The organism is Paenibacillus sp. DMB20, from assembly GCF_000987955.1.
GTDB lineage: Bacteria > Bacillota > Bacilli > Paenibacillales > Paenibacillaceae > Paenibacillus_AQ.
Map to the genome: position 1 here is coordinate 57,672 of NZ_LAZU01000022.1, position 82,267 is coordinate 139,938.

Annotated in this window: 58 protein-coding genes, 14 pseudogenes, 3 riboswitches and 1 other annotated feature (1 of these 76 running past the window's edge); of the genes and pseudogenes, 26 read left to right on the forward strand and 46 right to left on the reverse strand. The window is 52.6% G+C overall.

What is annotated here, in order from left to right; all coding sequences use genetic code 11:
- The 11 genes and pseudogenes from XI25_RS10045 to XI25_RS10085 form a co-directional block, all read right to left on the reverse strand.
- Positions 1-967 carry the 5' portion of an FIVAR domain-containing protein gene (locus XI25_RS10045; RefSeq protein WP_235439812.1) on the reverse strand. It extends 650 nt beyond the left edge of the window, so the window shows 967 of its 1,617 coding nt (coding positions 1-967); its start codon is at positions 965-967; its stop codon lies beyond the left edge, outside the window.
- A gap of 194 nt (positions 968-1,161) precedes the next feature.
- The gene (locus tag XI25_RS10050; RefSeq protein ID WP_046678476.1) at positions 1,162-2,430 is read right to left on the reverse strand and encodes an ABC transporter substrate-binding protein; all 1,269 of its coding nucleotides are present in this window, start codon (positions 2,428-2,430) and stop codon (positions 1,162-1,164) included.
- A gap of 112 nt (positions 2,431-2,542) precedes the next feature.
- Positions 2,543-3,166 (reverse strand): helix-turn-helix domain-containing protein, encoded by a 624-nt coding sequence (locus tag XI25_RS31265; protein WP_052759553.1) that lies wholly within the window; start codon positions 3,164-3,166, stop codon positions 2,543-2,545.
- Positions 3,099-4,148: a response regulator gene (locus XI25_RS10060; RefSeq protein ID WP_046678477.1), complete on the reverse strand. Its 1,050-nt coding sequence runs from the start codon at positions 4,146-4,148 to the stop codon at positions 3,099-3,101. The genes XI25_RS31265 and XI25_RS10060 overlap by 68 nt, the downstream gene beginning before the upstream one ends.
- A gap of 2 nt (positions 4,149-4,150) precedes the next feature.
- Positions 4,151-5,941: a sensor histidine kinase gene (locus tag XI25_RS10065; RefSeq protein ID WP_046678478.1), complete on the reverse strand. Its 1,791-nt coding sequence runs from the start codon at positions 5,939-5,941 to the stop codon at positions 4,151-4,153.
- A 205-nt stretch (positions 5,942-6,146) separates the two neighbouring features.
- Positions 6,147-6,830: a beta-phosphoglucomutase gene (gene pgmB / locus XI25_RS10070; protein ID WP_200901408.1), complete on the reverse strand. Its 684-nt coding sequence runs from the start codon at positions 6,828-6,830 to the stop codon at positions 6,147-6,149.
- The gene (locus XI25_RS36185) at positions 6,823-7,575 is read right to left on the reverse strand and encodes a glycosyl hydrolase family 65 protein (protein WP_327204757.1); all 753 of its coding nucleotides are present in this window, start codon (positions 7,573-7,575) and stop codon (positions 6,823-6,825) included. Before XI25_RS36185 ends, pgmB begins: the two co-directional genes overlap by 8 nt.
- 112 nt (positions 7,576-7,687) lie before the next feature.
- Positions 7,688-7,987 (reverse strand): annotated as a pseudogene (locus tag XI25_RS36190) (glycoside hydrolase family 65 protein); the annotation flags it as partial.
- An 82-nt stretch (positions 7,988-8,069) separates the two neighbouring features.
- Positions 8,070-9,185, reverse strand: a pseudogene (locus tag XI25_RS36195) (glycoside hydrolase family 65 protein); the annotation flags it as partial.
- 59 nt (positions 9,186-9,244) lie between these two features.
- Complete coding sequence (locus XI25_RS10080; RefSeq protein ID WP_046678480.1) at positions 9,245-10,060, reverse strand: carbohydrate ABC transporter permease; 816 nt, start codon at positions 10,058-10,060, stop codon at positions 9,245-9,247.
- Positions 10,061-11,011, reverse strand: a complete 951-nt coding sequence (locus tag XI25_RS10085; protein WP_052759554.1) for a carbohydrate ABC transporter permease — start codon at positions 11,009-11,011, stop codon at positions 10,061-10,063. It lies immediately after the preceding gene.
- A 433-nt stretch (positions 11,012-11,444) separates the two neighbouring features.
- On the opposite strand from XI25_RS10085, the pseudogene XI25_RS10090 reads away from it, so the two are divergent.
- Positions 11,445-12,430, forward strand: a pseudogene (locus XI25_RS10090) (LLM class flavin-dependent oxidoreductase).
- 192 nt (positions 12,431-12,622) lie between these two features.
- Here XI25_RS10090 and XI25_RS10095 read toward each other — a convergent pair.
- The 6 genes and pseudogenes from XI25_RS10095 to uxaC all read right to left on the reverse strand — a co-directional run bounded on the left by XI25_RS10095 (position 12,623) and on the right by uxaC (position 18,518).
- The gene (locus XI25_RS10095; protein ID WP_046678481.1) at positions 12,623-13,261 is read right to left on the reverse strand and encodes a nitrite reductase; all 639 of its coding nucleotides are present in this window, start codon (positions 13,259-13,261) and stop codon (positions 12,623-12,625) included.
- Positions 13,262-13,291: 30 nt separating this feature from the next.
- Positions 13,292-15,733, reverse strand: a pseudogene (locus XI25_RS10100) (heavy metal translocating P-type ATPase).
- A 41-nt stretch (positions 15,734-15,774) separates the two neighbouring features.
- Positions 15,775-15,976, reverse strand: a pseudogene (locus XI25_RS10105) (copper ion binding protein).
- 269 nt (positions 15,977-16,245) lie between these two features.
- Positions 16,246-16,570, reverse strand: a pseudogene (locus XI25_RS10110) (metal-sensitive transcriptional regulator).
- Between the two features lie 121 nt (positions 16,571-16,691).
- Positions 16,692-16,937 (reverse strand): glutaredoxin family protein, encoded by a 246-nt coding sequence (locus tag XI25_RS10115; RefSeq protein ID WP_046678482.1) that lies wholly within the window; start codon positions 16,935-16,937, stop codon positions 16,692-16,694.
- A 174-nt stretch (positions 16,938-17,111) separates the two neighbouring features.
- Positions 17,112-18,518, reverse strand: coding sequence for a glucuronate isomerase (gene uxaC, locus XI25_RS10120; protein ID WP_046678483.1), 1,407 nt, complete (start codon positions 18,516-18,518; stop codon positions 17,112-17,114).
- Positions 18,519-18,608: 90 nt separating this feature from the next.
- On the opposite strand from uxaC, the gene XI25_RS10125 reads away from it, so the two are divergent.
- The 4 genes and pseudogenes from XI25_RS10125 to trpS all read left to right on the forward strand — a co-directional run bounded on the left by XI25_RS10125 (position 18,609) and on the right by trpS (position 22,856).
- Positions 18,609-19,289: a GntR family transcriptional regulator gene (locus XI25_RS10125; protein WP_046678484.1), complete on the forward strand. Its 681-nt coding sequence runs from the start codon at positions 18,609-18,611 to the stop codon at positions 19,287-19,289.
- Positions 19,290-19,482: 193 nt separating this feature from the next.
- Positions 19,483-20,574 (forward strand): mannonate dehydratase, encoded by a 1,092-nt coding sequence (uxuA, locus tag XI25_RS10130; RefSeq protein WP_046678485.1) that lies wholly within the window; start codon positions 19,483-19,485, stop codon positions 20,572-20,574.
- Positions 20,571-21,446: pseudogene (locus tag XI25_RS10135) on the forward strand (SDR family oxidoreductase). Before uxuA ends, XI25_RS10135 begins: the two are co-directional and overlap by 4 nt.
- Positions 21,447-21,526: 80 nt before the next feature.
- Positions 21,527-21,811, forward strand: a binding site (T-box leader).
- A gap of 58 nt (positions 21,812-21,869) precedes the next feature.
- A complete protein-coding gene (gene trpS, locus XI25_RS10140) occupies positions 21,870-22,856 on the forward strand; it encodes a tryptophan--tRNA ligase (RefSeq protein ID WP_046678486.1) in 987 nt (328 codons plus the stop codon).
- 644 nt (positions 22,857-23,500) lie between these two features.
- Here trpS and XI25_RS10145 read toward each other — a convergent pair.
- The 4 genes from XI25_RS10145 to XI25_RS36200 form a co-directional block, all read right to left on the reverse strand.
- On the reverse strand, positions 23,501-24,808 hold the full coding sequence (locus XI25_RS10145) for a 6-phospho-beta-glucosidase (RefSeq protein WP_046678487.1): 1,308 nt from the start codon (positions 24,806-24,808) through the stop codon (positions 23,501-23,503).
- 84 nt (positions 24,809-24,892) lie between these two features.
- Positions 24,893-25,855 carry an N-acetylglucosamine kinase gene (locus tag XI25_RS10150; RefSeq protein ID WP_046678488.1) on the reverse strand — a complete coding sequence of 321 codons (963 nt, stop codon included), beginning with the start codon at positions 25,853-25,855 and terminating at the stop codon, positions 24,893-24,895.
- Between the two features lie 146 nt (positions 25,856-26,001).
- Positions 26,002-26,748: an AraC family transcriptional regulator gene (locus tag XI25_RS10155; RefSeq protein WP_327204758.1), complete on the reverse strand. Its 747-nt coding sequence runs from the start codon at positions 26,746-26,748 to the stop codon at positions 26,002-26,004.
- Positions 26,745-26,876, reverse strand: coding sequence for a hypothetical protein (locus XI25_RS36200; RefSeq protein ID WP_327204759.1), 132 nt, complete (start codon positions 26,874-26,876; stop codon positions 26,745-26,747). Before XI25_RS36200 ends, XI25_RS10155 begins: the two co-directional genes overlap by 4 nt.
- A gap of 357 nt (positions 26,877-27,233) precedes the next feature.
- On the opposite strand from XI25_RS36200, the gene XI25_RS10160 reads away from it, so the two are divergent.
- Positions 27,234-28,382, forward strand: a complete 1,149-nt coding sequence (locus XI25_RS10160; RefSeq protein WP_235439814.1) for an MFS transporter — start codon at positions 27,234-27,236, stop codon at positions 28,380-28,382.
- A 688-nt stretch (positions 28,383-29,070) separates the two neighbouring features.
- Here the strand turns inward: XI25_RS10160 and XI25_RS10170 are convergent.
- Positions 29,071-29,837 (reverse strand): annotated as a pseudogene (locus XI25_RS10170) (TrmB family transcriptional regulator).
- Positions 29,838-29,939: 102 nt separating this feature from the next.
- Complete coding sequence (locus XI25_RS10175) at positions 29,940-30,311, reverse strand: hypothetical protein (protein ID WP_052759555.1); 372 nt, start codon at positions 30,309-30,311, stop codon at positions 29,940-29,942.
- 207 nt (positions 30,312-30,518) lie between these two features.
- Positions 30,519-30,689: riboswitch (cyclic di-AMP (ydaO/yuaA leader) on the reverse strand.
- 332 nt (positions 30,690-31,021) lie between these two features.
- Positions 31,022-31,222, forward strand: a riboswitch (cyclic di-AMP (ydaO/yuaA leader).
- A 150-nt stretch (positions 31,223-31,372) separates the two neighbouring features.
- A riboswitch (cyclic di-AMP (ydaO/yuaA leader) is annotated at positions 31,373-31,540 on the forward strand.
- Between the two features lie 128 nt (positions 31,541-31,668).
- Between XI25_RS10175 and XI25_RS10180 the strand changes: the two genes are divergently transcribed.
- The 6 genes from XI25_RS10180 (at position 31,669) to XI25_RS10200 (ending at position 39,421) form a co-directional block, all read left to right on the forward strand.
- Positions 31,669-32,079 carry a hypothetical protein gene (locus XI25_RS10180; RefSeq protein ID WP_046678491.1) on the forward strand — a complete coding sequence of 137 codons (411 nt, stop codon included), beginning with the start codon at positions 31,669-31,671 and terminating at the stop codon, positions 32,077-32,079.
- A 162-nt stretch (positions 32,080-32,241) separates the two neighbouring features.
- Positions 32,242-32,298, forward strand: coding sequence for a potassium-transporting ATPase subunit F (locus XI25_RS36810; protein WP_442950376.1), 57 nt, complete (start codon positions 32,242-32,244; stop codon positions 32,296-32,298).
- 29 nt (positions 32,299-32,327) lie between these two features.
- Positions 32,328-34,007, forward strand: coding sequence for a potassium-transporting ATPase subunit KdpA (gene kdpA, locus XI25_RS10185; protein ID WP_046678492.1), 1,680 nt, complete (start codon positions 32,328-32,330; stop codon positions 34,005-34,007).
- 189 nt (positions 34,008-34,196) lie between these two features.
- On the forward strand, positions 34,197-36,230 hold the full coding sequence (gene kdpB / locus XI25_RS10190) for a potassium-transporting ATPase subunit KdpB (RefSeq protein ID WP_046678493.1): 2,034 nt from the start codon (positions 34,197-34,199) through the stop codon (positions 36,228-36,230).
- Positions 36,231-36,305: 75 nt separating this feature from the next.
- The gene (kdpC, locus tag XI25_RS10195) at positions 36,306-36,908 is read left to right on the forward strand and encodes a potassium-transporting ATPase subunit KdpC (RefSeq protein ID WP_046678494.1); all 603 of its coding nucleotides are present in this window, start codon (positions 36,306-36,308) and stop codon (positions 36,906-36,908) included.
- A 176-nt stretch (positions 36,909-37,084) separates the two neighbouring features.
- Positions 37,085-39,421, forward strand: coding sequence for a histidine kinase (locus XI25_RS10200; protein ID WP_046678495.1), 2,337 nt, complete (start codon positions 37,085-37,087; stop codon positions 39,419-39,421).
- 54 nt (positions 39,422-39,475) lie between these two features.
- Here XI25_RS10200 and XI25_RS10205 read toward each other — a convergent pair.
- Positions 39,476-40,058 (reverse strand): annotated as a pseudogene (locus tag XI25_RS10205) (TIGR00730 family Rossman fold protein).
- Positions 40,059-40,243: 185 nt separating this feature from the next.
- Between XI25_RS10205 and XI25_RS10210 the strand changes: the two are divergent.
- On the forward strand, positions 40,244-40,972 hold the full coding sequence (locus XI25_RS10210; protein WP_046678496.1) for an MOSC domain-containing protein: 729 nt from the start codon (positions 40,244-40,246) through the stop codon (positions 40,970-40,972).
- An 89-nt stretch (positions 40,973-41,061) separates the two neighbouring features.
- On the opposite strand, the gene XI25_RS10215 is transcribed toward XI25_RS10210, so the two are convergent.
- From XI25_RS10215 to XI25_RS10245, 7 genes are all read right to left on the reverse strand, one after another.
- The gene (locus XI25_RS10215) at positions 41,062-41,832 is read right to left on the reverse strand and encodes an SDR family oxidoreductase (RefSeq protein ID WP_046678497.1); all 771 of its coding nucleotides are present in this window, start codon (positions 41,830-41,832) and stop codon (positions 41,062-41,064) included.
- Positions 41,833-42,013: 181 nt separating this feature from the next.
- On the reverse strand, positions 42,014-42,874 hold the full coding sequence (locus XI25_RS10220; RefSeq protein ID WP_235439807.1) for a GNAT family N-acetyltransferase: 861 nt from the start codon (positions 42,872-42,874) through the stop codon (positions 42,014-42,016).
- A 582-nt stretch (positions 42,875-43,456) separates the two neighbouring features.
- On the reverse strand, positions 43,457-44,908 hold the full coding sequence (locus XI25_RS10225; RefSeq protein WP_046678532.1) for an FAD-dependent oxidoreductase: 1,452 nt from the start codon (positions 44,906-44,908) through the stop codon (positions 43,457-43,459).
- 351 nt (positions 44,909-45,259) lie between these two features.
- Positions 45,260-45,973 carry a hypothetical protein gene (locus tag XI25_RS10230; protein WP_235439808.1) on the reverse strand — a complete coding sequence of 238 codons (714 nt, stop codon included), beginning with the start codon at positions 45,971-45,973 and terminating at the stop codon, positions 45,260-45,262.
- A 231-nt stretch (positions 45,974-46,204) separates the two neighbouring features.
- Positions 46,205-47,434, reverse strand: a complete 1,230-nt coding sequence (locus XI25_RS10235) for an XRE family transcriptional regulator (RefSeq protein ID WP_235439809.1) — start codon at positions 47,432-47,434, stop codon at positions 46,205-46,207.
- A 244-nt stretch (positions 47,435-47,678) separates the two neighbouring features.
- Positions 47,679-47,960 (reverse strand): DUF6509 family protein, encoded by a 282-nt coding sequence (locus XI25_RS10240; protein WP_046678498.1) that lies wholly within the window; start codon positions 47,958-47,960, stop codon positions 47,679-47,681.
- A gap of 202 nt (positions 47,961-48,162) precedes the next feature.
- Positions 48,163-52,530: a S8 family serine peptidase gene (locus XI25_RS10245; RefSeq protein ID WP_046678499.1), complete on the reverse strand. Its 4,368-nt coding sequence runs from the start codon at positions 52,528-52,530 to the stop codon at positions 48,163-48,165.
- Between the two features lie 601 nt (positions 52,531-53,131).
- Here XI25_RS10245 and yedE point away from each other — a divergent pair.
- The 3 genes and pseudogenes from yedE (at position 53,132) to XI25_RS10260 (ending at position 56,777) form a co-directional block, all read left to right on the forward strand.
- Positions 53,132-54,287 (forward strand): annotated as a pseudogene (gene yedE / locus XI25_RS10250) (selenium metabolism membrane protein YedE/FdhT).
- A complete protein-coding gene (yedF, locus tag XI25_RS10255) occupies positions 54,277-54,504 on the forward strand; it encodes a sulfurtransferase-like selenium metabolism protein YedF (protein ID WP_046678500.1) in 228 nt (75 codons plus the stop codon). The pseudogene yedE and the gene yedF overlap by 11 nt, the downstream one beginning before the upstream one ends.
- Before the next feature lie 209 nt (positions 54,505-54,713).
- Positions 54,714-56,777, forward strand: coding sequence for a 5'-nucleotidase C-terminal domain-containing protein (locus XI25_RS10260; protein WP_046678501.1), 2,064 nt, complete (start codon positions 54,714-54,716; stop codon positions 56,775-56,777).
- 159 nt (positions 56,778-56,936) lie between these two features.
- Here XI25_RS10260 and greA read toward each other — a convergent pair whose 3' ends face one another.
- The 3 genes from greA to rlmN form a co-directional block, all read right to left on the reverse strand.
- Complete coding sequence (gene greA / locus XI25_RS10265; protein ID WP_046678502.1) at positions 56,937-57,416, reverse strand: transcription elongation factor GreA; 480 nt, start codon at positions 57,414-57,416, stop codon at positions 56,937-56,939.
- A 196-nt stretch (positions 57,417-57,612) separates the two neighbouring features.
- Positions 57,613-58,380: an AAC(3) family N-acetyltransferase gene (locus tag XI25_RS10270; protein ID WP_046678503.1), complete on the reverse strand. Its 768-nt coding sequence runs from the start codon at positions 58,378-58,380 to the stop codon at positions 57,613-57,615.
- Between the two features lie 128 nt (positions 58,381-58,508).
- Positions 58,509-59,570 (reverse strand): 23S rRNA (adenine(2503)-C(2))-methyltransferase RlmN, encoded by a 1,062-nt coding sequence (rlmN, locus tag XI25_RS10275; protein ID WP_046678504.1) that lies wholly within the window; start codon positions 59,568-59,570, stop codon positions 58,509-58,511.
- A 225-nt stretch (positions 59,571-59,795) separates the two neighbouring features.
- Here rlmN and XI25_RS10280 point away from each other — a divergent pair, with 225 nt between their 5' ends.
- The 3 genes from XI25_RS10280 (at position 59,796) to XI25_RS10290 (ending at position 62,934) form a co-directional block, all read left to right on the forward strand.
- Entirely contained in the window at positions 59,796-60,893 is a 1,098-nt protein-coding gene (locus XI25_RS10280; protein WP_046678505.1) for a PRK06851 family protein, read from the forward strand.
- 148 nt (positions 60,894-61,041) lie between these two features.
- Positions 61,042-61,710: a lysoplasmalogenase gene (locus XI25_RS10285; protein ID WP_046678533.1), complete on the forward strand. Its 669-nt coding sequence runs from the start codon at positions 61,042-61,044 to the stop codon at positions 61,708-61,710.
- A 378-nt stretch (positions 61,711-62,088) separates the two neighbouring features.
- Complete coding sequence (locus tag XI25_RS10290; protein ID WP_046678506.1) at positions 62,089-62,934, forward strand: alpha/beta fold hydrolase; 846 nt, start codon at positions 62,089-62,091, stop codon at positions 62,932-62,934.
- Positions 62,935-63,096: 162 nt separating this feature from the next.
- Here the strand turns inward: XI25_RS10290 and XI25_RS10295 are convergent, their stop codons facing one another.
- The gene (locus XI25_RS10295; protein ID WP_046678507.1) at positions 63,097-64,149 is read right to left on the reverse strand and encodes an NAD(P)/FAD-dependent oxidoreductase; all 1,053 of its coding nucleotides are present in this window, start codon (positions 64,147-64,149) and stop codon (positions 63,097-63,099) included.
- A 203-nt stretch (positions 64,150-64,352) separates the two neighbouring features.
- Here XI25_RS10295 and XI25_RS10300 point away from each other — a divergent pair.
- The 4 genes and pseudogenes from XI25_RS10300 (at position 64,353) to XI25_RS10315 (ending at position 68,109) form a co-directional block, all read left to right on the forward strand.
- A pseudogene (locus XI25_RS10300) lies at positions 64,353-65,199 on the forward strand (ABC transporter ATP-binding protein).
- The gene (locus XI25_RS10305; protein WP_046678508.1) at positions 65,150-66,085 is read left to right on the forward strand and encodes an iron-hydroxamate ABC transporter substrate-binding protein; all 936 of its coding nucleotides are present in this window, start codon (positions 65,150-65,152) and stop codon (positions 66,083-66,085) included. The pseudogene XI25_RS10300 and the gene XI25_RS10305 overlap by 50 nt, the downstream one beginning before the upstream one ends.
- A 9-nt stretch (positions 66,086-66,094) precedes the next feature.
- Positions 66,095-67,106 (forward strand): annotated as a pseudogene (locus tag XI25_RS10310) (FecCD family ABC transporter permease).
- Positions 67,103-68,109: pseudogene (locus XI25_RS10315) on the forward strand (FecCD family ABC transporter permease). The pseudogenes XI25_RS10310 and XI25_RS10315 overlap by 4 nt, the downstream one beginning before the upstream one ends.
- A 107-nt stretch (positions 68,110-68,216) precedes the next feature.
- Here the strand turns inward: XI25_RS10315 and XI25_RS10320 are convergent.
- The 7 genes from XI25_RS10320 to XI25_RS10350 all read right to left on the reverse strand — a co-directional run bounded on the left by XI25_RS10320 (position 68,217) and on the right by XI25_RS10350 (position 75,197).
- Positions 68,217-69,053 (reverse strand): YitT family protein, encoded by an 837-nt coding sequence (locus XI25_RS10320; protein WP_046678509.1) that lies wholly within the window; start codon positions 69,051-69,053, stop codon positions 68,217-68,219.
- A gap of 226 nt (positions 69,054-69,279) precedes the next feature.
- Positions 69,280-69,633, reverse strand: coding sequence for an acyl-CoA-like ligand-binding transcription factor (locus tag XI25_RS36205; protein WP_327204760.1), 354 nt, complete (start codon positions 69,631-69,633; stop codon positions 69,280-69,282).
- Between the two features lie 49 nt (positions 69,634-69,682).
- Positions 69,683-69,832 carry a helix-turn-helix domain-containing protein gene (locus XI25_RS36815; protein WP_442950375.1) on the reverse strand — a complete coding sequence of 50 codons (150 nt, stop codon included), beginning with the start codon at positions 69,830-69,832 and terminating at the stop codon, positions 69,683-69,685.
- A gap of 385 nt (positions 69,833-70,217) precedes the next feature.
- Positions 70,218-70,847, reverse strand: a complete 630-nt coding sequence (locus XI25_RS32075) for an ABC transporter permease subunit (protein WP_082112310.1) — start codon at positions 70,845-70,847, stop codon at positions 70,218-70,220.
- A gap of 135 nt (positions 70,848-70,982) precedes the next feature.
- Entirely contained in the window at positions 70,983-71,909 is a 927-nt protein-coding gene (locus XI25_RS10340) for an ABC transporter ATP-binding protein (RefSeq protein WP_046678512.1), read from the reverse strand.
- A gap of 141 nt (positions 71,910-72,050) precedes the next feature.
- On the reverse strand, positions 72,051-73,574 hold the full coding sequence (locus XI25_RS10345; RefSeq protein WP_046678513.1) for an MFS transporter: 1,524 nt from the start codon (positions 73,572-73,574) through the stop codon (positions 72,051-72,053).
- Positions 73,575-73,784: 210 nt separating this feature from the next.
- Complete coding sequence (locus XI25_RS10350; RefSeq protein ID WP_046678514.1) at positions 73,785-75,197, reverse strand: hypothetical protein; 1,413 nt, start codon at positions 75,195-75,197, stop codon at positions 73,785-73,787.
- 193 nt (positions 75,198-75,390) lie between these two features.
- Here XI25_RS10350 and XI25_RS10355 point away from each other — a divergent pair, with 193 nt between their 5' ends.
- Positions 75,391-75,864 carry a GNAT family N-acetyltransferase gene (locus tag XI25_RS10355; RefSeq protein WP_046678515.1) on the forward strand — a complete coding sequence of 158 codons (474 nt, stop codon included), beginning with the start codon at positions 75,391-75,393 and terminating at the stop codon, positions 75,862-75,864.
- Between the two features lie 107 nt (positions 75,865-75,971).
- Here XI25_RS10355 and XI25_RS10360 read toward each other — a convergent pair whose 3' ends face one another.
- The 4 genes and pseudogenes from XI25_RS10360 to XI25_RS10375 form a co-directional block, all read right to left on the reverse strand.
- Positions 75,972-76,166: a FeoB-associated Cys-rich membrane protein gene (locus XI25_RS10360; protein ID WP_046678516.1), complete on the reverse strand. Its 195-nt coding sequence runs from the start codon at positions 76,164-76,166 to the stop codon at positions 75,972-75,974.
- A gap of 27 nt (positions 76,167-76,193) precedes the next feature.
- Positions 76,194-78,204 (reverse strand): annotated as a pseudogene (feoB, locus tag XI25_RS10365) (ferrous iron transport protein B).
- Positions 78,201-78,428 carry a FeoA family protein gene (locus XI25_RS10370; RefSeq protein ID WP_046678517.1) on the reverse strand — a complete coding sequence of 76 codons (228 nt, stop codon included), beginning with the start codon at positions 78,426-78,428 and terminating at the stop codon, positions 78,201-78,203. The pseudogene feoB and the gene XI25_RS10370 overlap by 4 nt, the downstream one beginning before the upstream one ends.
- A 151-nt stretch (positions 78,429-78,579) precedes the next feature.
- Positions 78,580-79,272, reverse strand: coding sequence for an FHA domain-containing protein (locus XI25_RS10375; protein WP_046678518.1), 693 nt, complete (start codon positions 79,270-79,272; stop codon positions 78,580-78,582).
- A 197-nt stretch (positions 79,273-79,469) separates the two neighbouring features.
- Here XI25_RS10375 and XI25_RS10380 point away from each other — a divergent pair, with 197 nt between their 5' ends.
- Together XI25_RS10380 and XI25_RS10385 are read left to right on the forward strand one after the other, a co-directional pair.
- The gene (locus XI25_RS10380; RefSeq protein WP_235439810.1) at positions 79,470-80,423 is read left to right on the forward strand and encodes a glycerophosphodiester phosphodiesterase family protein; all 954 of its coding nucleotides are present in this window, start codon (positions 79,470-79,472) and stop codon (positions 80,421-80,423) included.
- A 298-nt stretch (positions 80,424-80,721) separates the two neighbouring features.
- The gene (locus XI25_RS10385; protein WP_046678520.1) at positions 80,722-82,074 is read left to right on the forward strand and encodes a sodium-dependent transporter; all 1,353 of its coding nucleotides are present in this window, start codon (positions 80,722-80,724) and stop codon (positions 82,072-82,074) included.
- The last annotated feature ends 193 nt before the right edge of the window (positions 82,075-82,267 follow it).

The window sequence follows — 82,267 nt, forward strand, 5'->3', positions numbered from 1 at the left end:
TGTCCTGCTGATCCCCTTTGGAGCCAAACGTATAAGCACTCGATACATTTCCCATAAAGTCTATTAAAATATTCGTGTCTTTCTTCTCAAGCGCTGTTTGTGCAGCTGCCAATTCATCGAGAGCGCCGTCAACTTCTTGCTGTGCTGCATCCGGCTGTTTGAGAACATTGCCCGCCTTATCTCTTGCAGCGACAAAGGTTTGCCAGGATGCATCCGTGTACAATCCCTGGGTCATATCCTTTACTCTGTTGTAATCGTTTTGCAATTCAAGTTTATCGGCAATGCTTTTACTGCTCACGGCCAAACCGGAAAATGACATGTTTCCATATTGGCTCAGAGCTTTGGTCTGCCGGCCCTCTACTTTCAGCTTCACGCCTGCGGGCACTTTGAATTGATATTTGTATACCTCGGAAGTCCCGCCTGCATCGATGGTCCGGACAGCCTTAAGATCATCGTCGAAATAGATTTTGATCTCCACCTCGGCCTGCCACATGCCTACGCCGAACTGGATGGTGGATTCCTGCGGCTGCGCAGCTACAACGGCATCCCAACCGACATTGTCATAAGAACCTGCATCCCGGCTCTCCTTCGGAAAAAACACCACGAATCCGGTGTCGTTTACCGAAGTTTCATGTCCCCCCATACCGTCCGTCCAGGAATAAGAGATATAATTCGTGTCCCCGCCCTTATTCAGCTTTCCCTCGGTTCCCGTTGTGTCACTGCCGTATACGCTGAAGGTAACCGAGCTGGATCCTGCCTTGGTGATTTGAGTGAAACTCCCCCCGTCTCCTTTAAGATGAAGCCAGTCCACATCACCCGCTTGCGTCAAATTCAGCGGAAATTCGCCGAATACCTGCCCCTCCCCTACCTCAAGCTCGGAAGCTGCCTGAATGGAAGACACCGGACCGATGGTTGTGATGAGCAGGCACATGAGCAAAATTTGGGATACCACTTTGTTGAATGACATTTTCACCCTACCTTTACCTCCCCAAATCGTTAATGAGAACAACGCCGCCTATCGACGTATCCCTAAGAATAAAGACCGTTTGCAAACGGCGTTTCCATTGAGATCAGAATGCGAGAACCAAGCATTTTGACGCTTTTTCTGCTGTTTTAAAAAAGGGCTGGACCTTGGTTATGGCAAAGTCCAACCGTTAATCATTAGTTTTCTCCGTACTTGCTTTGGAGGTCATTCAGCAATTGTTCGACCGTCAATCCGTCTTTCTTGAAGATGATTTCCTCTACGCCTTTAAGCAAATCCGCATGGAACGCCTTGGTTTGTTCCGGATATGCAAACGGCATGCCGACTTTTTCCATGTTGTCGAATACCGGTTTCAATTCAGGGTTCTTCTCCAGGTATTTGGGAAGCAGGGAGGATACCGCAGGCGAATAGCCGACCGCCTCAATCGCGTTTAATTGCGCTTCGTCACGCAGAGCATACTTGATTACCTGCATGGCTTCTTCTTTGTGCTTGCTGCCTGCCAGAATGGACAAGCCGTGGGAATAAGCGCTTTGTGCTTCTACCGTGCCTTTTGGCATAGGCAGTGCGATCATTTCCATGTTTGGGTTGGCTTCTTTCAGATGGCCTACATACCAAGGACCGGCTGTAGACATCGCGCCTTTTTCCTGGCTGAATACTTCTCCGTCCCAAGGAGCCCCTACTTCGATCGGAGCAATGGCAACCTGATTTTTCAGGAACAGATCGACAAAGAACTGCACGCCTGCAATATTTTCTTTGGAGTTGATCGTTTTTCCGAAGCCCCAGTCCCCGCCGAAAGCGTGAACATACTGCGTGATGTGGAACGGATCGATGCTGCCGATAATGCCTTTGACGCCGTCCTTGGACATGGCTTTAGCCAGCTCAACGACCTCTTCCATCGTTTCCGGGTGCTTCGTAATGCCGGATTTTTCGAACATCGCTTTGTTGATCGCCAGCATGGAAGTGGAAGAATCGTAAGGAATGCCGTAAAGCTTGTTGTCATCCGTCCAGCCTTTGTACAGCGATGCGGTAATGCGGTCCTTCTCAAAACCTGTTGTACCGATCAGATCGTCCAGTGGAGCAAGCACGCCTTTTTTGATATATTCGTAGTTTCCTTCATCGGACATCGCGATGATGTCGGGACCCACGCCTGCCGCAATCGCCGATGGAACCGCTTTCCAGAACTCGTCGCTTGTCGGATACATTTGCATTTTGACTTTGATGTTCGGATATTCCTTCTCAAGGCCGTCAACCATGAATTCGAAGTTTTTCTGCTCGGACGCATTGGCCCAATACGCCATCGTGACTTCGACCGTTTCCTGTTTTGCCGGTGTTCCGACACTGTCGGAAGCGCTCTTGCCCGAATCTCCGGAATCGGATTTGGATCCGCACCCTGCTGCGGTAAGCACCAGCAATAGGGAGCACAATAACATGACTGCCTTCTTTCTCATTTGTCTCTACCCCTTTTAATCGAAGAGAATTCACCGTATTTGGTGTTACCTTCATCTTAGCTAGGCGCCATGCGGGAGCAAACAGAGGATCTTTACATATCTTTGTGATTTTTTACTTTCCCATGACCGTCTTTCGGTATTCGTTCGGCGGAAGGCCGTACATCTTCTTAAAACTGATATAGTAGTTGTCAATGCTGTTAAAGCCAACCTTCTCCGCAATCTCGTACGTTTTCAGTTTTCCTTCTTTCAGCAGCTCCAGCGACTTTTTAACGCGGTAACGGTTGATGTACGGAATGAGCATGGAGCCGGTTTGCTCTTTGAAAATACGGCTCAGATAGCTGTTGTTCAGACCCACATAACCGGCTAGCTCTTGGAGCGTCAAATCTTGATGATAATTCTGGTGAATATAATCAATGACCCGCTTGATCTTGTAGTTCGTGGAAGTGGCGTCTTCGGTATAACTCTCCTGCAGGCTCTCCAGCTCGCGGACCAGTAGCAGGTGAAGATGCTCCAACCGTTCGGCGGCCATGATTTCCTTCATCCCGGTGTTGTCTTCCTCCCCGCTGTCTTCCTTCATATGAGACTGAATCAGGCAATGCAGATTGACGCACGTTTCGAGCGTGGCATGGCGCCCGACCGACCTTTTCTCCTTGATCGCGGCAAACATCTCATGGACGATGGAGATGGCTTCGGCGATGTTTTTTTTCGTCCATTTCCTTGCGGAAACGCTGTTCAACCAGGGCCAGCCATGCCTTGTCATTTGCTTCTTTCCTGCTGTCCGGTTGATAGACGACTACGTTCCCGCGATCCTCGTAAAACAGCTTTTCAACCGATTCCTGGGCTTCATGATAGGCTCTCGGAATGTCCAGCAGACGGGCATGCAGCCCACTGATCAGGAAACTGACCTGTATGTTCAAAAACTGTTTCAGCGTCTTTTCGATTTTTCGGACGAGCCCCCAGCGCTCTTCCAGAATCTCGTTCATGCTTCTGATGCTCGAGTACGTTTTTATAAAAACGAGCTCTTTCGGGCTCATCTGAAACAGCTCCAGCTCGCTGTATCGCTGCAGCACCTCATGCAAAATGTTCATGATCGAGAATCCGAGCAAATGCTCCATCCCGTTGTTGTAGCGTTCCTTGACCTTCTCGTACTGATCGATAAACATAACGATACAGCAAACATTCGGCTGCCTGATCTTCAAATCGAACAGCTTGGTCTTCTGCTCGATTTCCCACTCGTGACGGATGACGCCGATGACCAAATCACGCAGAAAAAGCGTTTTCAAATCATTCCGGTTTTTCTCCAAACTTTGCTGCAGCGGAACAAGCTGATTGCCCCCGGGCACATGGCTTAACTGCTCACGGACGCGCTCCAGCGCTTCGAATACGGCAGATTGGGTCAAATTCGGCTTATGGATATAATCGCACGCCCCAAGTCTAAGCGCTTCCCGTGCATACTCAAACTCATTATGGCTGCTGAGTATAATCACTTTGCAGGGATGATTGTCATGCCGGAGCTGCCGGAGAACCTCAAGCCCATCCATCAATGGCATCCGGATATCCAAAAAAACGACATCCGGGCGAAGCTCGTCCATTTTCTCCAACGCTTCTTTTCCGTTTGCGGCTTCGCCTACCAGATAATAGCCATGCGACTTCCAGTCCACGAATGTCTTAAAATTCATGCGGATAAAGGACTCGTCGTCCACAATCATGATTTTCATGCCTATCTCTCTCTCCTCTCTCCGGCGTGGTCCGGTTGATGCTCCATGGCCGGAATCAAGATGCGTACGGTTGTCCCTTCTCCTTCCCGGCTGTCTATGGCTACCCCATACTTTTCTCCAAAATGAAGCTTTAATCTTCGGGAGACATTGCCCACGCCAATGGAATTTATCGTTTGCGCGTCCGACATTTCCTGCTGCAAAAGCTCGCCCAGCCGTTCCTCGGGCATTCCCATCCCGTTATCCGAAATCGTAAATTGAACATCGCCGCCTTCTCTCGCCGCGCGAATAATCAATTTGTACTGGCGGGTATCTCCGGCAAAGCCGTGAAATACCGCATTCTCCACGAATGGCTGCACCATGAATTTTAGCGTCCGGCATCCGAGAACGCCGGGATCCACATCGATCTCAAAATCAAACACGTTAAAATAGCGAAGCTGTAAGAGTTCGAGATAACTGCGTATAAAAGCTGTTTCTTCCTCAACAGACACGAATTCGCGTGTGTTGCGCGTGGAAAAAGACAAAACCTTGATCATATCGTCGATGGCTTCCGTAATGTTGTCCGCCATTTGGGCCTGTGACATCCACTTGATCACGGAGAGCGTGTTATAAATAAAATGGGGGTTGATCTGATTCTGCAGGGCATTCAGCTCCGCACTCCGTTTCTTCTTCTCTTCCAGCTTGATCTGTTCTATCAATTCCTTGATTTCGGCAGTCATCCGGTTAAAGGTGCGCGACAAATGCCCCACTTCATCCATGCTGTCCTGCTCGGCCACAACATCGAAATGTCCCTTTTCCACCTTGCGCATCAGCCGATTGAGTCTCCGAATCGGATTGGATATGCTACCGGATACAAGAAAGGCCGTAACGAAACCGAGCATGATCAGCAGCAGGAGCAGCATGACGGAAAAATTTCGAATTTGGTTAATTTCCTCCAGCAGCTTGTCGCGGTGAACAATACTGTAAAACTGCCAGCCGGACACGCCGGATTCATGGTGAACGACATAGTAGTTGTTGCCGTCCAGCTTCATATTGGCCGCGACTTCGCCGTACCGCTGCCCGATCATATCCGGGTTCGAACTGAACACCACCATCCCTTTCTCGTCCACGATAAACCGGTTGACATCCTGTTTGTCGTCCAGCCCGCTGAACAGCTTCTCCAGCTTCTCCACCCGAAAATTGACAAGCAGCACCCCCAGCTTCCGATAAGTGCCTGCATCCACCAATATGCGGCCCACGGACAGCATGGAGCGGGGCTTGGCATACATCTGCTTCTCTTCGTGCAAGCCGGTCAAAATCGGCCTTTCCGCATTATTCACAATGTCCCGGTACCATGGTTCGTTCACCGGGCTATATTTATAGTTGAAGGTCGTATCGTAACCCCTGCGATAGATCAACGAACTGTTTACAGGGTAAATCAGAATGGAATCGATATCCGGATTAAACGTCATCAAATTTTTGAAAACGCTGTCACTTATGTAGCGATAGTCTATGCTCTTTTCAAACGTCTCATAGGTTACGGCAGAATAATCCTTCGCCAAAATTTGAATCAGCCGTTCATCATAAAACGGCTGCTCCGACGACTTGATCATATTGCTTATAAACGAGTCCGCAGTGGAGACCATCTGCTGATTCGTCTCGTGAAACGATTTCACGATACGGGACTCGAAAACGGACATGGCATAGATGTAAAAATAAATACTAATCACCACGAGAGGAACAATCATGAGCAGCGTATAAGTCAAAAACAGCTTTTGCCGTATATTTCGATCCCTAAACCGTCTCCACTTCCGCATGAGAGACCTCCCTGTAGATTAATGTCGTATTATGACGGATTAATCTTATGCCATATCTTAATATGGCTTCAATAACAAAAACTTCATCGATGCGATCCTATGATGACTGACCGTGCTTAAACAAAACGATGTAAGCTGAAACCGGTGCTTCGAAATAGGCTCAGCTTACATAGCTTTTTGAGGATTTATCTATTCAGTTACAGGGTCAACGGGCAGCCACATGCTGCCGTATCACGGCCAAGGAAAGTTTCGACGTATCCGGAACGACGTAGTCCGCGTTCGACAAAATCTCCGCGTCCCCAACGCCTACCGCAAACATTCCCGCACTTTTGATGGCTTGAACGCCGGCCTCGGCATCCTCCACGCCGACGCAATAACGGGGATCTGCTCCCAGCTCTTCCGCCGCTCTCAGGAAAATATCCGGGGCAGGTTTTCCCCGAGCCACGCTCGCGGGGTCCACGACCGCGTCAAAATAAGACTCCACCTTCAGCTGCCGCAGCAAGGTTTCGGCATTCCGGCTGGCCGAAGCCAGTCCGATCGGAACTCCCGCCTGCTTGAGCTCATGGAACAATTCCAGGATGCCGGGCAGAATCTCGGATTCGTCCACGGCTTGAATCAGCTGTTGGTAGTTCCCGTTTTTCCGGGCGGTGAGCTCCTGCTTATGTTCCAGGGTAAAGCTTGTGCCCCCGTCCGGCAGCTGACCGAGTATTTTCTCCAGGGATGCCATGCGATCGATCCCTTTCAATTGCTCGTTAAACTCGCGGTCAAAGGGAATGCCCAACTCCTCTGCAAGCTGCTTCCATGCCTCATAATGATATTTCGCCGTATCGGTAATGACCCCGTCCAAGTCAAAAATCACGGCTTGAAGTGCCTGTTCTTCCTTACTCACGCTGATCGACCTCCTTCAATTCTGTGACGATTCGATCCTTCAGCAAGTATTCCCGTCCATGGATAAGTATAGCAAGCTCGTCCGTTCTTGAGGACAGGCGCTCTACTTCCAGCTTCCCAGGGGTAACGGTCACCTGCAGGCGCTCTCCCTTCCACGCCAGCGGGAAGGACAAGCGTTCCCAGGCCTTCGGCAGCTTCGGATTCAGGCGAAGCGTGCCTTCCCATGAACGGACCCCGCCAAAGCCCATGACGGCTGCTTTCCAGATGCCGCCGATCGAAGCGGAGTGGATGCCTTCATCGCAGCTGTGCATGTTCCGGCCAAGATCGATGCGGGCCGCCTTGGCAAACATCTCGTAAGCCAATTCTAGCTCGTTCACGTCGCTGGCCAGCATGCTGTGCGTGGACAAGCTGAGCGAAGAGTCGTGCAGCGTTTTCGGCTCGTAATAGTGCCAGTTTGCCGCTTTCGTCTCTTGGGAGAACCAATCCTCGAGCAAATAGAACAAGACCAGAATATCCGCCTGTTTCGAAACCTGGATGTCGCTGAGTTGGGTCATGCTGTAGTCGGCCAAAATGGAGGCCACCTGCTCCTGCTTGCGGTATTTATCCAAATCGATGACTTGCTTGGTCAAATACGTATCGTCCTGCGGGATGATGAGCGAGTCTTGATCCGGCTGCGGCAAATAGATGAGCTTGGATTTTTCCTCCCATTCCCTCATTCGCTCGGCCAGACCCAACTGACCGTCCAAAGGCAAGTAAACACCGTTTCGCTCTTCCATTAGCTTGCGGGCGCAATCGATCGCTTTTTTTCATGTTCCAGTAAGCCATGTAGTTGGTGAATGCATTGTTGGAGACGTGCTCCTTGTATTCGTCCGGTCCGATCACGTCGGTAATATGATATTTTCCGTCCTTGCCGCTCCACTCCAACCGGCTTGCCCAGAAGGTGGCCGTCTCGAAAATGATTTCGTAACCGTACCGGTCCATGTATTCCTGATCGCCGGTAGCCTGGTAATAATGCCATACGCCGTAGGCCACGTCGGCCGTGATATGCTGCTCGATTTTGCCCGTCCAAATATAGGTCGGCGTCCCGGCAACCACATCCACGGGTCCCCATTCGGGAGTCTCCTCCTCGCCGGTCGCTGCGGATTCCCAAGGGTACATCGCCCCGCGGCAGCCGTTCTCCAGCGCTTTTTTTTCTGGCGCCGTTCAAGGTGTGGTAGCGGTACTTCACCAGATTGCGCGCAGTCTTCGGATCCGTATACAGGAAGTACGGCAGTATGAAAATTTCCGTGTCCCAGAACACGTGTCCCTTGTATCCCTCTCCCGTCAAACCTTTGGCTCCCACGGAGAAGCGGCTGTCATGGGCAGGCGTCATCAGAATCAAATGGTACTGCGCAAAACGGATCGCCAGCTGGTCAAAAGCATCGCGGCTCTTGATCTCGATGTTCGCGTTGTCCCATGCCTTTTTCCAGGCTTGCTCGTTCTCGGCGTAAAGCTCGTCAAAGCCTCTGCCCGCAGCCTCAACGAGATCTTCGCGGGCCGATTCCATCAAAGCCTGATGATCGGCTGTCCGGTCCAGACGCTCGGTATCGATGCTTGTATGCACCGACGCAATTTTGTCCAGCGCAATGCATTTTCCGGCTTCCGCTTTCAGCTTATAGGTGAGCGTGACCCTTCGGCGGTCCATGCTTGGAGCCGGCGCAGCCGGAAGGCGTTTGCCTCCCTCATAGAGCTGATGGGCACAGGCGTGCACAAATTCGATATTCGATTCCGAAGTCGTGGCTGTAAGCTGGAGCAGTTCCTTGTCGAACACCCGCCGTTCCCCTTCGATAAAATGTTGTGCGCCTGAGTTGGTCATCTGCCCGTTGATGCCGGAACGGATGGAAATGTCAGCGGCATTGGACAGCGGGGTGATTTCCACCCGCATGCCCATCAGATGGCGGTCGTGAAGCGATACAAACCGGCGAAAAACCAACTTGAACCGGTCGCCGGACTCATCCTCCCAGAGGATGTCGCGCCGGACCTCGCCTTGACGCAAATCCAGCTCACGGCGGTAGCTGTGAATCTTCCCTTTTTCCAAATGGAACGGTTTGCCGTTCAGGTGAATATCCAGCTGTACCATATCCGCCGCATTCGGCAGCTCCGTGACTTCCCGGCCCGCAAAACGGTTGAACGTTCCCGCCACAAACAAATTGCGGCGCTCCCCGGGATAGGGCTCCTCCGTGGCGGCTCTCAGCCCGAGATAGCCGTTCCCTTGGCTGAAAATCGTCTCGAACTTCGCCAAATGCCTGGCGTCAAACGCCGTTTCCGCAATCACCCATCCGTCGCGCAGTGCGTCGTTCCCTTTATATTCAATCACCGTGAATCCCCCTGTCCGAATATGCGTTCATATCCTTGATTCGTTGATTCGATAGACCGTTAACCCTTAAGCCCCGTTGTGGCAATGCCCTGCACCATGTGCCGCTGGAACAGCAGGAAGACGATGATGATCGGCACCGTCAAGAGGACAACGCCCGTCATCGTAAGGTTCGGCCATTCAAAATAACGGTTCTTGAGCGTGTTCAGGCCTACCGTCATCACGTACCAGCGGCTGTCGTTCACCAATGTCACCGGCCATACGAAGGAGTTCCACGTACCCGTAAAGCTGAAAATGACCTGAGTGCCGAGCGCCCCTTTGGAAAGCGGAAGCATGATCCGGTAGAAAATGCCGATTTTGTTCAGGCCGTCCACCTCGGCCGCCTCTTCAAGCTCCTTCGGTACGGTCAAGAAGAACTGGCGCATCAGGAAGACGAGGAAGCCCTGAAACAGGAACGGAATAATGAGACCCTGATAGCTGTTTAGCCACTTCAGGTCCACGATCATGGAGAAAATCGGAATGATCATGACTTGATACGGCACCATCATCATCCCGATGACCAGGAAGAAAACCACGCCTCTTCCGCGGTAGTTCAGTCGGGCCAGGGAATAAGCAGCCATCGTATTGACAATCAGGTTGCCGATCAATATGCCGAACGTTACGATGATCGAGTTTTTATACCACACGAGGATATCCGAATTGTCGAAGATATCGCGGTAGTTTTCTAACGTCCATTTGCTCGGCAGCACCAGATGGCCGATGTCCGATTTGGACAGGACTGACGTATAGATCGCGTAGCCAAAAGGCACGATGAAGAAAACGGAAAACGCGAACAGCAGCACATAACGTAAAATTTGGGCTCTCCGGCTGTGCTTCATCTAAATCTCCTCCCGAATAAAGCGTTTTTGCAGCATGGACAGCGCGATAATAAGGGCGAAAATGATAAATGCCGCCGCACTGCCGTAACCGGAACGGTTAAAGCTGAAGGCCTGGCTGTAGAAATACGTTACAATCGTGCTGGTTGCGCCGGCCGGGCTTCCGAGCGAGCCGTTTCTCGCCAAGGCATAAGGCTGGTCAAACAGCTGCATGACGTTGATGATCCCCGACATGACGACCAGGAAGGTCACCGGTTTCAGCATCGGCACGGTAAGCTTCCAGAACTGCTGCCAGCCGTTCGCTCCGTCCACGACGCCGGCTTCGTAAATATCGTTAGGAATCGTTTGCAGCCCTCCAAGGTATACCACCATGTAGAAGCCCACATAGGTCCAGATGGTCAAAATCATCAAAAACGGCAGCGCGTATTTGACGTTGGCGTACCAGGATACGTCAGGGAATCCAAACCACGTCAGCACTTGGGTTGCGATCCCGTCATTCTGCATGAACAAATACATAAATACGGTGGTAACCGCAATCGTTGAAGTAATGTACGGCATGTAATACAGCGTGCGGAACAGGCCTTTAAGGCGCATGATCTTGTTCAGGTTGACCGCAATGACCAAGGCGATTATCGCCTGCAACGGAACCGCCACGACCGTCAGCAGCAGGGAATGGCTCAAAGCCGTCCAAAAATCCTTATCCCGGATAATTTCCGCATAGTTGCTGAAGCCGATGAATTTGGCCGCGTCCGGATTCAGGAAGCTGATATCCTGGAAGCTGTAGATAAAAGATTGCACCAGCGGATAGTAAAACCAGATTCCCATCAAAATCAGGATGGGGGCGACAAACAAGTAGCCAACAAACGTCGATGAATTTCCCAGTACGGTCAGTCTTGCGCCGAGGCCGCGTTTAGGTTGTAACAGGGAGCGCTTTGTCTCTAAATTTGGCGTCATGTTGATACTCCTTCCACTTACGAACCCCTTGTTCGTATATTTATAGTAACTCCATCATAGAAAGAGGCCGTATTTACTGGAATAGAGGATATTTACAAGACTCCGAGGATTTTTACATTGTCTGGGGGAGCTCCGGCCATGTTCCGGATCGGGATCGGGAACACGGTTTCCTGCGGCACCTCGGCCGAGACATATCGCCATTCGCCCAAGTCCAGTCGTGCCGCCGAGAGCGCCCAGTATACGACACCCTTCGGAAGGCATCCTGCTGCGAGCGCGTTACATACACATCTGAGAGCTTAAATTTTCGTTATGACACGACAAGGTATATAATAGTTAGTGCATTACATTAACACACCTTTCCTTAAAGGAGGCGGCAAGCTTGACGAATCAACGCTCTAACCCGACGCAAACCTCGGGCAACACGCTTCATCATATACCTTTCTCCATCCTGGATCTTGCCCCGATCACAGCCGGCAGTACGGCAGCCGAATCGCTCCGGAACTCGCTGGACCTGGCTCAACATGCCGAAGCTTGGGGGTATCACCGCTATTGGCTGGCAGAGCATCACAACATGCCGGGCATCGCCAGCTCGGCGACGTCCGTGGTCATCGGCCATATCGCGAACGGCACCAAAACGATGCGCATCGGCTCCGGCGGCATTATGCTGCCGAACCATTCGCCGCTGGTTATCGCCGAACAATTCGGCACGCTGGAATCGCTGTTCCCCGGTCGGATCGATCTCGGGCTCGGCCGCGCTCCCGGCTCGGATCAGCTGACCTCCCGCGCCCTGCGCAGAGGTCCCGGCAGCGACGGCCAGGACTTCCCGGAACGTCTCGCCGAGCTGCGGGACTACTTCCACCCGACGTCCGGATCGTCCATGAGGGTCCGGGCGGTGCCCGGCGAAGGGCTGGATATCCCGATCTGGCTGCTCGGTTCCAGCGGCTTCAGCGCCCAGCTGTCGGCACAGCTCGGTCTGCCGTTCGCCTTCGCCAGCCATTTCGCCCCGGACTACCTGCTGCAGGCGCTGGACCTGTACCGAAGCAACTTCAGGCCGTCGGGGGAGTTGGAGAAGCCGTACGCCATGATCGGCATCAATGTCATCTGCGCCGACACGGACGAAGAGGCGCAGCGGCTCGCCACCTCGGCCCAGCAGCAATTCCTGAACATTATCCGCGGCCGTACCGGCCAGCTTCAGCCGCCGATCGACAGCATGGAGCCGCTCTGGTCGCCCCAGGAAAAAGCAATCGTCGCCCGTACGCTAAGCTACTCCGCCATCGGCAACCCGGACACCGTCCGGGCCCGGATCGAAGGCTTCCTCGAAGCTACGGCGGCGGACGAGATCATCGTGCTTCCGCCATCCATGACCATCGGGCGCGCCTGCGCTCCTATGAGCTGCTGGCCGACATCGTCAAGCCGTAAAACCCGGCGAATCCAACAAGGCACACCCCTCGCATACAGCGAAACAGGGTGTGCCTTGTTTAGGTTATGGGAAAACGAAAACCTGTGCGAGCCAGGATGACAGCATCAAATCGCTGTCCACGGTTATCGGTCAAAATCCCCTATAAAACATGAAAAAACCGCCCTTTTAAAGGGCGGTGCCGAACTCGCGCTTCAGACTCTGCTTTCTTCCGGCAGAGCGACCATCTCCCGCAGCTTATCCAGCGTCATCCGCTGAACAAAGCGGGAGTACTTCTCTTTTTTCCTGCCGTTCTCCTGATAGATGGCAATCAATTTCCGGAGGATCGGAACGAGCTGCTCCTCCGTCACGTTTTGCAGAAACAGCCGGGCAAGGATGGCCTTGATGCCCTTGGATTCCCCTCCGATGTAAATATCGAATGAATCCCTCATCTTGACGACGGCAATATCCTTCATCAGCGGCTCGCTGGTTCCCAGGGCGCATCCGGCATATCCGATCTTGAGCGGACTGGGCACCTCATGGTCCGCCACCGCTGCGTCAATCCGTCGAGCGGTTTCGAGTCCGGCATCCTCGGCCCCTCTACAAAAATTGCAGGTAATCAGGCTTTTGGATACGAAACCGGAAGGATGCACCTCCAGTCCGGCCCGTCGCAGAAGCTCGGTTGCCTCGGGAATCCGTTCCTCGTCCATCGCCACATACAATTGCTTGAAGGTGGTCATTTCGATCTCCGCATCAGGCCCGGCGACGGAGCCCAGCACGGCGAGTTGTTCCGGCCGGAACAGCGTGCCGCCGACTTCAAAGCCGGGCGTCACCGCGATCTTCTTTATCCCCATGCTTTCCCACTCCCATTTACGTTCTTGCCGTTATACCTTCATGCGCTGCAGACGAAGCGCGTTCAGAACAACCGATACCGAACTGAGTGCCATGCTGCGCCGGCTACCCACGGAGCAAGAAGGCCGATGGCCGCTACCGGTATGCCCAGCGAGTTATATCCAAGCGCCCAGAACAGGTTCTGGCGGATGTTCGCCATCGTTTTACGGCTCATGTAGATGGCATCCGGAATGCTGTTCAAGTCGCCTTTCATCAGCGTCACGTCGGCTGCTTCCATGGCTACGTCCGTACCGGTGCCGATCGCCATCCCGATGTCAGCCATAGCGAGTGCGGGCGCATCGTTGATGCCGTCTCCGACCATCGCCACTTTCTTGCCCTGCTGCTGCAGCTTTTTCACTTCCTCCGCCTTGCCTTCCGGCAAAACCTCAGCCCGGACATGATCGATGCCGGCCTGTTTGGCAATGGCCTGTGCGGTCCGCTCATTGTCCCCGGTTATCATGATCACTTCGATGCCCATGCCTTTCAGCCGGGCTACCGCTTCCCTTGAGGTTTCCTTGATCGTATCGGCAACCGCCACCAAACCTGCATATTGTCCGTCAACGGCGGCCAGCATCGCCGTTTTGCCTTCGGTCTCCAGCTGGGACATCCGGGTATCCGCCTCACCGATCGATATGCTGTACTGACTCATAAGCTTCCGAGTTCCAACCAGTACGCTATGGCCTTCCACGACAGCCCGAATGCCGTAGCCGGGAATGGCTTCAAAGTCGTGGGCGTCCGGAAGGACAACGCCTTTTCCGGTAATGCCCGCAACGATCGCTTCCGCAAGCGGATGCTCGGAGTTTTTCTCCGCCGCGCCTACCAGGCGCTCAAACAACGGCTCATCGATTCCTTGAACCTCGACATCCGTAAGCTCCGGCTTTCCTTTGGTCACCGTTCCCGTTTTGTCGAGGATAATCGTATCGATTTTATGCGTCGATTCCAGATGCTCGCCGCCTTTAAAGAGGACGCCCAGCTCCGCCGCGCGGCCGGAACCCGCCATAATGGAGGTCGGCGTCGCAAGGCCAAGCGCACAAGGGCAGGCGATGACGAGGATGGCAATCGCGATCTCAAGCGACTGGGCAAAATCGCCCGGCGTCACCCAGAAGTACCAAACGAGGAAGGCCAGAACAGCGATGCCCACCACAATCGGGACAAAGATCCCCGAGATGACGTCGGCCACCCGCTGGATCGGCGCTTTGGAGCCCTGAGCTTCCTCCACGACTTTAATGATTTGGGCGAGCGCGGTCTCCCTGCCGACTTTGGTCGCTTTGATTTTCAATCGGCCGTTTTTATTGACCGTTGCGCCAATGACGATATCGCCCGCTTTTTTCTCAATCGGAATGCTCTCCCCGGTCAGCATCGATTCATCTACGGCCGAAGTACCTTCCAGCACTTCGCCGTCCACCGGAATTTTTTTCGCCCGGCTTGACGATGACCACATCGCCTTTGAGAACCTGTTCCACCGGGATGGACAATTCTTGTCCGTCCCTCACCACGACAGCCGTTTTGGCCTGCAGACCCATCAGCGTCTTGATCGCTTCCGAGGTCCGGCCTTTGGCCAGGGATTCAAACAGCTTGCCGAGCAGCACGAGCGTAATCAGGATCGCACTGGTTTCATAGTACATCGATGGTCCGTGATGCGCGTTCGCTCCTGCCATGGCCCAATCGATCGTCAGATACAAGCTGTAAAAATATGCGGCCGAGGTCCCCAGGGACACCAATACGTCCATGTTGGCACTCTTATTTCGGAGAGCTTTGTAAGCCCCCACATAGAACTGCTTGCCGATATAAAACTGTACCGGTGTGGCCAGGATGAGCTGGAACCATGGGTTCATGAACAGCTCCGGCATCCAAATCCAGGAGGTAAAGGAGAAGTGGCTGACCATGGACCAAAGCAGCGGAAGCGACAGCAGCGCCGAGATGACCAGCTTCGCCTTTTGCTTTCGGATCGCCTGCTCCCGATGTTCCGCCGGATCTTTTTGCTCCTCCTTCGATATGGCCTGATACCCTAGCTTCTCGATCCGCTGCTGGATATCCGGTATGCCAACTTCGCCCGGATTGTACTCCACGCGTAGCGTCTCCATGGCAAAGTTGACCGTCGAGCTCGTCACGCCCGGCATTTTGCCTACGGCTTTTTCGATTTTGGCGGCGCAGGCCGCGCAGGTCATGCCTGTCAGCGCAAGATCGGCCGTTTCCTTGGCGGTTCCGTAACCGAGCTTCTCGATTTTATCTTCCATCTGCGGTACGGTGATGATCTTCGGGTCATACGTTACCGACGCTCTCTCCAGCGCAAAATTGACGGTCGCTTCCTGCACGCCCTCCAGCTTGTTCAGGCCTTTCTCGATCCGGTTGGCGCAGGCCGCACAGGTCATGCCCGTGAGCTGCAGGGTTGTTTTGCTCAAATCTTTATGGAGTGGTTCCGATACGGCTCCCATGGCTTACACACCTCGTTTTCATCATTTTTGGGGAAAAGCGCTTAGATTACGTTGTAGCCCTGCTCTTCAATCGTTTCTTTTTATGCTTTCAAGGGTCAGCTTGTTTTCATCGTACTCTACCGCGACGGTCCCTTCGCTCAGGCTTACTTTAGCCGTAGCCCCGATTTCCTTTACCGCCTTTTCGATGGAATTGACGCAGTGTCCGCAGGACATGCCCTCTACCTTCAATGTTACTTGTTTCATCTTTCATCGCTCCTTATCTCATCATTTAAATTTCTCCGCCGGCGGAGATTCGTTATCGAATGGGTTATTATGGATTACCTTGACGAGTGCTTCGACCTTTTAACGATTTTTAGTTTACCCCCCTACCCTATATTTTGTCAACGAATAAATTTATGATTTTCCAAAAGATAATACTGCCACTCCGTAAATCCGGGTGGCAGATCATTAAGATTTTAAAAAACCGTTACCTCAGCTGAAAACTTACACATTCCTTGAATCTAACTTAAACGTTATTTCATTAATTTATTCATGGTGACCAGAAGCTCGGAAATAACTTCCTCATCGCCTTCCTGAATCCGTTCAATGACGCAGCTCTTCATATGATGCTCCAGCAACAGTTTACTTACCCCGTTCAAAGCCGCCTGAATGGATGAAATCTGGTTCAGCACGTCATCGCAATACGTATCTTTTTCGATGAGACCTTTGACGCCGCGAATTTGACCTTCGATCCGGTTCAGCCGGCTGATCAGGTTGTTTTTTGGTTTTATCGGAGTGGTGGCTCTTGCGTTCCCCCGGAACCGCACAAGACTCGTGCAGGCTGTTTTCCATCGTCATTTCATGTTCCCCTCCCGTTACTATTCTTCACATTTTACAACAGCGGCTTCCCATTCGTACAGAGATCATCCGTCTAAGCGCTCGGCCAGCGGCAGGCTGTGCAGAATAAACATTCTATAGATTAACCCAAAAGCAGTCTTTCAATCTCCGGCCGGTTGAACACAAATCCGAAATAGGCCTGGCCGTTGATATAAATCGTCGGCACCAGGTTTTTACCCGAACGATCGCGGAGCTGGTCCGCATACTTCGGTTCATCTGCGATGTTATAGTCTGTATAGGGAATGTCATGCTCTTTCAAAAACTTTTTGAAATTTCTGCAGTCCTCACAGGTCGGCGTCGTATATACTTCCACCTTGGGTTTGTTCATGAGGGTAGCCTCCTTTTAGGAATAATGAAAAACCCGTTACAAACTCATTATATCATATAGCCCCCTACCCTATCTACTGTTATGCTAAAAGCATACGTTACCTCTTGGTTTCTTTCCTTGTGGGGAAAGAATTGGTTTCTCTTTTAAGACCGAAGGAGCAAACCATTATATGTTTTACTGCCTAATCTTAAAATACCGTTCAGCGTTCCGGTAACATATATCCTGAATGATGCCGCCGATGTAGTCGTAGTCGGCCGGCAAATCTCCCTCCTTGATCCATTCTCCGAACAGGCGGCACAGGATTCGTCGGAAATATTCATGCCGCGGAAACGACATGAAACTGCGGGAGTCGGTCAGCATGCCGACAAATGTGCTGATCAGGCCTATCGTGGACAAGGATTTCAGCTGCTGCAGCATGCCTTCTTTCTGGTCATGGAACCACCAGGCCGAGCCGAGCTGGAGCTTGCCTTCCATCTCGGAGGATTGAAAGTTGCCGATGGTCGTTGCAATCAGGTCATACTGGGCGGGATACAGGCTGTAAACAATCGTCCTCGGCAGTTCGTTCGTACGGTCCAGCTCGCTCAAGAATGCGTTCAGCGCGGAAGCCAGGTGGAAATCCAGAATGGAATCATACCCTGAATCTTTGCCCAGCTTGGCAAACATTCTTGCATTATTGTTGCGGATGGCCCCGATATGCAGCTGCATCGCCCAGTCTTTGGCCCGGTACAGCCGTCCCAAGGCAAGGAGCGTAAAGGTTCGGTATTTCCGTTCTTCCTCCACCGTAACGGTTTCTCCGTCCAAAGCTTTGAGGTAAATATCCGACGCTTCCTTTTCCGTAGCGGCTTCATACGGAAACGCGCCAAAGCCGTGATCGGACAACCGGCATCCCGAATCGTGAAAATAATCGATACGTTTCTTCAAAGCCTCCATCAGGTCCTGGTAGCTCTCAACGGGAGCGCCTGCGGCTTTCCCCAGATCCCGCACATAGCCGGCAAATCCGGCGTTCGTCAGATCGAGTACGCGGTCCGGGCGGAAGGCGGGCGCCACGACCGTACCGATGTCTTTATTGCGCCGGATATCCGCATGGTCCTGGAGGTCGTCGGCAGGATCATCGGTCGTGCAAGCCACCTTCACCTTAAACTTCTCCAAGATGCCCGCCGCGCGCATTGAGCCTTCCTGCAGCTGTTCGTTGCAGCGGTTCCATACGTCCTCCGCGTTATCCTCGGTCAACCGTTCATGAATCCCGAAGTAACGTGCCAGTTCCAGATGGGTCCAGTGATACAGCGGGTTTCCGGCCATGCGGGGCACCTGTTTGGCCCACGCCATGAATTTTTCCTTATCCGGGGCATCCCCCGTGATCCACTTCTCGTCCACGCCCAACCAGCGAAGCGCTCTCCATTTGTAATGGTCGCCCTCTAGCCAAATCTCGGCCAGGTTCTTGAATTGACGGTTATCCGCAATATCCCGGGGACTCAGATGGTTATGGTAATCGAAAATGGGCATTTCGGCGGCATAATCAACATAAAGCTTGCGGGCGCTTTTGGAATTGAGCAGCAGGGACTCCGTATCAAAACGATTCATGGTAAACCCTCCGTATCCTTATGGAATGGCAATAATTACTACCATACTACCATACAAGTGTGGTAGTATGGAATGACAGGAGGAGATTCCATGGAAGATATTTCTCAGCAAATGCACCCCGGATCAGCCGGAAACGCCGTGTACTCCAGGCTAAAGCAGCAGATCGTCCGGCTTGAGCTTCCACCCGGAACGACACTGTCCGAGAAAGAGATGTCGCTTGCTTTTAACGTCAGCCGGACGCCGGTAAGGGAGAGCTTTGTACGCCTGGCCCAGGAGGGTCTGCTGATCGTGCTGCCGCAGCGGGGAACCCGCGTGTCCCTTATCGATCCCGAGCTGGTCGAGGAGGCCCGCTTTATGCGGGAGCAGCTGGAAAAAGCCGTCATCCGGCTCGCCTGTCAACAGTTCCCCGACGACAAGCTGGCCGAACTGGAGGATAATCTGGCGCGGCAGAAAGAGAGCATTGAGCGGCATGACGGCAAAGAAATGTTCGAGCTGGACGAAGCGTTTCACCGCATTTTATTCGAGGGCTGCCGCAAACAGGGTACCTGGAACATCATCCAGCAGATGAACGCCCACCTGAACCGGAGCCGGGTGTTGTGGCTGTCGGCGGACCCGCATTGGAGCCACCTTTACGAGCAGCATCGGGAAATGGCCGATGCCGTTCGCCGGCACGATGAGGATTATGCGGAACGCGTCATGAAGGAGCATCTGAGCCTGATCATATCCAATCTGTCCGTGCTACAAAAGAGACACCCTGATTATTTCAAGTAATCTTTTTAGAGGCCGTTCCATGCAGTCAAGGCAATCCTGAGTTCGGGGCTTCCATCCAATTGGGGTAATCCTAATTCAGGCAGTTTCGCTCCAGGGCGGTTCCCCCTCCTTCCCCCTGGATCATCCAACCTTCCCAGTGCTGACAACCTGACTTTTTTTAGCTTAGCCATTAAACCTATAAGGCGGTGGAATCATGCGTATGGTATTTCGCTGGTTCGGCGAAGGCAATGACACGGTATCGCTGGATCAGATCAGACAAATTCCCGGCGTGGAGGGCATTGTGTGGGCATTGCACGACATCCCGGCCGGCGAAGAGTGGCCGATGGATAAGATTCTGGAAGTTCGCGACCAGGCCGATCGTTACGGGCTTCATCTGGACGTGGTTGAAAGCGTAAACGTGCACGAGGACATCAAGCTTGGCCTTCCGTCACGCGATCTGTACATACAAAACTATATCCGCACCATTGAGAAGCTGGCGCAGGTCGGCGTGAAAGTCATCTGTTACAACTTTATGCCTGTGTTCGATTGGGCCCGGACAGACCTGCACAAGGCAACGGAAGACGGTTCAACGGCACTGTTTTTCGAGAAGGCCAAAATTCACGGCATCGATCCGATGGAACTGGTACGGGACATTACGGCCAACAGCGCGCTGACGATGCCCGGCTGGGAGCCTGAACGCCTGGCGCATCTGGGCTCCCTGTTCGAGGCGTACAAGAATGTGACGGAAGAGGATTTGTGGGACAACCTGGAGTACTTCCTGAGTGCCGTCGTTCCGGCTGCGGAGAAGAACGGCATACGGATGGCCATTCATCCGGACGATCCGCCATGGCCGATCTTCGGTTTGCCCCGTATCATCACGGGCCGGGACAACATCCGCCGCTTCTTGAAACTGTACGACGGTCCCGCAAACAGCATCACGCTGTGCAGCGGCTCTCTCGGCGCCAATCCGGACAACGACATCATCCGGATGATCCATGAGTTTCATGACCGGATTCCGTTCACCCATATCCGCAACGTGCGGGTCTTCGAGAACGGCGACTTTATTGAAACCTCGCACCGGACGCAAGACGGCACCGTGGATATTGCCGGCATTGTGAAGGCCTATCATGACAACGGCTTTACCGGCTACTGCCGGCCTGACCACGGCCGCCATATTTGGGGCGAAGAGTGCCGCCCGGGTTACGGTCTCTATGACCGCGCGCTCGGCATTATGTATCTATGGGGCGTGTGGGACTCCCTGGAGCGGGCTCGTACGGTTAGCGCTCAAAAGGAGGCGGTTTTATGAGCGCCCACCCCCAGACACCACGACTACCGAAGCATGATGCGCTCGAAGGGAAAGTCGCCGTAGTGACGGGCGGCTCCGGCGTGCTGTGCCGCGCGATGGCCCTGGAGCTCGGACGCCAGGGCGTCAAGGTTGCGGTGCTGAACCGCACGGTGGAAAAAGGCCAAATCGTGGCCGATGAAATTGCGGCCGCGGGGGGGGCAGGCCATGGCCGCGGCCTGCGACGTGACGGACTCGGACAGCGTACGTCGCGCCGAGGAAGCGGTCCGCGTGCGCTTCGGCCCGTGCGACATCCTGATCAACGGCGCGGGCGGCAACCATAAAGACGCGAATACGACCCACGAAATCTTCCGGGCGGAAGATGCCGGGGAGCCGGACGTGACCACCTTTTTTCGATCTTAGCGTCCCCCGGTTTCCGCAGCGTGCTGGATCTGAATTTTGTCGGGACCCTCATTCCGACGCAGGTATTCGCCAAAAATATGGTCGGCCGTCCCGGTGCCGCCGTCCTGAACGTTTCGTCCATGAGCGCGCCGTCCCCGCTGACCAAAGTTCCGGCATACAGCGCGGCGAAAGCGGCGGTCAACAACTTTACGCAGTGGATGGCCGTTCATCTGGCCGAAGCCGGCATCCGGGTCAACGCCATTGCACCGGGCTTTTTCCTGACGGAGCAGAACCGCAACCTGCTGACGCGCGAGGACGGCTCCCTGACCGACCGCTCCCGCAAAATCATTTCCCACACGCCGATGCGCCGGTTCGGCGTGCCGGAAGATCTGCTCGGCACGGTGCTCTGGCTGGTGGACAGCCAGACATCCGGCTTCGTCACCGGTACGGTCGTGCCGGTGGACGGCGGTTTTATGGCCTACTCCGGCGTTTAGGCGCAGAATGGTTGGGAGCCCGCTTGACCTTTGACCGAAAATATGGCATCTTAATGAGAACGATATACACACCTCTATACTGAAAAGCCAGGAAGGGAAAATAGTAGCATACTGAACCATTGTCCAAGCGAGCCGGCGGCAGGTGAAAGGCCCGGCACAATGAGGTATGTGAATGGGTCCCTTCGCTTCAAACCGAACCTTTTGCAGCGGCAAGAGCAGTAGGCTTTGACGGCCCTCCCCCGTTACCATGGGAGAAGTGATCGGAATCCCCGGTTTTGCCGGAAGTGGTTCCCGTCATGTTAAAGTGCGGCCCGTTTGCGGCCGAAAAGTGGTGGTACCGCGGAGTTTAACACTTCGTCCCTGGACAAGGGGCGGAGTGTTTTTTATTTTTCTTTTTCATCAACCCTAAGGAGGATAAACCCTATGAACAAAAGAATGTTGTCGGGCATCAAGCCCAGCGGAGATTTGAACATCGGAGGATACAGCGGCGCATTAAGCCAATACGTCGCTCAGCAGCATGACTACGAATGCTTTTTCTTCATCCCCGATCTGCATGCCGTAACGGTGTATCAGGATCCGAAGGAGCTGTACCAGCGCTCCCGCGACATCGCGGCTCTCTACATTGCCGCAGGCGTCGATCCAAAGAAGGCGGTCATTTTCCTGCAGTCCCAGGTATCCGCTCACGCCGAGCTGGGATGGCTGCTCGAGACGCAAGCCCATTTCGGCGAGCTCAGCCGGATGACGCAGTTTAAGGACAAATCCGAAGGCAAGGAGACGGTCAGCTCTGCCCTGTTCACCTATCCGGTGCTGATGGCGGCGGATATCCTGCTCTATCAGGCTACCCATGTGCCTGTGGGGGATGACCAAAAACAGCATGTTGAGTTGACAAGGGACCTGGCCACGCGCTTCAACAACAAGTTCGGCCATACCTTCACGCTGCCTGAGCCCATCATCCAGGATACCGGGGCGCGCATCATGGGCCTGGACGATCCGTCCCGCAAAATGAGCAAAAGCAACCCGAATCAAAACAGCTACGTGCTGCTCCTCGATGAGCCGGCCGCCATCCGCAAAAAGTTCTCCAGAGCCGTAACGGACTCCGAAATGAACGTCCGTTATGACTGGGAAGCCAAGCCTGCGGTCAGCAATCTGATTGAAATTTATTCCGTATTTTCGGGCGATTCCATCGGGACGATCGAGAAGCGCTATGAAGGCCAAGGCTATGGCTCGTTCAAAAAGGATCTGGCTGAAGTCGTCATCGCCAAGCTCGAGCCGATCCAGAAAACGTACCATGAGATCGTTAACTCCGAAGAGCTGGATAACATCTTGAAAGACGGAGCCGACCGTGCCGCCGAAGCCGCCAATAAAACGCTTCTCGCCGCCAAACGCGCGATGGGCTTTGTAACGTTTTAAGGACGTTGCCCACTAGACGGAAACGAAGTACGATTATAACCGCCAAATCGGGCCAAATCCGGTCTAATTACCCGCTGTTAACAACAGAGCAGCTCGAACAAAAACGAGCCGAAGCATCGCTTTCAGGCTCGTTTTTTTTTGCGTTCGTCCGGGAATATGGGTTCAAGTTTGCCTAGACTCCCGCGAAAGAAAGGCGGATAAAGTTTCATGGAATGCCTCGAGCTGATGTTGAAAAACATACACTCTAACGGACAAAACCCATGCCGGACCCTATTGAATTTCTAACGGACTCCAGTTCCGTTATTCGAGCTCTCATGGCCATTTTAAAATTCTAACGGACCTCAGATCCGTTACTTAAGCATTTTAGCCTCATTCCCCCCAGAAACACACTTTAACGGAACCTATTCCGTTAGGGAGCGAGATTCGCGCTTTAGAGATAATAACGGATTCTGTGTCCGTTAGAGCCATGCCTGATGGCTTATTTACTCAAACCAGCTGATGTTCGCCAAAATTCAGCCTTCAACCAGCGAAGCCTCCCATGAAAGAGCGGCTTCAGCCATACGGCCGACCCTCTCCATAAACGGGAGGCTTCTGTATATGCCTAAACTACAAGGGCGGCATGATGCGCCTAATTTACCCCGGCTTTATTTAAAAAATGCCGGCAGATACGGCTTGTGCGCTTCCAGCAGTTCATCCAGCACCTTTTTCGCGACCTCGACGGACGGAACGAGCGGATGATGCGCCAGCGCCTGCAAGGCGATGCCCCGGTCGCCGGTTATGGCGGCGTCGATCGTTAATTTTTCATACACCTTGACGGCGTGCATCAGCCCCTTAACATGCTCGGGAACATGCTGCGGAGCGAGCGGGATCGGGCCTTGACCCGTCACGACGCAGTTGACCTCGATGCTCGCATCTTTCGGCAGGAAATCAAAAGTATTGCCGTTCGCCACGTTCAGAGCCTGGATATCCCTGCGGTCGTTATAGATGGAGTTCATCAGATTCACCGCTGCCTCGGAGTAATAGGCTCCGCCCCGCTGTTCCAGCTGCTTCGGCTTCACGTCGAGGTTTACGTCCTTATACAGCTCGAACAGTTCCTCTTCCACGCGACTGACAACGTCGGCACGGGTTCCGTCTTTTTCAAGCGAAGCCTTCATGTCCGCGAACATTTTGTCGGTCATATAGAAGTATTTCAAATAATAGGTCGGAATCGCGCCCAACGATTTCAGGAAATCGGGATCCCAACCGAGCGTCGGCACGTTTTTCGCCGTGTAGGTTTTGCCGCCGTCCAGCAGCTCCGGAAGCTTCTCTTCCCCGCGTACCAACGCCGACGTTACCCAATGCAGATGGTTGATTCCCACAAATTCGGGCAGCGCGTCCTTTTCGGGCACGCCATATTCCGCAGCAAGGAACTTCTGGAAGTTAATCGGGGAGTTGCATAATCCGACCGAACGGACCTTGCTGTGCTTCAATACGGCTTCCGTTACGATGCCTGCCGGGTTGGTGAAGTTCAGCATCCACGCATTCGGCGCCAGCTCCTCAATGTCACGGCAAATGTCCAAAATAACCGGGACGGTACGCAGCGCTTTCATCATGCCCCCGGGTCCCGTCGTTTCCTGTCCGATCACCCCATGCTTGATCGGGATGTGTTCGTCCAGTTTACGAGCGGCTAACAGGCCGACCCGCATTTGAGTCGTAACGAAGTCCGCGCCTTCGATGGCGCGTCTGCGGTCGAGCGTCAGGTGAACTTCGATCGGCAGGCCGGATTTCTCGACCATGCGCTTGGCCAGGTTGCCTACAATGTCCAGCTTGTGCTTCCCTTCCTCGATATCCACGAACCACAGCTCGCGGATCGGCATCTGGTCATAATTCCGAATGAAGCCTTCCACGATTTCCGGCGTATAAGAGGAACCCCCGCCGATTACGGTGATTTTGAGACCGGATGATGCTGTCACTTCAATCGCCTCCAATTTTATTCTTGGCTTATGATTTATAAGAGCGGAGTTGCTTCAACTTAACAAACTCCAAGCCTCGTCCGCTTAAAACGATAAGGATTTCAGTCTTGCTTCCGTCGCGGCGTCAATAACCTGCCCATCCGCTTCCAATGCGCTCATCAGCGCCCCGGCCACCGGGTCGGAGGTCAGGCGCACGCAGGAGGCATGAGGTGCCCGTTTTGCCACGACGCGCTCAATGGCATCGGACAGAATGAGGCTGTTGCCCTTATTCAAAACGCTTCCAATGTACACGATATCAAACGTCTCATTCTCCATGCCCAAACGCTCGATCAAGGCACAGACGGCATTGCCGAGCTCCTCGCCTTCCGTCTCCAGAATCGAAATGGCTTCGGCATCCCCGGCCGCTGCCGCCTCAAGCACCGTTTTTACAAGGCTCGCCGGAATCGTTTTTCCATACAGCACGTCTTCATACATCGCTTCCACCGAGGCGTAACCCATATGCTCCAATACGAGCGGCGTAAGCTGCGTTTTTGGTCCCCGGCCGTCCCAGGCCCGGATTACCGTTCGGAATCCGAGCAACGCGAGGCCCGAACCTCCGGCGTAGCCATCCCCGAATTTGAACCCGAAGCCGCCGTACTGAAGCTCCTGCCCGGCCGCATTTCGCGCCGCGCTGTTAAACCCCGTTCCGCAAATAATGGCCGCCCCATAGGGACGGTTCGTGCCTGCCCGCATACCGATCATCGTATCGCACGCAATGTCGTGCCTCGGGAATCCAAGGCTTCCGATCATCGGCCGCAAAATGGCATAGTCCGGCTCGCGGTCTGCCCCCGCCAGCCCGAAATAGGCAAACCGGATATCTTCCTTGGACAATCCGGCTTCGGCGAGCGCACCGTCGCATGCGTCCCGGATATTTCGTTCCGCCACGTCGCGGCCAAGCTGGTGATTGCCGTTGCCAGCCATGCCTTTGCCCAGCACATGGCCGTGCTCGTCGATCACGACGGCATGGGTCTTGCTCGCGCCGGCATCCACGCCCAGATACCTCTTCATATCCTCACCCCTTCTCGCTTTTCGCGAGTCATGCTTGCGTTATATGTTCAAGATAATCCTTATGCGCCTAACCGGACTACTGTTATACGAGCATCAACTGATACAATCTTACTGTTCTCCCATGAAGTCCCCTTACGGGGAGCTTCTCACGGATTTGAACGCTCCCGAAGCTCGCTTGGCGACAAGCCGATGTGCTGCTTGAACAGCCGGTTAAAGTTGGAAAGATTGCGGAATCCGCACTGCTCGGCTATGCCGATAATTTTGGAGTCGGTCGTCTCCAGCAGATGAACCGCACGCGTCAGCCGCAGCTGGATCAGATAATTCAGCGGCGAGGTACCGACCGCTTGATGAAACAGCGCGCTGAACCGGGACGGACTTAGATGAGCGATGCCCGCCAGTTCATTCAGGGTCCAGCTGTAGTCGAGATTCAATTCCATCGTATGCAGAACTTCTCTAAGCGCATGCATGCCCCTGAATTTCACGGCCATCGGAACAACATGCTGAAGAGGCTCCTTCAAAGACCGGTGAACGAGCCCCAGGAAACGGATCAGATCCGCCCGGATCAGGCTCATGTAAGCATCGTCCCTTACGCGATACTCCTTCATCATCCGTTGAAAGATTTCCCCCAGCTCCCGGCAGACGGGTACATCCCGGGTTATGATATGACCGAAATGGACGCCGGCTTCCCGGAAAGGCCTCATCAGCCCGGGATCGTACTTCAAATCGATCGCGAGCAGCGAAGGATCAAACATGATGATATCCATCACCAGATCGCTCGTTTCAAAAGCCCGGTGCAGGTCATTGGTGTTAATAAAAAGAATGTCTCCTTCTTGGAACGGGATTTTCATGCCGTTAATCAGGTAATAACCGTTCCCCCTTCGGATATAATTCATCTCCAGGCTTGATGCCAATGCAGACGCTGGAAGCCGGGACTAACCCCTTCCGTTGTCGCCGCCGTGAATGGAAAGGACGTGTCCGGGTATTCAACATGATCACACGTCACCGTTTGAGGCCTGTCCATTCGGCAAATCACCTCCAAGCTATATCGCGGTCCTATGAAAGGCCCCTCTTGTCTACTTCAAATCCGTGTTTTATAGTCCGGTTTTTCAGCACCGGGAAGGCATCGTTTAAAGCAGATTCAATCACATATTAACACGCTGGGTCCGCCAGGTCATGGCCCGTTTGCCACAATAAGATCGGCGGTAACAAAAAGTGAGGAAATAGCCCGTTCCGCATAAAGGCTTTGAAAAAAGGTTGCATTCTTTAAAAGTGGTTACTATAATGGTGGTAACTTTTATATCGAATCTATATGGGATAAGGATGTGTCTTTTTGAATTTTCGCGTATATATACTGGCCATTGCGGCGTTTGTCGTCGGGATGGTCGAACTCATCGTCGGAGGCATTCTGAATCTCATCGCAGAAGATCTCCGCATCTCGATCGGCTCTGCGGGACAGTTCATCACGATTTTTTCCATCTCCTTTGCGCTTTCCGGCCCGATATTGATTAACGTGACGGCCAAAATGGAACGGAAAAAGCTTTACCTGTACACGATGGCTGTTTTCATGATCAGCAATGTCATCGTTGCCTTCACATCAAGTTATGCGGCGATTATCGCAGCCCGTGCTTTATCCGCCATGAGCGGGTCGGTCATCGTCGTCCTGTCGGTTTCCCTGGCTGCGTCCCTTGTACCCGAGACCCATAAGGGGCGCGCCATCGGCATTATTTATATGGGCATCAGCGGTTCCCTCGTTCTCGGCGTACCGCTCGGCATGATGATCGGCAACGCCTACGGCTGGCGCGCTCCGTTTCTCGTCATTGCGGTCTTAAGCCTGCTGGCCATGGCCGGTATCGCGATGTTCACCAAACGTACCGCCCCAAGCCCGGTCATTCCGCTGCGGGAACAGCTGGCCTTGTTGAAGAACGGCAAAATTATCAGCGCTCAGCTTATCGTTCTGCTCTTGCTGACCGGACATCTGACCCTGTACGGATACCTTCAACCATTCGTGGAATCTACCTTCCAGGTTAGTCCGGCCATGATGAGCTTGGTATACTTCCTGTTCGGCATCGCGGCCGTTTCCGGCGGCGGCGCGGGCGGCTGGATCGCCGACCGGTTTGGCACCAAGCGTGCGATTTTGGTTATCGTTGCGTGCTTCTCGCTGTCCATGTTCGTGGTGCTGTTAACCGCCCAGATTTCATTTTGGGTATTCCTGATCGCCATGATGATCTGGAGCGCGCTCAGCTGGGCGATCTCGCCCGCTCAGCAGACCTATCTGCTGCAGCTTGCTCCCGACAATGCGGAAACCCAGCTCAGCCTGAATTCCTCCATGCTCCATCTGGGGATTGCGATGGGCTCCATCATCGGCAGCACGGTGATTGAGCATAGCTCCGTATCCAACAACCCTTGGGTTGGCGGCCTGATTGCAGCCGCAGCGTTCGGCGTCGCAGCTTACTCGCTAAGCCGCGGTTCGGCTCCGGCCAAGGAGAAACCGGCGTCAACGTCTTCCCTATCGGCTGAACAGCTGTAGAGACGGACGGAGCTTGACCTGATTGTTGCCGCTTGAATTCCACTATACACATAATTAATTTTGAATACGCAATGTATCTTGCATCCCAACACGCAATGTATCTTGGATGTCATCATGCACGCAAGCCCCCGGCAGCATCATGCCGGGGGCTATTATCATTTGCGCTGCACTTTAAATTTTCAGGCAGAAACCCAATGGCAGCTTGCCCAAAAGAACGAAGGGTCATTAACTTTTAGGGATCCCCCTTTAGACACATCGCATAGCATAGCAACTCTAACGGACATATCCGGCGCTTAAACTGCAAAAATCGCCAGGCCCGCAGGTTTAACGGACATATCCGTTAAAGAACCAAATCAGGAGTAAACTGCCTCCAAATCATCCTCTAACGGATCCTATGTCCGTTACGTTTGTTTTCATGCTCAAAATCGCGTTTAACGGAATCCATTGTCCGTTAGAGCACCCGCTCAGCATGAACAACCATGGATGGGCATGTCTGGTGCCGAAAATGAAACGAAAGGGGAATCATTCCACAATAGAAATAATCTACCCTGGAACCATTCCCCTTAATCGTGACACTTTGCTGGATATCAAATACAAAGACATGAAATTGCAATGAACAGCTGCCTGAATTCGTTTCAGAGCTTCGAGATCCCACGTTACTCCCCAGACGGGCAAAACGGGTGCCCGCTTAGTACCGCAGCCGCAGCAGGAGCGATTTGATCTCTTCATCCTTGAACATTTCCTCAGGGTATTTGCGGCTGAATGCCGTAAGCGCCATATCGTGATAGAAAAATTCGGCGAACACCTTTACAAACGGCTGGGCCTGCGTCCTTATCGCCTGCCAGCTGCCTTGTTCCACGGCCGCAAACAGCAGCTGCTTCGTATCCGTCACAAGCAGCATAAAAACGCTCCAGCTTATCATGATCGGCCATGGGCTTCAGCACATACAGCTTGGACAGCGACATCTCCGGATAGTCCTGGCCCGTCACCAAGGCCTCCACCCGCACGCCTTCGCGCTCCTTGCGGTTCAGGAGCTCGGTGATTTCGGAGAACTCTTCGCTCCACATGGAGACGAGCACCGATTCCTGGGCCTCCTCGATCATCTGCCTGCAGAATGCCTGGATCGAACTGTGCGATTTCAGGCTCCATACCTGGTCGTCCACGATGGTTTTGCGGACGCCGACTTCACGGAGTTTTTTGATATCGTCCTCGAACTCGTGCGTCAGCTTGTCGATGACCGCTTCGACCGGGAGGGCGGTATATGTCCTTTTTTTTGCCGGATATGGTATCCATGACGATGCCTTTGTCCACCAGCCGGTCAAGCACTTCGTATATTTTAGCCTTCGGAACGCCCGACAGTTTGACGATGCTTGAAGCATCCATCGCTTCGCCGCCCGTGACCAGCGTTTCATAGACTTTGCTCTCATACTGAGAATATCCGAATTGTAGAAGCATGGCTCCTCCTTGTATCTTCACTTGTTACCCTCTATGTTACCGGACTCCGAGACGCTTGACCAGTCCGGTGAACCAAGCGCGCACAAGTCGGGACCGCCCCGGTTAAAACGTATAATAAGCCCGGGAGCAGTCCATCAAAAAGGAACGTTCCAGCGGAATGCCGCCAAGATGCCGGCGCTCATCGCGCCGTCTGATATGGGCAGCCAAGTCGGTCAGCGCGGCCTCGGCCAGCATCGTCCGGTGTATTCCCCACTCCGTCCGGTTTTGCTCCACGCAGTGGACGGCATCCGCGACCGTCAGTCCTTTCAGGCGCGAGAATATCGACGCCCACCGGACAATATCGGCATACTCCCTCGTATCCGGCAAGACATATTCCGCATACCCGGCTTTTGCTCCGCTGCATATTTTCAGCAAACCGCAATTATACAGCTTTCCCCCCCCATGGAATAAGACGCTCAGCCGAGCTGCCGTCAAAACGAAAAACCTCCATGTAACGGATGGTCAAACTGCTGCATTCAGGTTCGGAAAAGCACGGGGACAGCGAATCCGTTTGTTTGGTCGACATAGGTCTTCTCCTTTTCAAAAGGCTTGGAAGCAGCACAAAAAAACCCGTGAGCAGAGAAACTCCTCTGTCCAGGCTTTGACGGCATGCCGTTGCCGGCTGCGTTTCACATGGATGGTGTTCTCTCTCAATGACGCTTACGAGGTTAGCTGACGGATTCGGGCTTGAGAGCGCCCTACCTGCAAGTCTTCCCGTTATGGAACAGACTCTTAGGATTCACCCCATTCGCCGGCGTTTTCGGCGATTTGGTTCCCCCGTCTCCCTGGCTGGGAGCTCAGCGATAACATACTGATTGGTTTGGCTGCATTGGCTGAATCATACGCCTTGATTCTCATGGAGTAAACCTCCGTTTGGATGCCAGTATTTAACATATTCGTCCGATTCCGCGAAGGAAAACGCATTCAATGAAACTTATCAGCCATTATCGCTTCATTTTCACGTTATCTCACGCTTTTTCGTGAAATTGGAGAAATACAGAGAAATACATAGCGTTGAGCAGTATTTAAGAGATCTAATGGTGTTTATCCTTTCTTCCCCAATGAAAAAGCTGTAAACGTGATGCAGGTCACGTTTACAGAACAGGCTGCAAGGAATATGATACGAATCATGAATTAACCAGTTTTCATTGCAATCGCTGAATTTCCCTGTTGTGCAGGGAAGCGGGGGAACCAAACAAGAGATGAAGCGGATGGTGTGAGAGCCGTCCGGATCATTTCAGGGGTGAATCGCGGATCGTAAACAACCATGGGTTTACGTTTCGCGTAGGGCGACTCTCACCGCCCGAATCCGTCAGCTAACCTCGTAAGCGTTGAACGGAGCATATTTTCCGCATGGCACGTTTCACTGCAGGAAAATCTCTGTTTTTGGAGAGGATGATGAAGCTTGTGATCGATCAATACGACCACAGGGCTTAATGCCTCTGTGGTTTTTTTACACTTTTTCTGAAAATTATAACTTATTTGCAAAATCCAACTATTTACTTTCGCTGAGTCCTTGAATGGAAAAGGAACGGGGGAACCAAACGGGAGCTGTTAAGCTCTCCGGGGTGAATCCCGAAGACGGTGGCAGCCGTTATTCGGGTAGGGCGACTCTCACGCCCGAATCCGTCAGCTAACCTCGTAAGCGTATCGGGAGAGGCAACCATTGTCGCGTGCAGGGCACGGCGTGTTTCGCTGTGCCGTAAGAAGCCGCGGGAAGAGTGCGCTCTGCTCTCCTACCGCAAGGCTTCTTTTTTGTTGCCTTCTCTCTCCAATGTACAGGAGGAGAACCATGGAAAAACCACAGAGCTTGGTCGTTGTATCCGCTCCAACCAAAGCTGGGGAAGAATTTATTCTTCAGCTCATTAGAAACGATATCCCGTTTGCCGCGATCGCGAACAACCGGGCGGAACGGGAGCGTCTATGCCGAATCGGCGCCAAGCATATCATCATGCTCGACACCGCGGATGAACAGACCTGGATCATTCCGGAGTTTTCGGTCAGCAAGGTGTTCCTGTTCGAAAGCAGCCTGAACCTGTGCTGCCGTTACTTGCGGATATGCCGTACCTGGACCTCGGATCCGATTTATGTCGTCACCCATTCGAGCAATCCCAGACTGATCTATAAAGGACTCGGTGCAACCTTCGTGCTTCACACGAACAACAACAACGTTTCCTTTTTACTATCGTCTCTTGTCGGCTAGGCCGAAAAGCACATCAATCCAAGGAGGAATTCCCATGCAAGACCTGTACATGGTGCTCATTCTCGGAGGAACCTACGCCCTGTTCACCTTGTTCTTATCCTGGTGCGGACGCGTGGTCCACGAACCGGAGGCTGATCATCGATGATTATTATCATGGCCTTTATGATCTTTATTTTTCTGTATTTGATCTACGCGCTGATTCACCCGGAAAAATTCTAGGGTGTCATTGAAGGAGGAAGTCATCAATCATGGGCATTTTGCAAATTGCCATCGTCATTCTGGTTCTGGTGCTGCTCGTTAAGCCCCTGGGGACCTATTTATACCACGTGTTCGGAAATGAAAAGAACCGTACCGACCGGTGGTTTGGCTGGGCTGAAAAGCCGATCTTCCGGCTGATCGGGCTTAAGGATCGCAAAGGCATGACCTGGAAAGGGTATGCGCTCAGCTTTGTGATCACGAACATCGTACTGGTTGCCGCGGGTTACCTGATCCTGCGGCTGCAAAAGGTTTTGCCGTTTAACCCGAACGGCATTGATAATATGGAACCGACTCTGTCATTCAATACGATCATCAGCTTCATGACCAATACCAACCTTCAGCATTACAGCGGGGAGTCGGGGCTTTCCTACTTCTCGCAAATGGCGGTCATCACTATGATGATGTTTACCTCGGCCGCAACCGGCCTGTGCGTGGCGATCGCGTTTATCCGGGCGATTACCAGCCGGGGAACGACGATCGGAAACTTTTTTGAGGATTTCGTCAAAGCGCATACCCGGGTGCTCATCCCGCTCGCTTTTATCGTGGCCTTGGCGCTGGTCGCCCTAAATGTTCCGCAGACGCTGAAACCAACGATCCAGGTCACGACGATGGAAGGCGCCGAACAGCAAATTTCCGTCGGTCCGGTGGCGGCTTTGGAATCGATCAAGCACCTCGGCACGAACGGGGGCGGACATTTTGGCGTAAACTCCTCGCACCCGTTCGAGAATCCGCGTCCACTGACCAACGTCATCGAAATATTATCGATGTGGTGCATTGCGGCAGCCTTGCCTTACACTTTCGGTTTGTTTGCCAAGAACCGCAAACAGGGCTGGATTATTTTCTCCGCCATGCTCGTTCTGTTTATCGCATTTCTATCGCTGGTGTATGTATCGGAGTCTAATGGCAATCCGCAGATGAACCGGCTGGGGATCGATGCCTCCCAAGGCAGCATGGAGGGCAAGGAGGTCCGGTTCGGTATCGCGCAGTCTGCCCTGTTCACCACGGTCACGACAGCGGCGACGACCGGGTCCGTCAACAACATGCACGACACCTTGACTCCGCTTGGCGGCATTACCCCGCTGGCCCTGATGATGCTGAACTCCGTGTTCGGCGGGAAAGGCGTGGGCCTGATGAATATGCTCATGTACGCCATTCTGGCGGTATTCCTGGCGGGGCTGATGGTCGGCAGAACTCCTGAATTTCTGGGACGGAAAATCGAAGCGCGCGAGATGAAGCTGATTGCGATCGCCATCCTGGCGCATCCTTTCATCATTCTGGCGCCGACCGCCCTGGCTTTAATGACCGATGCCGGTCAAGCCGGAATCACCAACGCGGGCTTCCACGGGATTTCCCAGGTGCTCTATGAATATACTTCCTCGGCCGCGAACAACGGCTCCGGCTTTGAAGGACTTGCGGACAACTCGCCGTTCTGGAACATTTCGACCGGGCTTGTCATGCTCTTCGGCCGTTATATATCGATGATCGTGCTTCTGGCGGTAGGCGGTTCGCTGCTGCGAAAGCAGTGGGTCCCCGAAACGCTCGGCACCTTCCGCACGGATAACAAGCTGTTCGCCATGATCCTGATCGCGGTAGTCCTCATTATCGGCGCGCTTACGTTCCTGCCCGTCATCGTGCTAGGTCCGATCGCCGAATATTTAACGATCCGTTAATAGAGGTTGTTCAAAAAGTCGACTTTTGATCACGAGGCAAATCAAGAAGCTGACTCGACATCGAATCTTGAATTCAGCCGGAATTTCCGATGCTCGCATAGGTTTGCCTACGCTTCGCTTCGAAAATTCCTGGCTTCATCCAACCTTCACTTTTTGAACACGCACTAATAGAAAAGGTGGATTATCTCAATGAAGAACAATCGTAAAACAAGTTTATCAGGGGACATGGTCCGCCAAGCGCTGAAGGACAGCTTTATCAAGCTGAACCCCGTAACCATGATGAAAAATCCGGTCATGTTTGTCGTAGAGGTCGGCACCTTTATCGTCCTGCTCATGACTCTCTTTCCAGGCTACTTCGGCACGGAAAACAGCATTGGCTTTAACGTGACCGTATTTCTGATTTTGCTGTTTACCGTTTTGTTTGCCAATTTCGCGGAAGCTCTGGCAGAGGGTCGCGGCAAAGCGCAGGCCGATTCCCTGAAGCAATCCAAAAAAGAAATCGCCGCGAACAAAGTTTTGGAAGGCGGCGGCATCAAGCGCATCCCTTCCACCGATTTACGCAAAGGGGATATCGTCGTCGTCACGCAGGGCGAAATGATTCCCGGCGACGGCGAGGTCGTTGCCGGCCTTGCGTCCGTCGACGAATCGGCGATTACCGGGGAATCCGCGCCGGTCATTAAAGAAGCCGGAGGCGACTTCAGCTCCGTCACCGGCGGAACCCGAGTGGTCAGCGATACGATCAAGGTCCGGATCACCAGCGATCCGGGCGAATCGTTTATCGACCGGATGATCTCCCTGGTCGAAGGCGCATCCCGTCAGAAAACGCCGAACGAGATCGCGCTGAACACCCTGTTGACCGTGCTGACGCTCATCTTCCTGATCGTGGTCGTCACCCTTGCGCCCATCGCCAAATACCTTGGCATCGAGCTTTCCGTTCCGGTGCTTATCTCGCTCCTCGTCTGCCTCATTCCAACGACCATCGGCGGCCTGTTGTCCGCCATCGGGATTGCGGGCATGGACCGGGTGACGCAATTCAACGTGCTGGCCATGTCGGGCAAGGCGGTTGAAGCCGCCGGCGACATCAACACGATGATTCTCGATAAAACGGGAACGATCACGTTCGGCAACCGGATGGCCAGCCGGTTCATTCCGGTCGGATCGCACCAGGTCGGGGACGTTGCCGAGTGGGCCGCGGTCAGCTCGGTACTGGACGAAACGCCGGAAGGCCGCTCGGTGCTCGAGCTCATGAAAAAAGAAGATCTCAAATTTAACGAACACCTTGCAAACGGCGCTGAATTTGTCGAGTTCAAGGCCGAAACCCGGATGAGCGGCATGGATTTAAATGACGGCCGAAGAGTCCGCAAAGGCGCCGTCGACGCCGTGAAGTCCTGGGTGCAGTCCCAGGGAGGCACTATTCCGTCCGACCTGACCGCCAAAAGCGATGCGATCGCTACCGAAGGCGGAACGCCGTTGGCCGTTGCGGTAGACCATGTCATTTATGGACTGATCTACCTGAAAGATACCGTAAAGCCTGGGATGAAAGAACGTTTCGACCAGCTGCGCAAAATGGGCATCAAAACGATCATGTGTACGGGCGACAACCCGCTTACCGCGGCGACCATAGCCCGCGAAGCCGGCGTCGATGATTTCATCGCCGAAAGCAAGCCGGAGGACAAAATCGCCGTCATCCGCAGGGAGCAGGCCGAAGGCAAGCTGGTCGCCATGACCGGCGACGGCACGAACGACGCGCCCGCGCTCGCTCAGGCCGATGTCGGGCTGGCGATGAACAGCGGAACGACCGCCGCGAAGGAAGCCGCCAACATGGTCGATCTGGATTCCGACCCGTCGAAAATCATTGAAGTGGTGGCGATCGGAAAGCAGCTGCTGATGACCCGCGGCGCGCTGACGACGTTCAGTATCGCGAACGATGTGGCGAAATATTTTGCCATCATTCCGGCCATGTTTACCGCGGCGATTCCAAGCATGAACGCGTTGAATGTCATGGGGCTGGGTTCCCCCGCGTCGGCGATTCTGTCGGCGCTGATCTTTAACGCCGTCATTATCCCGCTGCTGATCCCGCTTGCCATGAAAGGCGTAGCCTATAAGCCGATGAGTTCCACCAAGCTGCTCCAGCGCAACATTTTCATTTATGGCTTGGGCGGCGTTATCGTTCCGTTTATCGGAATCAAGCTGATCGATATGTTTGTCCAGCTGTGGATGTGACGGCAATTAAACCTTAGAGATAGAGAATAAGAGATATTTTTTGAAGACAGATATGGAAAGGATCGAAAAGGATGAATAACACGGAGCAAAAAAAAAGGAGACGCGGCACGCTTTTCGTTTAGCATTGCGCTGCGAGCAAGTCTGGTATTTATCGTCCTGTGCGGAATGGTATACCCCCTTGTCACGACTGGGGCGGCACAGCTGCTTATGCCGGATCAGGCGAACGGCAGCCTGCTGAAGGACGGCTCGGGAAAGGTCGTCGGCTCGGAGCTCATCGGCCAGAATTTTAAAGACCCGAAATTTTTTCAAGGAAGGGTATCGAGTATCGACAACAATGGAGCAGGCTCCGGAAGCAATAACTATGCTCCCTCCAACCCGGACTTGATCGAAAGAACCAAGACTTCCATCGAGGCTTGGAAGCAAAATAATCCCGACGTGCCGGTCAGCGAGGTTCCGATTGATCTTGTAACGAACTCCGGTTCCGGGCTGGATCCGCACATTTCACCTAAATCTGCCGAGGTCCAGATTCCAAGAATCAGCAAGCTCACCGGCATATCCGAAAACGATCTCCAAAAGTTGGTTGATGAACATGTCGAAGGACGCGATCTGGGCGTGTTCGGGGAACCCCGCGTCAATGTGCTCAAATTGAACCTTGCCCTAAGCGAATTGCTCAAGTGAGTATTTCGCAGCATACTGATGCAGTAAAGGACTTCGTCGTCCATAGGCGGCCGGCTCTCTCCTTTTTGGAGGGGCCCGGCTTTTGCCCTTTATTTTGCGGGTTTCAAAATTAGGTCTACAGCAGGCATGATAGAAATTATTTTTTTAGAATTAGCTGTAAGGAGTGTGATGAGCCCATGCACCAGTTCAGAAGGAAATCGCCCGAGGAAATCCTGCTCTCCATCTCAAAGCTTCATCAGGGTCGGCTTAAGGTTTATATCGGGGCCGTCAGCGGCTCCGGCAAAACGTATCATATGCTGCGCGAAGGGCAGACCTTGAAGCAGCAGGGGATTGATGTGGTCATCTGTGCGGTGTCCACCATGCAGCGACCGGAAACCGTGGAGCAGATCGGCGATCTGGAACGGGTGCCCAGCATCCACTGGTACAAGGACGGCGAGGAGCGAAAAGACCTGAATCTCGACCTGCTTCTGAAGCGCAATCCCGAAGTCGTGCTGGTTGATGGTCTCGCGCATAGAAACCGCAGCGGCGCGCTGCACCGGACCCGGCTGGAAGATATACAATGCCTGCTCGGCCACGGCATCAGCGTCATTACCACGGTCAATGTCTATGAGCTGGAGGACGTGCAGGAGATCGCAAGCCGCCTGACCGGCATCCGTGCCGTCGAAACGGTTCCGCCCGATACGCTGGAGCTGGCTGACGAGGTCGTGCTGATCGACGTCACGCCGGAAACGATGCTTCTTCGCGCGGCTGACGGATTATCCGGAAACGGCAGGGATGTGTTCAAACACGGCAATCTGGCGGTATTGCGCGAGCTGACCCTGCGCCTTGTCGCCGAAGGGGTAAACGACTCCCTGGAAAGATACCGCAAGGAACTGGGGCTTCTCGGACCCTCCGGGGCGGATGAGCGCATATTGGTATCTACCCAGTACCACTGGAACGGCTCCATCTACATGCGTCGCGGACAGCAAATCGCGAAGAGGCTGAACGGCGACCTGCTCGTCGTTACGTTTGTGAGCCCGAATAAGGAGCTGGGCAAGGAACAGGCTGCATTCCGCCGCTCCATGCGGAAACTGGCGGAGCGGATCGGAGCCAAATTCGACGAGCTGCCATTAAGCTCCCGCAAAAAGCTCGCAGATGTGCTGATGGCCTACGCGCTTGAGCATCATGTGACCCGAATCGTTCTCGGCCACTCCAAGCAGACAAGATGGCAGGAGCTGCGGCAGGGCTCCATCATCCACGATCTGATCCGAAAAACGAGGGGCATCGATATTTTTGTCGTGGCGGACCGTGCCGAGCTGGAAGGCGAGCGCATCCTTCCGGCGCGGATCAATCCTCCCCCGGGACCTTCGGAGCCGTTCCACCGGCTGAATTCCCAGGAGCTGGACCACAAAATCGAACAGCTCAAGCGTGGCCGCTTTAAGGTATACATCGGCGCCGCTCCCGGCGTCGGCAAAACCTACACGATGCTGCGGGAAGGCAACGACCTGTTGAAAAAAGGACTCCACGTGCTAACAGGCCTGCTAGAAACCCATGGCCGTAAAGATACGTTGACACAAGTGGGAGAGCTCGAGGTCCTCCCCCGAAAAGTGATCGACTACCGGGGAACACGGCTGGAAGAGATGGACACGGAGGAAATTATCCGACGGAATCCCGATGTTGTGCTGGTGGATGAACTGGCGCATACGAACATGCCCGGCAGCAGGCATAAGAAAAGATACGAGGATGTGCTGGACATTCTTGGGGCGGGCATTTCGGTGATCACCACGGTCAATGTTCAGCATCTGGAGAGCCTGAACGACGCCGTCGAGCAGATCACCGGGGTCCGCGTCAGGGAAACCGTCCCCGACCAAATTCTTCGGCTTGCGGACGAAGTCCAGCTGATCGATGTGACCCCCGAGTCCCTGCGGCAGCGGATGAAAGACGGGAAAATATACGCCATGGACAAAGTGCCCCAAGCGTTAAGCCATTTTTTCAAGACGGGCAACCTGATCGCGTTGCGGGAACTGGCGCTGCGGGAAATCGCGGATGATGTGGACGAAAGACTGGAATCCTGGGAACGGAGCAGTTCCCTAAGGGGGCCGTGGCGTCGGCAGGAGGTGATTTACGTATGCGTAAGCGCCGATTGTCAGGGGGAACGCCTCATCCGCCGCGGATTCCGGATTGCCCACCGATTGAAAGCCACCTGGTACGTTACGTATTTTCAGGAGGCCCCTATGCCTCCGTCCCGTGAACGGTCTGATAAGCTGAACTCGCTTCGGGCCTTGACGGAACGCCTTGGGGGGACGTTTGATGACTTGGGAAGCTCCCGTTCCAAGGACATCCCCTCCCTTCTCATCTCCAAAGCGGACGAAATTCAAGCCACCCAGTTCATTATGGGCCAGTCCCGATCTTCGGCCGGCTGGAATCCCTTGCGCAATGGACGCATCGTCAAAGACTTGATCCGCAAGGCCCGCCATATGGATGTGCTTATCGTTGCCGACTACGAGCCGGGTAATAAGAAAAAAATCCCCTGATTCCTTGTTTGGGAACCGGGGGATTTTCCTATGCCTGGAGATAAGCGTTTCGGATTATGTCTGATCCTCGGTAATATAAGTTTTCACGGAAGGCGGGGCATAAGTATTGAACCGGTCAAGGAGATCTCCCGGATCGGTGCCGACAAGCGCCATGGAACGGTATTTATCCTGCAAAAACTGCTGCTCGTTCATATGGTCGAAAAAGGAAACGAGCAGATCATAATAGCCGTTCACGTTCAGGATGCCGCAAGGCTTCTGATGAAGTCCCAACTGGGCCCAGGTGAAGATTTCGAAAAATTCCTCAAGCGTTCCGGGACCTCCGGGCAGCGCGATAAAGCCGTCAGCCAGATCGGACATTTTTCGTTTTTCTTTCATGCATGGAGTCCACGATGATCAGTTCCGACAAACCGCGATGCGAAATTTCCCGGTCCTCCAGCATTTTGGGAATGACGCCGATCACCTGCCCTCCCTCTTCCAGTACGGCATCCGCTACGGTCCCCATTATGCCGACGCTGGCTCCTCCATATACGAGGGTGATTCCCCGCTTGGCCAGCTCTTTTCCCAATCGCACGGCCTCTTCTTTGTACGCCGGGGACGCCCCGTTGCTCGAGCCGCAAAATACAGCAATTCTTTTCATTAGTAAGCCTCCATTCCCATTCCGCTTCTATTTATCTACAGGTTTATTATAGCAAAAACCTCAAATGATGTACTCCCAAGAACATACTGCGTTGTAAGGGCATTAAAGCTGATAACGAAAACTTTTTTTTGTCCATCTTTTGTTATACTTTTACGAAAAGAAATGAGTATAGGGGTTGAAAATCAATGTTAATCGGTCATATCCAGGAAATTGTCCGCCATCCCGTGAAATCTTTCCGCGGAGAAAGCGTGCAGGAAACCAGAATCATGGAATATGGTTTGTACGGGGACCGCAGCCACGCTTTTTTGGATGAAACCCGAAAGGGCAAGTTTTTAACCATAACGCAATTCCCTGACATGGTCCGGTATCAGGCAAGATTTGCAGGGGAAGAGTCCATGGAGAAATATCCCAAAGTCGAAATCATAACACCTGAAGGCAAGGTAACTGAATGGGGAGATGAAGAACTGACGAAAGAAATGGAAAACAAATCGAAACGCAGCGTCTCCCTTGTTTCGTATTCCCCTTCAAACGTGCCTTTAGGGGCCATTGAGGAAGAACACATTCAACTGGTAACGGATGCTTCAGTGGATGAAATGAAAGAAATATGGGGAAGAACAGAACTTGATTATCGGCGTTTTCGCCCTAATTTACTGATCTCGTTAGAGAAAAAGATCCCTTTTATTGAAGAAGGATGGTTCGGTAAACGCATACGAATAGGAAATGACGTGGTAATTGAGCTAAAAAGGCATTGCGAAAGATGCATGATTATTACGATCGATCCTGAACATGCGGAGCGAGACGCGACTTTGCTTAAAACGGTTGTCAAAGAAAGAAACAATCATTTCGGCGTTTATGCTTCGGTCATCTCAACGGGTAAAATCCATGTCGGTGACGAAGTCCTGCTTCTTGAATAAAAAGAAGGGGCCTGGATTGAACAAGAGAAGCAAACAAAAGGGATTTCGAGATTCGAAATCCCTTTTCGTCGTTTGTAAATTAAGTTGACTTAGCAAAAGCCTCCGTCCGAATGAATGATCTGCCCGGTGATCCATCCCGCTTCATCCGAAGCCAGCATCTTCACCAAACGGGCCGCATCCTCGGGCTGGCCGATCCGCTTCATGGGAAATCGCGGCAGCAGGAAGCTCTTTAGCTCCTCGCTCATCCAGCCCGAATCGGTCGGTCCCGGATCGACGGCATTCACCGTGATCTGGAGCGGAGCAAGCTCCGCAGCCAACGAAACGGTAAAGGCCGAAATCGCCCCTTTGGTCGCCACGTAAGCCAGTTCCCCCGGCATCGGGCCCTTATCCTGCCCGGACGTCATATTGATAATCCGTCCACCCGAAGGGTGGCGGAAAGACTTGGCGAATTCGGCACAGAGCAAACATGTGCCTCGCACGTTAACCGCATAATGGGCGTCCAGGATATCGGCGCTTAAACGTTCATATCCATCCAAAGTAGAATAAGCGGCATTGTTCACCAGAATCGAGGGATCACCGAGTACAGTCGTCGCTTGCTCGATAATCCGCTTTGGCGTTTCCGGCACCGACAGATCCGCTTCCAATCCATAAGCGCGAACGCCCTCCTGTTCAAGCTGACGAGCAAGCAGCTCAGGCCATTCCCGGTCTTCCCCCCACTCCATGGTACGGTCGTATGGCTGCCAATACGTAAAAAAGATGTCGGCCCCTGCCTTGGCCAGGCTCCGGCAAATGGCCGTACCAATGCCGATCCGGCGGCTGGCGCCGGTTACGATTGCGATTTTCCCTTGTAATGTTCTCACTGATTATTCCTCCTGTTGTAAGGAAGCGAAAGCAAGGGTTAACGGAGATGTCTTGTATAACAGAAAAAGGCGAACACCATCAAGGTATTCGCCAAGTTATTTATAACTCCTTGCCTGGCGTCCTTTGTAATGGTCCGCATAGACACACCTGTCCCGTTGACGTAATCGCGAGTCAGGTGTTCTATCGCATCAAACAACCATTACAAAGTGCCTGCCATGGAGTTTCCATTCCCCTTTCCGAAACATCTCCGCCGTCAGTATACCTCTGTTTTCCAGCGGCAGTCAACTCCTCCGTCCGTCTATGGCTTTCGTCCAAAACGGATATCCCTGATTTGCCGCTCTTCACAAAGCCTATCTTTTGATACAACCGGTTGGAAGAGGGATTGGCCAGATCGGCATAGAGCATCGGAACAAGCCCTTCACCCAGCAGCATGGAGCATAATGCCGATACCACCGCTCCTGCGTAGCCCTTCCCCCGCTCCCCCCTCGGCGTAAACACGGCGTTGATCCGCCCATGCCTTGGAGCACGGTGTGCGATTCGGGCCATCGATTGCGGAACGCCATCCACCTCCAAGACATACAGACCTCCGCTGCGAATCATCTTCCCCGCTTCCGCCATCTGGCTTTCCGGCTCTACGGTTATACCGTAACCATCCTCGGAAAATCCGGCGAGGAACACCGCCACGGCCTCTCGATCCTCCATGCGCGAAGGCCTGATCGTACCGTTCACGCCTGTGGGGACATGAACGCGGGGACAAGCGTAGGCCTCCATGTCCATGCAAAACTTCAACCCGGAATCATATCCGGCCGAATACAATTCGGCAAACAGCTCAGCCGTACGGGGCTCGCTGCATATTCCCTTCAACGACGGATCATCAAGAAATTCAATCAACTGCGCAAGCTTGTCCTGCCTTTCGAATTCGGGCAGATCGCGATCAACCCACAACCAAGGGGTTCCTCCCGGGGATTGGGCGAACAGCAGATCCCCGTCACAAGATCGAATAGCCAGAGCGCCATCCAATCCGGTAATCAGATGAAACAAATTGTACGGCACTTCCTCTTGCATAAAGCGGTGTGCATCTTGAAGAAGACGATGCGGCTCAACGTTTTTTAAACATCTTTTCCAATCCCCCTTGGCAAGTGATTTACTCTCAGCATCCAAACATTTAAGCGATAAATTTCATTCATTCTACCGCCCGATCCTCATCACGTCAATCGTAACACCACCTGAACCCTTCCCGTTTTTTAGTTCTTTTTTATCGAACCATGTCGCGAATCTCATCTTGTTTGACAAACGAACACACGATACGACATATCAAAAAACCTTTATTCAACAGTACTATCAACGTTCTGATGAACAGATCAATGCGCAAGTGCCCATGTCCATCATAGTTCCACCCAACAAACCCAATCCCTTGACGACTGCCCGGAACTATGGGCGAGCCGTGCCATGCAAGAATTTAAACAAAGCGATAGAGGATGAAGGCTGAATAAATTGAAAGTAAAATCGCGACATAAAACGGGAAATTTGAAGCCAAACGACATAAAAAGAGGGAGAAGTTCTTGATATTTTCACCAAAAAACAACAGGCACCTTTTCCGCATGGAAAGAGTGCCTGCTTGTTTTATGGAGCCAAAACAATACCGTAATCCTTCTTCAGGTAAGCGTGAATACGCCGGAAATCAGCCTGGCTCAAGTCCTTCAGCATCTTGTCTTTCTCCCGTCCGATCATGATGCCCATCGTCTGGGCGGCTAAGGCTGTGTTGGGCATAATGCGGGCACTGCCGTATGCCTTGATGCTCGCACCCACATTTTTTCCGGTAACCAGCACATTGTCGTACGTCTTCAGCATGAAGGATCGAAGCGGCATGCCGTAACGGTCTGTTTTGCCGAAGCCGATTCCTTTGGCGATATGCCTTGTTGCCTGCAAGTCAATGGGATAGCCGCCGATGCTGACATTATCCCAGAACATGCGGCCGTTCTTTACATCCTCATATTGAAGCACGTATTCCGTCTCAAATCGGTTGAAATCCCGGATATATAAGTACTCCGGATAACCGTTCAATTCCGCCTTGGCAAAGCCCGGAATATTCGCCCTCATGTAATCAAGCACATAAGGCGCCTCGGCGGCCGCCTTTCGGATCGCCGTGTCTACCGACCGGCTGTCTGCCGGGTTTACGTCATAGATCAAAAGGGCGTTCATAATCACTTCGCCATGCCTTTGATCCAGCGTATTCATCCCTCGCAGCACCAGCTGGGGATCCCGCGACTTATACTTTCCCATAATGTTGCTGAAGCCCGTGGCGATATTCCAATCCACATAGGTATTCGGGCCGTACTTTTTCTTCACATTGGTCAGCGGGTAATCCTCGAGCACCGTTTGATGAAGCTTGCGCCAGTCGACCTTTTTGAAACGGAGCATCAGCGTGGCCGCCATGTAGTCCGGCTCATGCCCCGTACCGCTGTAGAGGCTTTCCATGCCGGGAATGCGTTTCAGGTCCAGTTTCCCGGTCAAGGCATTAAAGTCGGTATTTTCCACCCAGTAACGCGCTTGGATTTCATGCTTCCGGCCGTCCTTGCTCCGGTAAGTCATCGACTGAAGCGACTTCTCCTTTTTGGCATTTATCGTTTTGACCGACTGGATCTCGATCCCGCTCTGAATCGGAATGTTTTTAATCATTTTTTCGTAGTAACGGTTAAACTCGGAGGCCTTTCGGATCGACCTGTTTTTAAATCCGTCAAAAAGTTCTTTGATGTCGCCCTGAACGAGGCTCTTCTTGTTCTTATCGTTGGGCTCGTCCAAAAAGTGCATTTGTCCGACGGTCAGTTCGCCGCCCGGCTTGCTCCGCGGATCCAAAATGATGACCTCCAACCCCTGCTTCATCGCCGCCCTTGCCAAAAGCACGCCCTGAATCTCGCTGCCGATCACAACGACATCATAGCGGATGCAATGGGGCCCGCAGGTGGCCGGAGCCTCAACCGTGTTGGCCGACGGATAGGGGACAATCCATTGAACGATCAATGCCGCCGTTATAAGGGCGACGATGGCTCGTAAACATACCTTTAACATTTTCATGTACTGCTGCAACTTCCCTCCGGCTGAAATAAACGTCTTTCCCTGTCTGGCTTCTTGCATGGGTTGTTTTTACATAACCAAACAATATATTCCAAAAGTCATGGTACCATACTTGCTGTTTCCTATACAATAATGCAATTCATTTAGCTCCCGAATAAACCATGCCCCTGCGGCTCGCATATGTCGTTCAACGACAGGACCGCAAAAAAGCCAGCCGGCTCCGTGCTGGAACACAACTGGCTTATTCTTGGATTGGGCACGATCCATCCTTCCGGCTAAGCCCCAAAGGTTTGCTGGATATCCGTTTCGTCGGCCTGAAGCGCGATCGCAATCAGGGAAGGGTTCTCGGAGTCATAAAACACCTGAATAATACTTCCCTGCCGCACTTTGCTGAGCTGTGATACAAAAAACATCTTTCTCCGTAACGACCTCAAACGTCCCGCCGTCCGCCTTTGTCACGTCCAGCGTCAAACGCAACCTCGCTCTTCCGTCGTCCGTCTGCCCCGTTGGCGTTGCATCCATCACTTTGGCAAAAGCTTTGATTCCCGTTTGGGCCACCCTCATTAACTCCGGCGAAACGCCGCGCTTGACCATCTGTTCGTTCAACAGATGTTGCAGCTGTTCCTTGGACACTTGGCCCTTGAGATCGAGAACGACCTTTTGCTTGTTTTTGGGCGATACGAGAAGCGGAACCGGCTTTCCTTCCTGAATTTGCGCCAGCGCCGTCAAAGGAATGACCGCCGTTACCTGGGCCGGATAAGGGTCTTCCCCGCCCTTGGCGACATTTACGCCCAGCCTTACCTGCGGCTGCTCGTTCACGTACATGCCGGTCTGCGCCACGCTAGTAATGACACCCACCGCCGGCTCTCCATTCTTGATTCCGGGACGGAAAACTCCCACCAGGGAAGAACCGATCGTCAGGACGATTCCAACTACAATAAGAATGATATACCACGGCGACTGTATGATCATAAACGAATCCTCCCACAGCCACTGGGCAAGAAGAGGCGAGAAGCCTACACCGAACACCATAAGATAACCGATTGCGGCTATAATTCCTTTCAAACTTGTCTTCCTCCCTCATCTCGATTTCTGATGTTTCAATTATAGGCTGCCTTGATTTAGCAATCTATAGAAAATCAGACATTTAAAAGAAAGTGGAAAAGGACGGATTCTATTCTGTTTTGATTACGCTCTATTGCTGAAAAGACCGATAACCGCAAAATTTCTCGCCCTTAAGGCTTGATCAGCTTCTTTTTGTCGTCGTTTTTTTTGGGAACGTCTTAACGATCCCTTTTACGTGCGGTCCGCCGCATTATTCTTCAATAAATACGCCAGCTTGCGGTAATAACCGGACGATTCCTTATACCTCCGCTGATCCTCGGAAACCGTAGCCAGTTCCTCATACAGCGTTTCGAGCCGAAGCGTTTGCCCCGTAGCCTCGTAGTAAGGAAGGCAGGCCTGAGCGTACCGTAAAAAAGCTTCCTTGTTCCCTGCCGCAAGCGCAAGACGGCAATCATAATAAGCAAGCGACATTTGCTGATCCTCGGTGATATACGATTCCCGCAGACGTTCGATCTCCTGCGACAGTAAACTCCAGTTTTCCTGCACAAGGGCAGCTTCGCACCGGTAAATCCGTGTAATTGGTATGAATTGACGCTGCGTATCCTCGGGTTCGCGGGCAATCAGCTCCTCGAAGCGCTTAATTTCCTCCATCGCCTTTCCCAATTCCCCGGTTAAAGTCAGCATCATGATGCGGTTATGCAAAATCGTCGGCATCAGGTCCCCCTGGTTGTCCAGGTAGACCAAATTCGCCTCCGCCATGGACAGCGCAAGCAGCGCCTCCTGAATCATTCCCATCGAGAAGCAGTACCCGCTGTAGGCCACATAGGATCCGGATAACCGGTGAAACATCCGGTTCTCGTACACATGCCTCATCGTTAGGTCAAACACCTGCTTGGCCGGTTCAAACTGCTTCAGATGAATATGGGCTTCCATCTTGAAATGCTGCACGGTCAACCAGGCCTCCGAGCCGGTTTCCATCAAGTCTGCCAATCGGGCTGAGTCACCCAGAACATCATGATAATGATTTTTGGACCTGAAATATTGAATTCTGTAAAACAACAGCGCCTTTTTTAAAGGCAGCGGAACATCGGCCTCACCGGGACGTCCGTATTTTTCCAGATAAAAGTTCAAATAAGAGGAATGCAGGTATTCATGGGCGGCTTGATCATTCATCCGTTGGTAAAACACAGCCTTCATCAACGAGGTTGTCAGCTCGACCGTAAGCGCATCGTGCCGGTCTTCCAGCTCATCCACCTCGACCTCCGTCACCGATTGCATCGACAGACGTTCGAATATCCGCTCCGCCCGATCCAATGTTTCCCGATCTGCTAGGGATACCCTTAAAAGGTAGGAAGGGGCAACGCCGAGCCTTTCGGCAATCTCCACGGCCAAATCTTCAACCAACGGGTACCGTTCCGCCAAAATGTTCGCAAAGTGCGCTTGGGTTACCAGTCCCTCCACGAGGTCTTTCCGTGCTATGTTCTTTTTCCTGCATAAAAAACTCCACGCGCTCCTTGAGCATCGTCCTCCAACCTTTCCTTTACGGCACTTCATGCCGTTTTACCCGTCTCACGAGTCGAGGTTCTATGTATTCAATCGGCCGCAAAACCCGTCTATATTATCACAAATTCATCCGTCACCATCAATTTACAGCCTCCCCATAACGAAACAAGGCACCCTCTTCGGGTACCCTGCCGCATGCCGCTCACTCCGGCAAATGTTCTTTGCAAAACGCAGTCAGCTCTTCTTCCTCTTCCGGTTCCATATCGAAATCCAGATATTGATCTGTCACACGCTCGAAAAAATCGTATTTGACGATCCGCGCTTCGTCCGCCAAATAAATCACCCGGACGTAAACGCCGTTCTCGCGGTAAAGCTCGTCCTCTTCCGGAACCTCCAGGTCACACACAAACTCGTACCTTTTTCCGGGCAGAATGCCGAACGGATCTTTCACGAATTCGGCGCTGTATTCCTTGATCTCAAGCATGCAATCATCCTTTCCAAGACGCTCTAACGTTTATTATACACTTGAAAGCGGCAGTTAAGAATTCTCCATGGGCATCCGGTCGCGCAGACGCTATAGTATTCTTCAAATTAATCGGCAGAAAGGCTGCTATCCGAAATGCCCATTTCGGAAGCAGCCTTTAGTGTTCACTTATTTAGTTTATGCCTACAGAGGCGAAAAACGGTTAATTGATCAGTTCTCCCTTCTGAAGAAGAATGTGCAGCACTTTTGCGGCAGCCTCGCGCGTCGTCGGAGCCTGCGGCCGGAAGAAGGATACGCCGCCAAGGGTTTCTCCGTTCATTAGGCCGAGCTCGGTTACGGCTTGAACGCTCTGCTGCGCGTAGGATGCCAAAGCGGAAGCATCTCCGTAAGGAACGCGGGCCGGTCCTTCGGTTTTCGGCTTGATCTGGAGCAGCTCGATCGCCTTCGCCAGCATGACGGACATCTCCTGACGGCTGATGTTTGCGTTTGGATCGAATGCGTCTTGGCTCCGGCCGTTAATCAGCCCCGCCTCGTAGGCGGCGGCCACGTCCCGCGCATACCAGCTGCCGGACTGCACATCCTGGAACGGTGCCGCAGCCGAAGATGTGAGGCCAAGCGCCCGGGACAGCATCGCCGCAAACTCGGCACGGGTCACCTCGCCTTTCGGCGAGAAGGCCGTTTCCGAGGTTCCGTTGATCAGCAGTTTGCCCGCCAAAGCTTTAATTTGGGATTCGGCATAGGATGACGCGATATCCGCAAACTTCACCGGACGGGACGCCGCCGCATAGGTGGAAGCGCCAGGACGGCTTACCGTGACCACGGTGGTTCCATCCTGCTGCTTCCGCAGCACCGACGGAGCCGGATATACTCCATTCGCTTCAAGATACAGTACGCCTGCCGTATTGGCCTCCAGCTGTCCAGGAACGGTAAAGGAGCTGAGGATCCGGTATGGCTTCGGTACCGGCAAGGCTTTTGCCGTGCCGTTGTTCACGGTGTTCAACGCAAATGCGACCGGGGTACCGATCAAGGTGCCCCCTTGCATCCCTTTCGTAAACGATCCGCTTTGACCTTCGGCATTTCCGATCAGCATTTCAATGCCGGCACCTGCCGGGGCCTTCTTCAAAACTTCCGCAGGCACGGCCATGGAAGCGCCGGTATTGCTTACAATCACGCTGCTTCCGGCAGGCAGTTTGGACAAGATCGCCAACTGGGACGGAGTCAGGAAAGCTTTCGTCGACTTGCCCTCCGGCTTGCTCACCGACAAGACAAGAGCAGCCGGGGATGTGCCTGCCGCGCTTACCGCAGCCTGCAGATCCTGGTCCTTCACCGTTAAGGTCTGGATTCCGTCCAAAAGATTAACGGAGGCGGTTACGCTCTTGACGGCCTGCCCCTGCTTCACCACCGATTGAAGAGCCGGGGCTCCTTCCGCAGAAGGTGGATTCGGGTTCGGTTTAGGCGGATTCGGAGCAGGGCTTCCCCCGCCGGATCCGCCACCGGAACCGCCGCCGCTTCCATTGCCTGGTCCGGGTCCGCCGCCGTTCCCAGGCGCAGGAGTGTTATCTACCCGGAACGAACGGAAGCCCAGATATTCCGCCACCAGCTTCTGATCCTTGATCAACAGCGCATTCACGACAATCGAATACGTGCCGTCCTTCAGCTTGCCGTAGACGGGCTTTCCGTCTTTATCCACGATGACTTTGCCATCCTCATCCGTCTTTATATATGATCCGTTAATGTTCTTGTGCTCATAGTAACCCTTTTTCAAAAGACTTAAATTGCCCTGTCCGTCTTCCTCCGCGATGGTGTCGATGAGGCCCACGACCGTGCCGGACAGGTCGGTCAGCAGAAGCTGAATGTAGTTCGCGTCCTCGGTCAAACGGAAGGACAAGTCGGTAGAATCCTGCTTGCCGTCTCCGTTCGGCGTAATGACCGTGTGGGTAAGCGACATCTCCTGGATGCCGTATCCCGTTTCCGGCGGAGCATCGCCGACATGCAACGCGAACGGCAGATGCAGCGTCGGCATGCCTTCCGTCTCCAAAACCACTTCGCCTTCGTATACTCCGTCCGCAGCGGTCTCCTTCCGCTGAACGGACAGGAAGAAAGGCTGGGTCTTGCCGGCTTCCGCGGAGACGGTTCCATCCTGACCGACACCGACAAGCTCAACCTTGATCCCGTTTACATCCGGTGTAGGAACTGGGGCTGAAGGATCCGATGTCACTTCATTGTGCATCACGACCTTCGCTTGATACCGCACCTTGCTGCCGGACGTATTTTTGAGCTGAAGCTCCATCATTTGAGCCTCGGAACCTGCTGGTTTTACGCCAAAGCTTGCCGAAGAGCCGTAATTGACCACCTGCTTCGGATTTGAATTTTGATCCAGAATCGTAATCTGTTCGACCGTCTGCAGCAAGGCCGGAGTCGTTAATGCTTGTTCAACGTTGGCTCGGCCTGCCCCCTGAGAATACACGTCATAACGTATGTTCTCCTCGTCGAATATAGGGTCCGACGTGTTGGCCAGCGCCGCGCGCACATCAAACGGAGTCCAGTCCGGGTTCTCCTGCAGCAGCAGCAGGGCTAGGCCTGCAATATGCGGTGCGGCCATGCTCGTTCCGTTGCTCCGGCTGTACGCTTCGTCATACGACGCTTTCGGATCGAATTTTCCGTAGGCCGGATAGGTGGAGCGGATGTTTACGCCCGGTGCGGAAATATCCGGCTTAATGCCGAGCAGCTCGTCGGCATTCGGTCCCCGGGAGCTGAAGGAAGCCATCGTATCTCCCCGGACGTCGATTTTCGCATACTTTTCGCCAAACGAAATCACCATGGGCTCGTCTGGATGGCTTACGATATGCTTTGCGATACTCCGCCCAAGCGTTCCCTTCATATCGAATGCGGGTATGAATTCGTAATCCTCGCCGAGGATGGAGTTGATAAAACCGTCGCGTCCGGGAATCGACGCCGACAGGTCGGCTTCATTGGCATTGGATGGTTTGGAATTGCCGTTGAAGAAGATGACGGCTTTGGCTCCTTTCAGCTTGGCATTGGCCAGCTTGTCCACGAAAGCAAGATTTCCGCGGGAAATGAGCACGATTTTATCTTTCACGTCCAGACCCTCAAAGTCCTCGGGCTGTCCCAGGTCCGCATATACAAGCTCCTGCGGCTCCGTTCCGAGAATGGAGGCAAAGTCCTCTTGCGCCACTCTCCAACCCATGACCGTTAAATCGATATCGGCGTAAGTGGCCTGAGTGGCGCTTACGGGTTCGGCCGATTTGACCGTATCATCGGTCTTGGAAGAAATCCGGCTGTCCAATGCCGGGGCTATAGGCGCTTCGGGAGACGTATCCGCGCCCCCATATGTCGCTTGGGTCACGGAAGCCGAGCCCGTAAAGAAATAGCTTGGACTGGTGACTGCGCCGACCGAGATGGCAAGCTGGGCGCCTGCCGGCGAGCCCATCGAGTAGTAGTAGGGCCCGCTGTCCGCCGCATTGCCGTTGGCCACCACCGCAACAACGCCTGACAGAACGGCATTGTTCACGGCCATGGCATCCGGCGAGTTGGGATCCTTTTCCGTATCGGAGCCGAGCGACAGGTTGATGACGTCCATCCCGTCCTTCACCGCTCTTTCGATGCCGTCAATGACCTGTGCGGAGGTGCCGGAGGCGCGTCCTGTCTCGGCATTCCGGCCAAGCACCTTATAGACATAGAGGTCGGCTTCGTACGCCACCCCTTTTTGGACGACATCGGACGACGTGTTGGCCGCTCTTCCCGCAACCGTGCCCGACACGTGGGTGCCGTGCGACGTTCCGGCAAAGCCTTTTCCGACCGGGTCGTCTTCCACGGAAAGCGGCGGTTCTTCATAAGGGTCGTTGTCCTGCTCGAACGAATCCCATCCGCCTTTATAAGCGCCGGCCAAATCCGGATGCTTATAGTCAACCCCCGTATCGATGACACCCACCTTGAGCCCTTTGCCGGTCAATCCTTTGGCCCAGGCTTCCGGTACGTTGATCTGGTCCAACGGAGCGTTGTCATAGGTTGCTTCGCTTGCAGCCAGAGCCGGAGGCTCCTGCACCGGAATGGAGTAATAGGTTTTATTCTCATATATGGACTTTACGCCGGGGATCCCCGCCAGTTCGGGAATCCGGTTGGCAGGAACCGTAACCTCCAAACCGTTAAGAACGGTGTTGTACCGGTAGTTGACCCGCATCGGTATTCCCATCTCCTTGGCTGCGCTTTCAAAAGAAGCTTGCTCCTTCGATGCCGCCGTTTCCAGCGACGACGCGGACATGCTGCGCAGTCCCATGCTCGCTGCGAACTTTCCGGCCGCGGCAGGTTCGCTGCTGAGCTGAACGATCACGTTTATTTTTCTCGCTGAAGAAGTGCCGATCTTCGGTGATATAAAGGCAGGTCCCGGCTCCGATGACAGCAGCCCTCCGTTCCTGGCCTTCATGACGATATTCTCGTGAAGATCCGGATCGAAAGCGGCGTAACTGCCGGATGGAGCGGCAATGCTGGCTGACAATAGCAGGGCTAGTGAAACCACAGGCAATTTTCGGAAAAATGATTTCTTTTTCAATGAATTCCCTCGATTCTCTTTAATAGTATTGTCTGGGCCTGATGAGCCTGTCTGGATGCTAAAGCGCTGCACTTCTCTCCTTTCAGCTAAAATATGGATAAGAATGGTTAATTAATAAATTTGGAAATATAGTATCACCAATTGCGATAGATTACTATATTCGAAAAAGACTAGAAAAAAAGATGCGCATCAGCGACCGGAACGATTAAATTGGCAAATAATGTTACCCAACATATCGTTTCCCGTGGTTATACAGCCCTCTTTGCTGGCATATCCTGTCGCAAGAAAGGGAATATCCGCGCCATCTGGAAGGAATAATCCTGCAATTAGGCCTTAACTATTATTTTTCACGGGTCAAAATCTCTCTTTCAATTTCGTTCTGCAGACCCAGCCAAAAACGAATGAATTTTTTTAAATCGCCATCCTGTTCATTCGAAGGAAAATAATATCAGGTTCATGTTCTTGCCCAAGAATCGTTTTTTTTGTAGTAGAATGGAATTTGTGAATTTACGCATCGAGACATTTAGAGCGAGGAGTTACAGTAAGGTGAAAAAAAGCATATTCAAAATGGTTCGGAAACTATTGGAGCCCTTATCTCGTCATGACCGTTGCAGGCATACTTAGCGCGATATACTTCGGCATCACCAAAACGGTATGGGCGGTTACCGGCGAATTTACCCGGCTCGGAGGCCATGTGCTGGAGTTCTTCGGGGTGGATGTATCGGGCTGGGCTTATTTCGGGCTGGTTCATATGGATGGAACGACATGGACGCGGACGGACGGGTGGATCGTATGGGGGATGTTTATCGGCGCACTGGTTACGATTCTGCTCAGCAGCAATTTCAAAATTCGTCTGCCGAAGCAGAAACGCCGTTATGTGCAGGGCTTTGCCGGCGGAATCATCGCCGGCTTCGGAGCACGTCTGGCACTGGGCTGCAACCTCGCCGCCTTTTTTTACGGGCGTGCCGCAGTTCTCTTTCCACTCCTGGATTTTTATCGTGGCCACGGCTGCCGGTACCTATCTGGGCGCGAAGGTCGTCAACACGAGATGGTGGAAAGGCAAGCCCGTGCTGACCAAAGGCGGTACCGCCCCGGCTGCGTCAACGGGCAAAAACCGGCAGCCGTTCATTGGCGCCGTTCTCGGCCTCGCGTATGCCGCTCTGATCATTTACTTCTATATTACAGGCCGGACGATGCTTGGCACGGCTGCCCTCTTTGGCGCGGCGTTCGGCATCCTGATCGAGCGGGGGCAAATCTGCTTCACCTCCGCATTCCGCGATCTGTGGATCAGCGGCCGGGCCACGATGACCAAAGCGATTACCGTCGGCATGGCGGTAAGCTCCGTGGCTACGCTTGTCGTCATTCTCATCTACGGCCTCGATCCGATTACGAAAATCGCCGCGCCGAGCACGTTTGTCGGCGGACTGCTGTTCGGGCTCGGGATCGTGATGGCCGGCGGCTGCGAAACCGGCATGATGTACCGGTTGATGGAGGGCCAGGTTGTCTTTTTACCGGTCTTCATTGGCAACATCCTCGGCGCTACCAGCCTGGCTTATGCCTGGGACCACCTGGGGGTCTATAATCTTCTTGTGAAGAGCGGCTCGCCTGTCAACCTGATTGCCGCCATGGGCCCGGCGGCTGCATTGACGGTTACGCTGCTCGTGCTCGGGCTCGGCTTTGCCGTCGCCGTTTACTGGCAAAAAAACTACCGCTTCGGCGTAGGATTCAAGAAAGGGGATATCAGCAATGTCCGTTGATTTTACACTGGATCTTCGTGGGGAATCGTGCCCTTATCCGGTCATCTACACGCTCGAAACCCTGCGTGATATGAAGAAAGGCCAACTGCTTCAAGTGATCTCCGACTGCCCTTCGGCATTCCGCAACGTACCGGAGGAAGTCGTGAAGCACGGCTATACGATGGCTCAGGAGCCGGTTAAAAACGGCCAGGAATTCAGCCTGTTCATTCAAGTTTAAGGCATCTTTCAAATGATCTGTTTTACCCAGCAAAAAACCTCTCTTCAAGTTCGAACGAAGGAGGTTTTTTTGCATGGCCTACATTGCCATAGGATCGCATTCTGCATGCATATAGCTATATTTTACATCCCATTTACACCCTGTGAACAATATTATGAGATGATGACAGTTGCTACATATCATTGAACAACAAGGGAGTTGTTGCGTTCATGAAAAAGACCGTCATCAGCGGCATTGCAAGCCTTATGCTAGCGGCAAGCATCAGCGTTACGGCGTATGCCGCAGACCAAAACGTATTTCGGGATCTGTCATCCTCGCCTTATCGGGAGGCCGTCCGGATCCTGCATGACAAAGAAATTGTCAGCGAGGGCAAGAAGTTCTATCCCGACCGGCATCTGACCAAAGCCGAAGCGGCGGCACTGTTGGTCAGAGCGTTTAAGCTGCCAACGATAGAGCCGCTTCCTTCGGATGACCCGAACTTGGCCAAAACCGTCCGCTATGAGGATCCGCTCGGCGTGATCGATGAATCGTTCACGGTTCCGTCCGCGAAAGACATTACGGACCACTGGGGCTATCACTATATCGAAGGGGCTTTAAAGGTCCGTGCGGATGAAGCCGAAGGCAGTCTTTATAAGCCAAACGATACGGTATCGAAAGCTGAATGGATCGATATGATCGTCCGTACCGTGTACGGCGCCGATCGGAAAGTCAATGCAGGGGACAAGGCTGCCGAGCTTGGCATCGCCACGAAGAAAGAAGCCATGAGCCAGGAACCCGTCACAAGAGGCGAAGCGGCAGCGATGCTTGCCAAGCTGATAGGGAGCCCCGACTTCAAGGTCATTACCGTGTTTGCTACGTCCGATATCCACTCCCATCTTGAGCCTTACAAGCCCAAAGACGCCAAGAATGAAATCGGCGGGCTTGCGCGGATGGGCAAAATCATTGACGATACGCGCAAAATACAGCCGAATACACTGCTTGTTGACGGCGGGGACGCGCCGTACAACACTAACATAGGCAATCTGTTCGAAGGCCGGTCTACCATTGATGTGATGAACGCCATGAAGTACGATGCCATGGTGCTCGGCAATCATGATTTTGATTTCCCCCTAAGCGTCATGAAAGCAAACGCAGAGCGGGCCAAGTTCCCGTTCCTGTCGGCCAACACGCTTTACAACGGCCAGCGTCCCGACCACCTGGACCCTTATGTCATTAAGGAAGTGGACGGAATCAATATAGGGATCATTGGCGTTACGGATGACGAAAGCCATTATTATACCCATCCCAAAAACGTGGAAGGCATCAGCTTCAAGAATGAATTCGAATCGGCCCAAGAGACCGTGAATGCCATCAAGGATAAAACCGACGTTGTAATCGCCCTTGCACATTTGCATGGAGACAACAAGGTTCTGCCGACCAAAGTCCAAGGAATCGACGTGGAAATCGGCGGAGGCCAGGATGTCGTCGATTTCCCGCAAATCATCAACAATACATGGCTGATCTCACCGGGAAAGCATGCCGAAGTATTAAATCAAATCAATCTGAACGTGCTGAATGATGAAATGATCGGATTGAACTTTGCCCACATCTTCCTGACGAGCAACCTTGAGGAAGATCCGGCCGTAGTTAAGGTCATTGACGAGTACCGCGCCAATCTCGACAAGAAAATGCAGGAGGTTGTCGGCAAGACCGCGGGTTCGCTGGACGGCGAGCGGTCGACCGTGCGAATGAAGGAGTCCAATCTGGGCAATGCCGTTGCCGACAGCCTGCGCGAGATGACGGGAGCGGACATCGCCCTGCAGAACGGCGGCGGCATACGGGCCAGCATCGATGCCGGGGACATCACGCTGGAGGAGATCTACTCCGTACTCCCGTTCGACAATACCGTCGTTATGGTGGAGGCCAGCGGACAGACGATATGGGATACTCTTGAGCACAGCGTCTCCTGGTATCCGAGCGCAGCCGGCGGGTTTTTGCAGGTATCCGGCCTAAGCTACACCTTCGATGCCTCCAAGGAACCCGGCTCCCGGCTGGTTGAAGTAACCATAGACGGCAAACCGATCAATAAAGCGAAGAAATACAAGGTCGTCTCCAATGACTTCCTGACCGGCGGCGGCGACAAGTTCACGATGCTTAAGGAAGAGACCAAGCTTCTTTCGAAGACGAAGAGCTACCTGCGTGATGCCTTCCATGAATATTTGCAGAAGCAGAAAACGATCGAGCCACGGTTGGAAGGGCGCATCAAGGTGTTGAATCCTTCGGAGAGCCAATAAATTTCAAAAAAGCTTATAAGCTGACGGATCGAAACCGTGTTTGGAACCTTGCCTTATAGCGTATCTTTTCGAATAAAAATCGCCCTTGGGGATGGTGGAACCTCACCACCATTTTCGCAAAGGGCGATTTCTTTTATCCGTTTAGCTATAATCGCGTCTTTATTCGGCCTTGATTTCCAGCAGCTCATATTTGATGATTCCCATCGGGGCGTCCACGTGTACGATGCTGCCCACTTCTTTGCCCATGAGCTCTTTACCCAATGGGCTCTCATAGGATATTTTGTTATCCATCACGTCCGCCTCAGCCGGTCCGACAATGCGGTATTCGACTTTTTCCTTGAACTCCAGATCGTTCAGAACAACGATCGAGCCCACGCCGACCTTGTTCAGATCCATTTGGTCGGCATCCACCACCCGGGCTTTTCTCAGCATTTTTTCCAGAATCAAAATGCGGGTCTCCATAAATGCCTGATCGTCCTTGGCGGAATGATATTCGCTGTTTTCCTTCAAATCGCCGTAACTGATCGCCACCTTCAAACGCTCTGCCAGTTCTTTGCGCTTTTCCTCTTTTAGATATCTCAGTTCTTCCTCCAATTTGGCATACCCTTCGGCGGTAACAATTACTTCTTCATTAGACATTCTTACACAGCTCCCTATTTAGAAGTTATTTAAAAAAGACAACTTTTGACTAAAAATGAATCCGGGAAGCGGCATCGGCGTCGAATCCGGCTTCATCCAACCTTCCGGGTGCTGAAAAAACGGCTTTTTTTGAACCCGAACTACTCATGAGTCCAAATGTTTACTCCATTATTCCCCAAACTTGAGCAATCCATCATCAACTCTTGAGCTCCATCGGCTTGTCGTCGGCAAACACGTATGGATCGGCGCGAAGCACCGGTTCCAGCACCTCCGTTAACTTCACGGTATCGCATACCCGTACCAGCGCATCGCCGAAGCGCCCCTTTGCCATGGCCCCTCGCTCCTGAAGAAGCTCCTCCGCCTTCCAGAAGTGCTCGGAGGAGAACGGTCCACGGTGTCTCCGGGAAGGCACTTGAATTTCCGTGCCGTCCGAGAGCACCGTTACCAGTGCCTCAGGCTGGGCGGTAAGCCGGTCGGGGATGCCGACCCACTCCTCAATGCCGTGAATAAACGTATTCCGGCGCAAATCCACGCCGACCAACATGATTTGGGCCTTGCGGTCCAGCAGCTTTCCCCAAGCGGACTCCCTGTGGCAAGGAGAATCGAAGCGTTCGTCCCCTGCGGTAAACGAAACAGCGTCCCGCCCCAGTGCCGCTACGGAATGCGTCGGGTGATGGGAACGGACCACCTCTGGCCTTTTGCGGAACAGCTCGGGCAGGATGCCGACGCAGACCGGCGAGTGTTCAACCTCAAACCTAGGCTGGTCCGCATTAATATATGACCAGGTATGCGTCGGCAGGACAAGCAGGCCCTCCCGCATGTAATGCGACAGAGCATCCAATACGGTATCCGCTCCGCCTTCGACATCGCCGATGCTCTTCATCGAGGAATGAACAAGCAACGTTCCTGCCGGGTCGATTCCAAGCGATTCAAGATCATGCAGCAAACTGTTTTTCGTATGCATCCTAAGCCCCTCCCTCAATTACACTTTTCTATATTCAGAAAAAAGCGCATCGCCCAGAGCGGATACGCTTTACAGTAACAGGACAAGCGCCCTGAAAAAGAAACTTGCATATGAATCGTGCTTTTGGATTACTGCGCTTTTCGGATTTGTTTGCTTCTCAGCTGGCCGCAGGCGGCATCGATATCGGTACCGTGCTCCAGGCGAACGCTAACGCTTACTCCCTGTTTCTTAAGCGTATCGTAAAAGCCCGTGATGCTTTCCTGCGTGCTGCGCTGATACTGGCTGTGCTCATCCACCGGATTGTACGGAATCAGGTTAACGTTCGCAAGGCTTCTTCTATCGCCTATCAGTTGGGCGAGCTCCAAAGCATGCTCCCGCTGATCGTTCACGCCCTTCAGCAAAATATACTCAAGGGTGATGCGCCGGTTTGTTTTTTCCAAGTAATAGTCAATGGCCGGCATGAGCTGTTCCAGCGGGTACGCGCGGTTGATCTTCATGATCCGCGTCCGCAGCTCATTGTTCGGGGCGTGCAGGGATATGGCCAGGTTCACCTGCAGGTCGCTGTCGGCAAACTCCATGATTTTGGGAGCCAGGCCGCTCGTGGATACCGTAATATGTCTCGGTCCGATCGCGAGGCCCTTATGGTCCTTGATGACCCGGATGAAGTTCGACATATGTTCGAAATTATCGAACGGCTCGCCGATCCCCATCACCACAATGTGACTGACCCGCTCATCTTTCCGGGCCTGATCCAAATGGAGCTGCACCTTCATGACCTGCTCCACGATTTCTCCGCTGGTCAGGTCCCGGCTCTTCTTCAGCAGGCCGCTTGCGCAGAAGCTGCAACCGATATTGCAGCCGACCTGGGTGGTGACGCATACCGAAAGCCCGAACTTATGCCGCATCAGCACCGTCTCGATTAAATTCCCGTCCGACAAACGCAGCAAAAATTTAACCGTCCCGTCCACCGACTCCTGCTTCGTGTGCTCCTCCAGCGTCAAGATGGAATAGTGCTCGGCTAGAAGCTGAAGAGTTTCCCTGTTTACGTCCGTCATGGCCGTAAAGTCGGCAACGCGCTCCCGGTACAGCCAGTTCCAAACCTGTGCAGCCCGTGATCTCTTGTGTCCCCGTTCCTCCAGCCAGGATGTAAGCTGATCTAAAGTTAATCCATAAATGGATGGTTTGTTCATTGAAATATCCTCTCTCTATAAAACGTTAAAATGAATTCTATTTCATGGGTTGACCTATGATCGGCAACTACTTATTATTGTCCCAAACTTTAAGGATGAACACAAGGGGAGTTAAAGGTAAATCAAGCAGAACGGCTCTATCGGCTGATGACGGCCGCACATTTTTCCCCCGGGGGCAATAAAATAAATCAGAACCATGACAGCAGCCCAGAAAGGTGTGACGTTATGACTTTAAATATCAAGCATTTCTTTGCTGCCGGCAATACGGCCCGCGGCTTTACCAGCCTTCTTCACAGCTCCCTCCAGGGTATCGAGCGCCTCTTTGTCATTGACGGATTTCCCGTCAGCGCACGGCAGAATCTGATGCAGAACTCGGGATCGGCGGTTTCCGGCCTTGGTGAGCCCCTGTGGATGCTTCACTGTGCCTCGGATCCTGACTCGATCGACGGGTGGATCGCTCCGGAACTCAAGACAGGCGTGGTTACGGGAGAGGCTTTTCGGGGATTGAACACCGAGGTACCCGGTCTTGCCGTGCAGTTTATCCATTTGGCCGAAGCCGTCTCCGAGCCTGCGTCTTTGGAACAGCTTCAGCCCGAAATCGATATTCTAAATGACACCATAAGCAAGCTCCATGAACAAGCCTACGCCGGATTTGCCGAGGCGCTTCGCATCCATGACGAATGGGAGGCGCTGTATATCGAAAACATGGATTTTGAAGCGGCTGACCGCCTGACGAGCGAAGTTATCGAAACGTTGTTAGGGGACCGGAGAACGGAAAAGTCCTCACGGGTGGATCACCGTTTTCTCGGGGCGGCCACGCCGAAAGGCGCCGTCGACTTTGTTCCGAATCTTACGGAAGGCCTGAAGCGGTACCTTGTCAAAGGCCGTGCCGGATCCGGCAAATCCACCATGCTCAAAAAAATCGCCGCTGCCGCCGAGGATCGCGGCTTCGATGTGGAAGTATACCACTGCGGCTTCGATCCGAACAGTCTGGACATGATTATCGTCCGCGAAGCCAATTTTGCGATATTTGACAGCACGGCCCCGCACGAATATTTTCCCGAACATCCCGGAGATGAAATCATCGATACGTATGAGCGCTGCATCCGCCCCGGTACGGATGAAAAATATGCGGAAGCACTGGCCGATTTCAAAGCGCGCTACTCCGCAAAAATGAAGGAATCCACCGGCTGCCTGACGGAAGCCAAGTTACACCTTGACGCCCTCAAGATGATTTATGAGCCCTTCGTGGATGACTTCAGAATAGATGACGTCAAAGAAGAACTGAATTGGCAGATCGTCCAAGGCTTTTCGCCAAAATAAAGATGGACGCGAAAAAAAGCCCCTCTTTCCATGCAGGATTCGCAATAACTTCCGTAGAAATGTAAATGCACCAATATATTTCCAATATGATGTTTAAATCTTCCGGCATAAGGGGGCTGCATCATTGAAATTTATACGTTCCGATCAGCTGAAAAAGTACGTACTGCCTCTGATGATTCTGTTAATGAGTTTCGTTTACATTTTCTTTATTCCGCCTGAGCCGCTCCCCGTAAAGCTGCTGTTCAAGCTGATTCCGATGTGGCTGGTCATCGGCTATGCCTATTTGCAGTTCCCGGGAGTTACGACAAAAACCAGCCGGCTTTTGCTGGCCGGATTATTTTTCTGCATGCTGGGTGACGGCCTGCTGGTCTGGTTTGTCATCGGTCTGACCGCGTTTCTGATCGGGCATCTGTTTTATATGACGGCCTTTTTCAGCCAATGGCGGTTTTCGGCTCTTGGCATGTTCAGCCTCCTGCCGATTGGCGCATACGCTTGGTTTATGGGCACAGAACTGGTTGGCGCGCTGCAAACGGCTGGAAACGAAGCCTTAATCATGCCCGTCCTGGCTTATATTGCCGTGATTTCTCTGATGCTGTGGTCGTCCATCATGACCGGAAACCCGTGGGCCATCTTCGGCAGCATACTGTTCGTCGTTTCGGACTCGGTTTTGTCGTGGAACATGTTTGTGTCCGACATTCCCTATTCCGATGTGTTTATCATGACGACCTATTACGGCGCCCAGTTCCTCATTGCCCGCAGCATTGCTGCATTTGGGCGCCGTTACGTTCCTTGCCGCACCCCATCCAACCTCATGTAAAAATATGGTTGACACGTCCGAATGGGCGTGTTACCCTTACTGTAATTTACAAGGAACGGAGGGTTACGTGTGTTAGACTAAATTTTCTGATGTCCGCTGCACATTTTTATGAAATAGCACTTTATTGGGCTGTGATGTGTGGATGTAATCGGAAAATGGTCTGCCTCGAAGGTAACCCTACAATGAACGGATTTGCAAATAATGAGACTTTAAGCGGAAGCCGGGTGTGTCTGTTAGCCGACCCCCTAGCGTTACTTCTGTTCCTTAAGGCTTCCTTTTATTTGTCGTCCATTTTCCGGCTGCATAAAGCACAGGCCCAGCGCCTGTGCTTTTTCTTGTATACAAGCGTAAATAAGCAAATAATGGAGGGAAATATACATGAGCGAACGATTCATTCAAGCGGGCGAAGTCCGGCTCTGCACTGAAGCTTTCGGTAAAAATACGGATCCGGCAATTCTGCTGATCATGGGGGCCCAATCCTCGATGATCTGGTGGGATCGGGATTTTTGTCGGCGGTTGGCGGATACGGGACATTACGTCATCCGTTACGATAACCGCGATACGGGGCGTTCCACGGCGTATCCACCGGGGCAGCCGGATTATACCTTTGAAGACATGGCGGATGATGCGATTCATATTCTGGACGCGTACGGAATAGCCAAAGCCCACTTCGCGGGCATGTCGATGGGCGGTTTGTTGGGCCAAATCATCGCTCTTCGGCATCCGGAGCGCGTTTCGGCTTTGACCCTGATCATGACATCCAATTTTGCGCCTCACCTGCCTGAAATGGACGGGAAGGTAATGAAATTTTTCATGGAACACGCCTCCCTGAATTGGTCTGATCGGGATGCGGTGGTCCGGTTCTCTCTTGGGAAATGGAAGATGCTTGCCGGTTCCAAGTATCCTTTGGATGAAGACAGGACACGTATTCTCGCCCGGGAAGAATTGGAACGCTGGGATAACCCGGAAAGCATGAACAACCACGGCCTGGTTACCGGGGGTGAATCCTATCTAACACGAACCTCGGACATTGCCGTTCCAACCCAGGTGATTCATGGTACCGAAGATCCGATCATTCCTTATCCGCACGGGGTTCATCTGGCAGAAGCCATCCCCGGAGCCTTCCTGATCACTCTGGAAGGAGTGGGGCATGAGCTTCCAAAAGAAGAGTGGAATACGCTGATAGACGCGATCTCAACTTTCGGCCAGCATCCGGCACTATAAAGGACAATAAGATAAGAAAGCCGGAATAAAAAGATACAGCATATCCGCATCCCCCCTTCAGGGACGAAAAAAACAGATGACTTCTGGATTGAACAGAAGCCATCTGTTTTGGTTTTCATTTATATCAGCCAATGCTTGCGGCCAGGAAGAACGAAAGGCCAATCACTGCCTTATCATCTGCTTCACCAGTTCCCGGTTCCGCTGCTTGAAAAGTTCGTTGTGCGAGGATACCATGGCCGATTTGTGCGCATCCGGCTGAATAAACTGCTTTGCCTGATTGACGGCATTGGCCGCGTCCTGGAAAGCGCCCGCGATGAGGCGCAGTTTCCCGTCATGCTTCAAAATATCGCCCGCAGCATACAGGCCTTCCACCGATGAGGCCCCGTTGGGATTGCCGGCAATAAAGTATTCGTCCACCATATCGATATGTAGGCTGCTATTTTCGAGCAGATCCTTATCGCGTTCGTAACCGTGGCTGATAATGACCTCGTCGATTTCCAGCTCCGATACCTCTCCGGTCTCATGGTGGGTGAGCTCCACCCGCTCGATCACCTCATGGTTGCTCGAGGCGATCAGCCGTGTGATGGATGTGTTTAAAAGGCATTCCGCCGAGCTGTTCATCAGTTGGGAAGCCTGGGCTTCATGCCCCGTCAGCGCTCCTTTCCGGTAGACCAGGTATACCCTCTTCGCAATCGACTCCAACTCATTCGCCCAATCGATCGCCGAGTTGCCTCCGCCGGATATAACGACGGTTTTATCCTTGAATTGCTTTAAGGATTTGACCGTATAGTTCAGATTGGATACTTCAAACCGGTCGGCTCCCTCAATCTCCAGCTTTTGCGGATTCAAAATGCCGCCGCCGACCGCGACGATAACCGTTCTCGAATAATGCTCCGTTCCGGAAGCGGTATGTAATACAAAGGTACCATCCGCATCCCGCCCAATAGAGGTTACTTTCTCGCCCAAAACAACCTCCGGATTAAAGGTCAGCCCTTGCTCCACCAGCTGCTCGATGAGTTTCGCTCCCGGAACGGGCGTCAGTCCGCCGACATCCCAGATCATTTTCTCCGGGTAAACATGGATTTTCCCCCCGAGCTGCGGCTGGAACTCGATCAATTTCGTTTTCATCTCCCGCAGACCGCTATAAAAAGCGGAGTAAAGCCCTGCGGGCCCTCCTCCGATAATCGTCACATCAAACAGATCCTGACGCTCCATTTACGGTTCACTCCCCGGTAAATTAATGTTAATGATTATCATTCTCAATTAACTATAATATAATGCCTTTTCCTCTGTTTGGCAACCAAAAATAGTGGTTGACACTCCATTCCATAAGATTTAAAGTAATAAAATGATGATACTGATAATCATTATCAACGATATATGAAAGTTACTATATTTCTTTTAATGGAGGTTAACCCATGTCTCGCCTATATACCGAGAACTTAAGCGTCGGCTATGGTGAACGTCTGATCGTTAAGCGGCTCAGCGCCCATATTCCGGACAAAAAAAATCACGACCATCATCGGCGCCAACGGCTGCGGAAAATCCACCCTTCTCAAAGCGATGACCCGCATTATCTCGCATCAGGACGGAACGATCCTCTTGGACGGAAAACAAATTGCCAAGGAAGATACCAAGGTTCTCGCCAGAAAAATGGCCATTCTGCCCCAGTCGCCCGAAAGCGCAAGCGGTCTCACTGCAGGGGAACTGGTTTCTTACGGCCGTTACCCTTATCAGAAGGGATTCGGACGCCTGACTGCGCGCGACTATGAGGTCATCGATTGGGCGCTGGAAGTGACGGGGACGAAGGATTTTAAACACCGCCCCGTGGATGCTTTGTCCGGGGGACAGCGGCAGCGTGTTTGGATTGCCATGGCGTTGGCTCAGGAAACCGAAATCATTTTCCTGGATGAGCCGACGACCTACCTTGATCTGGCCCACCAGCTGGAGGTGCTGGAACTGCTGCAAAAGTTGAATCTGGAACAGGAGCGCACGATTGTCATGGTCCTCCATGATCTGAATCAGGCCGCCCGGTTTGCCGATCACCTGATCGCCATGAAGGATGGGGAAATCGTAAGGGCCGGAAGCTGCGAGGAAGTTATTCATCACGACGTGCTTCGCGAAGTATTTCAAATCGATGCCGAAATCGGGCATGATCCGCGTACCGGCAAACCGATGTGCGTGACTTACAATCTACTAAAGGGAGAAACCGTCCATGAAAAAAATATACATCCCGCTTATGCTGCTGCTATTGCTGGCTCTTAGCGCCTGCGGCAGCAAGGCTGAAAAACAGGATCATACGGAAGCAACCGCAGCTTCGGAACAAAGCAGCGAATCCAAAACGACCATTACATACCAGTCCGAGAACGGACCGGTTAAGGTTCCTGCCGATCCCAAACGCGTCATCGTGCTTTCCACGTTTGCCGGAAACGTCATGCAGCTCGGCGTCAATATCGTCGGCGTCGACTCCTGGTCCAAGGACAACCCCCGGTTTGATCAGCTGAAAGACGTTGAAGAAGTCACGGACGACAGCCTTGAGAAAATCATCGAGCTGAACCCCGACCTCATTATCGGACTGTCCAACATCAAGAACCTGGACAAGTTGAAGGAAATCGCTCCAACGGTTACTTATACCTACGGCAAAGTCGACTACCTGACCCAGCATATCGAAATCGGCAAGCTGCTTAACAAGGAAAAAGAAGCGACCGCCTGGGTCGAAGACTTCAAAAAGCGCGCCCAAAAAACCGGCGAAGACATCAAGGCCAAAATCGGACCCGATACAACCGTATCGGTCATCGAGAAGTTCGACAAGCAGCTGTACGTGTTCGGCGACAACTGGGGCCGCGGCACCGAAATCCTGTACCAGGAAATGAAACTGGCCATGCCTGAAAAAGTGAAGGAAATGGCCCTTGAAGCAGGCTACTACGCTCTGTCCACCGAGGTGCTTCCGGAATTCGCCGGCGATTACGTCGTTTTGAGCAAGAATGCGGAGGCCGATAACTCTTTCCAGGAAACCGAAACGTACAAGAACATTCCCGCCGTTAAAAACAATCGGCTGTTTGAAGTCAATGCGAAGGAATTTTATTTCAACGACCCGCTTACGCTTGAATTCCAGCTGGACTTCTTTGCAAAAGCATTTCTCGGCAGCTGATGAACGGCCATGAATACAAACGCGAAACGTTCCATTCCCTTTATCTTTAAACTGATCGGCGGCGTCCTGGTATTTGCCGCCATGTTCCTTGCCGCCATGCTGCTCGGGGCGGCCGATACCTCCCTGCGGGAGGTATGGCTTGCCCTGACATCGAGTACAGCCGGCGATAAGCTGTCCATGATCCGGGAGATCCGGCTGCCGCGCGAAACCGCCGCTATCGTTGTAGGCGCGGCACTCGCCGTATCCGGGGCCATCATGCAAGGCATGACGCGCAATCCGCTCGCCGACCCGGGTCTGCTGGGGCTAACGTCCGGAGCCAATGCCGCGCTCGCGGTAACCATAGCCTGGATCCCGGGAGCCAACTACTTCGGCATCATGGTCTCGTGCTTTATCGGAGCGACCGCGGGAGCACTGATGGTATTCGGCATCGGCAACTTGAAAAAGGGGGGCTTCTCTCCCCTTCGCCTCGTATTGGCGGGCGCGGCCGTCTCGGCGTTCCTGCATGCCTTCGCGGAAGGCGTCGGCATTTATTTTAAAATTTCCAAGGATGTCTCCATGTGGACGGCCGGCGGCATGGTCGGCACCTCCTGGAGCCAGCTTCAGACCATCGTTCCGTTTATCGCCGTCGGCCTTGCGATAGCGCTCCTCCTCGCAAGGCAGCTCACGATCCTTAGCATGAGCGAAGAAGTAGCCGTAGGGCTTGGACAAAAAAACGACGCAGATCAAAGCGGCCTTGTTCATCGTGATTATTCTTCTTGCCGGGGCTTCGGTCGCCCTCGTCGGGAACATGGCCTTTATCGGGCTGATGATCCCCCATATCGTTCGGGCCATTGTCGGCACGGACTACCGGTTTGTCATTCCGATGTCCGGAATCATCGGCGCCGCCTTTATGCTGTTCGCCGATACGCTGGGACGGACGATTAACGCCCCGTATGAGACGCCTGTGGCGGCCATCGTCGCGATGCTCGGTTTGCCCTTCTTCCTGATCATCGTACGGAAAGGAGGGAAGGCCTTCTCATGATCCACCCGGTTCTTGTCAAAAAACAACGGCTGATGGTAGGCCTGCTGTTCGTGCTTATCCTGATCACGGCGGTGATCGGCATGGGGATGGGATATTCCTCCCTTTCGTACGACCGGCTCATTCCTACTCTATTCGGCCAAGGAACGTTCAAAGAGGACTTCGTCCTCTTCAGCGTCCGGCTGCCCCGGATGCTGATTACCCTGCTTGCCGGAATGGCGCTTGCCTTATCGGGCTCGATTCTGCAAGGCATCACCCGCAATGATTTGGCGGATCCCGGCATTGTCGGCATCAACTCCGGCGCCGGCGTAGCCATAACCGTATTCTTTTTATTTTTCCCGATCGAGGCTGGATCTTTTGTGTACATGCTTCCCTTCGTCGCGTTTCTCGGCGCGTTGGCGACGGCATGCCTGATCTATGCTTTTGCCTACAGCCGGATCTCCGGTATGCAGCCGATCAGGCTCGTTTTGATCGGTATCGGCTTCTCGATGGCGTTGTCAGGGGTGATGATCATCATCGTTTCCTCGGCCGAACGCGCCAAAGTCGACTTTATCGCCAAATGGATCGCGGGCAATATATGGGGGGCCGACTGGCCGTTTATCTGGGCGGTTGTTCCTTGGCTTGCGGTACTGATTCCATTTACGCTGTATAAAGCGAACAGGCTTAACGTGCTCACCCTGAGCGAGCCCGTTGCGGTAGGCGTCGGCATTTCCATAGAAAAAGAACGGCTCACCCTGCTGCTCGCGCCGTCGCTCTTGCAGCTTCGGCGGTATCCGTCACCGGCGGCATTGCCTTTATCGGGCTGATGGCCCCCCACATCGCCAAAGCGATGGTGGGCCCGCGCCATCAAATGTTTATCCCGGTTGCCATCCTGACCGGCGGTTGGCTGCTTCTCCTTGCCGATACGATCGGCCGAAATCTGGTCGATCCGGACGGCATCGCCGCCGGTATCATGGTCGCGCTGATCGGCGCACCTTACTTTATGTATTTGCTGCTTAAGAAATAGATTGACGGCGGTGTCCAAAAAAAGTCGAAAATCCCTTGAGCCTGACGCTCAAGGGATTTTTTTCTGCGGCTTTACCAAGGGCCGACCTGATTGGCGGCGAGCCTTGCTTATTTCGAGATATCTACGAACCCTTCGCCGAACACGTCGCGCACATCATGAATCGTAATGAAGGCGTCTTTATCAAGCGCCTTTACGATTTTTTTGAGCGCGCTCACTTCCTGCTTGCTGATGACAATATACAAAATTTCCTTCGGCAGCTTCGTATAATGCCCATGCCCATGCAAAACCGTAACGCCCCGGTCCATAACGACATTCACCTGTTCAGCGATTTTATCATAATCTTTGGAAATGATCGTAACCGCCTTTTTCGGATTGATGCCTTCAATAATAAAGTCCATGACCTTCGTCCCGATATAGAGCATCACAATGGTAAACATCAGACTCTCCGCGCCAATGATGAAATAGGAGGAGAACGCAACGATCAGGTCAAAGAACAACAACGCATAGCTCACGTTCCAATCCAGGAACTTATTCATAATTCGGGCTAAAATCGTCGTTCCTGCCGTCGTTCCGCCGACCCGGATGATCAATCCGATCCCTACGCCCGTGAAGATTCCCCCGAATATGGCGTTAATGATCAGTTCATTGGAATCAATACGCCAATCATGCGTCAAATGCAGGAATAACGAGTTGAACACGACGGCGATAATCGTATATATGACCGTATTTTTATCCAGAAATCTATAACCCACGATTAATAGAATAGCGTTCAGAATAAAGCTCATGAGCCCCGGAGACCATTCAAACATGTAATACAGAATGATGGTTACCCCCGTAACCCCGCCTTCGCCGAGTTCGTTCGGAATGACGAACAGATTGATGGCCAGCGCAAAAATGAATGCTCCCGCCATGATGACAAGAATGTCGATACAACGTTTTTTCATAATGTGGTCCTTTCCCGTAAGCCTTGTTGTTTTCGTTCCAACTCATCGAACGCGCAAACCAGAAACGCGCAACTCCATCTATTTTATCAAAAAAAGGGAGTCCGGTATGCGGTCTAATGAAAAAAAAGCACCAGGCAATCTGCTGGCGCTCCATAATAATGTACATAACAAAGTGTTTTTCAAAATTACGTTTTGAAACGGATGCAGGAAAATCACATCGTGTATGTTACTCTCCCGGCAATGGCAGGCCTGCCTCCAGTTGGCCTAAGGCCGTATCCAACAATTGCTTGAAGTCAGCATCCGGATGCTCTGCATAATGCAGCATGACTGAAATGTTCACGCCGATGACCGCCCCCGCAAAAGTACGAACCGCCATATCGTCCGGCGAACAGCCGATACGCTTAGCCACCATCTCCGCAATCAACTTCATCGTCCCGGTCATGTTTTTCAAGGTTGCCGCCCTGAGCTCGGGAATGCTCATAATCAGTTGATCTCGTTCCCGCACCGTAGCCAGCTCACCGTCCGACAGTTCTTCCACTCCCGAGATCATCGCTTGACGGACAGCTTGAATCGGACTCAAATCTGAAGGTTGAGCTTCGAAAGCAGCGATAAGAAAGGAATCGTAATTATCAGTAATGACTACCTCTTCTTTGGTTGAAAAATATCGAAAAAAAAGTACTTGGAGATATTTCCGCAGCCTCGGCAATTTGTTCGACGGTAGTTTCGTGATAGCCTAGTTCTTTAAATAGACGTAAGGCATGCATTTGAACTGCCGCCATGGTTTTGGCTTTTTTTGCGTTCTCGCAACCCAATGGTTTTTTTGGTTATCTGCTGACACCCTGCTCACTCCCCAATGGCATTTTTGCTCGAACTCCATTTTTTCGATCCCATGAACCGTCTCAACAAGATACGTTTATAGCGAATCCAAACGCAAGCTATCCCTCACAAAGGAACATATAGGAATCGAGCACTATGAATCATTTCGAAATCGACGATCATCAGCTGTTATGTAGCGTGCCAACGTGTCCCCACATGCTACCCGATAATCAATCATAGGTAAGTTTAGCACGATTATGAAATGATGAGAAGTTAGCGCACTCAACGATGATCATTCAACTGATCTTGTATCATCGCTGTTTTTTTTTATTTTTTTTACCGCGAATATCACAAGTCCCTTTGAACAATACCGGCCCATCCTGCACAGCTCCCCGCTGCAAGCAGCCCCAATGCGCCGAACACTGATGCCATAGGCAGCCCCTCTCCCCCACTAATGGCTGCTGCATCAAACAAATTAAACAAGTTAGCCTTTGCCATCCACATAAAACTATCATTCAGGCCAGCGATTATATTATATAAAAACATAATGGACACGATTCCAATCCCAATCGACAAAGCTCCGCGTTCAGAGTTCAGCCATGGAGATAATGCAAATCCGATTCCCATAAATGCTAGTGAGGTCAATAATCCTGCCAACATAACGTTCGTTACTGCCCAAGGTGCATTCAGCATGCCGATAAAATTCCCTATCAACAAGACAATTCCTGCCGATACAACAGCAACGGCAATCACTTGACAAATATGCGCGAGCCATTTAGCCCAAAAAATAGAGGTTCGGCTATACGGAAGCGTAAATAAGAACTCTGCGGTAAGACGATCTCGCTCTTTGACAATGGAGCCAATTGCCCAGCTCATGGAGAAAAAGCCAAGGAGAAGTAAAAAAAAACGTGAATGGCTGTCCGGATACCCATCCTTCAAAAGTAGTGAGGTTTTCGGAGTAGTTTTCCAATCGCCCATCCTGCATTTTTTTCTTCACGCTCTCCAAATATGACTTGGAGGCTGCCGCGGGGATGGCTTGAAGAAGCCCTACGACTGATAAAGCAATCCAGAAGCTTCTTTTATTTTGGTTCATCTCGTAACGCATCATTTTATTCATGTCCGAGCCCCCCCATCTGACCCATTAACTCCAGAAACATACTCGCTCATGAATTTTTCCTCAAGCGACGTTCTCCGCACGCTCAAATCCTTAACCGGCATTTTGGACAGTACGGCTAGAAGAGAACGAAGTTCCTTATCTTGAACACGGAATCGGTAAATGCCGTTTTCACATTTTGTACTCGGATCCATTTTATATAGTTCCTGCAGTTGACCGCGTTCATCTGTTTCAGAAAAAGAAACCTCGATGAAATGATCGCCCGCAGCGGAAATCTCTGCTACCGTTGAGACTTGGTTTAAGCGTCCGTCTCGGATAATGGCAACATGGTCGCATAATTTTTCAACTTCAGTCAGGATGTGAGTCGAAAAAAACACGGTTGTTCCTTTTAGTTCATTCCATTCTCGGAGTATCTGGAAAAATTGCTGCTGCACGAGCGGATCCAATCCCGAGGTTGGTTCATCTAGAATCAATAATTCCGGATTATGGATAAGCGCAAGAAGAATGCCGAGTTTCTTTCGATTTCCCAATGAATAGGATTTGATTTTCTGATTCCCGTTCCATTGAAGTCTTTCTGCATAATCATGAAGCGGCGATTGTTTTAAGTTCACTCCATGTACGTTTGCCGCGAAGTTCAAAACTTGATTGCCTGTCATATCTGGATAAAGCCGAACCTCGGAGGGGAGATAGCCTATTTTTTGGCGCAGTCGCGGGTCGTCGCCCTTGACGCGTTGTCCCAAAATAAATATCTCTCCTGAAGTAGGGGCAATCAATTGCAATAGCAGTCGGATCGTAGTGGATTTGCCAGCCCCGTTAGGGCCGATAAATCCAAAGATTTCGCCTCGCTCTACCTTTAGATTCAGATCAATCACACCACGCTTGCCGCTATAAGTTTTATTCAAATTCCGGAGAAGAATGGCCGACATAGTACACCACCTTATTAGTGATTTTCTCTTTACATTCTGAGGAGAGAAACGTGATCCTATCACTGCGCTCCCTCCCCAATTTCGCAAACAAAAGGTTGAACCTCCGCCTTCGAAGTAGAGCGGATTCAACAAGAAACTTGCTTATTCCCCAGTCACATTTTGATTAATCTCTGGTGCTCTGTTGGAAATTGTCTTCTTTTGAATAAAGATCACTGTTAGCAGAAGTCCCAGAACCGCGACTCCTCCGCATACCCACAGCATCACCTCCATTCCGGCAACGAAGGAAGCGCGTACTGAGTGCAATAGAGCTGGCGAGTCAATTTTCTGTGCCACGTCCGCTCCAGCGGATACGCTGCGCTGCACGACTTCTGCAATATCTCCCGGCAAACCGCTCAAATCAAGATGATCCCGATAATACGTGCTGAGAACGGTTCCTAATATAGCAACTCCCATTGTCCCTCCCACTTGCCGGAAGGACATAATTAAGGCTGAACCTACACCGCTGCGTTCCGCCGACAGCGCTGACATCGCGACGTCCATTGCTGCAGGCAAGGCCAAGCCAATCCCCAAACCTACTACAGTAACCCATATTGAAGCAAAACCGTATCCGCTATCTACGCCTGTATTGGCTCCGATCGCTAAACCGGCAGACAGGATTAAGAAACCAAGCGCCATGGTAGCCCGAGTACCAAACTTCGATTGAAGTCTATCGGATATAGGGGCTCCAAACAGAAGGCCAAAAACTAATGGCAATAGGCGTAATCCCGAATCTAACGCATCAACCCCTTGAACGGCTTGGAAATATTGCGGTGTAACGAATAACACCCCAAACATGGCAAAGGATATGACAGTAGCCAATATTGAACCCCATGTAAATTTAGATGAGCGAAATAAAGATGGATCAATAAGCGGCTGCTTGACACGTGTTTCCCACAACATGAAAATTACTAAGCACAATATCCCGCCAATCATTGTAGATAAGGCTGTAACGTCTCCCCAGCCTTTTTCGCCAACTTCAATTACGCCGTATGTCAAGCTGACCAATCCAAGGCTCGAAGCAAGAATCCCTATCGTATCCACTTTTTGTTTATCTTCGCTGCGCGTTTCTGGCAACAAGATAGAAACGGCGATTAAGGCAATGACGACTAGTGGGATATTGATAAGGAAAACGGAACCCCACCAATAGTTATTCAGCAACCAGCCCCCCACAACCGGACCTAGCGGAATACCGAGCGCGTTCGCCATCATCCATACCCCTATTGCTTTTGGACGCTCTTCCTCAGAGAACAACACCGGTATGATCGACATTGACAATGGTACCAAGAATGCGGCACCTAGTCCCAGAACTGCGCGTCCGGCAATCAGCTCCCAGGATGAACTAGCATAAGCACATACTGCAGAAGCAGCACCAAACACAATCAAGCCAATAAGAAGCATCTTCTTTCGTCCCAATTGATCCCCTAACAAACCTGCCGGCAAAAGCATTGCAGCAAATATAAGGTTATACGCATCCGCAAACCACTGCAGATCCCCATTCGTTGCATGCAAATCCGTAGCAAGAACGGGCAGGGCGAGGTTAAGAATGGTCATATCCAGTCCGACGGCAATGATTCCCACTGCAAGAGCACCCAGCACCCACCATCTCCGATTTCCTTTATTAGTCATGGGAGTTACCACCTTTCACTATTAATAATGAGAGTTTATTTCATTTGATAGTCACTGTCAAATTATTCTTGCCTAATTTCTGGTTATTTGAAGCATCTAAAGAGGCCATCCTCCCATCCGTGCGGAAATCGACAAGGTTACTCTCTTCAGTCATGCATCGCCCGAACAACGCAAAAAAACCCGGGAAAACATCCCGGGCAGAACCCTGACTTATACAAGAAAAATGGCAACCGCCGTCGTCGCGGCCAAACCGATCATGACCGGCTTCAGGTTCCTGCGCGCCAGCTCGAAGGGGCTGACGCCGCAAATGGCCGCAGCCGGTATGAGCGCCCAGGGAATGAGCGTCCCGCCGCCGACCCAAATCCCGGCTACCTGCCCAAGCGCCGTTAGCGTGGCGGCCCCGGAGTTCGTGGCAGCGGCAAACAGCTGCGCGATGGACCCCGCCAGCGAAATGCCGGAAAACCCCGATCCGTCCAGACCGGTAATCGCGCCGGTCACCGTGAGCGTCACCGCCCCGACCGCGCCATTCAGCGGCACGCTGCCGGCCAGGGCGACCCCAAGGTCGTTGACGATGCCGTGCGACGCTTCCGGCAGCACCTTGCCGAATAGGTCGGCGAAGGCGGAATCGCCAAGGTAGAAAAAAGCCGCTATCGGAATGACGGGGCCAAACACCTTGAAACCAAATACAAACCCGTCAATCAGATAAGACGTCACTTTTTCCAAACCTTTGTTGCGATGGGCCATCAGCGTGACGGCAATCAGAATCAAGACGGCGGTTCCGCCCACAAGCGCCGTCGCATCCCCGCCCTGCAGCTTCAGCAGGAACATGGCGGCCACGTCCGCCAGAAACAGCAGCGGAATGACGACAGCCAGCGTCCTTCTCACCCCGGAACTCATTACAGCCTGCACATCGTCCTCATCATCGCCTGACAAAGCGCTAGCGGGACTCTTCCCGGATATGAGGCCGTCTCTCCAGGTTCCGTTCTTCATATCCCTGCGCATGAACCAGAACGCCGTGACGGTCGTCACCAGGCCCATCACCGCCACCAGCGGCATGCTGGCCTCCATGACGCTGCTGACCGGGATGCCTGCGGCATCCGCCGTTAGCTTCGGAGCGCCTTGAATGATGTAATCGCCTGACAGCGCGATGCCGTGTCCAAACAGGTTCATCGCCATTGCGGCCCCGAGCGCAGGCAGACCGAGGCGGATCGCTACCGGCAGCAGAACGGCACCGATCAATGCTACCGCCGGCGACGGCCAGAAGAAAAAGGAGGTCGCCAGCATAATAAACCCTATTCCCCAGTACGCCATCGCCGGGGTGCGCAGGAAGCGGGTCAGCGGTGCCACCATCGTTTCGTTGATGCCCGTACGGATTAACACCCGGCTCATCGCGACGATGATGGAGATGATCATGATCGTTCCCATAAGCTCTTTTGTCGCATAAATAAAGGAATTGAACACGCCGGATACCGAGCCAGCCAACGTTTCGGTCGCCAGCATCCCCAGCGCGAATATGCCTGCCACACATATCATCGTTGTATCCCGGCGCCGGATCAGCAGCGCCATGATAAACACGATAAACGCCAAATACACGTAGTGAATTGCCGTCAAGTGAATGCCCATCCCTAGCCACACCCTTCCCTTACTCCCCAATGGTGCTATATGGTATGCCAGGGCCTGGGCATCGGTTCGGAGGCATAGTGAATGAAACCCGGCCGTTTTCGGATCATCAGTCTTATCATGCGAGACGCGACAATGATCCGGAATATGTTAAAATTGTCGTTGGAAACCTGATGTACATAAGGCGGTGAGAGATATGATCATAAGGGAGATTCAAGAACAAGATAACCAAGCCGTTGAGGACCTCATTAGAACTTGCCTAAAAGAATATGGTGCAGATCGGGCAGGCCTGGCATGGGAAGATCCCCAGCTCGGTTCCTTATCCGAAGTCTATAAAGCCCACAACGCCAATTACTGGGTTGTCGAGCATAACGGCAGGATTGTAGGAGGCTGCGGCATCGGCCCCATGGGCAAGCTGAAGGGGGTCTGCGAGCTGCAAAAGATGTACTGCCTGCAAGAGGCGAGGGGAACGGGTATCGCCCACAAGCTCATGGATACGGCGCTGGAGTTTGCGCGAACGTATTATGACCAGTGTTACCTCGAGACCTTAAGCAATATGGAGGCTGCAAACCGTTTTTATCAAAAGCACAACTTTGTGAAACTAAGCGAGCCCCTGGGAAACACCGGCCATTATTCATGCGATATATGGTATCTCAAAGATCTCCATTGAAAGACGGATCATATGGAAAATCCCTCAAGTCCATGAGTGACCTGAGGGATTTTTTCTTTTACGAAAATAAACAATTTCCCCCAATCTTGTGGGGATAAGGCTGCATTTTACCGATCGAAATCCGCCTTAGCCGAAATACGCCCCCCGGGGGTGGGGCCGGTCACGTCGCTGCAAGCCGACGAGCAGGTTTTGGCGATGGAACAGCCGGCGCATTTTCCTTTTTTCGTTTTTCTCACATAAGAGAACAGCGTCCACCCGGCATACCCGAAGATCAGCGCACCGATCAAAATGCTTGCCAGCATGGTCGTCACTTCCTTTCACGGATGCGTTTATTGAAAACCGAGAGCCCTTCCGACGGCGACGATCGCCAGCGAGATGCCGTAAGCGATCACCAGCGAATACAGAATGGAAAACCAGGTCCAGCGGGCAGACATCGTTTCCTTCCGGATGACCCCGACCGTGGCGAGGCAAGGCACGTACAGCAGAATGAACGCCATAAAGGAATAGGCTTGAAGGGCCGTAAAGTGACCTGCCAGCAGTCCTTGCAGAGCTTCCGTGTCCGGTGCCGCATAAATGATATTCATCGTGGACACGACGACTTCCTTGGCCAGAAAGCCCGTAATGAGCGCCGCGCCTGCCTGCCATGTGCCGAAGCCGAGCGGTGTCAGCAGATAGCCGATCGCTCCGCCGATCAGGGCCAGGAAACTTTCGTTCATCGGCACGTCAAATCCGCCCGGACCGGCATAACCCAACAGCCAGATGATGACGGAGCCGCCGAAAATGAACGTTCCGGCTTTTCTTATAAAGCCCTTCCCCTTCTCCCACGTGCTCCGGGCCAGCGTTCTCCATTGCGGAATCCGGTAAGGCGGCAGCTCCACCACAAACATCGATTCCTGCCCCTTCAGGATGGTTGAAGAGAACAGCTTCGCGAGCAGCAGGGCTATGACCATGCCCATAACGTACAAGGAAAGCACGATCAGCGCCTGATTCGATTTGAAAAAGATCCCGACAAACAAGCTGTACACCGACAGCCGGGCGGAGCATGACATGAGCGGCGTCAGGATAATCGTCAGCAGACGTTCCTTCGGCTGTTCGATCGTCCGTGCCGCCATGATGCCGGGCACATTGCAGCCAAAACCGATGATCATCGGAATAAATGCTTTGCCGTTCAAACCGACCGCTTCCATCAGCCGGTCCATAACCGAGGCGATCCGGGCCATATACCCGGAGTCCTCGATAAACGAAATAATCAGGAACAGGATAAAAATTTGGGGTACAAACACAAGCACTCCGCCGACCCCGGCAAATATCCCGTCAAATACAATCGCCTTGATAAAAGAAGTGGCGCCAATGCCATCCAGCAGCCATTCCGTTCCATTCCGCAGCGGGCCGTTAATGAATCCGTCCACCAGGTCGGACAACGGACTGCCGACCCATTCGAACGTCAGCTTAAACGTCAGGTACATGAACGCCAAAAAAAATCGGTATGCCCAAAAACTTGTCCGTAACCAGCCGGTCAATCCGCTCCGACAGCGTGCTGCGGCCTTCTTTCGAACGGACCAGGCACTCTGCAAGAATCTCCCGGATGTGGCTGCTGCGCTTTTGCCGTATATATTGGGGCAGCCGCTTAACCCCATAGTCTTCCCTGACGGCCAGCTCCGTGGATTGGTAGAGCTGCTTCAACCATGCAGGATCCATGGACTCTTCCAGCGCGGCACGCACGACGGCATTCCCTTCCAGGAATTGAATCGCCATCCAGCGCGGGGAAACCATATCATCCGGCATTCTGGACATCAGTTCGGCTGCCGCCTTTTCCAGCAGGTCTCCGTAAGGAAGCAGATACGGTTCATAAAGAACCTCGTGATCCCTCTCCGCAATGGTATGGAGCAGAACATCACAGCCTTTGCCGCTTCGCGCCACCACCGGAACGACCGGCGCCTTCAGCAGCTCCGACAACCTTTTCGCATTCAGGTCAAGACCATGCTGCTTCGCCACGTCAATCATATTCATCGCGACGACAACCGGCTTGCCGTATTCCAGCAGCTGCATCGTCAGATTTAAATTCCGCTCGATTTGCGAAGCATCCACGACGTTGAGAATGGAATCGAAGGTTTCGTTCAGCAAAAAACGGGAGGCAACCTCCTCGTCCTGCGACAGAGGATTAAGGGAGTACAACCCCGGAAGATCGATGAGCTGGCCTTTGCCGTCCTTCAGGTGTCCGACCTTCTTCTCGACCGTTACGCCCGCCCAGTTGCCCACATATTCATAGGAACCCGTCAGGATGTTAAACAGCGAGCTTTTGCCGGTATTCGGGTTGCCTGCCAGAACGATGCCGCTCATACGGCTTCCACAACGATCTGAAGGGCTTCCTTGCGGCGGATCGCAATCCATTGTCCGTCAGCCTCAAGCGTAATCGGACCTCCGAACGGCAGCCGTTTCTTGACGCATACCAGACATCCCTCAACGACTCCCAAATCGTTAAGGCGCCTGCATACCAACTGATTGCTGCAGCCCAGGTCCACAATCCGCACCGGCACGCTTATATTCGTATCGCTTAGTTTCACGTTAAACACCTCAGTGAGAATAGTTATCATCTAATTGGATTATATGATAACCGTTCTCACTTAGCAATGAATTTATATTATAATTATTACATATAAATAATGAGAATAGCTTGATAATTCCAGAATTTCCCTCTACATCATCTTACGGATTTCAGACATATTCATCGCCCGATTGCAGGATGTACCCTCTACCCCGGATGCTCTCGATCGACAGAATATGGCGCGTCTTCTTTCTCACCCGGTAAATGAGCGCATTCAGCTCTTCGGCGCTGACATCGGGTACCTCTCCGTCCCCGTAGCTTCTTTCGGGCCAGACCCACGACTTCAGCTGCTCTTTGGACACAAACTGCCCTTTGCAGCTGTATAGCAGCTCCAAGCACTTGTACTCTTTTTCCGAAAAAGCGTAGGCCTCTCCATCAATAACAAACTGCTGCTTATTGGAATCCATCCTGATGGCGCCCGCCGCCTTAGCGGCAGCCCTTTGCTTGATCAGGGGAGTAATATCCATCGTTTCCTCCAGACCACGGATTGCATACGAAAGAACAATGATATCCCCGGCCAGGGCAATCGAATCGCCGTGCTGAAGGGGAACCTCCCCATTCGGGGCCAGCCGTTCCTGATTGATAAAAGTTCCATGCTTGCTGTTCAAATCCTTAATGTGATAACGTCCGTTTTTATTAAACAGGGCGGCATGCTTCCGCGATACAAACACATTGTCAAAAGAAATATCGGGATCCCACTGCCGTCCCTTTCTGCCTAGAACTATCGAGCCCGTCAGAGGAATGACATCCCCCCGCTCGTACGGATATCCGCGCTCCACCACCAAATAGGAGGACCGGTCCATAACTCTCCCTCCAGTACCATGTATTTATCTTCGCCTGTTATTGTCAGGCCTTTATTATGCAATTGTCATGCTCCGGCTATTGAGTAAGAACCGTAAATCTATATGATCGAATGTAGGGGTTATTATATTGTTTCATTTTATACAGACTCTGGGGGATCGGAAAGTGAAAAGTAAAAAAAAGATGGAAGAAAGCCATATTGTTCTTTGTCATTTTATTCGTGTTTATTTATGTAAACAATACCTCGCTCTTTACAAAAGAACGCACCGCCAAGCCGCTGCTTCTTGCGCATCGCGGTTTAGGCCAGACCTTCCCGATGGAAGGCATTGAAAGCGACACCTGCACCGCCTCGCGTATTTATGAGCCGGAGCATCCTTATCTGGAAAATACCATTCCTTCCATGAAAGCGGCTTTTGAGGCCGGAGCCGACATTGTCGAGCTTGATATCAAACCAACGAAGGATGGACAATTCGCCGTGTTCCACGATTGGACCTTGGATTGCAGAACGAACGCAAAAGGCATGGTTCAGGATTATACCATGGACGAACTGAAAAACATAGACATCGGCTACGCCTATACTGCCGACCAGGGAAAGACCCACCCGTTTCGGGGCAAGGGGATCGGGCTGATGCCCTCGCTGGAGGAGGTCCTTTCCTCATTCCCGGACAACTCTTTTCTGATACATATCAAGAGCAGCGACCCCGGGGAGGGCGTCCAGCTGGCGGAGGTTCTCTCAAGCCTGCCAAAGGAACGCTTAACCCGGCTGACGGTTTACGGCGGCGACGAGCCTATCGGCATGTTGAAAGAGAAGCTTCCCTCTATCCGGGTCATGTCCAAGGCTTCCTTGAAAAGCTGCCTCGTTTCCTACATGGGCGCGGGCTGGACGGGATATGTTCCCTCGGTGTGCCGCAATACCCAGCTGCATATTCCGGAGAAATTCGCTCGTCTGCTGTGGGGCTGGCCCGATAAGTTTTTGAACCGCATGGACGCCGTCGATACAAGGGTCATTATGGTAGCGGGAGACGGCGACTGGTCGGAAGGGTTTGATTCGGCCCAAGACCTGGAGCGGTTGCCCGACCATTATAGCGGCGGCATTTGGACGAATCGGATCGACGTGATCGCTCCGGCATTGAAAATAGAAAAGATCCCGTAAATATCTTTTTCATAGAAATCATCTCCATACAATCAACAAGGCTGTGCCTGGTGTCTGATGAACAGACATTCGGGCACAGCCTTTATTTATCGCAAGATCGCCGGGTTTTTCATCCCACCGTCACTTCTTTTTATTGTTGAAGCTTTCTGGTCAAAAATTTTCTGAAACTCCCAAAATTCACGTCAATTCAGGCTTCTGCAGATAGAATCTGCATTTATAGTGAAAATTTGTACATGACTTTCTTGGCCGACTTGAAATATAATAAAGAAACTTTACTTTCATCAAATGGGGGTTAACTATGAATTTGCAACATGAAAATGCTCCATCTGCCGGCAAATCGGATCGCTTCTCCTCTTCAGGATTTATCCTGGCTGCGATCGGCAGCTCGGTCGGATTGGGGAATATGTGGAAATTCCCCTATATTACCGGGGAGCATGGCGGAGCCGCATTTTTCTTGCTGTTTATTATATGTCTGGTCCTGATCGGTCTTCCCGTTCTGCTTGCCGAGCTTGCCATCGGGCGTGCCAGCCGGGCCAGCGCAGCTACCTCGTATACCAAGGTCGGCGGGCCGAAAGTGTTTAAAGGCTTCGGGCTGCTTCAGGTCATTGCGCCGTTTATTATTCTGTCCTTCTATATCATCGTGGCGGGGTGGACGCTGCATTACACCGTATTGTCGTTCAGCGGGCAGCTTTATTCCAATTCCGATTTCGGCGGGCAGTTCGGCTCCTTCATCGGAGGGTATATGCCTATTGTGTGGCAGGCCGTAGCCATCTTGATTACGGCTTTGGTTGTAGTCAAGGGCGTATCCGGCGGCATTGAAAAGTTCAACAAAGTGCTTATACCGGGTCTCGTGATCCTGCTGATCGTTTTGATGTTCCGTGCAGTTTCGCTGCCCGGGGCAGGCGAGGGCGTATCGTTCTTCCTTAAGCCGGATTTCTCCAAGCTTTCAGCGGAAGCGGCACTCGTTGCTTTGGGACATGCCTTCTTCTCTCTTTCTCTCGGCATGGGCATCCTGCTTACCTACGGGGCTTACGTCGATAAGCGGCAGTCGCTCGGATCGGCCGCAGTGGCTATCGGGGCCGGGGACCTGATCTACGCGTTTATCGCGGGCTTGATTATTTTTCCGACGACCGCATCCTTCGGCATCGCTCCGGACGCGGGTCCTAGGCTCGTCTTTATCGCCCTTCCGGCCGCCTTCTCGTCCATGCCTTTCGGCGCTTTCTTCGGGGGACTGTTCTTTCTCCTGCTGTCCTTCGCTGCGTTGACCTCAACCGTCTCGCTACTGGAAGTGCCGATATCCTACGTCATGGAACGCTGGCGCTTGGGCAGGGGCAAAGCGGTGCTGATCGTCTCCGTGCTCATCTTCCTGGTAGGCCTGCCTTCCGTGCTGTCTTTCGGAATGGTTCCCGGTCTGACGAACATGGGCGGAAAAGGTTTCTTTGACTGGGCCGATTTCATTGCCTCCAACATCCTGCTCCCGATTGGCGGCTTGGCCACCACGATCTTCGTAGGGTACTATTGGAAAAATGCAGCCGATGCAGCGGGCCTTAGCTCTCGCTGGCTTAAAGTATGGATATTTACGATGCGCTACATTGCGCCGGTTCTCGTACTGCTGGTGCTGCTGCATACATCGGGCTTAATCACGTTCTAATTACGGAAATTACTTTGGCCTCATGGCCAGGGATTCATGCATCATAAGAAAAACGTCTATCGACGTACTTTCTCAGAAGACAGACCGCATTTAGCGGAAGTTTTTCTTGCGAGATAAAGGAGGCAAACCTTTGGAGTTTATACTTTCTTATCTCTTAAAAAAAGCTGATGTCGCCAATTCGGTGACATCAGCT

What these genes read in the sequence shown, in the direction of transcription:
- XI25_RS10050 (WP_046678476.1), bottom strand. Translation starts at nt 2,430, where the DNA reads ATGAGAAAGAAGGCAGTCATGTTATTGTGCTCCCTATTGCTGGTGCTT.
- XI25_RS10060 (WP_046678477.1), bottom strand. Translation starts at nt 4,148, where the DNA reads ATGAAAATCATGATTGTGGACGACGAGTCCTTTATCCGCATGAATTTT.
- XI25_RS10065 (WP_046678478.1), bottom strand. Translation starts at nt 5,941, where the DNA reads ATGCGGAAGTGGAGACGGTTTAGGGATCGAAATATACGGCAAAAGCTG.
- XI25_RS10080 (WP_046678480.1), bottom strand. Translation starts at nt 10,060, where the DNA reads ATGAAGCACAGCCGGAGAGCCCAAATTTTACGTTATGTGCTGCTGTTC.
- XI25_RS10085 (WP_052759554.1), bottom strand. Translation starts at nt 11,011, where the DNA reads ATGACGCCAAATTTAGAGACAAAGCGCTCCCTGTTACAACCTAAACGC.
- XI25_RS10095 (WP_046678481.1), bottom strand. Translation starts at nt 13,261, where the DNA reads ATGGGGATAAAGAAGATCGCGGTGACGCCCGGCTTTGAAGTCGGCGGC.
- XI25_RS10115 (WP_046678482.1), bottom strand. Translation starts at nt 16,937, where the DNA reads ATGAACAAACCCAAGGTGGAAGTATATACGACGCCGACCTGTGAGGAC.
- uxaC (WP_046678483.1), bottom strand. Translation starts at nt 18,518, where the DNA reads ATGAATCGTTTTGATACGGAGTCCCTGCTGCTCAATTCCAAAAGCGCC.
- XI25_RS10125 (WP_046678484.1), top strand. Translation starts at nt 18,609, where the DNA reads ATGGAAGATATTTCTCAGCAAATGCACCCCGGATCAGCCGGAAACGCC.
- uxuA (WP_046678485.1), top strand. Translation starts at nt 19,483, where the DNA reads ATGCGTATGGTATTTCGCTGGTTCGGCGAAGGCAATGACACGGTATCG.
- trpS (WP_046678486.1), top strand. Translation starts at nt 21,870, where the DNA reads ATGAACAAAAGAATGTTGTCGGGCATCAAGCCCAGCGGAGATTTGAAC.
- XI25_RS10150 (WP_046678488.1), bottom strand. Translation starts at nt 25,855, where the DNA reads ATGAAGAGGTATCTGGGCGTGGATGCCGGCGCGAGCAAGACCCATGCC.
- XI25_RS10155 (WP_327204758.1), bottom strand. Translation starts at nt 26,748, where the DNA reads ATGAATTATATCCGAAGGGGGAACGGTTATTACCTGATTAACGGCATG.
- XI25_RS36200 (WP_327204759.1), bottom strand. Translation starts at nt 26,876, where the DNA reads ATGGACAGGCCTCAAACGGTGACGTGTGATCATGTTGAATACCCGGAC.
- XI25_RS10160 (WP_235439814.1), top strand. Translation starts at nt 27,234, where the DNA reads ATGGTCGAACTCATCGTCGGAGGCATTCTGAATCTCATCGCAGAAGAT.
- XI25_RS10180 (WP_046678491.1), top strand. Translation starts at nt 31,669, where the DNA reads ATGGAAAAACCACAGAGCTTGGTCGTTGTATCCGCTCCAACCAAAGCT.
- kdpA (WP_046678492.1), top strand. Translation starts at nt 32,328, where the DNA reads ATGGGCATTTTGCAAATTGCCATCGTCATTCTGGTTCTGGTGCTGCTC.
- kdpB (WP_046678493.1), top strand. Translation starts at nt 34,197, where the DNA reads ATGAAGAACAATCGTAAAACAAGTTTATCAGGGGACATGGTCCGCCAA.
- XI25_RS10200 (WP_046678495.1), top strand. Translation starts at nt 37,085, where the DNA reads ATGCACCAGTTCAGAAGGAAATCGCCCGAGGAAATCCTGCTCTCCATC.
- XI25_RS10210 (WP_046678496.1), top strand. Translation starts at nt 40,244, where the DNA reads ATGTTAATCGGTCATATCCAGGAAATTGTCCGCCATCCCGTGAAATCT.
- XI25_RS10225 (WP_046678532.1), bottom strand. Translation starts at nt 44,908, where the DNA reads ATGAAAATGTTAAAGGTATGTTTACGAGCCATCGTCGCCCTTATAACG.
- XI25_RS10240 (WP_046678498.1), bottom strand. Translation starts at nt 47,960, where the DNA reads ATGCTTGAGATCAAGGAATACAGCGCCGAATTCGTGAAAGATCCGTTC.
- yedF (WP_046678500.1), top strand. Translation starts at nt 54,277, where the DNA reads ATGTCCGTTGATTTTACACTGGATCTTCGTGGGGAATCGTGCCCTTAT.
- XI25_RS10260 (WP_046678501.1), top strand. Translation starts at nt 54,714, where the DNA reads ATGAAAAAGACCGTCATCAGCGGCATTGCAAGCCTTATGCTAGCGGCA.
- greA (WP_046678502.1), bottom strand. Translation starts at nt 57,416, where the DNA reads ATGTCTAATGAAGAAGTAATTGTTACCGCCGAAGGGTATGCCAAATTG.
- XI25_RS10270 (WP_046678503.1), bottom strand. Translation starts at nt 58,380, where the DNA reads ATGCATACGAAAAACAGTTTGCTGCATGATCTTGAATCGCTTGGAATC.
- rlmN (WP_046678504.1), bottom strand. Translation starts at nt 59,570, where the DNA reads ATGAACAAACCATCCATTTATGGATTAACTTTAGATCAGCTTACATCC.
- XI25_RS10280 (WP_046678505.1), top strand. Translation starts at nt 59,796, where the DNA reads ATGACTTTAAATATCAAGCATTTCTTTGCTGCCGGCAATACGGCCCGC.
- XI25_RS10290 (WP_046678506.1), top strand. Translation starts at nt 62,089, where the DNA reads ATGAGCGAACGATTCATTCAAGCGGGCGAAGTCCGGCTCTGCACTGAA.
- XI25_RS10295 (WP_046678507.1), bottom strand. Translation starts at nt 64,149, where the DNA reads ATGGAGCGTCAGGATCTGTTTGATGTGACGATTATCGGAGGAGGGCCC.
- XI25_RS10305 (WP_046678508.1), top strand. Translation starts at nt 65,150, where the DNA reads ATGAAAAAAATATACATCCCGCTTATGCTGCTGCTATTGCTGGCTCTT.
- XI25_RS10320 (WP_046678509.1), bottom strand. Translation starts at nt 69,053, where the DNA reads ATGAAAAAACGTTGTATCGACATTCTTGTCATCATGGCGGGAGCATTC.
- XI25_RS36815 (WP_442950375.1), bottom strand. Translation starts at nt 69,832, where the DNA reads ATGGCGGCAGTTCAAATGCATGCCTTACGTCTATTTAAAGAACTAGGC.
- XI25_RS32075 (WP_082112310.1), bottom strand. Translation starts at nt 70,847, where the DNA reads ATGGGCGATTGGAAAACTACTCCGAAAACCTCACTACTTTTGAAGGAT.
- XI25_RS10340 (WP_046678512.1), bottom strand. Translation starts at nt 71,909, where the DNA reads ATGTCGGCCATTCTTCTCCGGAATTTGAATAAAACTTATAGCGGCAAG.
- XI25_RS10345 (WP_046678513.1), bottom strand. Translation starts at nt 73,574, where the DNA reads ATGACTAATAAAGGAAATCGGAGATGGTGGGTGCTGGGTGCTCTTGCA.
- XI25_RS10350 (WP_046678514.1), bottom strand. Translation starts at nt 75,197, where the DNA reads ATGGGCATTCACTTGACGGCAATTCACTACGTGTATTTGGCGTTTATC.
- XI25_RS10355 (WP_046678515.1), top strand. Translation starts at nt 75,391, where the DNA reads ATGATCATAAGGGAGATTCAAGAACAAGATAACCAAGCCGTTGAGGAC.
- XI25_RS10360 (WP_046678516.1), bottom strand. Translation starts at nt 76,166, where the DNA reads ATGCTGGCAAGCATTTTGATCGGTGCGCTGATCTTCGGGTATGCCGGG.
- XI25_RS10375 (WP_046678518.1), bottom strand. Translation starts at nt 79,272, where the DNA reads ATGGACCGGTCCTCCTATTTGGTGGTGGAGCGCGGATATCCGTACGAG.
- XI25_RS10385 (WP_046678520.1), top strand. Translation starts at nt 80,722, where the DNA reads ATGAATTTGCAACATGAAAATGCTCCATCTGCCGGCAAATCGGATCGC.